Origin of the sequence: Streptomyces sp. Je 1-4 4N24 (assembly GCF_026239515.1) — a bacterium.
In the GTDB taxonomy this organism is placed as follows: domain Bacteria; phylum Actinomycetota; class Actinomycetes; order Streptomycetales; family Streptomycetaceae; genus Streptomyces; species Streptomyces nigrescens.
Genome location: NZ_CP110836.1, coordinates 1256794 through 1372136, shown reverse-complemented (window position 1 = coordinate 1372136; position 115343 = coordinate 1256794). Strand labels below are relative to the sequence as shown.

Annotated in this window: 91 protein-coding genes (2 of these 91 only partly in view); 50 read left to right on the top strand and 41 right to left on the bottom strand. The window is 72.9% G+C overall.

Features of this window, described 5'->3' with window-relative positions; translation table 11 throughout:
* Nucleotides 1-1751 carry the 3' portion of a restriction endonuclease gene (locus SLV14N_RS05700; RefSeq protein WP_263268396.1) on the top strand. The gene continues 304 nt to the left of window position 1, outside the view, so the window shows 1751 of its 2055 coding nt (coding positions 305-2055); the start codon falls outside the window, past its left edge; its stop codon occupies nucleotides 1749-1751.
* Nucleotides 1752-1804: 53 nt separating this feature from the next.
* On the opposite strand, the gene SLV14N_RS05695 is transcribed toward SLV14N_RS05700, so the two are convergent.
* Nucleotides 1805-2608, bottom strand: a complete 804-nt coding sequence (locus tag SLV14N_RS05695) for an alpha/beta fold hydrolase (RefSeq protein WP_263268395.1) — start codon at nucleotides 2606-2608, stop codon at nucleotides 1805-1807.
* Between the two features lie 344 nt (nucleotides 2609-2952).
* Between SLV14N_RS05695 and SLV14N_RS05690 the strand changes: the two genes are divergently transcribed.
* From SLV14N_RS05690 to SLV14N_RS05655, 8 genes are all read left to right on the top strand, one after another.
* Nucleotides 2953-4074 carry a tetratricopeptide repeat protein gene (locus SLV14N_RS05690; protein ID WP_263268394.1) on the top strand — a complete coding sequence of 374 codons (1122 nt, stop codon included), beginning with the start codon at nucleotides 2953-2955 and terminating at the stop codon, nucleotides 4072-4074.
* A 105-nt stretch (nucleotides 4075-4179) separates the two neighbouring features.
* The gene (locus SLV14N_RS05685) at nucleotides 4180-5349 is read left to right on the top strand and encodes a CapA family protein (RefSeq protein ID WP_263268393.1); all 1170 of its coding nucleotides are present in this window, start codon (nucleotides 4180-4182) and stop codon (nucleotides 5347-5349) included.
* Between the two features lie 119 nt (nucleotides 5350-5468).
* Nucleotides 5469-6086 carry a TetR/AcrR family transcriptional regulator gene (locus SLV14N_RS05680; RefSeq protein WP_263268392.1) on the top strand — a complete coding sequence of 206 codons (618 nt, stop codon included), beginning with the start codon at nucleotides 5469-5471 and terminating at the stop codon, nucleotides 6084-6086.
* A gap of 206 nt (nucleotides 6087-6292) precedes the next feature.
* Complete coding sequence (locus SLV14N_RS05675) at nucleotides 6293-7513, top strand: cytochrome P450 (protein WP_263268391.1); 1221 nt, start codon at nucleotides 6293-6295, stop codon at nucleotides 7511-7513.
* A gap of 80 nt (nucleotides 7514-7593) precedes the next feature.
* The gene (locus SLV14N_RS05670) at nucleotides 7594-7788 is read left to right on the top strand and encodes a ferredoxin (protein WP_263268390.1); all 195 of its coding nucleotides are present in this window, start codon (nucleotides 7594-7596) and stop codon (nucleotides 7786-7788) included.
* Nucleotides 7785-9152, top strand: coding sequence for an NAD(P)/FAD-dependent oxidoreductase (locus SLV14N_RS05665; protein WP_263268389.1), 1368 nt, complete (start codon nucleotides 7785-7787; stop codon nucleotides 9150-9152). The genes SLV14N_RS05670 and SLV14N_RS05665 overlap by 4 nt, the downstream gene beginning before the upstream one ends.
* Nucleotides 9153-9216: 64 nt before the next feature.
* Nucleotides 9217-11670, top strand: a complete 2454-nt coding sequence (gene uvrA, locus SLV14N_RS05660; protein WP_263268388.1) for an excinuclease ABC subunit UvrA — start codon at nucleotides 9217-9219, stop codon at nucleotides 11668-11670.
* Between the two features lie 82 nt (nucleotides 11671-11752).
* Nucleotides 11753-11965, top strand: coding sequence for an EF-hand domain-containing protein (locus SLV14N_RS05655; protein WP_208680034.1), 213 nt, complete (start codon nucleotides 11753-11755; stop codon nucleotides 11963-11965).
* A gap of 18 nt (nucleotides 11966-11983) precedes the next feature.
* On the opposite strand, the gene SLV14N_RS05650 is transcribed toward SLV14N_RS05655, so the two are convergent.
* Nucleotides 11984-12907 carry a LysR family transcriptional regulator gene (locus SLV14N_RS05650; protein WP_263268387.1) on the bottom strand — a complete coding sequence of 308 codons (924 nt, stop codon included), beginning with the start codon at nucleotides 12905-12907 and terminating at the stop codon, nucleotides 11984-11986.
* 112 nt (nucleotides 12908-13019) lie between these two features.
* On the opposite strand from SLV14N_RS05650, the gene SLV14N_RS05645 reads away from it, so the two are divergent.
* Nucleotides 13020-13658 carry a LysE family transporter gene (locus SLV14N_RS05645; protein ID WP_208680032.1) on the top strand — a complete coding sequence of 213 codons (639 nt, stop codon included), beginning with the start codon at nucleotides 13020-13022 and terminating at the stop codon, nucleotides 13656-13658.
* Here SLV14N_RS05645 and SLV14N_RS05640 read toward each other — a convergent pair.
* The 3 genes from SLV14N_RS05640 to SLV14N_RS05630 all read right to left on the bottom strand — a co-directional run bounded on the left by SLV14N_RS05640 (nucleotide 13623) and on the right by SLV14N_RS05630 (nucleotide 18531).
* Complete coding sequence (locus SLV14N_RS05640) at nucleotides 13623-16007, bottom strand: GH92 family glycosyl hydrolase (RefSeq protein ID WP_263268386.1); 2385 nt, start codon at nucleotides 16005-16007, stop codon at nucleotides 13623-13625. The genes SLV14N_RS05645 and SLV14N_RS05640 overlap by 36 nt on opposite strands.
* Nucleotides 16008-16312: 305 nt before the next feature.
* Entirely contained in the window at nucleotides 16313-17050 is a 738-nt protein-coding gene (locus SLV14N_RS05635) for a bifunctional 2-polyprenyl-6-hydroxyphenol methylase/3-demethylubiquinol 3-O-methyltransferase UbiG (RefSeq protein WP_263268385.1), read from the bottom strand.
* Nucleotides 17051-17199: 149 nt separating this feature from the next.
* Nucleotides 17200-18531, bottom strand: coding sequence for an MFS transporter (locus SLV14N_RS05630; RefSeq protein ID WP_263268384.1), 1332 nt, complete (start codon nucleotides 18529-18531; stop codon nucleotides 17200-17202).
* A gap of 100 nt (nucleotides 18532-18631) precedes the next feature.
* Here SLV14N_RS05630 and SLV14N_RS05625 point away from each other — a divergent pair, with 100 nt between their 5' ends.
* Both SLV14N_RS05625 and SLV14N_RS05620 read left to right on the top strand, forming a co-directional pair.
* Nucleotides 18632-19633 (top strand): helix-turn-helix transcriptional regulator, encoded by a 1002-nt coding sequence (locus SLV14N_RS05625; RefSeq protein ID WP_263268383.1) that lies wholly within the window; start codon nucleotides 18632-18634, stop codon nucleotides 19631-19633.
* Nucleotides 19634-19882: 249 nt separating this feature from the next.
* Nucleotides 19883-20359, top strand: coding sequence for a hypothetical protein (locus tag SLV14N_RS05620; protein ID WP_263268382.1), 477 nt, complete (start codon nucleotides 19883-19885; stop codon nucleotides 20357-20359).
* A 72-nt stretch (nucleotides 20360-20431) separates the two neighbouring features.
* Here SLV14N_RS05620 and SLV14N_RS05615 read toward each other — a convergent pair whose 3' ends face one another.
* The 4 genes from SLV14N_RS05615 to SLV14N_RS05600 form a co-directional block, all read right to left on the bottom strand.
* Nucleotides 20432-21889: an amino acid permease gene (locus SLV14N_RS05615; RefSeq protein ID WP_263268381.1), complete on the bottom strand. Its 1458-nt coding sequence runs from the start codon at nucleotides 21887-21889 to the stop codon at nucleotides 20432-20434.
* Nucleotides 21890-22008: 119 nt separating this feature from the next.
* Complete coding sequence (locus tag SLV14N_RS05610) at nucleotides 22009-22224, bottom strand: dodecin (RefSeq protein ID WP_093645640.1); 216 nt, start codon at nucleotides 22222-22224, stop codon at nucleotides 22009-22011.
* 127 nt (nucleotides 22225-22351) lie between these two features.
* Complete coding sequence (locus SLV14N_RS05605; protein WP_263268380.1) at nucleotides 22352-22813, bottom strand: universal stress protein; 462 nt, start codon at nucleotides 22811-22813, stop codon at nucleotides 22352-22354.
* A gap of 81 nt (nucleotides 22814-22894) precedes the next feature.
* A complete protein-coding gene (locus SLV14N_RS05600; protein ID WP_208680025.1) occupies nucleotides 22895-23605 on the bottom strand; it encodes a PAS domain-containing protein in 711 nt (236 codons plus the stop codon).
* 105 nt (nucleotides 23606-23710) lie between these two features.
* Here SLV14N_RS05600 and SLV14N_RS05595 point away from each other — a divergent pair, with 105 nt between their 5' ends.
* The 3 genes from SLV14N_RS05595 (at nucleotide 23711) to SLV14N_RS05585 (ending at nucleotide 29016) form a co-directional block, all read left to right on the top strand.
* A complete protein-coding gene (locus SLV14N_RS05595; protein ID WP_208680024.1) occupies nucleotides 23711-26890 on the top strand; it encodes a cytochrome P450 in 3180 nt (1059 codons plus the stop codon).
* Between the two features lie 271 nt (nucleotides 26891-27161).
* Nucleotides 27162-28337, top strand: a complete 1176-nt coding sequence (locus tag SLV14N_RS05590; RefSeq protein WP_208680023.1) for an FAD-dependent monooxygenase — start codon at nucleotides 27162-27164, stop codon at nucleotides 28335-28337.
* Between the two features lie 79 nt (nucleotides 28338-28416).
* Nucleotides 28417-29016: an SUKH-4 family immunity protein gene (locus SLV14N_RS05585; protein WP_208680022.1), complete on the top strand. Its 600-nt coding sequence runs from the start codon at nucleotides 28417-28419 to the stop codon at nucleotides 29014-29016.
* A 7-nt stretch (nucleotides 29017-29023) separates the two neighbouring features.
* On the opposite strand, the gene SLV14N_RS05580 is transcribed toward SLV14N_RS05585, so the two are convergent.
* The gene (locus SLV14N_RS05580) at nucleotides 29024-29578 is read right to left on the bottom strand and encodes a DUF2165 domain-containing protein (RefSeq protein WP_208680021.1); all 555 of its coding nucleotides are present in this window, start codon (nucleotides 29576-29578) and stop codon (nucleotides 29024-29026) included.
* A 173-nt stretch (nucleotides 29579-29751) separates the two neighbouring features.
* Between SLV14N_RS05580 and SLV14N_RS05575 the strand changes: the two genes are divergently transcribed.
* Nucleotides 29752-30786 (top strand): phosphatidylinositol-specific phospholipase C domain-containing protein, encoded by a 1035-nt coding sequence (locus SLV14N_RS05575; RefSeq protein WP_208680020.1) that lies wholly within the window; start codon nucleotides 29752-29754, stop codon nucleotides 30784-30786.
* Here the strand turns inward: SLV14N_RS05575 and SLV14N_RS05570 are convergent.
* From SLV14N_RS05570 to SLV14N_RS05540, 7 genes are all read right to left on the bottom strand, one after another.
* Nucleotides 30758-31882 carry a serine protease gene (locus SLV14N_RS05570; protein WP_263268379.1) on the bottom strand — a complete coding sequence of 375 codons (1125 nt, stop codon included), beginning with the start codon at nucleotides 31880-31882 and terminating at the stop codon, nucleotides 30758-30760. The genes SLV14N_RS05575 and SLV14N_RS05570 overlap by 29 nt on opposite strands.
* A gap of 300 nt (nucleotides 31883-32182) precedes the next feature.
* On the bottom strand, nucleotides 32183-33112 hold the full coding sequence (locus SLV14N_RS05565; RefSeq protein ID WP_263268377.1) for a phosphatidylinositol-specific phospholipase C: 930 nt from the start codon (nucleotides 33110-33112) through the stop codon (nucleotides 32183-32185).
* Nucleotides 33113-33258: 146 nt separating this feature from the next.
* A complete protein-coding gene (gene egtD / locus SLV14N_RS05560; RefSeq protein WP_208680017.1) occupies nucleotides 33259-34221 on the bottom strand; it encodes an L-histidine N(alpha)-methyltransferase in 963 nt (320 codons plus the stop codon).
* Nucleotides 34218-34973, bottom strand: a complete 756-nt coding sequence (gene egtC / locus SLV14N_RS05555) for an ergothioneine biosynthesis protein EgtC (protein ID WP_263268375.1) — start codon at nucleotides 34971-34973, stop codon at nucleotides 34218-34220. The genes egtD and egtC overlap by 4 nt, the downstream gene beginning before the upstream one ends.
* A 37-nt stretch (nucleotides 34974-35010) precedes the next feature.
* Entirely contained in the window at nucleotides 35011-36330 is a 1320-nt protein-coding gene (egtB, locus tag SLV14N_RS05550; RefSeq protein ID WP_263268374.1) for an ergothioneine biosynthesis protein EgtB, read from the bottom strand.
* The gene (gene egtA, locus SLV14N_RS05545) at nucleotides 36327-37604 is read right to left on the bottom strand and encodes an ergothioneine biosynthesis glutamate--cysteine ligase EgtA (RefSeq protein ID WP_263268372.1); all 1278 of its coding nucleotides are present in this window, start codon (nucleotides 37602-37604) and stop codon (nucleotides 36327-36329) included. Before egtA ends, egtB begins: the two co-directional genes overlap by 4 nt.
* A 321-nt stretch (nucleotides 37605-37925) precedes the next feature.
* The gene (locus SLV14N_RS05540) at nucleotides 37926-39137 is read right to left on the bottom strand and encodes a pyridoxal phosphate-dependent aminotransferase (RefSeq protein ID WP_263268371.1); all 1212 of its coding nucleotides are present in this window, start codon (nucleotides 39135-39137) and stop codon (nucleotides 37926-37928) included.
* Nucleotides 39138-39251: 114 nt separating this feature from the next.
* Between SLV14N_RS05540 and SLV14N_RS05535 the strand changes: the two genes are divergently transcribed.
* The 6 genes from SLV14N_RS05535 to SLV14N_RS05510 all read left to right on the top strand — a co-directional run bounded on the left by SLV14N_RS05535 (nucleotide 39252) and on the right by SLV14N_RS05510 (nucleotide 45239).
* On the top strand, nucleotides 39252-39926 hold the full coding sequence (locus tag SLV14N_RS05535) for a helix-turn-helix domain-containing protein (RefSeq protein WP_263268370.1): 675 nt from the start codon (nucleotides 39252-39254) through the stop codon (nucleotides 39924-39926).
* A complete protein-coding gene (locus SLV14N_RS05530; RefSeq protein ID WP_208680011.1) occupies nucleotides 39923-40405 on the top strand; it encodes a hypothetical protein in 483 nt (160 codons plus the stop codon). Before SLV14N_RS05535 ends, SLV14N_RS05530 begins: the two co-directional genes overlap by 4 nt.
* A gap of 139 nt (nucleotides 40406-40544) precedes the next feature.
* A complete protein-coding gene (locus SLV14N_RS05525) occupies nucleotides 40545-41615 on the top strand; it encodes a glycosyl hydrolase family 18 protein (protein WP_263268368.1) in 1071 nt (356 codons plus the stop codon).
* Nucleotides 41616-41896: 281 nt separating this feature from the next.
* On the top strand, nucleotides 41897-42895 hold the full coding sequence (locus tag SLV14N_RS05520) for an NADPH:quinone oxidoreductase family protein (protein ID WP_263268366.1): 999 nt from the start codon (nucleotides 41897-41899) through the stop codon (nucleotides 42893-42895).
* Nucleotides 42892-44088 (top strand): acyl-CoA dehydrogenase family protein, encoded by a 1197-nt coding sequence (locus SLV14N_RS05515; protein ID WP_263268364.1) that lies wholly within the window; start codon nucleotides 42892-42894, stop codon nucleotides 44086-44088. Before SLV14N_RS05520 ends, SLV14N_RS05515 begins: the two co-directional genes overlap by 4 nt.
* Nucleotides 44085-45239, top strand: coding sequence for an acyl-CoA dehydrogenase family protein (locus SLV14N_RS05510; protein WP_208680007.1), 1155 nt, complete (start codon nucleotides 44085-44087; stop codon nucleotides 45237-45239). Before SLV14N_RS05515 ends, SLV14N_RS05510 begins: the two co-directional genes overlap by 4 nt.
* Before the next feature lie 61 nt (nucleotides 45240-45300).
* Here the strand turns inward: SLV14N_RS05510 and SLV14N_RS05505 are convergent, their stop codons facing one another.
* Nucleotides 45301-45843, bottom strand: a complete 543-nt coding sequence (locus SLV14N_RS05505; RefSeq protein WP_259670138.1) for a hypothetical protein — start codon at nucleotides 45841-45843, stop codon at nucleotides 45301-45303.
* A gap of 203 nt (nucleotides 45844-46046) precedes the next feature.
* Between SLV14N_RS05505 and SLV14N_RS05500 the strand changes: the two genes are divergently transcribed.
* The gene (locus SLV14N_RS05500; RefSeq protein WP_263268363.1) at nucleotides 46047-47396 is read left to right on the top strand and encodes a hypothetical protein; all 1350 of its coding nucleotides are present in this window, start codon (nucleotides 46047-46049) and stop codon (nucleotides 47394-47396) included.
* A 4-nt stretch (nucleotides 47397-47400) separates the two neighbouring features.
* Here SLV14N_RS05500 and SLV14N_RS05495 read toward each other — a convergent pair whose 3' ends face one another.
* Nucleotides 47401-47943, bottom strand: coding sequence for a cell wall hydrolase (locus SLV14N_RS05495; RefSeq protein ID WP_208680005.1), 543 nt, complete (start codon nucleotides 47941-47943; stop codon nucleotides 47401-47403).
* A gap of 102 nt (nucleotides 47944-48045) precedes the next feature.
* Here SLV14N_RS05495 and SLV14N_RS05490 point away from each other — a divergent pair, with 102 nt between their 5' ends.
* The 5 genes from SLV14N_RS05490 to SLV14N_RS05470 all read left to right on the top strand — a co-directional run bounded on the left by SLV14N_RS05490 (nucleotide 48046) and on the right by SLV14N_RS05470 (nucleotide 53994).
* On the top strand, nucleotides 48046-49275 hold the full coding sequence (locus SLV14N_RS05490) for a S1 family peptidase (RefSeq protein WP_263268362.1): 1230 nt from the start codon (nucleotides 48046-48048) through the stop codon (nucleotides 49273-49275).
* Nucleotides 49276-49406: 131 nt separating this feature from the next.
* Nucleotides 49407-49931: a thioesterase family protein gene (locus SLV14N_RS05485; RefSeq protein ID WP_259670137.1), complete on the top strand. Its 525-nt coding sequence runs from the start codon at nucleotides 49407-49409 to the stop codon at nucleotides 49929-49931.
* Between the two features lie 175 nt (nucleotides 49932-50106).
* Complete coding sequence (locus SLV14N_RS05480; protein ID WP_208679999.1) at nucleotides 50107-52128, top strand: LodA/GoxA family CTQ-dependent oxidase; 2022 nt, start codon at nucleotides 50107-50109, stop codon at nucleotides 52126-52128.
* The gene (locus SLV14N_RS05475) at nucleotides 52125-53255 is read left to right on the top strand and encodes an NAD(P)/FAD-dependent oxidoreductase (protein ID WP_263268361.1); all 1131 of its coding nucleotides are present in this window, start codon (nucleotides 52125-52127) and stop codon (nucleotides 53253-53255) included. Before SLV14N_RS05480 ends, SLV14N_RS05475 begins: the two co-directional genes overlap by 4 nt.
* 16 nt (nucleotides 53256-53271) lie before the next feature.
* Nucleotides 53272-53994, top strand: coding sequence for a hypothetical protein (locus SLV14N_RS05470; RefSeq protein ID WP_208679994.1), 723 nt, complete (start codon nucleotides 53272-53274; stop codon nucleotides 53992-53994).
* A gap of 103 nt (nucleotides 53995-54097) precedes the next feature.
* On the opposite strand, the gene SLV14N_RS05465 is transcribed toward SLV14N_RS05470, so the two are convergent.
* Genes SLV14N_RS05465 through SLV14N_RS05455 form a run of 3 tightly spaced genes read right to left on the bottom strand, consistent with a single transcriptional unit; the run spans nucleotide 54098 to nucleotide 55358 of the window.
* Nucleotides 54098-54289 (bottom strand): DUF397 domain-containing protein, encoded by a 192-nt coding sequence (locus SLV14N_RS05465; protein ID WP_263268359.1) that lies wholly within the window; start codon nucleotides 54287-54289, stop codon nucleotides 54098-54100.
* Between the two features lie 22 nt (nucleotides 54290-54311).
* Complete coding sequence (locus SLV14N_RS05460) at nucleotides 54312-54503, bottom strand: DUF397 domain-containing protein (protein ID WP_127154125.1); 192 nt, start codon at nucleotides 54501-54503, stop codon at nucleotides 54312-54314.
* 3 nt (nucleotides 54504-54506) lie between these two features.
* Nucleotides 54507-55358: a helix-turn-helix transcriptional regulator gene (locus SLV14N_RS05455; protein WP_259670136.1), complete on the bottom strand. Its 852-nt coding sequence runs from the start codon at nucleotides 55356-55358 to the stop codon at nucleotides 54507-54509.
* Nucleotides 55359-55549: 191 nt separating this feature from the next.
* Between SLV14N_RS05455 and SLV14N_RS05450 the strand changes: the two genes are divergently transcribed.
* Nucleotides 55550-55987 carry an ATP-binding protein gene (locus tag SLV14N_RS05450; RefSeq protein ID WP_263268357.1) on the top strand — a complete coding sequence of 146 codons (438 nt, stop codon included), beginning with the start codon at nucleotides 55550-55552 and terminating at the stop codon, nucleotides 55985-55987.
* A gap of 75 nt (nucleotides 55988-56062) precedes the next feature.
* On the opposite strand, the gene SLV14N_RS05445 is transcribed toward SLV14N_RS05450, so the two are convergent.
* Nucleotides 56063-56848 (bottom strand): DeoR/GlpR family DNA-binding transcription regulator, encoded by a 786-nt coding sequence (locus SLV14N_RS05445; protein ID WP_208679989.1) that lies wholly within the window; start codon nucleotides 56846-56848, stop codon nucleotides 56063-56065.
* Between the two features lie 275 nt (nucleotides 56849-57123).
* Here SLV14N_RS05445 and SLV14N_RS05440 point away from each other — a divergent pair, with 275 nt between their 5' ends.
* The 13 genes from SLV14N_RS05440 (at nucleotide 57124) to SLV14N_RS05380 (ending at nucleotide 82269) form a co-directional block, all read left to right on the top strand.
* Nucleotides 57124-58449 (top strand): MFS transporter, encoded by a 1326-nt coding sequence (locus SLV14N_RS05440; protein ID WP_263268356.1) that lies wholly within the window; start codon nucleotides 57124-57126, stop codon nucleotides 58447-58449.
* A gap of 13 nt (nucleotides 58450-58462) precedes the next feature.
* Entirely contained in the window at nucleotides 58463-60034 is a 1572-nt protein-coding gene (locus tag SLV14N_RS05435) for an FGGY-family carbohydrate kinase (protein WP_263268355.1), read from the top strand.
* A complete protein-coding gene (locus SLV14N_RS05430) occupies nucleotides 60027-61535 on the top strand; it encodes an FGGY-family carbohydrate kinase (RefSeq protein WP_263268354.1) in 1509 nt (502 codons plus the stop codon). The genes SLV14N_RS05435 and SLV14N_RS05430 overlap by 8 nt, the downstream gene beginning before the upstream one ends.
* Nucleotides 61532-62161 (top strand): histidine phosphatase family protein, encoded by a 630-nt coding sequence (locus SLV14N_RS05425; RefSeq protein ID WP_208679984.1) that lies wholly within the window; start codon nucleotides 61532-61534, stop codon nucleotides 62159-62161. Before SLV14N_RS05430 ends, SLV14N_RS05425 begins: the two co-directional genes overlap by 4 nt.
* A 40-nt stretch (nucleotides 62162-62201) precedes the next feature.
* Nucleotides 62202-63245 (top strand): 2-hydroxyacid dehydrogenase, encoded by a 1044-nt coding sequence (locus SLV14N_RS05420; RefSeq protein WP_263268352.1) that lies wholly within the window; start codon nucleotides 62202-62204, stop codon nucleotides 63243-63245.
* A gap of 485 nt (nucleotides 63246-63730) precedes the next feature.
* The gene (locus SLV14N_RS05415) at nucleotides 63731-70999 is read left to right on the top strand and encodes a type I polyketide synthase (protein WP_263268350.1); all 7269 of its coding nucleotides are present in this window, start codon (nucleotides 63731-63733) and stop codon (nucleotides 70997-70999) included.
* Nucleotides 70992-75887, top strand: a complete 4896-nt coding sequence (locus SLV14N_RS05410) for a type I polyketide synthase (RefSeq protein ID WP_263268349.1) — start codon at nucleotides 70992-70994, stop codon at nucleotides 75885-75887. Before SLV14N_RS05415 ends, SLV14N_RS05410 begins: the two co-directional genes overlap by 8 nt.
* Entirely contained in the window at nucleotides 75877-76194 is a 318-nt protein-coding gene (locus tag SLV14N_RS05405) for a phosphopantetheine-binding protein (RefSeq protein WP_109894657.1), read from the top strand. Before SLV14N_RS05410 ends, SLV14N_RS05405 begins: the two co-directional genes overlap by 11 nt.
* Before the next feature lie 7 nt (nucleotides 76195-76201).
* The gene (locus SLV14N_RS05400) at nucleotides 76202-77011 is read left to right on the top strand and encodes an alpha/beta fold hydrolase (RefSeq protein ID WP_263268347.1); all 810 of its coding nucleotides are present in this window, start codon (nucleotides 76202-76204) and stop codon (nucleotides 77009-77011) included.
* A 2-nt stretch (nucleotides 77012-77013) separates the two neighbouring features.
* Nucleotides 77014-78285: a glycosyltransferase gene (locus tag SLV14N_RS05395; protein WP_208687714.1), complete on the top strand. Its 1272-nt coding sequence runs from the start codon at nucleotides 77014-77016 to the stop codon at nucleotides 78283-78285.
* A gap of 5 nt (nucleotides 78286-78290) precedes the next feature.
* Entirely contained in the window at nucleotides 78291-80153 is a 1863-nt protein-coding gene (locus SLV14N_RS05390) for a class I SAM-dependent methyltransferase (RefSeq protein ID WP_259670134.1), read from the top strand.
* 5 nt (nucleotides 80154-80158) lie between these two features.
* Nucleotides 80159-81070, top strand: a complete 912-nt coding sequence (locus SLV14N_RS05385) for a galactokinase (protein WP_259670724.1) — start codon at nucleotides 80159-80161, stop codon at nucleotides 81068-81070.
* 47 nt (nucleotides 81071-81117) lie between these two features.
* Complete coding sequence (locus SLV14N_RS05380) at nucleotides 81118-82269, top strand: alkaline phosphatase family protein (protein WP_317633696.1); 1152 nt, start codon at nucleotides 81118-81120, stop codon at nucleotides 82267-82269.
* 116 nt (nucleotides 82270-82385) lie between these two features.
* Here SLV14N_RS05380 and lysX read toward each other — a convergent pair whose 3' ends face one another.
* Nucleotides 82386-85703, bottom strand: a complete 3318-nt coding sequence (gene lysX / locus SLV14N_RS05370; RefSeq protein ID WP_263268346.1) for a bifunctional lysylphosphatidylglycerol synthetase/lysine--tRNA ligase LysX — start codon at nucleotides 85701-85703, stop codon at nucleotides 82386-82388.
* Between the two features lie 68 nt (nucleotides 85704-85771).
* Nucleotides 85772-86632 carry an Ig-like domain-containing protein gene (locus tag SLV14N_RS05365; RefSeq protein WP_263268345.1) on the bottom strand — a complete coding sequence of 287 codons (861 nt, stop codon included), beginning with the start codon at nucleotides 86630-86632 and terminating at the stop codon, nucleotides 85772-85774.
* 295 nt (nucleotides 86633-86927) lie between these two features.
* Here SLV14N_RS05365 and SLV14N_RS05360 point away from each other — a divergent pair, with 295 nt between their 5' ends.
* Entirely contained in the window at nucleotides 86928-87122 is a 195-nt protein-coding gene (locus SLV14N_RS05360; RefSeq protein ID WP_018088533.1) for a hypothetical protein, read from the top strand.
* Entirely contained in the window at nucleotides 87119-87952 is an 834-nt protein-coding gene (locus SLV14N_RS05355) for an MFS transporter (protein ID WP_263268342.1), read from the top strand. Before SLV14N_RS05360 ends, SLV14N_RS05355 begins: the two co-directional genes overlap by 4 nt.
* A gap of 19 nt (nucleotides 87953-87971) precedes the next feature.
* Here SLV14N_RS05355 and SLV14N_RS05350 read toward each other — a convergent pair whose 3' ends face one another.
* The 6 genes from SLV14N_RS05350 to xylB form a co-directional block, all read right to left on the bottom strand.
* Nucleotides 87972-89162: a phosphodiester glycosidase family protein gene (locus SLV14N_RS05350; protein WP_263273024.1), complete on the bottom strand. Its 1191-nt coding sequence runs from the start codon at nucleotides 89160-89162 to the stop codon at nucleotides 87972-87974.
* Between the two features lie 175 nt (nucleotides 89163-89337).
* The gene (locus tag SLV14N_RS05345) at nucleotides 89338-89976 is read right to left on the bottom strand and encodes an N-acetylmuramoyl-L-alanine amidase (RefSeq protein ID WP_208679965.1); all 639 of its coding nucleotides are present in this window, start codon (nucleotides 89974-89976) and stop codon (nucleotides 89338-89340) included.
* Between the two features lie 243 nt (nucleotides 89977-90219).
* A complete protein-coding gene (locus SLV14N_RS05340) occupies nucleotides 90220-91635 on the bottom strand; it encodes a family 2B encapsulin nanocompartment shell protein (protein ID WP_208679964.1) in 1416 nt (471 codons plus the stop codon).
* Between the two features lie 124 nt (nucleotides 91636-91759).
* Nucleotides 91760-93169, bottom strand: coding sequence for a family 2B encapsulin nanocompartment shell protein (locus tag SLV14N_RS05335; protein ID WP_263268340.1), 1410 nt, complete (start codon nucleotides 93167-93169; stop codon nucleotides 91760-91762).
* A gap of 166 nt (nucleotides 93170-93335) precedes the next feature.
* Nucleotides 93336-94610, bottom strand: a complete 1275-nt coding sequence (locus SLV14N_RS05330; RefSeq protein WP_263268338.1) for an ROK family transcriptional regulator — start codon at nucleotides 94608-94610, stop codon at nucleotides 93336-93338.
* Nucleotides 94611-94674: 64 nt separating this feature from the next.
* On the bottom strand, nucleotides 94675-96105 hold the full coding sequence (gene xylB, locus SLV14N_RS05325) for a xylulokinase (RefSeq protein ID WP_208679961.1): 1431 nt from the start codon (nucleotides 96103-96105) through the stop codon (nucleotides 94675-94677).
* A 130-nt stretch (nucleotides 96106-96235) separates the two neighbouring features.
* Between xylB and xylA the strand changes: the two genes are divergently transcribed.
* Entirely contained in the window at nucleotides 96236-97399 is a 1164-nt protein-coding gene (gene xylA / locus SLV14N_RS05320) for a xylose isomerase (protein ID WP_208679960.1), read from the top strand.
* A 24-nt stretch (nucleotides 97400-97423) separates the two neighbouring features.
* Here the strand turns inward: xylA and SLV14N_RS05315 are convergent, their stop codons facing one another.
* Nucleotides 97424-98389 (bottom strand): acetylxylan esterase, encoded by a 966-nt coding sequence (locus tag SLV14N_RS05315; RefSeq protein ID WP_208679959.1) that lies wholly within the window; start codon nucleotides 98387-98389, stop codon nucleotides 97424-97426.
* Nucleotides 98390-98523: 134 nt separating this feature from the next.
* On the opposite strand from SLV14N_RS05315, the gene SLV14N_RS05310 reads away from it, so the two are divergent.
* Entirely contained in the window at nucleotides 98524-99381 is an 858-nt protein-coding gene (locus SLV14N_RS05310; RefSeq protein WP_263268336.1) for a septum formation family protein, read from the top strand.
* A 120-nt stretch (nucleotides 99382-99501) separates the two neighbouring features.
* Here SLV14N_RS05310 and SLV14N_RS05305 read toward each other — a convergent pair whose 3' ends face one another.
* From SLV14N_RS05305 to SLV14N_RS05275, 7 genes are all read right to left on the bottom strand, one after another.
* Nucleotides 99502-100341 (bottom strand): amino acid ABC transporter ATP-binding protein, encoded by an 840-nt coding sequence (locus tag SLV14N_RS05305; RefSeq protein ID WP_269470879.1) that lies wholly within the window; start codon nucleotides 100339-100341, stop codon nucleotides 99502-99504.
* Nucleotides 100338-101123: an amino acid ABC transporter permease gene (locus tag SLV14N_RS05300; protein WP_026169437.1), complete on the bottom strand. Its 786-nt coding sequence runs from the start codon at nucleotides 101121-101123 to the stop codon at nucleotides 100338-100340. Before SLV14N_RS05300 ends, SLV14N_RS05305 begins: the two co-directional genes overlap by 4 nt.
* Before the next feature lie 11 nt (nucleotides 101124-101134).
* Nucleotides 101135-101932, bottom strand: coding sequence for a basic amino acid ABC transporter substrate-binding protein (locus SLV14N_RS05295; protein WP_208679957.1), 798 nt, complete (start codon nucleotides 101930-101932; stop codon nucleotides 101135-101137).
* A 159-nt stretch (nucleotides 101933-102091) separates the two neighbouring features.
* Nucleotides 102092-103012 (bottom strand): homocysteine S-methyltransferase, encoded by a 921-nt coding sequence (gene mmuM / locus SLV14N_RS05290; protein WP_208679956.1) that lies wholly within the window; start codon nucleotides 103010-103012, stop codon nucleotides 102092-102094.
* A 155-nt stretch (nucleotides 103013-103167) separates the two neighbouring features.
* Nucleotides 103168-106227: a glycoside hydrolase family 2 TIM barrel-domain containing protein gene (locus tag SLV14N_RS05285; protein ID WP_263268335.1), complete on the bottom strand. Its 3060-nt coding sequence runs from the start codon at nucleotides 106225-106227 to the stop codon at nucleotides 103168-103170.
* A gap of 397 nt (nucleotides 106228-106624) precedes the next feature.
* Entirely contained in the window at nucleotides 106625-107941 is a 1317-nt protein-coding gene (locus SLV14N_RS05280; RefSeq protein WP_263268334.1) for an SWF or SNF family helicase, read from the bottom strand.
* Nucleotides 107938-110937, bottom strand: a complete 3000-nt coding sequence (locus tag SLV14N_RS05275) for a DEAD/DEAH box helicase (RefSeq protein WP_263268333.1) — start codon at nucleotides 110935-110937, stop codon at nucleotides 107938-107940. Before SLV14N_RS05275 ends, SLV14N_RS05280 begins: the two co-directional genes overlap by 4 nt.
* Nucleotides 110938-111085: 148 nt before the next feature.
* Between SLV14N_RS05275 and SLV14N_RS05270 the strand changes: the two genes are divergently transcribed.
* Nucleotides 111086-111268 (top strand): hypothetical protein, encoded by a 183-nt coding sequence (locus SLV14N_RS05270; RefSeq protein WP_042161392.1) that lies wholly within the window; start codon nucleotides 111086-111088, stop codon nucleotides 111266-111268.
* Between the two features lie 750 nt (nucleotides 111269-112018).
* Here SLV14N_RS05270 and SLV14N_RS05265 read toward each other — a convergent pair.
* Entirely contained in the window at nucleotides 112019-112801 is a 783-nt protein-coding gene (locus SLV14N_RS05265; RefSeq protein WP_263268330.1) for a hypothetical protein, read from the bottom strand.
* An 88-nt stretch (nucleotides 112802-112889) separates the two neighbouring features.
* Between SLV14N_RS05265 and SLV14N_RS05260 the strand changes: the two genes are divergently transcribed.
* Nucleotides 112890-113336: a hypothetical protein gene (locus tag SLV14N_RS05260; RefSeq protein WP_263268328.1), complete on the top strand. Its 447-nt coding sequence runs from the start codon at nucleotides 112890-112892 to the stop codon at nucleotides 113334-113336.
* Between the two features lie 102 nt (nucleotides 113337-113438).
* Nucleotides 113439-114335 carry an oxygenase MpaB family protein gene (locus tag SLV14N_RS05255; protein WP_263268326.1) on the top strand — a complete coding sequence of 299 codons (897 nt, stop codon included), beginning with the start codon at nucleotides 113439-113441 and terminating at the stop codon, nucleotides 114333-114335.
* Between the two features lie 24 nt (nucleotides 114336-114359).
* Here SLV14N_RS05255 and SLV14N_RS05250 read toward each other — a convergent pair whose 3' ends face one another.
* On the bottom strand, nucleotides 114360-114971 hold the full coding sequence (locus SLV14N_RS05250; RefSeq protein WP_263268324.1) for a class I SAM-dependent methyltransferase: 612 nt from the start codon (nucleotides 114969-114971) through the stop codon (nucleotides 114360-114362).
* 319 nt (nucleotides 114972-115290) lie between these two features.
* Here SLV14N_RS05250 and SLV14N_RS05245 point away from each other — a divergent pair, with 319 nt between their 5' ends.
* Nucleotides 115291-115343, top strand: partial view of an ATP/GTP-binding protein gene (locus tag SLV14N_RS05245; protein WP_018088559.1) — the beginning only. It continues 562 nt past the right edge of the window; only the first 53 of its 615 coding nucleotides appear in the window; its start codon is at nucleotides 115291-115293; its stop codon lies beyond the right edge, outside the window.

Sequence of the window (115343 nt, the reverse complement as noted above, 5' to 3'; positions counted from 1 at the left end):
CCGGCGCCCTCGCCACCCCGGTCCCGATGCCCGACCCGGCGCGCTATCAGGCACCGCCGGGCGGGTGGCAGGTCGGTGTCCGCCGCGACCGCGCCCAGGGGGAGGCCCGCGCCCGCTTCGAGCAGGACTGGTACGCCGCGCAGGCCGCGGAGAGCCGGCGGCAGGCCCAACTCGCGGCCTACCGGCAGCAGTACGACCAGTGGGCCGCGGGCGCCCTGGCCGAGATCCGGCAGCACAACGCCGGGATGGCGGAGCTGCTGGACGGTCTGCGCGACGGCGAGCCGGACGCGGCCGTCGAGTACTTCTCCGCCGCGCTGTACTCCTCCACCGCCTGGCCGGAGGGCTTCCCCCGGCAGGTCGCCGCCGCCTACGACCCGACGGCCCGCCAGCTCGTCCTGGACTGGGAGCTCCCGGGCTACGACATCGTGCCGGAGGCCAAATCCGTCCGGTACATGCCCACCGCCGACCAGGAGAAGGAGACCGCCCGGCCGGCCGCGCAGCGCCGGGCGCTCTACCGCGATGTCCTGGCCCAGAGCGTGCTGCTGGTGCTGCGCGACCTCTTCGCCGCCGACACCTACGGCACGCTGGACTCGGTGGCCCTGAACGGGTTCGTGGACGATGTCGACCCGGTGACCGGCCGCCCGGCCCAGGTGTGTCTGGCGACCGTCATGGCGCCCCGCAGCGCCTTTGACACCTTCCACCTCGCGCAGGTCAGCGCGGTGGAGTGCCTCACCGACGGGCTGCGCGGCCAGCTCGCCGCGCGCCCCGACCAGCGGACCGCGGTACGCCCCGCACGCCTTCCGGACGACGTCGGGGGCGGGGTCGTCTCCCACGGCACCGACAGCGAACCGGATCTGTACGAGATGGATCCGATCGCCTTCGAGAATCTGATCGCCGAGCTGTTCCGCGCCATGGGCATGCAGGCCGTGACCACCCAGCGCTCCGGCGACGGCGGGGTCGATGTGGACGCCCTGGATCCCGACCCGATCCGCGGTGGCAAGATCGTGGTGCAGGTCAAGCGCTACCGCCACACCGTCCCGCCGACCGCCGTCCGCGACCTCTACGGCACCGTCCAGTCCGAAGGCGCCAACAAGGGCGTGCTGGTGACGACCTCCCGCTTCGGCCCCGGCGCCCACACCTTCGCCAACGGCAAACCGCTCAGCCTGATCGCCGGCTCCGAACTCGTCGATCTTCTCGGCCGCTACGGACTGCGCGGACGGCTCGGCGGAGATGCTCCCACCGGCTCCGCCGCCCCCGATGAGGCACCGGACCACAACGTCCTCGGCATGAACTGGTCCGGCGAGGTCGCCCTCGACGTCTGCGCCCTGGTGTGCAAGGGGACCAGCGTCCTGAGCGATGAGCACTTCGTCTTCTACAACAATCCGCGCAACCCGGATGGCTCGGTGCGGATGCTGCCCGGCTTCGCCCCCGACCGGGCCGCGATGCAGGTGCGGTTCGAGGCGCTGCCGCCGGACGCCGACCGGCTGGTCCTGGTCGCGGCGATCGACCCCCAGGTCAACCCCGACGCCGATCTCGCCGGCTTCACCGACGCCCGGATCCGGCTGCTGGACGCGTCGGGGGAGGAGCTGGGGCAGCTGGAGGTCTCGGAGGGGCGGCCGGGCGAGACCGCGCTGGTGCTCGGCTCGTTCCGGCAACGGGCGGGCGGCGACTGGGACTTCGTGGCGGGCGGCAGGGGCTTCCCCGGTGGCCTGGAGGCGCTGGTGCAGGAGTACGGCATCGAGGTGGCCTGAGGCCGGGGGCGGCGGGGGGATCCGAAGGACAGGCCTGCGCCCGGTCGCCCGGGTCAGCCCTGCCACAGCCGGGTGAGGACGGCGTTGACCTCCTCCGGCCGGTCCTGGTGCGGTGCGTGCCCGGCGCCGCTCACCCGCACATGGCGGGCACCGATCGCCCCGGCGAGGTACTCGCCGCAGGCCATCAGCGCAGTGCCGGTGAAGTCCCGGTAGTCGGGGTGGACGGTCTCCCAGGTCCCGTTGATGACGGTCTTGGGCATGGTGGCCGCGGCCAGCGGACCGAGCGGAAGCTCCGCGTCCCATACGGGGCGTTCGCGCATCGCCGACCGCACCGCGCGCAGCAGCCGTGGGGTCAGCTCCGGCAGCGGCAGCCCGTACGGCTCGGTGGACCGCCGCAGATGGTCCTCCGGGCTCAGCTCCTCGTCCATGTCTCCGAACGACGCCCGGATTCGTTCCAGCGCCTCCGCCACGGTGGGATGGGCGGCCGCGGTGCGCAGCGGGGACGGCTCGATGAGGGTCATTGACCGCACCGCCTCCGGGCGGGCCGACGCGGCCAGCATCACGGCGGCCGCCCCGTAGGAGTGGCCGGCCAAGTGCGCTCCGCTGCCCAGGAGTTGACCGATGTCCTCGGCGTCGACCGTGTAGTCGCTCCGCTCGATGTCCGGGCTGTCGCCGAAGCCGCGCCGGTCGACGAGTTCGAGACGGAACCTCCCGGCCAGCGGCCGCTGCTTCGCGAAGCACTCCGTGCCCCAGCTCATCGTGCCGTGTACCAGCACCGCCCGCGGCGCACCGGGCGGTGCCTCGTCCCACACCGTCACATGCAGCGGCTCACGGTCCCGAAGGGAGTCATGGGTCATACGGCCGCAGGCTAGTGCTGGGGCGCGGGCCTCGGGTCCTGAACCGGGACGACCGGTCCCGCCGGGGGCCCCTGCGGCCGAGGACGAGCCATACCCCGGGCGGCGGAGCGGACCCGCTGAACTACCCGCATGGCGGTCGCTGAGGGCGGTGGCGCTGGTCAAGGCTGGCCGCAGGGCCGGCCGGCGGTGGCCTGTGGCCAGGGTGTTCGCCGCGCCCCTGCGGATGGACGGGCAGCTCGGCCGGGGCACGGAGGCCTGCTCCGCGGCGCCGGACCGTTCGGTCACCACGTGCACGCGACGGACGGAGCGCGGCCCGGCGGGCCGGATCCGGGGACGGTGAAGTGATGGTGCGGAGAGAGGGGCGCCGATGGGGCGCGATCCCGGCGAAGGTGCGGTGGGGCGGACAGCTGCGGGCGGCCAGGAAGGCCGTGGCCAACGAACGCGGCCAGGCCGAGGCCGACGCGGACCCTCGCTACCGCCTCGCCCTTGCCCGGTCCCTGCGCACCCTCGGTGAGCTGCTGGCGAAGGTGGACCGCCCGGCCGAAGGCCTGCCGTACGCCGAGGAAGCCGTCTACATCTGCCGTCCCCTGGGGGAGACCGAACTCGCTCGCCATCGTTCCGTCCTCGCCGAGTGCCTGGGCACGCTCGGCGGACTCCTGACGGCGCTGGACCGCCCGGCCGCGGCGCGGGCCGCACAGGACGAAGCCCTCGCCCTGAAGGGGGAGCCCGAGGAGATCGTGGCCTTCTACCGTGGCCTGGCCGAGGCCGACCCCGACCGCCGGCGCCCCGCCCTCGCCGCCGCCCTGCACTACCGCTCCTCATGGCTGAAGCAGCACGACCGGCGGGCCGAGGCCCTGCCGCTCCTGGAGGAAGCCGTTGCGCTCCGCCGCGGGCCGGCGGAGGCCGGCGCGGACCCGCTCCGCCGTATCGCTCTCGCCCGGTCTCTGTGCCTCCTCGGTGAGCTGCTGGGGCAGCTGGACCGTCCGGCCGAAGGACTGCCGTACGTGGAGGAGGCCGTCGCCCTCCGCCGTGAACTGGTCGAGGCCGGCGCGGACCCGCGCCGCGGCATCACGCTCGCCCTGTTCCTGCGCGCCCTCGTCCGGCTGCTGGTGCAGCTGGACCGCCCGGCCGAGGCACTGCCGTTCGCCCGGGAAGCCGTCGACCGCTGGCGGAGGGTGGCGGGGTCCGATGCCGACGACCGCCGCTACCGGGCCGGCCTCGCGCTTTCGCTGCACACCCTCGGTGAGCTGCTGGCGAAGCTGGACCGTCCGGTCGAAGGCCTGCCGTTCGCTCAGGAAGCCGTCGACCTCCACCGTGCCTGTGCCGGTCTCCTCGGCCGGCACCATCTCGCCGGCGCCCTGCAGACCCTCGCCGAGGTGCTGGCGGCGCTGGACCGCCCGGCCGAGGCGCAGGCGGCACGGGACGAGGCAGCGGCCCTGGAGGAGACGGAACCGGAGGTCCCGTGAGGCGTCCGGCCCGATGGCGGCAGTCGTGAGTCCGTATGGGGGAGAGCCGCGGACACCGGCGCACGGAGGGATTTCCGGTCATGTCCCCGCTGATATCTGTCGGGCATGAGCGCGTACACACGGTATGCAGCAGCAGCCCTGCTCGCCGCGCTGGCCGTGGGCTGCACCAGCCCGCACTCCGTCCCACGGCCGGCCACGCGGCCCACCCCGGAACCCGCACCGCGGGCCCATGCGGGCGCCCCCGTCACCGAGGGCGCCGGCCGGCAGCCCTTCACCCTGGTCGCCGCAGGGGACGTCCTCCCCTCCGACCCCGAGGTCCTCGCCACCGCCCGGCGTGACGCACCGCACGACGGCTACGACTACCGGCCGATGCTCAAGGGCGTGCGGCCGGTCATCTCCTCCGCCGACCTGGCGCTGTGTCATCTCGACGCGCCGCTCGGACCGCTGAGCGGGCCCTTCACCGGGCACCCGGTCCTGCAGGCGCCACCGCAGATCGCCACCGCGCTGAAGGCGACCGGCTACGACGCCTGCGCCACCGCCTCCCACCACGCCCTCGACCGCGGAGTGCCGGGTGTGCAGCGCACTCTGGAGGCCCTGGACACCGTCGGGCTGCGCCACACCGGCTCGGCCCGGGACGCCGCCGAGGGCGCCCGCCCGGCGCTGCTGCGGGCCCCGGGCGGCGCACGGGTCGCCCAGCTCGCGTACACCTACGGCACCGGGGGCGGGCGGCGCCCGGCATACGCGCCGTGGACGGTGAATCTGCTCGACGAGAAACGGATCATCAAGGATGCCCGGGCGGCCCGCCGGGCAGGCGCCGATGTCGTGGTCGTCAGCCCGTACTGGGGCACGGAGTACCGAACGGCCCCCGACGCACGGCAGATCCGGCTGGCCCGTGCGCTCACCGCCTCCGAGACCGCCGGCCGGCCCGACATCGATCTGATCGTCGGTACCCGTGCGCACACCCCGCAGCCGTACGAGAAGGTCAACGGCACCTGGGTCGTCTACGGCCTCGGTGACCAGCTCTCCGGCGTCATGAAGAAGCCGTGGGGCAACTGGGGCAGCATCGCCCGCTTCCGGTTCGCGCCGCCGCACCGCGCCGGCCGGCGCTGGCGGGTCACCACGGCCGAATACCTCCCGCAGCTCGTCGAGCAGGGCAAGCGGGTCCGGGTGCGCAATCTCGCCACGACCGGCGGCCACGACCGGGTCCGCACGTCGATCGGCACGGCGGTGCTGAGCCGGGGCGCCGCGGCCGACGGGCTGACGAGGGGCCGGTGAACCGTGGCCCGCGCGGTCCCCGGCGGCCCCGCGCCGTCCTCACGTAGGCCGCACCGGCCCCGGTGTGAAACCCTGGCGCAGCACCCCATCGGCCAGGTCAGGGAAGGAACCGGAGGGCAGTGAGCGAGCGAGCGGCCGTCCGGGCCCGTAATCCGCGTGGACAGGGCGAGCGTCTGCGGGAGGAACTCCTGCGGGCCACCGAGCGGCTTCTGGAGGAGGTCGGCAGCGAGGACGCGCTGTCGCTGCGGGCGGTGGCCCGTGCGGCCGGTGTGGCCGCGCCGAGCATCTACCGGCACTTCTCCGACAAGACCGAGCTGGTCTGGGCGACCCTCGAAGTCAGCTATGAGCGCCTCGCGGAGGCGATGGCCGGGGCCGCGGCGAAGGCGGCGGACGACCCGGTGGAGCGGCTGCGCGCCCAGCTGCGCGCCTACTGCCGTTATGCCGTCGCGCACCCCGCCACCTACCGCCTGCTCTACGAGACCCGGCAGACCCCGGTCCATCCCGAGCGGCTCGCCGGGCACCCCGCCGGGCTGCTGGTGCGCAGCTGGCAGCAGGCTCTGACGGCCTGTGAGGACGCCGGATGGCGGGTGCGCGGCTCGCGGTCCGAGGCGCCGTACGTGCTGTGGTCGGCGGTGCACGGCCGGGTCACGCTCTGGCAGGTCATGCCGAGCCGCAAGGACACCAGCCGGCTGGACCGGTTCGTGGACGAAATGCTGCAGCTGCTGCTGGAGCGCTGAGCTGCGCTTCCGGCGCTCCGCTCAGTCCCTGTCACACCGGCCGCTCCGCGCAGCGCCGAAACCGTCTCCCTGAGGCACTGTCACGCACACCACCCCCCGGCGTCGCGATGCGTGCACTACACATGTAAGTTTACGGGTGTTAGGCGAACGTTCGGCTCATGGCGCACGCCCCTGCCGGTGTGCGCGCACCAAGCGAGATGAGCGAGATGACACTTTCCACCGCCCCGGCGCCGCTGCCCGTGGAACCCCCGAGCGGCTGCCCCTTCGATCCTCCCGCCGCATTCGGCACCCTGCGCACCCGGCAGCCGATCTCCAAGATCGCTCTCCCGGACGGCGGTTGGGCCTGGCTGGCCACGCGCTACAGCGATATCCGGACGATCCTCGGCGACACCCGCTTCAGCTCCGACACCACCGTCCACGGCTACCCGCTCAGCGGGATGACCGGCGGCGGCAGCACCGAGAACCGCGGCTTCATCCGCCGGGACCCGCCCGAGCACACCCGGCTGCGCCGGATGGTCACCCGGGAGTTCATGGTCAAGCGGGTCGAGGCGCTGCGCCCGGAGATCCAGCGGATCACGGAGGAACTCTGCGACCTGATGGAGCGCGCCGAGCGGGGTGCGCACGGCGGAGTGGACCTCGTCGAGGCGCTGGCGCTGCCGGTCCCGTCGCTGGTGATCAGCCTGCTGCTGGGCGTCCCGTACGACGACCACGACGTCTTCCAGCGGCTCACCGGCACCCTGCTCTCGCGCACCGTCCCCGACGACGAGCGGGAGACCGCCCGCCTCGAACTGCGCGACTACCTCGACCGGTTGGTCACCGCCAAGGAAGCGGACCCGGGGGGCGACATCCTCGGGCGGCTCATCGTCGAGCAGCAACGGACCGGTGAGATCGGCCACGACGAGGTGGCCGCGTTCGCCGCCCTGCTGCTGATCGCCGGGCACGAGACCACCGCCAACATGATCGGCCTGAGCGCACTGACCCTGATGCGCGACGCGGAGACCGCCGAGCGGCTGCGTCAGGAGCCCGGCCTGATCCGTGGCGCCGTCGAGGAGTTGCTGCGCTTCCACAGCATCATCCGCAACGGACCGCGCCGGGTCGCCACCGCCGATATCGAGATCGACGGCCACCTCATCCGGGCCGGTGAGGGCGTCGTCGTGGCAGTCCCGTCCGCCAACCGCGACGAGAACGTCTTCCCCGACGCCGACCGCCTCGATGTGCACCGCCCCAACGCCCAGCACCATGTCGCCTTCGGCTACGGCATCCACCAGTGCCTCGGCCAGGCGCTGGCCCGGGTCGAACTCCAGGTGGTGATCGGCACCTTGCTGCGCCGCTTCCCCACGATGCGGCCCGCGGTGCCCCTCGACGAGATCCCCTTCCGCACCGATATGGCGATCTACGGCTGTCATGCCCTGCCCGTCACCTGGTGACCACGGCACCACCGCCGGGCGGCCCGACCGCGGCCGGATTCCCCCTTCACTCCCCAGCAACTCCCATGGAGCCTTCTGCCATGAAGATCACCCTTGATGCCGACAAGTGCTGCGCCGCCGGACAGTGCGTGCTGATCGCCCCCGAGGTCTTCGACCAGCGCGACGAGGACGGCGTGGTGGTGCTGCTCGACGCCGAACCGTCCGCCGGGCAGCACGATGCGGTCCGTGAGGCGGCCGCCATCTGCCCGGCCGCCGTGATCGAGGTACACGCATGACCGCCCGGCCGATCGCCGTCGTCGGCGCCTCCGCGGCCGGCCTCGCCGCGGCCGAGGCGCTGCGCCGCGGCGGCTGGCGCGGCCCGCTCACCCTCATCGGTGACGAGCCCCATCTCCCGTACGACCGGCCGCCGTTGTCCAAGCAACTGCTGCACGGCGCCTGGGAGCCGGACCGGCTGCTGCTGCGCACCGAGGAGCAGCTCGCCCCGCTCGGCCTCGATCTGCGGCTCGGCACCCGGGCCACCGGCCTCGATGTGGCCACCCGCACCCTCACCCTCGACGGCGGGGAGAGGCTGGCATGCGCCGGCGTGATCATCGCGACCGGTGTCACGGCCCGCACCCTGCCCGGTGCCGACCGCATCGCCGGGGTGCACACCCTGCGCACCCTCGACGAGGCACTGGCACTGCGCGGCCGGCTGGGTACCCCGGGCCGGCGCCTGGTCATCGTCGGGAACGGCGTACTGGGCTGCGAAGCCGCCGCGGTGGCACGGGAGTTGGGACACGAGGTCACTCTCGTCGGCATCGAGGAGACACCGATGGCCGCCGCCGTCGGCACCGAGGTCGGCGAACTGCTCGCCGAGGAGCACCGCGCCCGGGGCGTACGGCTGCTCACCGGCGCGGTGGGCGGATTCGAGACCGCGCCCGCCGACCCGGACGGCTCCGACCCGCAGGTCACCGCCGTACGGCTGGCCAGTGGGGGTACCCCCGCCAGTGAGGGCGTAGCCAGTGGGGGTCCCCCCGGCAGTGGGGGCGTAGCCGCCAGGGGAGGGGGAGGCAGCCGGCTGCCGGCCGATCTCGTGCTGCTGGCGATCGGCTCCCGGCCCGCGGTGGAATGGCTGGCCGACCCGGCCCTGGACACCACCGACGGGCTGCGCTGCGACGCGTACTGCGCGGCCGCCCCCGGCATCTACGCCGCGGGCGATGTGGCCCGCTGGGACCACCCGGTCCACGGCCGGCCCCTGCGCTTCGAGCACCGGATGAACGCCACCGAACAGGGCATGGCCGCCGCCCGCAATCTCCTGGCCGAACTGGCCACGACGGCCGCAGCCACCGGGGCGGCGGAGGACACCCCGGCCCCGGAACGCCGCCCGTTCGCCCCCGTGCCGTACTTCTGGTCCGACCAGTACGACCTCAAGCTCCAGGCCTACGGGCTGACCGCGGGCGCCGACCGGGTCGAGGCCACCGTTCTGGACCGGGCGGAACAGCGCGTCCTCGCGCTCTACGGACGGGACGGGCACGCCGTGGGAGTCCTGGCGGCCGGCCTCCCGCCCCGCCGGATACGGGCCCTGCGCGCGGTCATCGCCACCCCGCTGCCCTGGGAGGAGGCCCGCGAGCGGATCGGCGCCGCCACGGCCGCCGGCTGAGACACCTCCCGGGCCCGCCCTGACGGTGGCCCGACCACGCCGGGCCGTGCCTGATCATGGAGGGATGGCCGACTCGTACGTACGGGTGCGCGGCGCCCGTGAGCACAACCTCCGCAGCATCGATGTGGACATCCCGAGGGACGCGCTGGTCGCGTTCACCGGGGTGTCCGGATCGGGTAAGTCCTCCCTCGCCTTCGGCACCCTGTACGCCGAGGCGCAGCGCCGCTACTTCGAGTCGGTGGCCCCCTACGCCCGACGGCTGATCCACCAGGTCGGCGCGCCCAAGGTCGAGGACATCACCGGACTGCCGCCCGCCGTCGCCCTGGAGCAGCGGCGCTCCGCACCCACCTCCCGCTCCTCGGTCGGCACCGTCACCACCCTCTCCAACACCCTGCGGATGCTCTTCTCCCGCGCCGGCGACTACCCGGAGGGCGTGGCGGAACGGCTGGACTCGGACGCCTTCTCGCCCAACACCGCGGCCGGCGCCTGCCCGGAGTGCCACGGGCTGGGCACCGTCCACCGCGTCACGGAGCAGTCCCTCGTCCCCGACCCGGCGCTCTCCATCCGGGACGGTGCCATCGCCGCCTGGCCCGGCGCCTGGCAGGGCAAGAACCTCCGCGACATCCTCGCGGCCCTCGGCCACGACACCGACCGGCCCTGGCGCGAGCTGCCGCCGGCCGAGCGAGAGTGGATCCTGTTCACCGACGAACAGCCCGTCGTCACCGTCCACCCCGTGCGCGACGTGGGCCGGATCCAACGCCCCTACAAGGGTCAGTACATGAGCGCCAGGCGCTATGTGCTGCACACCTTCGCCGACTCCAAGAGCGAGACCCTGCGCAAGCGCGTCCAGGGGTTCATGGTCGCCGAGCCCTGCCCGGTGTGTGCCGGGCGGCGGCTGCGCCCCGAGGCGCTGGCCGTGACGTTCCATGGCCAGGACATCGCCACCCTCGCCGGGATGCCGCTCGGCGCCCTCGCCGAGCTGCTGCGCCCCACCGCCGCACGGCCGGACGACGAGGTGGCCCCGACGCTGGCCCGCGACCTGGTCGCGCGGATCGAAGTGCTCACCGAACTCGGTCTGGGCTATCTGAGCATGGACCGGCCCTCGCCCACCCTGTCCGCCGGTGAACTCCAGCGGCTGCGGCTGGCCACCCAGCTGCGCTCCGGACTCTTCGGCGTCGTCTACGTCCTGGACGAGCCCTCCGCCGGCCTGCACCCCGCCGATACCGAGTCCCTGCTCACGGTGCTCGGGCGGCTCAAGGAAGCGGGCAATTCGCTGTTCGTCGTCGAGCACGACATGGAGGTGGTGCGACGCGCCGACTGGATCGTCGACATCGGCCCGCGCGCCGGGGAACACGGCGGACAGGTGCTGCACAGCGGGCCCGTCGCCGCACTCGCGGACGCCACCGACTCCGCCACCCGCCGGTTTCTCTTCGACACCGCACCGCCCACAGAGCGCACAGTGCGCCGTCCCACCGGCACGCTCACGCTGCACGGTGTCACCCTGCACAATCTGCGCGGCCTGGACGCCGCCTTCCCGCTCGGCGTCTTCACCGCCGTCACCGGTGTCTCGGGATCGGGCAAGACGACGCTGGTCACCCGGGTGCTCGCGGAGGCCGTGCGCGAGCACCTCGGTGACGGGACGACCGATACGGGCGAGGACGGGACCGAGGCCGGACCGATGGCCCGCGCCCAACTCAGCGGCGCCGAGGGCCTGGAGGCGATCGACCGGCTGGTGCGCGTCGACCAGAAGCCGATCGGCCGCACCCCGCGCTCCAACCTCGCCACCTACACCGGCCTCTTCGACGCCGTACGCAAGGTCTTCGCCGCCACCGACGCGGCCCGCGCCCGCGGCTACACCGCCGGACGGTTCTCCTTCAACGTCGCCGCCGGCCGCTGCGAGACCTGCCAGGGCGAGGGCTTCGTCGCCGTCGAACTGCTCTTCCTGCCCGGCACGTACGCGCCCTGCACCGCCTGTCACGGCGCCCGCTACCACCCCGAAACCCTGGAGATCACCTACCGGGACCGCACCGTCGCCGACGTCCTCGCGATGACCGTGGACACCGCCGCGGACTTCCTCGCCGACATCCCGGCCGCCGCCCGCAGTCTGCGCACCCTCCAGGACGTGGGCCTGGGCTATCTGCGGCTCGGCCAGCCCGCGACCGAGCTGTCCGGCGGCGAGGCCCAGCGCATCAAGCTCGCCACCGAACTCCAGCGGACCCGCCGCGGCCACACCCTCTACCTCCTCGACGAGCCCACCACCGGACTGCACCCCGCCGACACCGAGGTGCTGCTGCGCCAGCTCCACGGCCTGGTCGACGCCGGCCACACCGTGGTGGTCGTCGAGCACGACATGGGGGTGGCGGCCGGCGCCGACCATGTCATCGACCTCGGTCCCGGCGGCGGAGCGGACGGCGGCCGGATCGTGGCGGCGGGCACCCCGGCCGAGGTCGCGCACGCGCCGGGGAGCCGGACCGCCCCCTATCTGGCCCGGCGGAGGGCGCGGCCGGACGCCAGTTGACGGTCCGCTAATGTACGCAGGTCAGATCACCAGGTATCACCACCGCGCAGTACTGCGCAGCACCACGAAGGGGGCACCTCTCATGGCAGACATGGAGAAGGCCAGGGCGGCGTTCGACCGGTTCGACGCGGACGGCGACGGCCAGGTCACGCCGGAGGAGTTCAAGCACGCGATGGCCGAGATGGGCGACGCGTACGTCACCGGCCCGGTCGCCGAAGCGGTCATCAAGGCCAGGGACACCGACAGCGACGGCCGGATGTCGTTCGACGAGTTCTGGCAGGCCCTGCAGCACTGACGCGCCCGCCGCGTCCGCTCACACCCCCTTCGCCTCCCGTTCGCCCTCGGCCGCGCGCAGCGCCGCCAGCCCGCGGGCGATCGGGGGCCGGCGCTCACTGCCGCGCCGGACGGCCGCCAGGAACCGCCGTACCGGAAGCGGCTCCCCGCGCAGCGGCACCCGTACGACCGGACACCGCTCCGGCACCGGCGCCAGCCTCGGCACCAGACAGATCCCGAAGCCGTGCGCGACCAGGGCGGCCACCGCGTACCAGTCCACCGCGTCATGACGCACCCGCGGGGTGAAGCCCGCCGTGGCACAGGCGGTCAGCAGCAGCTGATGCTGATCGGCCGGATCGCCGGCGCGGATCCAGCTCTCCCCGCCCGCCTCCGCCAGTGCCACCCCCTGCGCCGCCCGTCCGGCGAACCGGTGCCCGGCCGGCACCAGCAGGTCCTGCGGCTCCTCCAGGAGCGGCTGTTGGAGGAAGCGCGCATCGTCCGGTGGGGGGCCGCCCGGCGCCGGGATCACCACGGCGATATCCGCCCGGCCGGCCAGCAGCAGCTCGAAGCGGTTCTCGCCCGGGTCCTCACCGATCTCCACCGTCAGCCGTGGCAGTTCCGCACGCAGCCGCGCCGCCGCCGGCGCGATCACCCCGGCGATCGCCGTCGCCACCCCGGTGATCCGCAGCCGTCCGGCCACCCCGTCCGCGTGGCCCGCGAGATCCGCGCGGGCCTCCTCCCAGCGTGCGAACAGCGCATCGGCGTGCTCGACCAGCGCCAACGCCGCAGGCGTGAGGCGTATGTTTCGGCCCGCCGGTTCCAGGAGTTCCAGCCCGAGCCGGGCCGACAGCTGCCGCAGCTGCTGGGAGACCGTCGAGGGCGTCAGATGCAGGGCCTCGGCGGTCGCGGTGACGGTGCCCCGCTCATGGAGGACGCGCAGGGTCTGCAGCCGGGGATCGATCATGCGGGGGAGCGTAGTTGAGGAAGACCCGCATCAACCGTACGGAGATGCCACACGGTTCCCTGCGGAAACTTTCGATGGACCCACCACATCGGCCCGCCCGAAGCTGAACGGCATGACCGAGATCCTGACCGATGCCTTTCTGCCGGGGCTGTGGGCGGGCTATGCGCTCGCCGTGCCCGTCGGCGCGCTGGCCGTGCTGCTGGTGAGTGTGACCGCCCGGACCTCCTTCCGGGTCGGTGCCTCGGCGGCGCTCGGGGTGGCGACCGCCGACGGCCTCTACGCGCTGGCCGCGGTCGCCGGCGGCGCCGCCCTCTCCCGTGCGCTCGCCCCGGCCGCGGGCCCGCTGCGCTCGCTCGCCGCCGTCATCCTGCTCGGCATGGCGGTCCGGACCGCCGTACGGGCCCTGCGCCACCGCGGTACGCAGGAGGGCCCGGCACGGGACGCCCTGGGACGCCCCGGCCGGGCCTATCTCGCCTTCCTGGGGCTGACATTGATCAACCCCTGGGCGGTCCTCTACTTCTCCGCGCTGGTGCTGGCCGGTGGCGCGGGAGCCCCGGGGGCCGGTGCCGCCGGCTCCGCCGCCTTCGTGGCCGCCGTGGTCACCGCCTCCGTGAGCTGGCAGCTGTTCCTGGCCGCGGGCGGCGCCGTGCTGGGCAGGACGCTGACCGGCGCCCGGGGGCGGGTCGTCACCGCGCTGCTCTCCGCCGTGGTGATCTCAGCGCCGGCGGTCGGGCTGCTGCTGCGCGGCTGAGCCGGTGCCCACCGGCGGCGGTGCGGCATGCTCGCCGGTACCCCAGCGGGACGGCTCCGTGCCCACGGTGAAGGCCAGTTCACGGCCCGAGCGCAGATCACCGGTGGTGAGGTAGGTCCGGTCGTGGTCGGCGCCGTCGAGACGGACCGACTGCACATAGCGGTGGGTGGCGGAGGTACCGGGCGCCGTGACGGTGAAGTGCCCGGACGGGTAGTAGCGCCGGTCCAGTGTCAGCTCGACCCGGTCGAAGACCGGTGTGCTCAGCCCCCAGCTGTCGGTGCCCGGCTGTACCGGGAACACCCCGATCGAGGAGAGCACCATCCACGCCGACATCGTCCCCAGATCGTCGTTCCCGGTCATCCCGGTCGGCGCGTCGGTGAACAGCGTCAGCGCCGCATGCACCACATCCGTCGTCTTCCAGGGGCGGCCGGTGGAGAGGTAGGTGTACGGCGCGATCAGATCCGGCTCGTTCTGCGGGTTGTACTTGTCCGCGTTGTAGTAGTCGTAGGGGCCGTTCACCCACACCTCGCGGGCCGTCTTCTCCGGGTCCTTCAGCAGCTTCCGGTAGGCGAAGAACGAGTCCAGGCGCTCATCGGCCCTGTCCCTGCCGCCGATCAGCCGCAGCATCCCCGGCAGATCCTGCGGAACCAGCCACTGGTACTGCCAGGACGTGCCCTCGTGGAAGCCCTCGCTCTTGGCCGGGTCGGCGGGGCCGGTGAAGGCGCCCTGGGCGTCGCGGGCCCGGAAGAAGCCGGTCGAACTGTCGAAGATCCTGCGGTAGTTCTGGGCGCGGGCCGCATACCGGTCGGCGTCCTTGCCGTGTCCCAGATCGCGCGCCATCTGGGCCAGCATCGCGTCCGACAGGGCGTATTCGAGGGTCGCCGAGGCGCCGTGGTCGAAGTCGGAGTCGCCGGGCTTGGTGTGCGGGCGGCCCTTGATGTACGGGGCGAAGCCGTCCTTCAGGTAGGGCGCGTTGGCCTCCCGGCCGACGGCCGGCGAACCGTCCGGCGGCACTCCGTCGGCGTTCTTCTTCAGCGCCGCGTACGCCTCCTCCTCATGGCCCCGCAACAGCCCCTGCTGATAGGCGTTGGTGAGGAAGGGAGTGACCGGATCGCCGGTCATGATGTTCGTTTCGACCGTCCCGTAGCCCCACTTGGGCAGCCAGCCGCTCTCCTTGTCGATCCGCAGCACCGACAGCGCCATATCGCGGGACTCGCCCGGCGCCAGCAGCGCCAGCAGCTGCGCCTGGGTGCGATAGGTGTCCCACAACGACCAGTTCTGGTAGTACGTGAACCCCTTGGCGCGATGCGTCTTCCGGTCCCATCCGGTGTACCGCCCGTCCACGTCACTGCCGATGTTCGGCGCGAGGAAGGACCGGTAGAGCGAGGAGTAGAAGGTCCGGCGCAGCGTCCGGTCGCCGCCCTGGGTCTTCACCAGCCCCAGTCGCCGCTCCCAGGCGGCGTCGGCCGCCGCCTTCGTACGGTCGAAGGAACTGCCGCCCTCGGCACGCAGATTGCGGGCCGCGCCCGCCGCGTCCACGTAGCTGAGGGCGGTGGTCGCCTCGACGGTGCGGTCCGTGCGGGTGTCGAAGCGGGCGTAGGCACCGTGCCGGCCGCCGGCGGTGGACCCCTTCGACCTGGCCGTCACCTTGTCGCCGTCCCAGGTTCCGTACGACGTGAACGGCCGGTTGAAACGGGTGATCGTGTAGACGGTGTACGGCTGGGTGTCCTGGCAGAAACCGCGGCCCGTGATGGCGGTGCGGATGGTGCGGGAATCCAGCACCTCGACCCGTGTCGAGACCGTCTTGTGCAGTGACTGGCCCGCGTTGAGCAGCACATTGGCCTTGTCGGTGGCCGGGAAGGTGTAGCGCTGCTTCCCGGTGCGTGCGGTCGCGGTGAGCTCGGCGGTGATCCCGCCGTAGGAGGTCAGACCGACGCGGTAATAGCCGGGCCGGGCCGACTCGTCGTCATGGCGGTAGCCGGAAGCGTACTTCGCATAGTCGGTCTCGGTGATGTCGCCCGTGGTGGGCAGCACCGGCAGATCACCGCCGAGTCCGCAGCCCACGCCCGAGAGGTGCACCGCACTGAAGCCGCGGATGCGGTCGTCGTCGTAGCTGTAGCCGGCGAAGTGCCCGGTATCGGGGGAGAGCTGCACCATGCCGAACGGTACGGCGGCACCCGGGTAGGTGTTGCCGTCGTTCTGGCTGCCGATGAACGGGTTGACCAGGTCGGTGAGCGGGCCGCCGGGCGGCTCGGCCTGCGCGGCGGGGACCGCGAGCGCGCTCCCGATGAGCGCGGCCGCCAGCACCGCGCCCGCGGTGCGCAGCCGGGTACGACTGAGCCATGGCATGGATCCGGACCTCCGGAGGTTGGGTCGCCGGACAGCCGGCCGACCCGTGCGGACGAGCGCGCACGGCCCGCGTGGCCGACAACGTTGTCAGAGCGCGCTCATTCTTGGTGGCGGTCAAGGGCGCGTCAAGAGGTGCCGCGGGAGTAACTCCGGTGCACCCGGCTCCCGTCGAGGGGCCGGGCGCATCTCCCCGGGAGTGAACGGGGCGCCCCGGACAGCACACACGCGGCCTGGCGAAAGGCTCAGCGGGCGGCGACGGCGACGGGTGCGGCGGGGGCCTCCGGCCCGGCCGCGCCCCGTGGAGGTCATGGCCGGGCGTCGCGGCGGAACAGGGCCGTCCAGAGGAAGGGTTCGCCGAAGGACGGGGACTCCGGCGGCTCGTCGTGCATACGGCGCAGCTCGACCTCCGTCAGGTCGGAGAAGATCCAGCGCAGCGACTCCGGGGTGTAGGCGAGACCGCCGTGGAGACGGGACTGGCGGTAGAAGTCGCCGTCGGGGAGTTCGGAGCCCATCCCGCCCGCCGCGAAGCAGGTGAGGGCGAGATGACCCCCGGGGGCCAGTACCCGGTCGAGCAGGGCGAGATAGCTGATGCGGCGGTGCGGCGGCAGATGGTGGAAGCAGCCGGAGTCGTGGATCAGGTCGTAGGGACCGCTGAGTGCGGTGCCCGCGAGGGTGAAGGCGTCACCGCAGTGGAAGCCGATCTCGGCGCCCGCCTGCCGGGCGCGCTCCTCGGCCCAGGCGACGGCCGCCGGGGAGAGGTCGACGGCGTCCACCTCGAAGCCCAGCGAGGCGAGATGGAGCGCATTGCGGCCCGGCCCGCAGCCCAGATCGAGGGCCCGGCCCGGGGTGATCAGCCCGCGTTCGAGGTACGAGACCAGGTTCTCGTCCGGCTTCGCCACGAAGAACGGCACCTCCCTGCCGCGGTCCGCGTAGAACCCGTCCCACCACGAGGCCGCCCCGCTCGTCCAGCGGTCGGCCTCCGGCGCGAACAGGCCGTCAAGGAGCCTGAGTACGTCCTCCACGGTGCGGATGTTCCGGTCCATCCGGTCCCCCCTTCCCTGTCCGGCGATCGTAGGTTCGGCAGGCAAAAAAGCCCAGATCAGGGGGGATGTGGGGATGCTGTCACCAGCGGTGTGCGGGGCTGGGGCGAGGGGGTGAAGGGCGCCGCGTACGCCCCGGGCCGGGGTGCCGTTCAAGCCCCCGCCGAGGGGCGTGAAGGGGGCAATTCCCGCTGCGCCGGAGCGAGTTTCCCAGGCATTTTCCGGCGGGGTCTGGTGCCGTCGCTGATGTCGTCGCCGTCGCCGTCGCCGTCGCCGTCGTCGTCGTTGCTGTTGACGTTGCCGTCCTGCGTCGGCCGCCGTTCCGGAGCCCCAGGACGGAGACCGGGCGCCAGCGCAACCGTGACCACCACCGACGCCGCCGCCATCGCCGCCATCGCGGTTGTGGGCGAGGTGCGCTCGGCGACGGCGCCCGCCAGCGCGGCGCCGACGCCCTGCAGGATCAGCATGCCGGAGGAGTGCAACCCCAGGGCGTGTCCGCTCAGTTCGTCCGGGGTCAGTGACATCAGGCGCTCCTGCAGGGGGAGGTTCGCCGCGTAGCCGACGGTGGCGAGCAGTACGGCGGCCAGCGCGAGGGGGAGCGCCGGGCGGACGGCGAACAGCAGATACGGCACGGCGAGCAGCAGGCACAGCGGGACACAGAGCCGTGGCCGCCACCGCCCGGGGACGTATCTGCCGATCAGGATGTCCCCGGCCAGCATGCCGAGGGCGCCACAGGCGAAGAGGAGCCCCGCGTGCCGGGGCGCGTAGGGCACATAGAGGGACTCACAGCCGACGATCAGCCCGTTGGGCACCCACAGGGCGAGGTAGACGGTGCGGCGGGGGCCGGCGGACCACAGACGGGCGTTGTTGCGCCAGGTGTCGGCCACCGACGGCCGGCCCACGGCGCGCGGTTGCCGCCGGCCGAGACCGCACCGGGCGACGGCCGCGGTGGCGGCGTACAGCCCCGCCCCGGCGAGCAGGGTGCCGCGCGCCGACAGGTCGGTCACGAGGACACCGCCGGCCGCGAACCCGCAGATCTGCAGCAGACCGGTGGACATATTGAGCACCGAGCGGCCCAGCAGATACCCCTCGCGGGCCAGGATCTCGTGGAGCAGCCCGTAGCGCACTCCACCGCCCAGTGAGGAGACCGGCCCGAGCGCCAGGAGGACGGCGAAGGCCGCCCACACGGGCAGCCCCGGGAGGGCCTGGACGGCGGTGCCCAGGCCGAGGAGGAGTGCCAGGCCGGTCAGCGCGGCGCGCGGGGGGATCCGGTCGGCCGCCGACAGCAGGGTCGCCGCCCCGATCACCTGGGCGAGGGCCGGGCCGAACATGGCCAGGGCGGAGAGCAGCGGGGAGCCGGTCGCGGCGTAGACCCGGTGGCCCAGGGCCAGTCCGCTCACCGTCTGTGCCCCCACCTGTAGGGCGGAGGTCAGGAAGAAGGGGGTGAACTCCGGTGTACGGAAGAGTTGTCGGTAGGTGCGCACGGTCCCGGAGTCTCGGGGGCCGTGCGGGCGGGGCGTTACTGTTTCGCGGGCCGGCGAAACCACGGCGAACGGCGCGGAGCGGGGAAGCGGGGGAGGGGAGATGGGCTGGTGGGAAGTGAGCGCGGACACCCTCGCCGGAAGCCGTTTCGCGATCTCCCCGCTGGCCGAGACCCTCGCCACGCTGAAGAACCTGCACCGGGGCACGGCCGCGCATCCGGGGGAGCGGGCCTGGCTCGAACGCCATCTGCCCGCCTACCGCCGGCGGTTGGCCGATGACCCGGTCACCGCCGCGCTGGTCCGGGCCGCTCTCGGACACCGCTGGAACGCGACCTTCCTGACGCCCACGCCGGCCGGTGATCCCGAAGCGGAACTGCCGTCTCTTGCCGCGGAGTTGGTGCCTGTCCGTGCAACCTCCTCCGCCACCGTCCGCGCCGATCTGGCTGTGTCCCTGGGGGGCCGGCCGCTGCCCGGTCCGCTGCGCCGCGCCGCCGACCTGCCCGAGCGCACCGCCGGTCTGCTGGAGTGGGTGTGGCAGGAAGCGGTGCTGCCGTACTGGGCGCGACGCCGGCGGGTCCTGGAGGCCGATGTCCTCACCCGCGGCGCGCAGCTGAGCCGGGGCGGCTGGACCGCGGCGCTGGCCGGTATGCGCCCCGGTATGCGCTGGCTCGGAGCGAACCGGCTGCAGATCACGGCGGACGACCATCCGCCGCGCGAACTCGACGGGGCGCGGCTGCTGTTCGTCCCCGTCACACCGCAGCAGAGCTGGGTCTCGTGGGACGCCGGCCCGGCCCCGGGGCAACAGCGGTCCGCCGTGGTGTATCCGTGCTCGGGCGTGCTGGCCGAGACCGGACGGGCGGCGGTGCCCGAGGCGCTGGGCGCGTTGCTGGGACCCGCGCGGGCGGGCGTACTCGTCCTCCTGGGCACTCCCAAGAGCACCACCCAGCTGGTGGCGCTGACCGGCCAGGGCCTGGGGTCGGTGGGCCGCCACCTCAAGGTGCTGCTCGATGCCCGGCTCGCCGACCGCCGCCGGGCCGGACGGTCCGTGCTCTATTTCCGGACGGAGGCCGGTGAGGCCTTGGTGGCGGCGCAGTGTGACGGGTGAGGAGGGTGCGCCGGCCGCGTCGTCATGGCAGCCGGGCAGCCCGAAAATCATGAGGGTTCTGCCTTGCTCTCTTCAGGGGCGCATGCCTCAATGGTCAGCGATTCAGGTCGCTGACCACCCGTCAGATCTGGGCGGTGGGTCGGCACGGGGTCCGACCGCGGCCCCCGGGTGGCTGCCTGTCGTTCCCTCCCGCACCCTTCGACGGCCGGTGCCATGGACCTGCACCCCCCTCACGAAGGCGGTACCCCCATGAAGCACCTCAGACCGGGCAAGCTCGGCTTCCGTACGGCACTCGGCGTCGCCGTCGCCACCGCGGGCACCCTCGCGATGGCACCGGCCGCCCCCGCGGTGACCCCCGGCACCGCCACCCTCTCCTTCGACTGCGGTGTCTACGGCTCCGGCACGGCGACGCTCACCGCGACCCAGGACGGCACGGCCGCGACCATCAGCCTCTCCACCTCGGCCATCACCTCACCCATAGACATCGGCGCGAACTCGGTGAGCTCCACGCTCACGCTCACCAAGAACGGCTCCGGAACCACGGAGTTCAGCGGCAGCTCCAACCCGGCGATCCCGGCCGGCAGCCAGGTCTCCACCGGACCGCTCAGCGGTACGGTCGCCGCGGGCGACAGCCTGGAGGCCACCTCCCTGAAGGTCGTGGTGCTGGGCATCACGGCCACCTGCAAGGCCACTTCCCCGCAGTCCCCCGGTCCGTTCGTCTTCTGACCCGAGCGGGGACCGACGGACCCTCGTCCCTCGGTCCCCGCCGTACCCCGCCGCCCGGTCAGCGGACGCGGCTCACACCTGCCCCGGGCCGCCCTCAGCTCCGGACGGCTCCCGTTCCGCCCGCGCGAGGTTCGAGCGGCGGTAGGAGTAGGCGAAGTAGAAGAGCAGACCGATCAGGAACCACACCGCGAACCGGACCCAGGTCTGCCACGCCAGGAACGTGATCAGCCAGATCGAGAAGCACACCCCGATTGCCGGCACCACCGGCATCCCCGGCGTACGGAACGTCCGCGGCAGGTCCGGGCGCTTGTAGCGGAGCACGATCACCGCGATGCAGACCACCACGAACGCGAGCAGGATGCCGATGTTCGTCAGCTCGGCGGCCTCCCCGATCGGCAGGAAACCCGCGATCGCCGCGGAGGCGAAGCCGACGATCCAGGTCACCCGGGTCGGCACATGGTGTTTGGGGCTGGTCTTGGCGAACCACTTCGGCAGCAGACCGTCACGGCTCATCGAGAACCACACCCGGGTCACACCGAGCATGAAGGTGAACATGACGGTCAGAATGCCGATGATCGCGCCGACCGCGATGACATCCGCGAGGCTGCCCAGGCCCACCGACTTGAACGCCGACGAGAAACCGCTCTCCGGGTCGATCTCCTTGTAGTTCTGCATACCCGTCAGCACCAGGCAGGCGAGGACATACAGCACCATCGAGATCGCCAGCGAATACATGATCGCCTTCGGCATATGGCGCTGGGCGTCCTTGGATTCCTCCGCCGCGGTACTCATGGCGTCATAGCCGAAGACCGCGAAGAAGACCGTGGCCGCGCCGGTGAAGGCGCCGCTCACCCCGAACGGGAAGAACGGCGTGTAGTTCGCGGTGTTGATGTGGAAGAAGCCGACCGCGATCACCACGATGACCACCAGGACCTTCAGGCCCACCACGATCGTCTCGAAACGCGCGGCGTTCTTGATGCCCAGGGTCAGCAGATAGGCGATCAGCAGACAGAGCACCGCGGCGAAGAGGTCCACCCGGTGTCCCGCTCCCGTGCCCGGCGCGCCCAGCATCCAGGCGGGCAGATCGACGCCCATTTCGCCGAGCAGAAAGCCGAAATAACCGGAGATGCCGATCGCGACCACCGCCACGATCGCGGTGTACTCCAGCAGCAGGTCCCAGCCGATGAACCAGCCCGCCAACTCACCGAGGACCGCGTAGCCATAGGTGTAGGCCGAGCCCGCCTTCGGGATCAGCCCGGCGAATTCGGCGTAGGAAAACGCGGCAGCGGCGCTTGCGATGCCCGCGATGAGAAAGGAGATCAGGACCGCCGGCCCGGCTTTCCCGTTCGCGACGGTACCGGCCAGGGTGAAGATCCCCGCGCCGATGATGCCGCCGACGCCGATGGCGGTCAGCTGCCACAGGCCGAGCGCCCGGGTGAGCTGCTGGCTCGCGGTGCCTTCCGCCTCTTCAATGTGTTCGATCGGTTTACGGCGCAATACGCCTTTTCCCGCGCGCAGCCCCATCGTCATCCCTCCGTACGCTCCGTCGTGGTCCGACGGCGGATCATCATGGACCCTCAGGAGCGACTAAGGAAGGCGACTCCCTAGTACTGTCGGGACTCGCCGGGAGACGTACACGGGAGAGGTGTTCAATCGGCGTCCTCCAGCCGGAATCCGACCTTCAGACCGACCTGGTAATGGTCGATCTCGCCGTCGACGATATGCCCGCGGACCTGGGTGATCTCGAACCAGTCGAGATTGCGCAGGGTCTCCGAGGCGCGCTTGATGCCATTCTTGACCGCGGCGTCCATGCTCTGCTGGGACGTACCGACGATCTCGGTCACGCGATACGTGCGGTCGGTCACGGTGGTCTCCCTCGTCGGGGCGGCGCTCCGCCCGTCCACTTTCCACCGTGCCTCAGGGCGGCGCGCCCCACCAGCGGAGCGGCGGGCGGTCCGGCGCCCTGGCCGGCGGATCAGGGCCGGAGAGGCCCTACGGGACGACGGTGACCGGCCAGCGGCCGGCCTTGACCAGCCGTACCGCGACCGAGCCCATGATGCGGTGCCCGGCCGACTCCGAGGCGCCGACCACCACCGCGTCGGCCTTCAGGTCATCGGCCATCTGCACCATGCCGTTGTACGGATCGCCCCGCAGGGTGTGGAACTCCCAGCGCACCCGGTATATCCCCTGCAGCCGCTCGGTCGCCCCGCGGATCTCGGCCATCAGCTCCTCGGCCACCTCGTTCGTGGCATCCATGACCGGCGCCCCCATCGCCGCACCGGCCGGCAGGACCGGCTGGACATAGACCAGGACGAGTTTCGAGGCCTGACGCCGGGCCAGTCCCGCCGCGTAGGCGGCGGCGCGCCACGACGAGTCGGAGCCGTCGATACCGACGACGATGACCTTTGGGCCGTCCGTTCCGCGCTCGAACTGCGCGGCTGCGTTCTCCTCCACACCAGGGAGGTTATCCGCACATGCGTGCTGCCGGGCTCCCGGGCCGCGCCGCCGCCCGCGGGGCCCCGCCGCCCGGACCGGTCAGGCCGGAGCCGGCGGCCAGCTGTCCGCCGACAGCACGCCCAGCACATACGCCCTGGCCACCAGCGCCGTACGGCCCTGCACCCGCCAGCGGCGGGCCAGCCGGGTGAGGTGGTAGTTCACCCCGTCGACCGTCAGCCCGAGCGCCGTACCGATCGACGCCGTGGTCGCGCCGCCCGCGGCCAGCGCCAGGATGCGGGCCTCCACCGGGCTCGCCGAGCCGCGCGGCGCCGGCGGCGGAGCGGTCTCGCTGACCCGCAGCAGCGCCAGCAGGGCGGGCGGACGCACCGAAGGATCGCCCACCGGATCGATCGTCAGCTCCCCTTCCCGTACGCTGCCGTCGGAGCCGGCCTGCCAGCGCACCTCGACCGGATAGCGCGACCGGCGCCCCAGCCGCAGGGCCTCGCCGAGCCGGTCGAGCTGCGCCTTCGCACGGGGCTCGAAGAGGTCCAGCAGATTGCGGCCGCGCAGCTGTCCCGGTGCCGCGCCCCACTGGGCGGCCATCGCCGGATTGGCGATCAGCACCTCGCCGTGGGCCCGGCACACCGCGATCGGCGTGGGGATACGGTCCAGCAGAATCAGGAAGTAGTTGCGCCAGGGGCCGCCCGCGTACGGCCCGGCCGGGTCCTCGGCGTATCCGCTCACGCAGGGTGCATCGTCCGTGTGCGCCGAGTCCCCGTCCGACGCCCCGCCGGCTGTCCCGTTGTCCATGTTCCCTTCTCCGGTCCGCGCGCAAGAGCGAGCAGCGAAAAACCACTGCACAATCATGCAGTTGTCCCGGCGTGACCTGCACGTGGGGGCCCTCACGCTGGAGACATGACCGACACCATCGCGCTCCACAGCGACGAACGCGCCGCCGATGACGGCATCCCGGTGGCCGACCTCACGGAGGCCGGGCTCACCCACACGCCCATCCAGCAGTCCATGGACCTCGCCCGGATCCACGGCCCGGTCTTCAAGCGCAAGTTCGGCGACCGCGAGACGCTGTTCCTCTCCTCGCTCGATCTCGTCACCGAGGTCGCCGACGAATCCCGCTTCAGCAAGGGTGTGTCGGTCGTCCTGGAAAACGTCAGAGAGTTCGCCGGCGACGGTCTGTTCACCGCCTACAACGACGAGCCGAACTGGGCCAAGGCACATGAGGTCCTGATGCCGGCCTTCGCGCTCGGCTCGATGCGCACCTACCACCCGGCGATGCTCAGGGTCGCCCGCCGGGTCATGGCCGCCTGGGACCGTCGGGTGGCCGACGGCACGCCCGTCCAGGTAGCCGAGGACATGACCCGGATGACGCTGGACACCATCGGACTGGCCGGCTTCGGCTTCGACTTCGAGTCGTTCTCCCGGGGTGACACCCCGCATCCGTTCGTCGAGGCCATGGTGCGCTGCCTCGAATGGAGCATGACGAAGTTCTCCCGTGACCCCGACGGCGACCACTCCGCGGCGGACGCGGCCTTCCAGGCCGACGCCGACTACCTCGCGTCGGTCGTCGACGAGGTCATCGCCGCCCGCACGGCGAGCGGCGAGAGCGGCGACGACGACCTGCTGGGCCTGATGCTCGGCGCCCGGGGGCAGGAGGGGGGTGAGGGGCCCGCCCTCGACCTCGCCAACATCCGCAACCAGGTCATCACCTTCCTGATCGCCGGTCACGAGACCACCTCGGGCGCGCTCTCCTTCGCCCTCTACCACCTGCTCAAGGACCCGCTCGCGCTGCGCATGGTCCAGCGTGAGGCCGACGAGCTGTGGGGCGACCAGGCCGACCCCGACCCCTCGTTCGAGGACATCGGGCATCTGCCGTTCACCCGCCAGGTCCTCAACGAGGCGCTGCGGCTGTGGCCCACCGCCGCCGCCTTCACCCGGCAGGCCCATGAGGACACCCTGCTCGGCGGCCGCTACCCGGTGAAGGCGGGGGAGCTGGTCACGGTGCTCACCCCGATGCTGCACCGCGACCCCGCCTGGGGCGACAACCCCGAGCTGTTCGACCCCTCCCGCTTCAGCCCGGAGGCCGAGGCGGCCCGCTCCCCGCATGCGTACAAGCCCTTCGGGACCGGTGAACGCGCCTGCATCGGGCGGCAGTTCGCGCTCCACGAGGCGACCATGCTGCTCGCCCTCCTCGCGCACCGCTACCGCCTGATCGACCACCGCGACTACCGGCTGCACATCAAGGAGACGCTGACCCTCAAGCCCGACGGGTTCACCCTCACCCTCGCCGCCCGGACGCCCGCCGACCGGGCCGCGGTCCGCGCCGCGCTGGCCGTGCTCCCCGGCAGCGCCGAGACCACCGGGGACGACACGGCCACCGATGAGGGGCTGCCGACCCGCGTCCCGCAGGGCACCGGCCTGCTGCTGTTGCACGGCAGCAACTACGGCACCTGCCGCGAGTTCGCCGAGCGGCTCGCCGACGAGACCACCGGACTCGGCTTCACCGCCGATGTGGCGCCGCTGGACGCCTACGCCGGTACGCTGCCCGCCGACCGGCCGGTCGTCATCGTCGCCGCCTCCTACAACGGCCAGCCCACCGACGACGCGGCCGCCTTCGTCGAGTGGCTGAACACCGCGCAGGACGGCGCCGCCACGGACCTGCCGTTCGCCGTCCTCGGCGTCGGCGACCGCAACTGGGCCGCCACCTACCAGCACATACCGACCCTCATCGACGACCGGCTCGACGCACTCGGCGCCCGCCGCCTGCTGCCGCGCGCCGAGGCCGACGCCTCCGGCGACCTCAGCGGCACCGTCAAGGAGTTCACCGCGGCGCTGCGCACCGAGCTGCTGACGCGGTACGGCGACCCGGCGACCATCGGCGCCGGCGCACCGGCGGCGGAGGACACCGGCTACACCGTCACCGAGGTCACCGGCGGCCCGCTGGACGCGCTCGCCGCCCGCCACGACCTCGTCCCGATGACCGTCACCGAGGCCCATGACCTCACCGCGGAGGGCTGGCCGCGGCCCAAGCGCTTCCTGCGGATCGCCCTGCCGGACGGCGTCGGCTACCGCACGGCCGATCACCTCGCGGTGCTGCCGGCCAACGCCCCGGACACCGTCGAGCGGGCCGCCCGCGCCCTGGGCGCCGACCCGGACACCGTCCTCGCGCTGCACTCCGGCCGCCGCGCCGGGCGCGACACCCTGCCGGTCGACCGGCCCCTGACGGTGCGGCAACTGCTCACCCACCACCTCGAACTGGGCATGCGGCCCACCCCGGAGCAGGTCGCCGTGCTCGCCGCGCACAACCCCTGCCCGCCCGAGCGCCACGCCCTGGAGCACCTCGCCGAGGACGACCCGCGCACCCTGGTCGAGCTGATCGAGGCGCACCCTGCGCTGAGCGGGGCCCTGCCCTGGCCGGTGCTGCTGGAGCTGCTGCCGCCGCTGCGCACCCGGCACTACTCGCTGTCGTCCTCACCCGCCACCGACGCCCGGCACGCCGATCTGATGGTCTCGCTGCTGCCCGGCGGCACCGGCTCGTCCTATCTGCACGGTGTGCGGCCGGGCGACACCGTGCTGGCCCGCGTCCAGCCCTGCCGGGAGGCCTTCCGCCTGGATGCGGCCGATGACACCCCCGTCATCCTGGTCGCCGCGGGGACCGGCCTCGCGCCCTTCCGCGGCGCCGTCGCCGACCGCGTCGCCGCGGGACAGCGGTCCCCCGCCCGGCTCTACTTCGGCTGTGACGACCCCACCGCCGACTTCCTGCACGCCGAGGAGTTCGCCGCCGCCGAAGCCGCCGGCGTCATCTCCGTACGCCCCGTCTTCAGCGAACGCCCCGAGAACGGCCACCGCTTCGTCCAGCACCGGATCGCCGCCGAGGCCGCCGAGGTGTGGGAACTGCTGCAGGCCGGCGCGCGGGTGTACGTCTGCGGGGACGGCAGCCGGATGGCGCCCGGTGTACGGGCCGCCTTCCGCGAGCTGCACGGTGCCCGCACCGGCGCCTCGCCGCAGGAATCCGAGGCCTGGCTGCGCGAACTGACCGCCTCCGGCCGCTACATCGAGGATGTGTACGCGGCGGGCTGAGGGCTGTTCCGCGCCTGCGCGGTGGCGATTCGTCTGCCGGGTGGGTGATGCGTCCACCGTCGGGGGCGGCGTTTCCCCTGCCGGACGGCGCTCCCCCCGCCCCCTCCCCCTCTCCCCCTTCGGGGGAGGGGGCGGGGGTGGGTTCGGGGGTGGGGGGAGGTGGGCTGGATCTTCCGGGCCGTCAGGGCCAAGGTGGGGGTGGTGCGGTCACCGGGGCCGCAGCGCTCGTCGGCCGTGACCGGGCCGGCGACCCGACTGGGGGGAAAACGGCATGACCAAAGCCCTGATCATCGGAGGCGGTATCGCGGGAGCGGTGACCGCGATGGCCCTGCAGAAGGCCGGCATCGACGCCGAGATCTTCGAGGCCTACCCGACCGGCGCGGACGATGTCGGCGCCTTTCTCGTCGTCTTCGCCAACGGCCTCGAAGCGCTCCGGGTGATCGACGCGCACGGCCCCGTCGTCGACAGCTCCTTCCCGGCACAGCGGGTGGAGTTCATCGGCAACGACGGCACACGACTGGGGGAGCGCCCCATCGCGGGGACCGAAGGGGGCGACGGCCTCGGCCCGCGCACACTACGGCGGGCCACCCTCTACCAGGTGCTGCACCGCGAGGCGACGCACCGCGGGATCGCGGTACGGCACGGGAAGCGGCTGGTCGCTGCCGAGACCGTGGACGGCGCCGGTGGCCGAAGGGTCGTTGCGCGCTTCGCCGACGGCACCCGCGCCGAGGGCGACATGCTGATCGGCGCCGACGGTCTGCACTCCGTCACCCGCGCCCTGATCGACCCGGCCGCGCCGCAACCGCGCTACACCGGCCAGAACACCGTCTGCGGCTATGTCCCCGACGCCACCGAGGTGCCGCTCGCCCCGGACACCTACACCATGATCTTCGGCAAGCAGGCCTTCTTCGGCTGCACCCGTGCCCCCGACGGCGAGGTCTGGTGGTTCGCCAACGTCCCCGGTACGGAACTGGACCGGGCCGATCCGCCGGCCGTCACCCCGGCCGCCTGGCGGGAGCGGGTCGCCGGGCTCTTCGACGGTGACGACACCCCGGCCGCAGCCCTCGTCCGCGCCACCGGCGACCGCGTGATCGCCTCCAACGCCTACGACCTCGCCACCACCCCGGTCTGGCACACCGACACGATGGTCGTCCTCGGTGACGCCGCGCACGCGGCCGCGCCCAACGCCGCCCAGGGCGCGTCCATGGCCATCGAGGACGGCATCGTCCTCGCCAAGTGCCTGCGAGACCGGCCCGATCCGCACAGTGCCTTCGCCGCCTACGAGCAGTTGCGCCGGGAGCGGGTGGAGCAGGTCGTCGCGGCCAGCGCAGGGATGGCCAAGCTCACCGCCTCGGGCACCCCCGGCCGCCCGTCCCGCCCGGAGGCCGCCGAGCGGGGCGGCGCGGGGGCGGACAACTGGCTGACGGGCTACCGGATCGAGTGGTGAGAGCCCGTTGTCAGACCCCTGTGGTCTGCTGGATGCAGGAGATCGGCGGAGGGCCGATCGGTGTGCGGGGAAGGGCACCATGACCACGACTGCCGAGGACATCCCACTGGCACCGGACGCGGCCTGGCTGGAGGAGCGGTTCGGGGCGGGCTCGCTCTGGCGGCCCGCCGAGACCGAGTTGCCCGGGGAGCTGACCCACCAGCAGTCGCGGGAGTTCCTGACCACCGTCGGATTTCCCGCGGTCCGGATCGACGCCATCGGGTTCGACGCAACGCATCTGCGGGCGGCCGACGGCGACGCGCTGCACCCCTTCGACGCCGACGAGCTGTACGGGGAGCGCTACCCGGACGATGACTCGGACCCGGTCAACTTCTGCTTCTCGGTCGGCAGTTGTGGCGACCAGATGCTGATGCTTGACGGTGAAGGCGGCGGTATCGACCACTACGACCCCAACGGCTGGGACCACGGCGCCGGTTATCGGGGCGCCGCGGCCTCGTCGCTGCCCGGTCTGGCCGCCCTGCTCGGACTGATAGCCGAGCGCAGCGCCGAGCTGGACGCGGACGACCGGGTGGTGGCCCGCGCCGCCGTGGCCGCGCTGCGCGAGCTGATGTGCGGTCATGATGCGGCGGTGGAGGAATCGCCCTTCTGGAGAACGGCGTTCTGGTCCAGGGCGGAGTGAGGACGTCTCATTCCTCGGTCCGAAGGCTCTCTCCGCCCGGCCCGGCCGCGCCCGGGAGATGGACGACCAGCAGGGCGATCCCGGCGAGGGTGACATTGCGGGTGGCCGCTTCCAGCCCGTTCCAGGCCTTCGACTGCCACATGGCGAACCACTCGCCCCCGATGGCGAGGAAGCCCGCACCGAAGAGAAGGAGGAGCATCAGCAGGCCGGCGGTGCTGACCAGCCGGGCCCTGGCGAGACCGTTCCGGCGTCGTATGCCCAGGGCCCACAGCGCGGTGGCCACGATCAGGGTCAGCGCGGCGAGCGTTTCCCAGGCGATGATGCCCAGATACGCGGCGTCCTGCAGGGTCCGGGAAGTGATGGCCCGCCCCATCAGGTCCGGGTCCTTGAAGGTGGTGTCCATGGCCAGGACATGCCGGACGAACTGCTGGTTGGTGCCGAAGTCGGTGATGTTGCCGAAGGCGACGAGGGCGATATAGAGCGCGACGATGCCCGTGAGGGTGGCCGCCGCGAGCGACAGCCCGGTGTGCGGAATCCGGCGGGTGGAGCTTTTGTCGGACATGGGTCCTCCCCGAGTCGGTTGTGTTGTCCGATCTTTGCTTATCCGCCTCCACCCCGTGGTTCCCGCGGTCCGCAACTCCCGTACGCTGCTCCCCGATCGACCGGGTGACCACCGGTCGATCGGCCGTTCGGGCGAGTGCCCGGACGGCCGGAGACCTAGGGGAAGCGGGGCACATGAACGGAAAGCGGTGTGTGGGAACGGTCGCCGTCGCGGCGGCGGCAGTGATCGCGGTGACCGGGCCTGCGGGCGCCGAGCAGGCCGGCACGACATACGGCACCAGCACGTCCGTGGGCGTCCACAACGCCTATGAGAAGGAGAAGTACCCCTACTTCGCGGATGCCCTGGACTCCGGCGCCGCACTGCTCGAACTCGACCTCTGGACCAACGGGCTGGGCCGGTCCTTCCGGGTCTCGCACAGCAACCCGCTGGGCAACAACAGCAATTGCGAGGGCGCCGCGAACGCCTCCGAGCTGCGCACCAAGGAGCGCAACCAGGACTTCGCCGGGTGCCTCGCCGATGTGAAGGCCTGGCACGACGCCCACCCGGGCCACCGTCCGATCCTGTTCAAGATCGAGATGAAGGACGGCTTCAACGCCAAGGGCGGCCGCGGCCCCGCCGAGTTCGACGCGCTGGTGCGCGAGAAGCTGGGCGACGCCGTCTACGGGCCCGGCGATCTCACCGCCGGACACGCCACCCCCGACGAGGCGGTGCGGGCCGGCGGCTGGCCCTCGCGCGCCGACCTGGCCGGCAAGTTCCTGATCGAGCTGATACCCGGCACCGTCGAGGAGAAGAACCCCTTCGACAAGCTGTGGACGGACGTGGAGTACGCCGGGCACCTCAAGGACCTCGCGGCACGGGGGCAACTGGACCGGTCGACGGCCTTCCCCGCGGTGCACGGCGCCGCTCCCGGTGACCCCCGCGAGCGCTACACGGACCCCGCGCTGCGCCCCTGGTTCGTGGTCTTCGACGGTGACGCCGCGACCTATCTGAACGGCAGTATCGACACCGCCTGGTACGACACCCGGCACTACCTGCTCATCATGACCGACGCCCACAACGTGCCACCGGTCATCGACGGCACCCGCCCGACCGAGGCGGAGGCCCTGGCCCGGGTCAGGCAACTCGCCGCCGCGCATGCGAGCTTCGCCACCGCCGACTGGTATCCGCTGCCGTCCGTCCTCAAGACCGTGGTGCCGCGGGGGGCCTGACGCCGGATGCGTCGGCCCGGGAGCCGGGCTGCGGGAGCCACGGGCCCGGCTCCGCGGTCGCCCGCCGGTAGAGCGCGGCCACGTCCTTGCCGAACCGGCTGCTGTACGAGACGAGGTTGTCGCCGCCCTCGTGGAGACCGCCGATCACACCGATCAGCGCACCGGTCCCGGTGGCCGGGCTGACGTCGGTGAGCATCGGCCCGCCGCTGGTCCCGTTGGGGAACCCCCGGCAGGTGAAGCGGAGTTGGGCCGGGCCCTGGGCGTCCGCCGTGTGCCGGCAGCTGACCGGGGTGTCCTGGTCCTCGGGGTAGCCGGTCAGCTGCGCCGGGCGCCCGGCCGGCGCGTCGAAGCGGATCCGTTCGGCGCCGGTGAGGTCCGCTATCCGGCCGCCGGCCCGCCCCGCTCTGCGCATCCGCAGGAACGCCACATCGTGGTCGGGGTCCCGGTCGCGGATCCAGCGCGGATCGATATGGATCCGGGTCGGCACCCACAGGCCGTACGGCGCGATCCCGTCGTGCAGTCCGGGCGCGAACACCAGCCGGGTCCGGAAGCCGTCGTCGTGCACACAGTGCGCCGCGGTGACGATGAGGTCGCCCGCCGGGGACTGCACCACGCTGGCCGTGCAGTGGTGGGCCGGGGTGCCGTCGTCAGCGGGGGAGAAGAGCGCGCCGATCGCCGGCGAGGGGGCCGCCGGGACCGCCAGCAGGGGCCGGGACGCCGCTGTCGGGGCGGCCATGACGCCGCTGTGCCGCGCCGCCACCGGCGGGCCCGGCCGCTCCGTGTAGGGGCCGGCGAGCACCGCGGCGGCGGCCTGGTCGCCGTCGGCCCGGGTCGCTGTATAGGAGCCGGTGGCGGTGTCCCCGGGGGCCAGGAACGGATCGCGTGACGGGGAGCCCAGCGCCAGGACCGTGCTGCCCATGACCACGGTCAGCACCCCGAGCGCGAGGGTCACCCGCAGCGGAACGCCGGCCCGGCCGCGGCCGGTGCACGCCGCCCCGCCGGGACCCGCGCAGACCTCGGGCGCCGGTGCCCCGGCGTCCTCGGCCGCCCGTCCGGCGTTGTCCGCCGGCACGGTCCCGCGTTCGCTCGTCTCCACTCAGCCGCCGCCTCGCCGCATCAGCCGGCGACACCCCGTCGGATGCAGGGGCGACACCGGATCCAGACATTTCACCCAGTCTGATGCAGGGGTGGCCGCTGTGGTTCGGTCACCCGGGCGCCTCATTCCGCACGGGCGGCGAAAAGCAGGGAGAAAGCCGCACCGGAGCACCCCAGTTCGACCCGCGATCCGGGGCCCCGGCGGGCCGGGCGCACCGGACGAGGCGACGGGGCCGCCCGGCCGCTTTGCGCTAGGCCGGTCGGGTGACCCGCGCGCTGCCGCCGGACCTGCCGGCCACCCTCATGCCGCCCGTCGCAGGCGCCGCCCCGCGAGGTTGTGCCCGATCAGCGTCTCGGCCAGGCCGGACTCGTTCGGGAAGTCCATCGGCACGATGCCCAGGCCCGTCCATCCGCTGCCTTCCGAGCCCGTGAGCAGCTTCTTGACCTGGGGGTTGAGGCGGTCCGCGGTGGAGCGGGGCGGGAGCAGGGCGGCGGTGCTGACGTAGTTGACGAACAGCTTGCCGGGCTGGGTGACGGCCTTGCGGAACTGGGCCTCGATCTTCGGATACTTCCCGAACGGCTCCGCCATGTAGTCGTCCTGGATGTCGAACAGCTGCGGATCGGCGTAGCGGACGCCGCCCAGACCGTCGGAGTCCGCCAGCAGGACGACCTTGCCGCGGGCCTGGCCGAGCGTCGGGAGTCCGGAGTCCAGCCGGAAGAGCGACCGGTAGCCCTTGTCGTCGAGATAGATGCCGAAGATCCGGCGGAACTCCTCGGCGGAGACCTCCGAGTACTCCTGCTTGACCCGCATCAGCACCGTCTCGGAGGGGTGCGCCTGGAGGAACGCCCGGCAGGCGTTGAGCACATCGCCGAACATCAGCTCCTGGTAGAAGGCGCCGTGATGGATGGCGAAAACGTTGTCGATGGCCCGGCAGCGGACATCCAGGAAGCGGATTCCGGAGGCCAGTTGGGCATCGACGGAGGTGTTCTGGCAGGCCACCCAGGGACCGCCCAGCCGGGCACCGGAGTCATGGGTGCCGGGGATCGTCAGCCGCTGGACCGGGGTGCCGTCGCCGAGCGCCGCCATCCAGTCCGTCACGGACACCGCGGACGCCCGGCGTTCCGCGGCGCCGGCCGTGAACTGCCCGCTGCCGGCGCCCGCCAGCACCCCGGCGGCCGACAGTCCGGCCGCGCCCCTGAGGAATCCCCGTCGGTCCAGCACCGGTCCCATGCCGCTTCCCCTGCCCGTCGCGTCTGCGTGCGTGCGCACCGGCCGTCCGGTGCGAACATGCGGTCGGGGCATCGAACCACATCGCGCGCGGGCGCGGCACCCGGCCGGCGGACCCGGGGGCCACACCGGCCGGGAAGCGGCGGATATCAGACCCGGAAGGACAGCGACAGCGCGAAGCGGTCCGCGCTGTCCGTCCACCAGTTCTTCAACTCCAGCCCCGCCGCGGCGAGTTCGGCGCGCACGCCCTCCTGGCGGAACTTCGCCGAGACCTCGGTGCGCATCTCCTCGCCCGCGGCGAAGGTCACCGCCAGGTCCACCCCGGGGATCTTGACGGTCAGATCCTTACGGGCCCGCAGCCGCATCTCGATCCACTCCTGTGCGGTGTTCCACAGGGCGACATGGTCGAAGTCCGCCGGGTCGAAGTCCCCGCCCAGCTCACGGTTGATGACTTCGAGGACGTTCTTGTTGAACGCCGCCGTCACCCCCTGCGGATCGTCGTAGGCGGCGACGAGCGTGGCCTCGTCCTTGACCAGGTCGGTGCCGAGCAGCAGGGCGTCGCCCGGGGACAGCATGTCGTGCACGGAGCGCAGGAACGCGGAGCGCTCCTCGGGGAGCAGATTGCCGATGGTGCCGCCGAGGAAGGCGAGCAGCCGCGGGCCGGGTGTCACGGGGAGTTCCATGCCCTGCTGGAAGTCGGCGACCAGTGCGTGCACGGTCAGGCCGGGGTGCTCGGTGAGCAGCGCCTCGCCGGCCGCGGCCAGCGCGGATTCGCTGACGTCGATCGGCAGATAGGTGTGCAGTCCGGTCAGCGCGCCGATGAGATGGCGGGTCTTGTCGGAGGAGCCGGACCCCAGCTCGATCAGGGTGCGGGCCTGGGTGGCCGCGGCGATGTGGTCGGCGCGGGTGAGCAGGATCTCCCGCTCGGCCCGGGTGGGGTAGTAGTCGGGCAGCTTGGTGATGTCCTCGAACAGCTCGCTGCCGCGGGCGTCGTAGAACCATTTGGGCGGCAGTTGTTTGGGGGTACGGGACAGGCCCTCGGCGACATCGGCGCGCAGCGCGGCCTCGGTGGCGTCGGCAGGGAGGGTGCGGGTGATGCTGAGGCGGCTCACGTGGCGGGCTCCTTGAGCGGGGTGAGGTGGACCTCGGTCCGGGTGGCGCGCAGCAGGGTGCGGTCGGGGACCTCGATCCAGTGGGGGGAATCGTCGTACGGTTCGGAGGCGACCACCGTGCCCCCCTCGGGAAGGGCCAGATGACACAGCGTGTCGCCCCAGGTGGTGGCGGCGATGGTGGTGCCGTCGGTGAGCAGCAGGTTGAGCCGGGAGCCGGGCGCGGTCCCGGCGACCGCTGTGACGGTGCCGGCCAGCGCGTCGCCGAGCTCGTCGCCGCGCGCGAGCCGGTGCAGGACCAGCGCCCACAGGAACGCCGCGTCGCAGCGGGCCGGCAGCCGCAGCAGCTCCTCCGGGGGCAGCTCCGCGGCGAGCGGGGCGAGCGCGTCCGGCCAGCCGGCCACCGCGCCGTTGTGGCTGAACAGATAGCGGCCGGTGGCGTACGGCGCGGCCGCGGCCTCGGCGTCCGCACCGGCCACGGTGGCGTCCCGTACGGCGGCGAGCATCGCGCCGGTGCGCACCACCCGCGCCAGGTCGGGCAGCAGATCGTCGCCCCAGATCGGCCCGGCCCGCCGGTAGCGCGCGGGCACCGGGTCGCCGGGCGCGTACCAGCCGATGCCGAACCCGTCCGCGTTGACCGTGCCGTGCCGCTGACGGCGGGGCGCCCACGACTGCCGGTGGAGGCTGTGGGGCGGGGCGAGCAGAATCTGGCCGAAGGGTATCTCCGGCCCCAGATAAGCAAGGTGACGGCACATCAGGCACCGGCCTCCCGCAGCGCCGGGGTCGCGGGCCTCATGCGTCCGCCCCCGGGTCGGTGTCCCGGGCGGTACGGAACCCGGCGAAGATCTGCCGCCTGACCGGCAGGTCCCAGTTGCGGAAGGTGCCCCGGCAGGCGACCGGGTCGACCGCGAACGAACCGCCGCGCAGGACCTTGTGCTCGTCGCCGAAGAACACCTCCGAGTACTCCCGGTAGGGGAAGGCGGCAAAGCCCGGGTACGGCAGGAAGTCGCTCGCCGTCCACTCCCACACATCGCCCATCAACTGCCGGATGCCGAACGGCGACTGTCCGTCCGGGTAGCTGCCGATGGGGGCGGGCCGCAGATGCCGCTGGCCGAGGTTGGCATGCGCCGGTGTGGGGTCCTCGTCGCCCCAGGGGTAGCGCCTGGCCCGCCCGGTCGCCGGGTCGTGGCGGGCGGCCTTCTCCCACTCGGCCTCGGTCGGCAGCCGCCGGCCGGCCCAGCGGGCGTAGGCGTCGGCCTCGTACCAGCTGACATGCAGCACCGGCTCGTCCGGCGGGACGGGCTCGGTCACCCCGAACCTGCGGCGCAGCCACTGGCCGCCGTCGCGCTTCCAGAAGAGCGGTGCGCGCAGCTTGTGCTCCTGCACCATCGCCCAGCCGGCCGGAGCCCACCAGCGTGGCTCCTCATAACCCCCGGCCTCGATGAACCGCTGGTAGGCGCCGTTGCTGACCGGTGTGGTGTCGATCAGGAAGGCGGGCACCAGCCGGCGGTGGGCCGGCCGTTCGTTGTCCAGCGCCCAGGGCTCGGCGGAGGTGCCCATGGTGAACGGGCCGCCGGGGACCAGTACTTCGGCCGGCAGGATGTCGTCGGAGGCGGGCGGCGGCTCGGGGGCGGTGAGCACGGACGGGCCGGTGCGCAGCTGGTGCGTGATGAGCATGGTCTCGTCGTGCTGCTGCTCATGCTGCGCGATCATGCCGAAGGCGAAACCGGAGTCGAGCAGCGGACCGCCGTGCAGCGGGGTGTTCTCCAGGATGTCCAGCACCCGGCCGCGGACCTCGGCGACATAGCCGTGTGCCTCGTCGGGTGCCAGCAGCGGCAGTGAGGGGCGTTCGGACCGGGGGTGCTCGAAGGCGTCGTAGACGGAGTCGATGTCCGGACGCAGCGCATCCCGGCCGCCGACGGCGCGCAGCAGCCACTGCTCTTCCTGGTTGCCTATGTGTGCCAGGTCCCAGACCAGCGGGGACATCAGGGGGGAGTGCTGGGCGACGAGGTCGGGATGCTCGACGCAGGTGGTCAGCAGGCGGGTACGGTCGCGGGCGGCGAGCAGCGCCGAGGCCGCGCGCTCACGGAGGAGCTCGGGATCGATGGTCACTGGCTGTCCTTCCCAACGATGAGATCGCCCTCCGCGGCGTACAGGGCGTCGAGATGGTCGTCCGCGGGGCAGCGGCCGCGCGCCACATAGCGTTCGGTGAACTCCCGGACCGCCGCGCGCACCTCGGGGGAGGCCCCGAGGCGCGGCAGGGCCTCCTGCGCGGCGGCGAAACAGGCCACCGCGGCGGCGTGCAGCTCCGGGTCGGTCAGCGCGCCGCGGGCCGCGTGCCGCCACAGCGGATTGCGCGGCGCGGGGCGGGCACCGGCCGTCTCCGCCAGGGGTTTGACGATGCGGTACGCCCGCTCCGTCGCCTCCGGGTCGTCGAACAGCGCGGCCGTGACGGCCAGCGGAACGATCCACCCGGAGTCGCCCGACTGCGCGTCGATCATGCGCAGCTCCAGATGGCCGCGTGGCCGTACGGGTGGGAAGAGCGTGGTGAGGTGGTAGTCCAGATCCTCCTGGGTGGGCGGTCTGGGGACGCCGGTACGGATCCACTCGCGGAAGGTGAGTCCCTCCGGGGCGTCCCAGCGTCCGTCCTCGGAGCGGATGCACATGACCGGTGCGTCCAGGACGTAGCGCACCCAGGCGGTGCGCGGATCCGGCCCCGGGGGCGGGGCGAGCGTACGGTCCGGATCGAGCTGCGACCAGATGACCTGGCGGGTGGTGCGGTAGCCGGTGGGGCAGCCCTCACTGGTGGGTGAGTTGGCGAACGCCGCGGCCAGCACCGCGCCCAGCAGATGGGCCAGCAGCCACCGCCTGCCGTACCCGAGCGGCCCGGGTTCCTCGTGTCCGGCGTCCACACACACCTGCACGGACGCGGTGGCGCACATCATGGACCGCCCGGCGGAGCCCCAGCGGTCGAAGTACGCCTCCATGGCGTTGTAGCGGGGGTCGGTCAGCACCCGCCGCGGGGGATGCCACGGATTGTGGCCGTGGCCGGCCAGGCCCAGGCCCATGGCCAGCATGGCGGGCCGGACCAGCGCGAGATCGGCGGTGACCGCCTCGATGCAGTCGGTGAGGGAGGTGGCGGGCAGCGAGCTGAGCTCCAGCTGGCCGCCGGGTTCGAAGGTCAGCAGGGAGGTGAGGGGCAGCGCGCGCAGAGCGGTGGCCGCGCTCTCCAGCCGGGCGGGTTCGACCGGACATCGGGGGTTGCGCGCATCATGGACCAGCCATTCGATCTCGACGCCGATACGGCGCGGCGGGCCCGTCTTGAAGCATATTCCGCGCAGGTGAGCTTCCAGTTCCGCTTCCGTAACTGCAGGCCGTACGGGCATGGAATCCCTCTCCCTCGTGGGGTGGCGGCAGGATTGCCGCCCTCCACCTAATCTGCTGCGGGCGATGCGCTCAAGAGCACATTTCGTCAGCGGACGGCGGGACGGGCTCCCACCGGGCGAGGGGGACGGCCGGGCCCGGAGACCCCGGACGGTGCCGCGGCGCCTCCTCGGCGCCAGGACGGGCTTCCTGCCCGCCGCCCGGCCCCGGGACCGTACCGGCGAGCGGCGGACGGGGCCGGGGAAGGGGTACGGCCGTTCGAGTGAGTGCGGTGCGGGGTGCGGTTTGCCGCCTCGGCGGCCCGGGGCGTCCGACGCCCGGCGTCACTGGCGGTAGCCCGCCAGGAAGCGTCCGATCCGGCTGATCGCCGCGTCCAGGTCATCGGCGCGCGGGAGGGTGAGGATGCGGAAGTGGTCCGGGCGCGGCCAGTTGAAGCCGGTGCCCTGGACGACCTGGATCTTCTCCCGCAACAGCAGGTCGAGGACGAACTTCTCATCGTCATGGATCTTGTGTACGGCGGGGTCGAGGCGGGGGAAGGCGTAGAGCGCGCCCTTGGGCTTGACACAGGAGACGCCCGGGATCTCGTTCAGCCGCTCCCAGGCCCGGTCGCGCTGCTCGTGCAGCCGGCCGCCCGGCAGCACCAGGTCCTGGATGCTCTGCCGGCCGCCGAGCGCCGCCTGGATGGCGTACTGCGCGGGTGCGTTCGGGCACAGTCGCATGGAGGCGAGGGTGCCCAGGCCCTCCAGATAGTCGGCGGCGTGCTGCTTGGGGCCGGAGACCACCAGCCAGCCGGAGCGGAAACCGGCCACGCGGGAGGACTTCGACAGTCCGCTGAACGTCAGACAGACCAGGTCGGGAGCGAGCACCGCGGCGTGGTGGTGGACCGCGTCGTCATACAGGATCCGGTCGTAGATCTCGTCGGCGAAGACCATCAGCCCGTGGCGCCGGGCGAGATCGAGCATGCCGTCGAGCAGCTCGCGCGGATAGACCGCGCCGGTCGGGTTGTTGGGGTTGATGATGACCATCGCCCGGGTCCGGTCGGTGATCTTCGAGGCGAGGTCGGCCAGATCGGGCAGCCAGTCGGCGGACTCGTCGCAGAGATAGTGCACGGGCTTGCCGCCCGCGAGCGAGGTGACCGCCGTCCAGAGCGGGAAGTCGGGGGCCGGGATGAGGACCTCGTCGCCGTCGTCGAGGAGGGCCTGCACGGCCATCGAGACGAGTTCGGAGACGCCGTTGCCGAGGTAGATGTCATCGACACCGACGTCGGGCATCCCGTTTTCCTGGTAGTGCTGGGCCACGGCACGGCGGGCCGAGAGGATGCCCCGGGACTCCGTGTAGCCGTGTGCGCGGGACAGATTGCGCATCACGTCCTGGAGGATCTCGTCGGGGCACTCGAAGCCGAACAGCGCCGGATTGCCGGTGTTCAGCCGCAGCACGCTGTGGCCCGCCTCCTCCAGCGCGTCCGCGTGCTCGATCACCGGCCCGCGGATCTCGTAGCAGACGTCGGCCATCTTGCTGGACTGCTTGAACTGCATGCGGTGGCCTCCCGGTCCGTCGCTCACCGCGCGGCGCGGCAGCACTCGTTAACACCGTACTTGGTTTTACCAAGCTGGTACTTGGAAAGTCCAACCTCTGTCTATGCTGGTGTCATGCCGCGCCGAAGCTATGACCAGTACTGCGCCGTCGCCCGCGCCCTGGACGCCGTCGGTGACCGCTGGACGCTCCTGATCGTCCGGGAGCTGCTGGGCGGCCCCCGGCGCTACACCGATCTGCACGCCGATCTGCCGGGCGTCAGCACCGACATGCTCGCCTCCCGGCTCAAGGACATGGAACGGGACGGCCTGGTCACCCGTCGCCGGCTCGCCCCGCCCGGAGCCGCCTTCGTCTATGAGCTCACCGCCCGCGGGCGCGCGCTGCTGCCCGCGCTCACCGCCCTCGCCGACTGGGGCGCCCCCGCCCTCGACGAGCGGCGCCCGACGGACGCGGTACGGGCCCACTGGTTCGCGGTTCCTCTCATGGCGAGGCTGGCCGGGCACTTCACGGATGGCGTCGACGTGATCGCTATCGCCCTCGACGAGGGCGAGTTCCATGTCGTCCTCGGGGGCGGCGGGCCGGAGTCCGGCGCCCCGGACGGCGGGGCCGGGTACGCGGACGGCCCGGCTGGGCGCCCCGACATCCGTTTGCGGATGGACACCGCGACCTGTGCCGATATCGCGTACGATCGCCTCTCCCTCGCACAGGGAATCGAATCCGGCCGGATCGCGGTCACGTTGCCCGAGGGATCCGGCGAACGGCAGCGACGGAAGAGGACGACAACGGCATGACGACGCGCCCCCTGGCGGTCTTCGACCTGGACGGCACGCTCGCCGACTCCACCCACCGGCAGCATCTGCTGCAGCGCACCCCCCGTGACTGGAAGGCCTTCTTCGCGGCGGCCACCGAGGATCCTCCCCTCGCCGAGGGGGTGGCCCTGGCGCTGCGCAGCACCGAGGACTGCGAGGTCGTCTACCTGACGGGCCGGCCGGAGCGCTGTCGCCGGGACACCCTGGCCTGGCTTGCTCAACACGGTCTGCCCAAGGGCAGGTTGTGGATGCGCCCCAACAGCGACCGGCGCCCGGCGCGGCACACCAAGCTGGAGATCCTGCGCCGGATCGCCCGCGACCGGGAGATCCGCCATGTCGTGGACGACGACGAACTCGTCTGCGACGCCTGTGAGGAGGCCGGCTTCCGGGTGGTACGGGCCCGGTGGGCCGCCCCGTCCGACACCCTGCGGGACGCCCAGCAGCGGGCCGGACGGACGTAGCGCCCGGGGGCCGTCGGTCCACCGGCCCGGCCTTGCGCCGGGTCCGGGGCGCGGACCAGCCGGCCCCGCCCGCCCCTGATCACGCCCGTTCGGTCGAACTGACGATACGTCAGCAATCAAACCGGGTAGCGCTCGGGAAATGGATCATGCATCAGGAACCCGGGCGCGCACCGGGCTTGCGCTCCTGCTGACCGTGGCCTTGCTCACCGGGCTCTGGGCGCCGGCGGCCGCGGCGACGAAGGACCCGAGGAGCGGCGGGCGTACCGGCTCGGCCTGGCTGCCCTACTGGGGCAATGTCGACGCCGCCTACCGCGACGCACTGCGGCACGCCTCCCAGCTGCACACCGTCAGCCCCTTCTGGTACGAGGCCTCCGACGACACCACCGTCAAGGGGCATCCGGGCGCCGGACGGCGCGACCTCATCGACGGACTGCACGACGCCGGGATCGATGTCGTACCCACCGTGACCGAGACCCTCGGCGCCGAGAAGATGGCCGAGCTGATGCACGATCCGCAGCGGCGGCGGGACCATGTCGACACGCTGCTGGATCTGGTCGCGAGCCGTTCCTACGACGGCATCGACCTGGACTACGAGGCGATGGCCCACACCGGTGACCGGGAGGTCCGCGACCGGGTACGGACCGGTTACAACGCGCTCGTCAAGGAGCTGTGCGCGCGGCTGCACGACCGTGACAGGCAGTGTGTGGTCACGGTGCCGGCCCGGGTCCGCGGCAGCGGCCAGGCCTTCGACTACGAGCGGCTCGGCGGGTTCGTCGACCGGTTCCGCATCATGGGCTACGACCTGCACTGGTCGGGCGGCGAGGCGGGCCCGCTCTCCGCCAAGGACTGGTACGACGAGTTTCTGCGCTACGCCACCGACACCGTCCCCCGGCACAAGATCGAGGTGGCCTTCCCTGGGTACGGCTGGGACTGGATCAGCGGGGTCACCGGCCATGCGGCCCATGTGACCTGGAAGGAGGCCGAGGCGCTGCGCGAGCGGGAGGACGCGGACTACCTCTTCGACGAGGAGTCCGGCACCCCGCACTTCACCTATCGCAAGGACGGTGAGGAGCGCGAGGTCTGGTACCAGGACGGGCGCGGGGTCCGCGAGCAGCTGCCGCTGCTGAGGAAGTACGGGGTGCGGGGCACCGGCCTATGGGCGCTCGGGTTCGAGGACCCGGACTACTGGTCCGCGCTCCGCGGCGAGTAGCCGCAGCGCCGCCTCTCGCTGCTCTTCATCGGCAACTCGCCGACCCGCTCGGCGAGTTGCCCGGCCATCGGGGCACCGGTCTCCGCCATCGGGCGGACGGGAGCCCGGCCCTGTCAGGAGCGGGGTCCGGTGACCGTTGCCCTGACGAGGCCCGGGGTCCGCGTGGTGGTGTGGCGGAGACTGACTGTTCCCTCAGGGATACCGACCGCTTAGTATGTCGCTGGCGAAGGGCCGGTGTGCCCTCCGCCCCACCCGCGTATCCAAGTTTGTGGAGGCACCAGGTGAAGGCATGGCGCGTACACGAGAACGGTGAGCCGCGTGCAGTGATGCGGCTGGAGGAGGTGCCGGACCCGCAGCCGGGGCCGGGACAGCTGCTGCTGCGGGTGCGGGCCGCCAACATCAACTTCCCGGACGCGCTGCTGTGCCGCGGCCAGTACCAGGTGCGGCCGCCGCTGCCGTTCACCCCGGGCGTCGAGATCTGCGGCGAGGTGCTCGCCGTGGGGGAGGGCGCGGCCGGTGAGACCGGGGCACGGGTGCTGGCGCAGCCGCCGCTGCCCGACGGCGGCTTCGCCGAACGCGTGGTCGTCGACGCGGCGACGGTACGCCCGGCCCCCGAGGCCCTCGACGACGCCGAGGCCGCGGCCCTGCACATCGGCTACCAGACCGGCTGGTTCGGACTGCACCGCCGCGCCCGGCTCCAGGCCGGCGAGACGCTGCTCGTGCACGCCGCGGCGGGCGGTGTCGGCAGTGCCGCCGTACAGCTCGGCAAGGCCGCGGGCGCGACGGTCATCGGCGTGGTGGGCGGTGCGGACAAGGTCCGGGTCGCCCGCGAACTGGGCTGTGATGTCGTCCTCGACCGGCGCACCGACGACCTCGTCGCCGCCGTGAAGGAAGCCACCGGCGGCCGCGGCGCGGATGTGGTCTACGACCCGGTGGGCGGTGAGGCGTACGCCAAGTCCGTCAAGTGCATCGCCTTCGAGGGCCGGATCGTCGTCGTCGGCTTCGCCGGCGGCGCCATCCCCACCCCGGCCCTCAACCACGCGCTGGTGAAGAACTACGCGATACTCGGCCTCCACTGGGGCCTGTACAACACCAAGGACCCGGCCGCCGTCGACGCCTGCCACGAGGAGCTCACCAAGCTCGCAGCCCAGGGCGTCATCAAGCCACTGATCGGTGGGCGGGTCCCGCTGACAGAGGCGGCCGATGCCGTCCAGCGGGTCGCCGACGGCACCTCCGTCGGCCGGCTCGTGGTGGTCCCCACAGCGGAGGAGGCCCGATGACGGACGCCGACGACCTGCGCCGGCGCACCACCGAGCTGCTCGCCGCACATCCTCCCGCCACCACCGACCGGCTGGAGTTCCTGCGTGCCCGCTTCGACGCCGGGCTCGCCTGGGTCCACTTCCCCCAGGGCCTCGGCGGGCTGGACGCGCCGCGCTCCCTGCAGGCGGTCGTGGACGCGGAACTGGAGGGCACCGGCGCGCCCGACAACGACCCCGGCCGGATCGGCATCGGCCTCGGCATGGCCGCGCCCACCATCCTGCGCTTCGGTACCGACGAGCAGAAGCAGCGCTTCCTGCGTCCCCTGTGGACCGGCGAGGAGGTGTGGTGCCAGCTGTTCAGCGAGCCCGGTGCAGGCTCCGACCTGGCGGCGCTGGCGACCCGCGCGCTGCGCGAGGGCGGGGCAGAGGCCGGGGGAGACTGGATCGTCGACGGCCAGAAGGTCTGGACGTCCAGCGCACATCTGGCCCGCTGGGCGATCCTCATTGCCCGCACCGACCCCGACGTGCCCAAACACCGCGGCATCAGCTACTTCGTGTGCGATATGACCGACCCCGGTGTCGAGGTGCGTCCGCTGCGGCAGATCACCGGCGAGGCCGAGTTCAACGAGGTCTTCCTCACCGGCGTCCGGATCCCCGACGCCCATCGCCTCGGTGCGGTCGGCGAGGGCTGGAAGGTCGCCCAGACCACGCTGATGAACGAGCGGGTCGCCATCGGCGGCGCCCGCGCCCCCCGCGAGGGCGGCATGATCGGCATCGCCGCCGCCGGCTGGCGCGCCCGCCCCGAACTGCGCACCCACGATCTGCACCAGCGGCTGCTGAAGCTGTGGGTGGAGGCCGAGGTCGCCCGGCTGACCGGCGAACGGCTGCGCCAGCAGCTGACCAAAGGCCAGCCAGGCCCCGAGGGCAGCGGGATGAAGCTGGCCTTCGCCCGGCTCGCCCAGGAAATCAGCGGCTGGGAGGTGGAGTTCCTCGCCGAGGACGGTCTGACCTACGACGACTGGACGATGCGCCGCCCCGACGGCGTCGACTTCACCGGCCGGGAGGCCGGCTACCGCTATCTGCGCGCCAAGGGCAACTCCATCGAAGGAGGCACCTCGGAAGTGCTGCTCAACATCGTCGCCGAACGTGTGCTGGGGCTGCCGCCCGAGCCGCGCACCGACAAGGACGTCGCGTGGAAGGACCTCCCCCGATGAACGACGGGACCGCCCTGCCCGGCGCCGACCCCGACCTCCTGTACTCCGAGGACGAGGACGCGCTGCGCGCCGCCGTACGGTCGCTGCTCGCCGACCGCAGCGATCCGGCCACTGTGCTCACCGCTCTGGAGTCGGACGTCGCCTACGACACCGGTCTGTGGCACTCCCTCGCCACGGAGATCGGCACCGCGGGCCTGCTGGTGCCCGAAAAGCTCGGCGGAGCAGGCGCAAGTGCCCGCGAGGCCGCCGTCGTGCTGGAGGAGACCGGCCGCTCCGTCGCGCCCGTCCCCTATCTGACCAGCGCGGTCATCGCGGTGACCGCCCTGCTCGGCTGTGATCACGACCGGGCGGAGGTCGCCGGGCCGCTCGCCGCGCTCGCCGAGGGCCGCACCGTCGGTGTGCTCGCGGTCCCGCTGCCCACCGCGCCCGGCGGGCTGCCGGAACCGGCGTCCGTACGGGCCGATGCGAGCGGCGCCCTGACCGGCCGGGTGACCTCGGTCGCCGACGCCGCGGCCGCCGAGCTCCTGCTCGTCCCGGCCCAGGGCCCCGACGGCCCGGCCCTGTATGCGGTGCAGGCCTCGGCGGACGGGGTACGCACCGACACCGTCACCCCGCTCGACCTGACCCGCCCCCTGGGCCACCTCACCTTCGACGGCGCCCGAGGACGGCTCCTGGCCACCGGGGACCGCGCCCGCGCCACCCTCGACCGGGCCCTGCTCACCGGTGCCGGACTGCTCGCCTCGGAACAGCTGGGCGTCGCCGAATGGTGTCTGACCGAAACCGTGCGCCACACCGCCGAGCGCACCCAGTTCGGCCGCCCCGTCGGCTCGTTCCAGGCGCTCAAGCACCGGATGGCCGCCCTCTGGCTGGAGGTGGCCTCGGCCCGCGCCGCCGCCCGTAACGCCGCCGACGCACTCGCCACCGGCAGCCCCGACGCCCCGGTGGCGGTGGCCGTCGCCCAGGCGTACTGCGCGCCGGTGGCGGTACGTGCCGCCCAGGAATGCGTCCAGCTGCACGGCGGCATCGGCATGACCTGGGAACACCCGGCCCATCTCTTCCTCAAGCGGGCCAAGAGCGATGAACTCGCCCTCGGGTCGCCGGGGCGGCACCGGGACGCCCTGGCGGGGCTGGTCGGGATCGCCGCGCCGTAGGGCCGGACCGCGGGGCCGCCGGACCGAGGGGCCGCCGGCCCGTGTGGCCGGCGGCCGCCGGTCAGTCGGTGATGGCGAAGGTCCGGCTGAAGCCGCACACCGCGCCGTCGCCGGCGGTGGACACCTCCAGGAAGTAGCGCGGGCCCGGCGGCACCCTGGGCAGCGTCACGAGTGCCTCACCGGTCGGCCCGGCACCGGCCCGGGTCGCGACCAGGGCCACCCGCTGTGACCGGCCGTGGCCCGTCGACGTCCGCAGCCAGACGTCCACCTCCTCGCCCGTGCTGTTGCTCCAGGCCACCGAGAAACTGCCGTTCGGCTTGTAGTCGACGCCGGGTTCCGGCGCGGTCACCTCGATCCGCCCCGTCGTCGGCGAGGCGAACTCCTCGGGGCCGGTACTGGCGGCTGCCGCGCCGAGGGCGGAGGTGGCGGCCCGCGCGGCCGAGCCCGCATGACCGGACGTGGCGGCCATCGTCCTGCCCGCCGCGGGACCGCTCTTCCCGGTGTCCGGGCGCGACGGTGCCAGCGAGATCACCAGCATGCAGCCGACGGCGGTGGTGGCGACGGCGACGGCCAGATTGGTGGCCATCGAGGTGGCCCTGCACATCGTCTCCTCGTTTCCTCGGGGGAGTGGCGAGCCGGAACATCCCCGGCACTTTGCGCATCAAAAACGACGCGCTGAGCGATCACCTGGATGGACAGCTCCGGCGCGACAGCCCCCTGGGGACGAGGGAGAATCCACCGCTCCGGACCAAATTGGTCGCCGCTCCGGTGATGTCCTGAAAGTGCAGTTCGGGTAGCGTCGAACACATGAAGACCGCAACCCGTCGTGCGCTGATCGGACCAGTCCTCCTGCTGGTGGCCGTGCTGCTGGCGGTGGTCGCCGCGATGGCACCGGGCGCCCATGCCGTCGGCGGGCTCGACGAGGCCGCGTCGGCCCTCAAACAGGGCCCGGTCTACGTCGATCCCCGCGCCGAGAACCAGTTCTCCGAGGCCCAGGCGGACGCGCTGGCCAAGAAGATCAAGGACTCGGACAAGCCGATCTTCGTCGCCGTGCTGCCACGGGCCGCCGAGTACCAGCCCGGCACCCTGCTGCGGGACCTGCGCACCAAGGTCGGCATCAGCGGCGTCTACGCCGTCGAGCTCGGCAACGGCTTCAATGCCGGCGCCGACCCGCGGGTGATGTCGCGCAACTCGGTGCAGAACCTCGTCGGCTCGGTCAAGAGCTCCGACTACCCGACCGTCAACGAGCGCCTGAACAGCTTCGTCGACACGGCGGCACGGTCCGCAAACGGCCAGGCCCCCTCCGCCTGGGGCGGCGCCGGTGACAGCGGCTTCGACACCGGCACCGCGATCGGGCTCGGAGTGCTGGTGGCCGTCGGAGGCGGCGGCGCCTACGCGATCGCCCGCCGCAACCGCAGAAGGCGGATCGAGGAGGAGCGGGCCGCGCTGGAGGATCTGCGGGTCGTCGTCGACGAGGACATCACCGCCTTCGGCGAGGAGCTGGACCGGCTCGACTTCCACCCCGGTGAGCCCGGCGCCGACGACGCGATGCGCGCGGACTACAGCCATGCGCTGGACTCGTACGAGAGCGCCAAATCGGCGATGGCGGCGGCCCAGCACCCCGGTGAGGTGCAGGGGGTGACCCAGGCCCTGGAGGACGGCCGGTTCTCGCTGGCCACCCTCGCCGCGCGCCGCGAGAGCGAACCGCTGCCCGAGCGGCGGCTGCCCTGCTTCTTCGATCCACGGCACGGTCCGTCCGTCGTGGACGTCCGGTGGGCACCGGAGGGCGGCGCCGAGCGCACCGTCCCGGTCTGCGCCGCGGACAAGAGCCGCATGGACGACGGGCGGGAGCCGCTGGCCCGTACGGTCCGGACCGCGAGCGGCGACCGGCCCTACTGGGACGCGGGCCCGGCCTACGGCCCCTGGGCCGGCGGCTACTTCGGCGGTGGCCTGCTGCCCGGCCTCCTGGTGGGCACGCTGCTCGGCAACATGATGATGTCGTCCGCCGCCTATGGTGCCGACTACGGCGGTGCGGGCGCCGAGGGCGGCGACTACTCCGGATCCGACTTCAACTCCGGCGACTTCGGCGGTGGCGGCGGTGGTTTCGGCGACGGCGGTGGCTTCGGCGGTGGCGGCGACTTCGGCGGCGGCTTCTGAGCGCTCAGCGCCCCCGGGCCCGCCCCGCCCGCTTGACGCCGAGGAGGCGCCCGTAGCGCGGCCGCGCCGCGAAGTCCGCATAGCGCCATACGATGGGCCTGCCGACCTCCCGGCACAGATGCAGGACCTGGTCGGGGCCCAGGTGGACGCCCACGTGCGCGCCGTAGCCCGGTGGCCGGCCCTCGGCCGGCCCGGCGTCGAACAGCACCAGATCCAGCGGTTGCGGACGGTCCGCCCGGTGGGTCGCCGCTTCGTCCGCCCAGAGCTCCGCCGAGCGCAACGGTGGTACCAGCAGGCCGAAGTGGCGCAGCACGGCGTAGGCGTAGCGCTGGCAGTTCGCGCCCCCGGCCAGGTCGGCGAAGGGGCCCGGGGCGCGGCGGCCGGGAACACCGACCGCCGCGCCCGCCGCGCGTGACGGGCATTCAGGTGTCGCCGCTCCCGGATGGCGGGCACCCGAGTAGGTCACATTGCGCAGCTCCTCCGGGAGCTGCCGGAACGCCACCGTGCCGTGGACGGTGGGGACTTGACGGCCGGATTCACGGAACACCCGGTCATGATGCCGGGGATCTCACTCATGCCGCACGCCCCGGTGTCGAGCACGCTCACCACATCGGTCCGACGTGCACTCGACACCGCGAGGAGATCCCCGATGGAACGCCGCTTTCGCAAGGCAGCTCTCTGGGGCGCGACCGTCGCCGCCGTCCTGGCGGCGGTCGGCCCGTTCAGCCCGGCGCACGGCGTGCCCCGGCCCGACCCGACGTCCAAGCCCTCGCCACGCGGCATGCTCGACGCGATGCGCCGGGACCTCGGGCTGACAGCGGTGCAGGTACGGACCCGGCTCGCCCAGGAGACCGATGCGCACCGTGCCGCGGCGACCGTGCGCCGGACGCTGAGCAGCCCGCCCGCCGGGATGTGGTTCGACAGGACCACCGGCAAGCTGGTCGTCGCGGTGACCGGCGCCGCCGACGCCCAGCGGGTGCGGGCCGCCGGGGCGGTGCCCAAGACGGTGCTGCACAGCCGCGCCACGCTCAGGGCCCTGGTGCAGCAGATCACCGGCCGGGCCGGCGACGGGGTGGCCGGTGTCACCGGCTGGGGCGTGGACGAGCGCGCCAACGGTGTGGTGGTCCGCATCGACCGCACCCGGCACACCGCCCGGACCGCCGCCTTCGAGAAGACCGTCCGTGAGCTGGGGGCACGGGGGAAGATCCCGGTCACCGTGGAGCGCAGCAACCAGACGCCGCGGCAGCAGGGCGGCACGGTGGTCGGCGGTGAGCGGTGGATGCCCGGCAGCGAGGGCATCTGTTCCATCGGCTTCTCGGTGACCGGACCGGGAAGTTTCCAGGGCTTCCTGACAGCCGGTCACTGCACGCTGACCGCCGATCAGGCCGCGTTCGGCAAGGACGGCAGCCGCATGGGGACGTCCAACCAGGGCGGCGGGCACAGCGTCAACGGACGTGAGGGGGACCTGGGGCTGGTCGAGGTCGACCAGCCGGGCTGGACGGTCAGCGCGAACGTGGCCGGCCAGGGCGGTGCGCCGGTCACCGTCACCGGCGCGCAGGAGGGCCTGGCCGGTATGTCGCTGTGCCACTCCGGGCAGAGCAGCGGCTGGCACTGCGGGGAGATCACCCGTGTCGACCAGACCGTGGACTACGGCAACACGGTCATCGAGGGCCTGTCGTTCACCAACGCCTGCTCGGCGCCCGGCGATTCGGGCGGATCGTATGTCACCCAGCCCAACGCCCCGAAGGCCCTGGGAGTGCACTCGGGCGGTGGCGCCGCCCACTGCGGCACTTTCGGCGGTGCCACGCTCACCATCTTCCAGCCGGTCGGCGAGGCCCTGGAGAAGTGGAATCTGCGGCTGGTGACGGGCAGCCCCTGAGGCGCCCGCCGCCCGCCGTCACCGCGCCCGTCACCGCGCGCCCGGCCACCGCCCACGGGGCCGGTGGCCGACGCCGGGAAAACCCCTCCGGCCCCTTGCCCGCCACCCCTACGATGTGAAGCCAGTGGTCAATGAGGCCTCGGGGGCCCGAGTGGCGGACCGGCGCCTACGGGGAGTGGGAGAAGCGCGTGGCAGAAGCGGCGGAGTCGGCAGTCGGTCCGGACGCGGCGGGGCCGTTCGCCGTCGGGATCACGGTGCGCGGCTACGAGACCGACACCCAGGGCCATCTCAACCAGAGCGTCTATCTGCAGTACGCCGAACACGCCCGCTGGTCGCTGTTGCAGGCGAGCGGCATCCGGCAGAGCACCATGGTGGACCGCCGCGTCGGCCCGGTGACCGTCGAGACCACCATCCGCTACCTGCGGGAGCTGCGGGCCGGTGACGAGGTCGAGGTGAGCTGCGCGTTCGTCTGGGGCGAGGGCAAAACCTTCCGGATCGAGCAGACCGTCCGTACGGCGGACGGGACGGTGGCCGCCGAGGTGAGCGCCGTCTGCGGGCTGCTCGACCTCACCGAGCGCACACTGCTCAAGGACCCGCGGGCGGCCTTCCGCGACCTGGCCGACCAGCCCTCGCTGCTGGGGCTCGCCGACGGCTGACGCGCGCGGTCCGCGGCGCCGCCCCGGTCTCCGTACGGCAGACCGGGCGCGGCCGCCGACACGAAGGGGTGAATCCGTTCATCCATTGCGATGCCTGGACATCACAGCGCGCGCGAGCCTGATCCACGTTTGAGCCGTCGGGGGGCACCACACCCGCCCAGTGAAAGGCTCCTCGATGGACACGCAGATCGTCCAGGTCAAGATCCATCCCGCCATCGGCATAGCCCGGGTCGGCAACAGCGACAAACCGCCCTTCATCGGCCCGGAGTCACCGGACCAGCCGCCGCTGCCGCCCGGCTCGTACAAGGACAGCTCGGGGAAGGTCATCCGGCAGGCCGCCCGGTTCCGGGTCTACGGCTACAACCAGGCCGGAGAGGCCGTCCGGGAACTCAAACTGGGCGAGGACGGCGTCACCGAGATCAAGTGGTCGGTGCACCTGGCCAACAAGAAGGCCGCCTGGTACCAGTTCCACATCCCGCTCGACATCGATGAGGCCCCCGCCCTGCCGGAGGCCCAGCTGACCCGTCGGAACTTCGACGTCAGGGGAGCGGAGCGGAAGAAGCTCGTCATCGATGCCGGCAACAAGGCGATCCGCGCTTCCCTCCACGAGAACGCCGCCCTCTCCGGGAAGATCATGAACCGGGCGGTCCCCCTGGGATCGATCTCCACCCAGGACGACGGCCGCCTGCTGGTCGTCGGCGGCGTCGGAAAATCGGCCTCGTACGCCACACCCGAGAAGCCGATCTCCGGCGTCGCCAACAATGACACCTGGTACGACGACGTCTCCGACGGCCCGGTCACGGCGGAGGTCACCATCGGGGGCGTCACCAAGGCCGCGAGCCCGGCCTGGGCGGTGGTGGCCCCGCCGCACTACGCGCCCGGTGTGAAGACCGTCCGCACCCTCTACGACCTGCTGTACGACGTGTTCGTCACCGAGCACACCCTGCCCGCCGTGCAGCAGGTCTCGTTCCCCGAACACATCGAACCGCTGCTGAGCCGGTTCTGCGATCTGCAGTGGGTCAACCATGGCTTCGCCACCCAGTTCGGCTGGGAAGGCCCGCACCACTTCCTCGCCCCGGCCATGCGCAAGCGGCTCGCCGACCCGGGCGAGTCCAGCCGGGAACTCCGCCGCCAGGTCTATGTCCAGATGCGTGACTACGACCGGGACGGGACGTCCCCCCTGCCCTGGCCGTGGCTCTACGGCGACTTCATGTCCAGCGGCAAACCCAAATCCGTCCGCCAGCACATCAAGATCTCCTGCGAGCAGGACCGGATGCTGGCCCAATGGGCCGACGGCCACTTCACCACCGGCCCGCCCCGCAAGGGCCACCCGGACGTGGACGCGGCGCCCGTCGCCGCCCGGCCGGGGCTGCTGGACCGGGCCGCGCTGGACAACTGCGCCGCCGACGCGTTCCACCCGGGCTGCGAGGTCACCTGGCCGATGCGGCACAAGACCATGTACTCCGAGCCCTTCCGCATCCTGCACCGCACGCCGGAGAACCCGGAACGCGACTACGGGGATGTGCTCAGCGTCCAGGACGCCCTGGGCAAGAACGGTCCGCTGTACGCGCAGGGGCCGGGCGACCTCACCCGCTGGATGGCCGCCCCCTGGCAGTGCGACACCGCGAGCTGCCGCTCCGGCTACCAGGTACGGTCCGGGCTCGGCCCCCGCTACAGCCCCTATCTGCCCACCTTCTGGCCCGCCCAGATGCCCAACCATGTGCTCAAACAGGCCGACTTCGCGACCGTCAACACCCCGCCGAGCGGCCCCGACGACAGTGCCAGGGAGAAGGCCTTCGAGAACCGGGCGGTATGGCTGCGCGGCCTGAAGGGCACCGACTTCAACAAGCAGCGGCGACAGATGATCGACGACTGGTACAAGTTCGGCATCGTCGAGCCGCACGAATACACCGTGGGCGACGGGAAGTTCCCCAAGTATGTCCAGGTGGAGTCCGAGCCCGGCTATCCGCCGGCCCCCGACCACGCCAACCTCATCAACATCCAGGTGCCCGAGGCGGGCGCGCCCCAACTGGCGGGCGTGGCCGATGCCTGGACCGGGGAGATCCCGGCCGAGACCGTCGAGTCCATGCTCGTGCAGCAGGCGGTCCAGGAGGTCAAGGAGGCGACCGGCCGGGACGAGTCGACGATCGCCGCCGGATATCTGGAGAAGCTCGACCCCCTCCACGGCACCCAGTGAGCCCCGCACCCGCCTACGACGTCGTGGTCGCGGGCGGTGGCCCGGCCGGCTGCGCCGCCGCGCTCACCCTCGTCCACGCCGGGCGGACGGTCCTGCTGGCCGACGCCGGCACCGGCCCGCCCAAGGCAGGCGAGGCGCTGGTGTCCATGGGCCGGCTGCTGCTCGCCGATCTCGGTGTCGCCGAGCCGGTCCTGGGCAGCGGCCATCTGCCCTGCCACGGCAATCTGTCCGCCTGGGGCTCGCCCGAACTGCACGCCGTGGACTTCCTCCACGACCCGTACGGCCACGGCTGGCACCTCGACCGTCCGCTCTTCGACCGGCGGCTGCGCGCCGCCGCCCGCGCGGCGGGCGCCGAGGTCGCCGAGCACACCGCCGTACGGAGCCCCTCCCGGCAGTCGGACGGCACCTGGCGGCTCGCCCTGCGCGACCGGGCCGGCGGGGCCGGGGAGCGTACGGTGCGCTGCCGCTGGGTGGTGGACGCCACCGGACGGGGCGCCGCGATCGCCGTCCGCACCGGCGCCCGGCGGCGCACCGGAGACCAGCTGACCGCCCTCCACCTCACTCTCGACCCGGCCCCGCGGACCCCCATCGACGGCCGTTCGCTGGTCGAGTCCGACCAGGACGGCTGGTGGTACACCGCCCTGCTGCCCTCCCGGCACCGTCTGGTCGCCTACTTCACCGACCCCGATCTGCCGCTCGCCGCCGCCCGCGGCGCCGAGCGGTTCCGCCAACGACTGCTGGCCACCCGGCACATCTCCCGCCGGGCCCGCCCGCACGGGCTCACCACCCTGCGCCCACCCCGCCGCGCCCCCGCGCACAGCGCACATCTGGACCGGGTGCACGGCGACGGCTGGACGGCCGCCGGGGACGCAGCAGCGGCCTTCGACCCGCTCAGCTCCCAGGGCATCCTCACCGCCCTCTACACCGGGCTGAGCGCGGGCCAGGCGGTCGACGCCCGGCTGCACGGCGACCGGGCGGCCCTCACCGACTACGCGGACAGGGTCACCACGGCCCGGACCGCCTACCAGCACGGCCACCGTGCCGTGCACGCCCAGGAAACCCGCTGGACCGACCGGCCCTTCTGGGCCCGGCGGCAGCGGAACCTCCACCACAACCCCCACTCATGAAAGGCGAGATCTCACCATGACCCCCACCCCCGCATCCGAGCCCACGGCCGGACACGAGCACATCCACCGCTTCCTGCTGCTGGGCAAGAAGAAGCTGTTCTTCTACCACCTGGCGCTGTACAACCCCCAGTCGGGCCACAACTACCAGGCCGTCTTCAGCTTCTCCATCAAGGACAACGGAGAGCTGCGGGACATGTACCTGAAGGACCTGGCGCAGCACGAGAACCAGCGGGTCTTCTACTCCCTGCGCTGTCCGCACCACTTCGAACTCCCGGAGCTGCAGCAGGGCAAGGAGTTCCGGGTGCATCTGGAGCGGGTCGTGGTGAAGCCGGACGGCAGCCGTGACTTCCAGCAGATGACGACGGCCGAGACCACGGTGGACTGCAAGAGGGAGGACGTCCTCTCCTTCCGCAAGCTCGGCGACCTGCCCTACCCCGAATACCTCACCTACCTGGTGTTCGGCGAAGGCGACGAGATCCACCTCGCCCACCAGCTCGCGGCCCGCCCGAACTGGGACGAGGCCGTCACCATCGCCCCCACGAAGGCCATCGACCCGGCGCTGCTGAAGAAGGTCCCGACCCTCGTCATCGACTCGATCCAGGACGCCCACGACAAGCTGATCGAGAGCCCGCTGAAGAAGGGGCAGCAGTATCAGGGCAAGATCGACGGGTCCGGCCCGACGGTCGACTTCACCGTCGGCCGCCAGGGCTGGTGGAACCACACCAGCCTCAACAACTGATCCGCCGCAGCCTGATTCCGTCCTGACCCGGCCCGGTCCGCGACCTCGTCGCGGGCCGGGCCGGCCGAAGGACAAGCCCTGGTTCCAGCTGGCGGCGCGACCCCTACCGCTCGAACCGGCCTGCTGCGACGGCGCTCCGGAAGGCTGTCCAGGTGTCGGGGCCCAGCTGGAGTATGGGGCCTGTGGGGTTCTTGGAGTCGCGTATGGAGATGCTGCCCGGGACGTTGGTGGCCACCTCCACGCACTCCTCCTGGTGATCGCTGTAGCTGGACTTGCGGTAGCTGTAATCGGTCATGGCTCACAGTTCTCTGCTGAGGCTACCGCTCGAACCGGCCTGTCACGACGGCGCTGCGGAAGGTAGTCCAGGTGTCGGGGCCCAGCTGGAGTATGGGGCCTGCGGGGTTCTTGGAGTCGCGTATGGCGACCGTGCCCGGGATGTTGGTGGCCACTTCGAGGCACTCACGTTCGGCGTTGCTGTAGCTGGACTTGCGGAATCTGAACTCGGGCATCGCTCAAAGGTCCTTACTGAGGCTGGTGATGAACGCGTGTGACTCGCGCTCGCTGAGGGCTAGCTGTGCGATTCTCTCGAACAACTCATCGTGCTGTGCAGCACTCTTCCCGCCTTCCACCCACAACCGGTTGAACGGGATCTCCATGTAGACCACGTCCATCGCGCCCGGCTCGCCGAACGAGATGATGTTGAACGCGCCGTCCATGCCCTGATGGGAGCCAGCGCTGAACGGGAGCACCTGAACCGTCACGTTCGGCCTTCGACCCATTGTGGTCAGGTGCTCGAGCTGCCCGCGCATCACCGTGGCGTTGCCGACGACACTCCTCAGCGCGGCCTCGTAGATCACCACATGCAGCGAGAGCTGCGGATCGTCGATGAGCCGCCGCTGTCGAACCATTCGCGTGGCCACGAACTGCTCGTCGTCCCTGAGGGCGCGGACGTAATCGGGCGTCTGCAGCAGACCAGGCATGAAGGTCAGGTGCCAGGCCCTGATTGCGGTGGCCGCACTCTCCAGCGATACGTACTCCTGCATATCGCCCAGGTCCGGGAATTCGTTCCACCAGCCCCTGGCCTTGCGCCGCTCGCGGTCGATCCGTGCCAGCTCCAGCAGACCACCCACGAGCGCCGGGTCGGTCACGCCATACAGAGCACACAAGGTACGGATGTCCGGGTCGCGCATGGGGACCCAGCCGCCCTCCATCTTCGCGACTTTCGTGGTGGAGGCGGTGAGGGCCTTGGCTGCCTCGGGCTGTCTCAGCCCCGCTGCCGTGCGGAGTCGTAGTAACTCACCACCCAGTCGGCGCCCCAAGACCGTTGTGGTGCTGTTTCCTTGCGTCGCCTGGCGTGCTGTCACGTTGTACCCCTCCTGGTAGCCGGGCCAGTTTGGCGGCGGAGGGATCATCCCCGCAAGCACGTTCGGAGGATATTTCCTGGGAGGAACTTGTAACGATCAAGAGGGCGCCGCTACCTTCCGTAGTGAACCAATAGCGCAGCGACGACAGTTGGTGACGACTGTGGGCTGCCCTGAACCGGAGGTGGCCAAAGGTGATCGCCCCACATCCCAACCCGGCAGAAGTGGTCCTTCATGAGGACGTACTCGACTACACCCCACGCCCCAAGAGCATCGCCCTGGCGCGTAATCGCGCCGCCCGCCTCATCGCCGAATGGGGCCACAACCAACTGGCCGACGATGCAAAGGTGCTGGTCTCCGAGCTGGCCACCAACGCTCTGCGCCATGCCCACGTCCGCGGCCGACTCTTTCGCGTACGTCTCACCCACACCGACTCCGTACTCCGCATCGCCGTAACCGACACCCGCGGCGAATGCCTCCCTTGCGTCGGCGGGCCCCCGTCACACGCGTCGCACGGCCGCGGCTTACTGCTTGTCCGTACGCTCTCGGCCCGCTGGGGCGTCCACGTACTCGGCGTCGGCAAGACGGTCTGGTGCGAGCTGGAGCTCAAGCAGAATTTCCAGGTCGGTTGAGCGTCAGGGCCGGTCCGGGTGCCGTCTTCGTGACCTTGGCGCAATCAACTACCACCTGTTGCACGTGCGTTGAGGTCACCGGCCTCGTCCCGGCACCACCATCACCTCGGTGCCGCCCGCCCGTACCGCCCGTACCTGCTCGGCGGCCAGCCCGTCGTCGACGATCAGCAGATCGAAGTCGGTCAGCGGGGCGAGCGCATAGAGGCCGCCCTTGGTGAACTTGGTGTGGTCGGCGACCAGTACCCGGCGGCCGGCGCTCTCCATCATGGCCCGCTTGACCTGCACGGTCTCCGGTGAGGTGTGGTAGCAGCGGCCGTTGGTGACGGCCGTGGTGGACATGAACAGCACATCGGCGCGAAAGGCCCGTACCGCCTCCGCGGTGTGCGGGCCCATGAAGGCGTCATACGCCGGGAAGTACGCACCGCCCGGCGTGATCAGTGCGACACCGGGCTCCTTGGCGAGGGTGGTGAGGGCCGGCAGCGAGTTGGTGATCACCGTCAGCGGGGTGTGCCCGGCGAGCTGGTGCGCCAGCAGCAGACAGGTCGTGCTGTCGTCGAGCAGCAGCGTCTGCCCGGGGACCAGCAGCGTGGCGGCGGCCCGCGCCAGCTGCTGCTTGGTCTGCGCCATGGTGGCCATCCGCTCCGCGACGCTGCCGTGGAACTGCGCCGACGGCAGCCCCGTCGCACCGCCGCGCACCTTGCGCAGCCAGCCCTGCGCCTGAAGGGCGTCCAGATCGCGGTGGGCGGTCATCAGACTCACGCCGAACTCCTCGGCGAGGTCCGCGGTCCGCACGAACCCGCGGGCGATGACGGTGTCCCGCATACGGCGCCGCCGCTCCTCCTGCGCCTCGACCCGGTCCATCGCTCCGCTCCCTCCGTCCCGGTTGTCCCTGTGGCGGGCCGGTGCGGCCCTCGCCGTACGGGCTCCGCCGTGTGAATGCGCCGCGTTATGTTCGCACGGATTTCACATGGCGCGCGCGGCGGCCAGGGCGCCCACATGCGGCTCCGGTACGACACAACATGGCAGGTCGCGGCCCCGATGCGAAGATTCCGGCGGCCATTGACGCCCGTTTCCGCCCGGCGGTTCCATCGCTGCGTCCACCCCTCCTGCCCCGCCGCCGCAGAAAGGGAGATTCGATGAAGAATTCTCCTCCGGGTTCGCTGATCACACGCCTGGGCATCCCGCCGACCCTCGCCTGGGGATACCTCGGACTCCTCCTCTTCATGATCGGAGACGGGGTCGAGTCCGGCTATCTCTCGCCGTACCTCCTCGACCAGGGCCTGTCCGAATCCCGGGTCGCGCTGCTGTTCACCGTCTACGGAGTCGCCGCCGGTATCGCCGCCTGGCTCTCCGGAGTGCTGTCCGACCTGTGGGGGCCGCGCCGCGTCATGTGGGCCGGCCTGGGCATCTGGGGCGTCTTCCAGCTGCTCTTCCTCACCGCCGCCATCCCCCTGACCAGCTATCCGCTGATGATGCTCGGGTACGGGCTGCGCGGCCTGGGGTATCCGCTGTTCGCCTACGGGTTCCTCGTCTGGATCGCCGGAGTGGCGCCGCGTGCCCGGCTCGGCACGGCCATGGGCTGGTTCTGGTTCGCCTTCACCGGCGGCCTGCCCACGCTCGGCTCGCTGGTCGCCGGCGGCCTCATCCCGCACATCGGCGCCTACGCCACCCTGTGGGCCGCGCTGGTGCTGGTGGCCGCGGGCGGGCTGATCGCCCTGCTGTTGGTCCGTGACGACCGTGGTGTACGGCGGGCCCCCGGTGAGGGGGAGGGGCCGGTGGCCACCCTGGTCGGCAGCGTCACGATCCTGTGGCGCAACCCCCGGGTCGGCGTCGGCTCGGTCGTCCGAGTGATCAACACGGCCTCGCAGTTCGGCTTCTTCGTCATCCTGCCGATCCACTTCACCAGAACGGTCGGCTTCACCCTCACCGAGTGGCTGCATCTGCTCAGCGCGATGTTCGCGACCAATATCTTCGCCAACCTGCTGTTCGGCGTGGTCGGCGACCGGTTCGGCTGGCGCCGCACCATCGCCTGGTTCGGCGGCGCCGGCTGCACGCTCAGCACCCTGCTGCTCTTCTACGTCCCGGACGCGGCGGGCGCGAACTTCCCGCTCGCCCTCCTGGTCGCCGCGTTCTACGGCGCTACGCTGGCAGGTTATGTACCGCTTTCGGCGCTGGTGCCCACCCTGGAGCCGAAGCACCAGGGCCAGGCCCTGGCCGCCCTCAACCTGGGCGCGGGCGCCAGCACCTTCGTCGGCCCCGCCGTCGTCGCCGCCTTCGTCGGACCGCTCGGTGTCGAAGGGGTGGTCTGGATCTTCGCGGGGATGTATGCGGTGAGCTGCGTGCTCGCCCACTTCCTGAAGCTGCCGGCCGCGCCCGGTAGGGCGGACGCCCCAGGCGCCGGCGCCCGGCACGGCGACGCCCCGGACGGCCCCGCGCCCACCGCCGCCTCGGCACCGGCGTGAGAGGACCCCACTGATGTCCGTACTGACCATCGACGTCGGCACCACGGTGATCAAGTCCGTCGTCTTCGACGACCAGGGCACCGAGATCGCCGTCGCCCGCAGGGCCACCGAGGTCCTGCGCCCGCACCCCGGCTGGGCGGAACAGGACATGGACGCCGTCTGGGACGCCGTCGTCCACACCGTCCGCACGGTCCTCGACGGGCTGACCGACCCGGTCTGGCTGGTGTCCTTCACCGCCCAGGGCGACGGCGCCTGGCTCGTCGACGACCGCGGCCGCCCCACCGGGCCCGCCATCCTGTGGTCCGACGGCCGCGCCGGGGACCTGCTCACCGGCTGGCAGCGCGACGGCGTCCTGGAGGCGGCCTTCCGCCGCAACGGCTCGCTGACCTGCGCCGGAATGCCCAACGCCCTCTTCAGCTGGCTCGCCGCACACGACCCGGACCGGCTGGCCCGCTCCGCCACCTCGCTCACCGCCGCCGGCTGGCTCTTCCTGCGCTTCACCGGCGTCCGGGCGAGCGACGAGTCCGACGCCTCCGCCCCGTTCCTCGACCACACCACCGGCGACTACGACCCCGGCATCATCGATCTCTTCGGCCTCGACGCCTACGCACGGCTGCTGCCCACCGTTCTCGGGGAGTCGCAGCGGATCGCCGAAATCACCACCGGGGCCGCGGAGGAGCTGGGCCTGCCCGCGGGGCTGCCGGTCGTGATGTCCCCGTACGACATCGCCGCCACCGCCCGCGGCGTCGGCGTCGTCAACCCCGGCCAGGCGTGCAGCATCCTGGGCACCACGCTGTGCACCGAGATCGTCCGCACCGGGATCGACACCGGCGGCGAGCCGTCCGGCATCCACATCGCCTACCGGGGCCGCGAACGGGTGCTGCGGGCCTTCCCCACGCTCAACGGCGCCGAGGTGCTCGGCTGGGCGGCCCGGCTGCTCCATCTGCCCGGACCGCCGGAGCTGGCACAGCTGGCCTTCGAATCGGAGCCGGGCGCCCGAGGGCTGATGTTCCTGCCGTACCTCTCCCCGGCCGGTGAGCGCGCCCCCTTCCTCGACACCGGCGCCCGCGGCTCCTTCTGGGGCCTGTCCCTGGAACACACACCCGCCGACCTGGCGCGTGCCGTCTTCGACGGGCTCTCGCTGGTCCTGCGGGACTCGCTGGCCGCCGCCCGCACGGACGTCAGCGAACTGCGGCTGTGCGGCGGCGGCGCCAACAGCGACGCCTGGTGCGCCCTGATCGCGGATGCCACCGGGGTGCCCACCGCCCGCTCCGGCGACACCGAACTCGGCGCCAAGGGGGCCTTCCTCACCGGCCTGGTCCGTACCGGCGCCGAGACCAGCATGCACAGCGCCGCCGCCAAGTACGTCCGGATGCAGCGCAGTTGGGAGCCCGTGCCGGAACGTGCGGAGTTCTATGCCGCGCTGTACGAGGACTTCCTCGGGTGGCGGACGCGCGCCCGGGAGGCGGGCTGGCGCGGCGCCGCCGTCTGGCGGGGGAGCGCCCGCCGCCCCGCCGAGGCCCCCGGCCGGCCGACCGAAGCCGGCGGCCACCCCGCCACCACCCCTGGAGGACCCCGTGTCTGACCCGCGCCACCACGGCGCCGCCCCCGCCCTCGACGGCATCTGGCTCGGCCTCGACCTCGGCACCCAGAGCGCACGCTGTGTCGCCGTCGACGGCACCGGACAGGTCCTGGCCACCGCCGCCCGCCCGCTGACCGGCCGGCGCGACGGCAACCGCCACGAACAGGACCCCGAGGAGTGGTGGCACGCGCTCGGGGCCGCCTGCCGGGAGGCCCTCGACGGCCTCGACACCCGCCGTATCCGCGGGCTGGCGGTCGACGGGACCTCCGGCACGATCCTGCTCGCCGACCACCGGGGCACCCCGCGCACCCCCGGCCTGATGTACGACGACGGGCGCGCCGCCGCACCGGCCGCCGCGGTCAACGCCGCCGGGGAGAAGGTCTGGCAGGAGCTGGGCTACCGCACCATGCAGCCGTCCTGGGCGCTGCCCAAGCTCGTCGCGCTCCTGGAGGACGACCCGGAACTCCGCACCGGCTCCCGGCTGCTGCACCAGGTCGACCTGATCACCTGGCGGCTGGCCGGCCGGCAGCTCGCGAGCGATGCCAGCCACGCCCTCAAGACCGGCTACCACCTCGTCGAGGAGCGCTGGCCGGAGGAGGTGATGGCGGAACTCGGCGTCCCCGAGGGGATGTTGCCCGACGTCGTCCGCCCCGGCAGCCCGCTCGGCACCGTCTGCGCCCCGGCCGCCGAGGCCACCGGCATCCCCGAAGGGACCACCATCGTCGCGGGGATGACCGACGGCTGCGCCGCCCAGATCGGCGCCGGAGCGCTCGCGCCGGGCGCCTGGAACTCGGTGCTCGGCACCACCCTCGTCCTCAAGGGCAGCAGCCCGCACCTGGTCCGCGACCCGGCAGGCGTCGTCTACTGCCACCGCGGGCCCGGCGGGACCTGGCTGCCGGGCGGTGCCTCCAGCAGCGGCGCGGGCGTCCTCTCCCAACGCTTCCCCGGCGCGGACCTGGACGCGCTCACCGCACAGGCCGCCGCCCTGGACCCGGACGCGGTCGTCTACCCCCTCGTCGCCGGCGGCGGTGAACGCTTCCCCTTCCGCGCTCCCGGAGCCGCACCCTTCCTCCTAGGCGAAGCCCCCACCCGGGCCGCCGAGTTCCATGCCTGTCTCCTCGGCGTCGCCTGCCTGGAACGGCTCTGCTTCGACTACCTCGACCACCTCGGCGCGCCCGTCGACGGGCCGCTCACCTTCACCGGCGGCGGCGCCCGCAACGCCTACTGGTGCCAGTTGCGCGCCGATGTCCTCGGCCGCCCCGTACGGCTGCCGCAGCAGGCCGAGGGCGCCCTCGGCATGGCCGTCCTCGCCGCCACCTCCTCCGGCACCGGTCTGCAGGAAGCGGCCGCCGCCATGGTGCGCACCGCCCGGGAGATCACCCCGAGGCCGGCCCGCACCGCCCGCTACCTCCCCGTCCATCTCCGCTTCATCGACGAACTCACCCGCCGTGGCTGGCTCGACCGGTCCGTGGCCGACCACGCCCGCAGGAGGGCAGCACCGTGACCGACTTCATCCTCGTACGCCATGGCGAGACCGTCTGGCACGCGGAGAACCGCTACGCCGGCCGCACCGACGTGGCCCTGACCGACCACGGCCGCGAGCAGGCCGCCGCCCTCGCCACCTGGGCCGCCACCGCCGGACTGACCGCCATCTGGAGCTCACCGCTCTCCCGCGCCCGGCAGACCGCGGCCCCCGCCGCCGAGGCCTGCGGTCTCACCGCGGGTGTCGACGAGCGGCTCTACGAGGTCGACTTCGGCCAGGGCGAGGGACTGACCAGGGACGAGATGCGCCGGCGCTTCCCGGAACAGCTGGCCGCCTTCCTCGCCGACCCGGTCGAGAACCATCTGCCCGGCGGCGAACATCCGCGCCGCGCCGCCGAGCGCGCCGCCGACTGCCTCGCCGAACTCGCCCAGGCACAGCCGCACGGCCGGATCCTGCTCGTCGCGCACTCCACTCTCGTCCGGGTCCTGCTCTGCCATCTGCTGGGCATCCCGCTCGCCGACTACCGCCGCGTCTTCCCCCGGCTGGACAACGGCGCCCGCACCGAGCTCCGTATCGAGAACGGGCAGACCGCACTGCTCAGCTTCAACGCCCCGGCCCCGGCGGCCCGGACCGCCGCCCTCCACTGACCCGCCCGCACCCGCCCCCGCCCTTCAGGAGCAGCCCCTCATGAGCACCACCGTCCTCGCCGCCGGCAACCACTTCATCCGCCCGGACCTGTTCACCCGGGCCGTGCGGGCGGCCGCCGGGGACACCCCGCTGGACGTACGCGAGATCCAATTCGACTGGCCGCACACCCCGTTCGGGCCGGTCGCCGAGGTCATCGAGGCCTCCGGCACCGAGGACGAGATGATCGAGGCCCTCCGCGGCGCCGAGATCTGCGTCACCGAGCACGGCCCGCTCACCGAGCGGATCCTCGCCCACTGCCCCGATCTGAAGCTGTTCTGCACCAGCCGCGGCGGCCCGGTCAACGCCAACGTCGAAGCCGCCACCCGGCACGGCGTCGCGGTCTGCTACGCCCCCGGCCGCAACGCCACCGCCACCGCGGAACACACCCTCACTCTGATGCTGGCCGCCGCCCGCGGTGTCGGCGACACCCACACCGACCTCCGCCGGGGCGTCTGGCGCGGCGACTACTACGACTACGACAACTGCGGCATCGAGATCGACGGCGCCACCGTCGGACTGATCGGCTTCGGCGCCATCGGCAGCCGGGTCGCCAAGGTCCTCGCCGCCATGGGCGCCCAGGTCCTCGTCCACGACCCCTATGTCCGCCCCGAGGCGCTGGCCGGCCTCGCCGAACAGGTCTCCCTCGACGAGCTGCTGACCCGCTCCCGCATCGTCTCCCTGCACGCCCGGGTCACCGAGGAGACCACGGGCATGATCGGGCGCCGCCAGCTGGCCGCGATGCCCCGCGGCTCGGTCCTGGTCAACTGCGCCCGCGGCGCGCTGCTCGACTACGACGCGGTCTGCGACGCGCTGGACTCCGGGCAGCTCTCCGGTGCCGGCTTCGACGTCTTCCCCGAAGAGCCGCTGCCCGCCGCCTCCCGGCTGCTGACCGCCCCCGGTGTCGTCCTCACCCCGCATATCGCGGGTGGCAGCCAGGAGGTCGCGCACAAGGCCGCACGGATCGTCGCCGCGGACGTCGGCCGCTATCTGCGCGGGGAGCCGCTGGTCCACTGCGCCAACCCCGAGGCGCTGCGGGCCGGCTGAGGCACCGGGGGTCGGGTTTCGGTCGCCGCCGCGGCGGCGGAGCGGCCCGGCGGGGCCGGAACACGGGCTGCGCGGGGCAGGAAAGCGCAGGTCGGCTTGGGGGAACAGGGGGCACGGGGCGGTCCGGGGGCCGCCGTCGTGACCTTGGCGCAATCAACTACCGCCTGTTGCACCTGCGTTGACAGTGCACGGGGGTGGCCTCACGATGCAACGCGGCATCAGCGGCTACCGCTGGTTACCGCAGGTGGCAGTGGTCAGCGTGTTCGCCCCCCCCGGCAGAAGGAGCGCCCGTGGTCCCCCGGCCCCCGTTCCCCGGCACCCCCCTTTCCAGGTCGTCCGGCCCTGACGCTCCGCCCGCCGGCTCCGGGTCCGGCCCGTCTGCCGGCCCTGAGCCCGCTGCTGCCGCCCCGACCGCAGGGTCCGCCCGCCCCGGCCCCGTCCCTGCCGGGCCCGCCCGCCCGGAGCCCGCCGGCCGCGATCTCGTCGTGGCCCTCTCGCCGTTCGAGGAGCCGGGCGAGCGGATCGTCCTCGCGGCCGCCCGCGCGGGCGCGCTCGGCCTGCTGGATCTCGGCCGGGACCCCGGCCCGGCACGCGCCGCGCTCGCCCGGCTCGGGGGGCCCGGAGGGCTCTCGTACGGCGTGCGGATACCGGTGGGGTGCCCGCTGACGCCCGCCGAGCTGCCCGACGCGGTCGACACCGTGCTGCTGGCCGACCCACGGGCCTGGGTCGACCCAGGGGCCTGCGCCGCCCCCGAGCCGCACGCCGCCCCCGAGCCGCACGCCGCCCCCGAGCCGCACACCGCCCCCGAGCCGCCTGGTGCTCCCGAGCCGCACGCCCCGGCCCGCGGCCCGGCCCCCGGGCGGCCGGAGGACTGGGCCGGCGGCGGGCGGCGCCGCGTCTGGGCCGAGGTCACCACCCCCGAGGAGGCCGCGGCGGCGTGTGCCGCCGGGGCCGGCGCGCTCGTCGCCCGCGGCCATGAGTCGGGCGGCCGGGTGGGCGAACTCACCACCTGTGTCCTGCTGCAGCGCCTGCTGGCCGACCCGTCCGTGACCGTCCCCGTCCTCGCCGCCGGGGGCATCGGCCCGCACACCGCCGCCGCGGCCGTCGCCGGCGGGGCGGCCGGGGTGCTGCTCGACTCCCAGCTCGCGCTCACCACTGAGGGCGCGGACCGGCTGCCCCGGGCGGTCGCCGACGCGATCCGTGCCATGGACGGCAGCGAGACCACCCTCGTTGCGGGTCACCGGGTCCTCACCCGCCCTGACCTCCGCCCGCCCGCGCCCGGCGGCGGGGCCGGGGGAGCGGGTGAGGGGGGAGCAGCTGCTGGGGGAGCGGAGGACGCAGCCACCGACCACGATCCCACCCGCGTCGCCGCTCTCCTCGGCGCCCGCGACCTGCGGACCCAGCTGCTGCCCATCGGCCAGGACGGTGCGTTCGCCGCCCGGCTCGCCACGCGCCACCGCACCACCGGCGGCATCGTGCAGGCCGTACGGGCCGCCATCACCGGCCACCTCGACGCCGCGGCACGCAGCCGCCCGCTCGCACCCCGCCCCGGCGCCCGCCATCTCCCCGTGGCCCAGGGGCCGATGACCCGCGTCAGCGACGAGGCCGCCTTCGCCGCCGCCGTGGCCGGCGAGGGCGGGTTGCCCTTTCTCGCCCTCGCCGTCATGACGGGCGAACAGGTACGCCGGCTGCTGGCCGAGACCGCCGAGCGGCTGGGTGACCGGCCCTGGGGTGTCGGCCTGCTCGGCTTCGCCCCGCCCGAACTCCGGCGTGAACAGCTCGCCGCGGTGGCCGAGTTCGCTCCCGAGTACGCCCTGATCGCCGGGGGCCGGCCCGCCCAGGCCGCACCCCTCGAAGCGGCCGGGACCCGGACCTATCTCCATGTCCCGGCGCCCGGACTGCTGGAGCGCTACCTCGCCGAAGGCGCCCGGCGGTTCGTCTTCGAAGGGCAGGAGTGCGGGGGACACATCGGCCCCCGGGCCAGCTTCCCGCTGTGGGAGGAGCAGATCGAGCGACTGACCGCCCACGCCCGGACGCACGGCGGAACGGCCGAGGGGCTGGATGTGCTCCTCGCGGGCGGTATCCATGACGCCCGCTCGGCTGCCATGGCCGCGGCCGCCGCCGCCCCGCTCGCCGAACTCGGGGCCCGTATCGGCGTCCTGATGGGTACCGCCTACCTCTTCACGGAGGAGGCCGTGGCCACCGGCGCCGTCCTCCCGGGCTTCCAGGACACCGCCCTGGCCTGCGACCGGACCGTACTGCTGCGGACCGCACCGGGCCACGCCACGCGCTGCGCCGACACCGCCTACACCGAGGACTTCGCGGCGGCCGAACGCCGCCTGGCCGCCCACGGCACGGACCCCCGGGCCCGATGGGAGGAGCTGGAGCGGCGCAACCTCGGCCGGCTGCGGATCGCGAGCAAGGGACTGCGGCACACCGACGGCGGGCCGCCCGCACCCGTGGCGGAGCACGCACAGCGCCGGGAGGGCCTGTACATGCTGGGCCAGGCCGCCACCGCCCGCGGCGCCACCATCACCCTCGCCGCACTGCACACCGCCGTGACCGATGGCGCCTCCGCCCAACTCGACGCGCGGGCACAGCGGTTCCGTCCGCCCGCCGCGCCCCGGGACCGGGACTCGGCGCCGCTGGACATCGCCATCGTCGGCATGGCGTGCTGCTATCCCGGCGCGGCCGACGCGGCCCGCTACTGGTCCAATGTCGTCACCGGCGTCGACTCCGTCACCGAGGTGCCCGCCGAGCGCTGGGACGCCGGGATCTACCACGACCCGGATCCCGCGCGGGCGGGTGAGCGCACCCCGTCCCGCTGGGGCGGCTTCCTGCCCGCCCTCCCCTTCGACGCCCTCGCCCACGGCATCCCCCCGGCCTCCCTCACGGGCATCGAACCGGTGCAGCTGCTCGCCCTCGACGCCGCCGCCAAGGCCCTGGCGGACGCCGGATACGCCGGCCGTGACTTCGACCGCGCCCGCACCAGCGTCGTCTTCGGCGCCGAGGCGGGCACCGAACTCGCCGGCGCCTACGGGCTGCGCGCACTGCACCCGGCCTACCTCGGCGACCTGCCGCCCGCCCTCGACGCCGAACTTCCCCGGCTGACCGAGGACTCCTTCCCCGGCGTGCTCGCCAACGTCATCGCCGGACGCATCGCGAGCCGCCTCGACCTCGGCGGGGCCAACTGCACCGTGGACGCCGCCTGCGCCTCCTCGCTCGCCGCGCTCGACCTGGCCTGCCGCCAACTGCGCGACCACGACAGCGATATGGCGCTCTGCGGCGGCGCCGATGTGCACAACGGCATCAACGACTACCTGATGTTCGCGTCCGTGCAGGCGCTGTCCCCCACCGGCCGCTGCCGCCCCTTCGACGCGGCGGCCGACGGAATCGCGCTCGGCGAGGGCGTCGGCTGTCTGGTCCTCAAACGCCTCGCGGACGCCGAACGGGACGGCGACCGGATCTACGCCGTCGTCAAAGCGGTCGGCACCTCCAGTGACGGGCGGTCCCTCGGACTGACCGCACCACGGCCCGAGGGCCAGCGGCGGGCCCTGGAACGCGCCTACCACCGCGCCGGGATCAGCCCCGCGCAGGTCGGCCTCCTCGAAGCCCACGGCACCGGCACCGTCGTCGGCGACACCACCGAACTCGCCGTCCTCACCGAGCTGTTCGAGGCGGCGGGCGCGGCACCGGGCAGCTGCACCCTCGGCTCGGTCAAATCGCAGATCGGGCACACCAAATGCGCCGCCGGCCTGGCCGGTCTGATCAAGGCCGCGCGTGCCGTACACGCCGGGGTACGGCCGCCGACGCTGCATCTGACCCGGCCGGCCGAGGAGGACACCGGCCCGTTCCGCTTCGACACCGGACGGGCCCGGCCCTGGCCGGTCCCGGTGGCCCGGCGCATCGCGGGAGTGAGCGCCTTCGGCTTCGGCGGCACCAACTACCACGCCGTGCTCGCCGGTTACGACGGTGCCCCCGAGCCCGCCCACGCCCTGACGGACTGGCCCGCCGAGCTCTTCTGCTTCCGCGGCGCCGACCGGCCCGCCGCCGTACGGGCCATGGAGCGCCTCGCCGCGCGCCTGGCGGAGAACGACCAGGCCGGGCGCCCCTGGCCGCTGCGCGACCTGGCCGCCGAGACCGCGGCGGCGGACGGGCCGGTCCAGGCCTGTGTGGTGGCCGAGGACCTCGACGACCTCGCCGCCAAGCTGGCCGCGGCCCGCCAGTGCGTCGCCGCCGAGGGCGTGTACCTGCGCCAACGGGACGCCGACCCCGGACTGCTCGCCTTCCTCTTCCCCGGCCAGGGGAGCCAGCGCACCGGAATGATGGACGAGTTGTTCCTCGCCTTCCCGGCGCTGCGCGGCCTCCTGGACGACGCCGATCCGGGCTGTGTCGCGGCCATGTTCCCGCCCGCCGCCTTCACCGCCGAGGGCCGGGCCGCCCAGCAGGCCGCCCTCACCGACACCCGCGTCGCCCAGCCGGCGCTCGGCCTCGCCTCCGCCGCCGCACACCGCCTGCTCACCTCGCTCGGTGTCCGCCCCGACTGCACGGCCGGGCACTCCTACGGCGAGCTGACCGCCCTGTGGGCGGCGGGCGCCTACGACACCGAGGCGCTGCTCCGGCTCAGCACCCGCCGCGGCGAGGCGATCCTCTCGGCCGCCGGTGACGACCCGGGCGCGATGGCCGCCGTCGTGGCCGCGCCGGACCGCGTACGGGAGCTGACGCGTGACACCGGCGTCGTCGTCGCCAACCACAACGCGCCCGAACAGAGCGTGATCTCGGGCCCCACGGACGCCGTGGAAGCGGCCGTGGCGGCGCTGCGCACGGCCGGTGCCGAGGCGCGCCGTCTGCCGGTCGCCTGTGCGTTCCACAGCCCCCAACTCGCCGCCGCCCGCGAGGCGCTCGCCGCGGAACTGTCCGCGACCGAGGTGAGCGCGCCCGCTCTCCCGGTCTGGTCCGGCTCCACCGCGCGCCCCTACGCCCGCGAGGCGTCCGTGGTGCGGGACACCCTGGCGGGCCAGGTCGCCGCACCGGTGCAATTCGTCGAGCAGATCGAGGACATGTACGCCGCCGGGGTGCGCACCTTCGTGGAGGCCGGGCCCGGCCGGGTGCTCACCGGTCTGGTCGGGCAGATCCTGGACGGACGTCCGCACACCGCGGTGGCGCTGGACGTACCGGGCGAGTCCGGACTGGCCCGGCTGCCGCACGTCCTGGCCCGGCTTGCCGCCGCCGGGGTCCCGGTCGATCCGGAGGCGCTGTTCCGCGGCCGTGCGGAACCCCTGCCCGCCGCGGCACCGCGCCGCCCCGGATGGCTGGTGAACGGCCACACGGTGCGCACCGCCGACGGCGCCTGCCTGCCGGGCGGTCTGCGTCCGGCGCGGCGGGTGGACACCCTGCGGAGCGATGCGGGCGTGGCGCGGGAGGAGGGCGGGGAGGGTGCGCTGCTCGACGGTGGTGCGGCTCCCCGGGACTCCGGCCGGACCGACGGTGTTGCGGCTACCGGGGACTCCGCCCGGCACGCCGCCGTGCTGGAGTATCTGCGCACCACGCGCGAGCTCGTGGCGGCCCAACGGGACGTCGTGCTGCGGTACTTGGGAGCGGCTGCCGAGCCCGCCCGGCCCGCCGAACCCGTTCCCGCCCCGGAGTGGACCGGCCCGGCGTACACCGAACCCGCCGGGGCCGGGGCCGTGGCCGGGCCCGCTGTCGCCGATGATGCTGCCGCCACCACCGCCACCACCGCCACCACCGCCACCGACGCCTCCGCCGCGGTCGCGCAGGCGCCCGCCCCCGGGCCGCGGCTCCTGAGCCCCGCCGAACTCCTCGATGCCGTACGGGAGATCATCCACCAGCGGACCGGCTATCCCCACGAGATGCTCGACGCCGGGCTCGACCTGGAGGCCGATCTTTCGGTGGACTCCATCAAGCGCGTGGAGATCATCGGCGCGCTGGCCGACCGGATCGGACTGCCGCAGGACGCGGACGGGGCCATGGAGTCGGCCGTGGAACAGCTCGCCCGCGTCAAGACCATCAGCGGCATCGTCGACTGGATCGCCGCCGCCCGCGCCGAGCCCCCGACGGCTCCCGCTGAACCCGCGCCCGTACCGGACACACCGACGGCACCGATCACACCTGCCGCGCCAGTCACACCGGCCGCACTGGTCGCACCGACCGCACCGGCCGTGCCGATCGCACCGGCCGTGCCGCCGCAGCCCGCGGTGTCCGCTCCCGCGCCCACCACGCAGGACCCCGCCGCCCTGGCCGGACCCGACGGCGGCCCGGTGCTGCTGCGCCCCACCCGCTCCCTGGTCCGGGTCACCCCGCTCGGCCCGCCCGCGGCCCGCCCGCCCGCCGAGGTGGTGGCGGGCAGCGACTTCGCCGTGGTGGAGGACGGCCAGGGTGTGGCGCTGGCCCTCACCGCCCTGCTGGAGAGCCATGGCGCACGGGTGCGCACCGTCCCCGCCGAGCGGCTTGCCCGGTGCGTCGCCGACGGGGCCGACGGCGTGGTGGACCTCAGCGCCCTGCGGGCGGGCCGCGGCGCCGTGCTGCCCGGACAGTTCGAAGGGTGGCGCACCGCCCTGACCGGCGGGGCCCGCCGGCTGCTGCTGGCCACCGCGGCCGGCGGCACGTTCGGCCAGGACGCCACCGAGGACGCCCCCGACCCGCTGCCCGGTGCCGGACTGCGCGGCTTCGCCCGTACGGCCGCCCTCGAATACCCCGACGTCCTGATACGCGCCGTGGACATCGACCCCAAGGACCGCCCCGAACGCATCGCCGCCCACCTCCTCGCCGAACTGTGCGCCCCCGGCGAACCGGTGGTCGTCGGCCGCACCAACGGCACCCGCACCACCCTGCGCACGGTCCCCGCACCCCTGCCGGACGACCGGACCGTCCTCGGCCGGCCGTCGCTCGGCCCCGGATCCGTGGTGCTGCTCACCGGCGGAGCGCGCGGGATCACCGCCCGTACGGCCCTCGCCCTGGCCGGCGCCCACGGCTGCCACATCGAACTCCTCGGTCGGACGCCCCTGGCGGAGACCCCCGAGGACCCGGCCCTCGCCCACGCCCACGACCGCATCGCGCTGCGCGCCGCGCTCCTCGCCCAAGGGCTGCGCAGGCCCGCCGAGATCGAGGCGGCAGCCGGCGCGGTCCTGGCCCGCCGCGAGATCACCGCCACCCTCGCCGCCCTGGCGCCGCTCGCCGCCTCGGTGCGCTACCACGCGGCCGATGTCACCGACGAGGCCGCCGTCCACGCCGTGGTGCAGGACATCCGCTCCCGGCACGGCCGTCTCGACGGGATCGTGCACGGGGCGGGCACCCTGGCGGACAAGCTGCTGCGGGACAAGGACCCGGCCTCGTTCGCCCGGGTCTTCGCCACCAAGGTCGACGGCGCCCGCCATCTGCTGTCCGCCGCCGGTGACGACACCGGCTTCCTCGTCCTCTTCGGCAGCGTCGCCGGGGTCTTCGGCAACCGCGGCCAGGCCGACTACGCCGCCGCCAACGACGCCCTGGACACCCTCGCGACGGCCTGGTCGGCCCGTACGTCCCGGCGCGTCCTCGCCGTCGACTGGGGCCCGTGGGCGGCCGAGGGCGGCGGCATGGTCACCCCCGAACTGGCGCGTGCCTACGCACGACGGGGCATCCCGCTCCTGGACCCCGACGCCGCGGCCGCCGCCCTCCTGGACGAACTGGCCCACGGCACGGCGGCCCAGGTTGTGCTGGCGGCGGAGGCCGGCGAAGAGGTGACGGGCGATGAGTGAGGCCCGTGCCCGTCGGGCCGGACCGCGGCCCACGGACGCCGCGATCGTCGGCATGGGGGCGCTCTTCCCCGGCGCCGAGGGCCTCGCCGCGTACTGGCGCAACCTGGTGGCCGGCACGGACTGCATCACCGATGTGCCGCCCGGCCGCTGGGACCCGGAGATCTACTACGACCCGCAGGGCGCCCAAGGCCCCGCCCGCAGCGACCGCTTCTACTGCCGGCGGGGCGGCTTCCTGGACGATCCGGCCGCCTTCGACCCCACCCGCTTCGGCATCGTGCCCGCCGCCGTCCGGGGCGCCGAGCCCGATCAGCTGCTCGCCCTGCGCACCATCGCCGACGCCATCGCCGACGCGGGCGGCGAGGAGCGGCTGCCCGCCGACCGCTCCCGTATCGGCGTCATCCTCGGCCGCGGCGGCTTCATGGGCGTCGCCACCGCCCGGCTCGACCAGCGGGTCCGTACGGCCCATCAGCTCGCCGCCACACTGCGTGAACTCGCCCCGGAATTAGGCGAGTCGAGAATCGCAGCCGTACGGGAGGCCTTCCAGGCGGGCCTCGGCCCCGAACAGCCGGAGGCCTCCATCGGCCTGGTTCCCAGCTTCACCGCCGCCCGCACCGCCAACCGGCTGGACTTCCGCGGCCCTGCCTACACCCTCGACGCGGCCTGCGCCTCCTCCCTGCTGGCCGTGGCGCAGGCCGTCGATCTGCTCGCCGCCGACCGCTGCGACCTCGTGGTCGCCGGAGCCGTGCACCACTGCCATATCGCCACCCTGTGGAGCGTCTTCACCCAGCTGCGCGCGCTCAGCCCCACCCAGCACATCCGCCCCTTCGACCGCAGGGCCGACGGCACCCTGCTGTCCGAAGGCACCGGTGTCGTCCTCCTCAAGCGCCTGGCCGACGCCGAGCGCGACGGCGACCGGGTGTACGCGGTCGTCCGCGGGACGGGAGTGGCGGGGGACGGCCGCGCCGCCGGCCTGATGAGCCCACGGCCGGAAGGCCAGATCCGGGCGCTGGAGCAGGCCTGGGCCGGTGCCGGACTGGACCCCGCCCACCCCACGGCGCTCGGCCTGCTGGAGGCCCACGGCACCGGGACCCCGGTCGGCGACGGCGTCGAACTCGACACCCTGGCCCGGGTGTTCGGTCCTCCCGGTGCAGGCGTTCCACCGGTCGGTCTGGGCTCGGTGAAGTCGATGCTCGGCCACACCATGCAGGCCGCCGGTATCGCCGGACTGATCAAGGCGGCGCTCGCCGTCCACCACCGGACGCTGCCGCCCACCCTGCATCTGGACGAGCCGCACGAGGGCCTGGCACGGACCCGGATGCGTCCGGTCACCGAGGCCGAGCCGTGGGACGCCGGGCGGGTACCGCTGCGCGCCGGAGTCAACGCCTTCGGCTTCGGCGGCATCAACGCCCACACCGTCCTGGAGGAGGCCCCGGGACGGAGGAGCCCGGCCGCACCGCCCCCGCACCGGACGTCCTCGCACCGGACGTCCCCGCTGCGGACCTCTCCGCTGCGGCCGTCCCTGCTGCGGACGGCCGAGCCGGATCGCACCGTCCTGCTCGCCGCGGACACCCCGGCCCAACTGGCCGAGGAGTTACGGGAGATGGGGGAGCGCGGCGCGGCGACCGACACCGGAGCCCTCGCGCCCGACGGCCCCTGCCGACTCGCCCTGCCCGACCCCACCCCGCAGCGCCGCGCCCTGGCCGCCAAGGTCCTCGCCCGGGCCCTGCCCTGGCGGGGCCGCGGCGAGGTGTGGTTCACCCCGAGCCCGCTCTTCGGCCCGTACGCCCCGCAGGAGGGAGCACGGCTCGCCTTCGTCTTTCCGGGGCTGGAGGCGGAGCCGCCGCCCCCTGTGGACGACATCGCCGACCAGATGGCCCTGCCCCGTCCCGCCGTTTCCGGCGGCAGCGGTCTGGTCGAACGCGCCGTGGACACCCTCGCCGCCGGCCGGCTGCTCGCCCGCGCACTGGACGAACTGGGCCTCACCCCCGACCTGTTGACCGGCCACAGCCTCGGCGAATGGACCGCCATGGTGGTCGCCGGAATGTATCCGCCCCAGGCCGTGGACGCCTTCCTGGACTCGCTGCGGCCCGGCTCCCTCGCCGTACCCGACCTGGTCTACGCGGCCCTGGGCTGCGGTGCCCCGCAGGCGGCCGCCGCGCTCGCGGGCCTGGAGGGGATCGCGGTCAGCCACGACAACTGCCCGCACCAGTCGGTGATCTGCGGAGCGCCACAGCCGCTCGCGGAGGCCGTCCGCAGACTCGCCGGACAGGGCGTACGGGCCCAGGAGATGCCCTTCCGCTCCGGCTTCCACACTCCGATGTGGGCGCCCTACCTCCATCAGGCCGGCACCGCCTTCGACGCCCTGCCGCTACGGGACCAGCGGCTCCCCGTATGGTCGGCGACGACAGCCGCCCCCTTCCCGGACGACCCCTCCGCTATCCGCCGGCTGGTGCTGCGCCACCTCCTGGAACCGGTCCGCTTCCAGGAACTGACCAGGCGCCTGTACGAGACGGGCGTCCGCGCCTTCGTCCAGCTGGGCGCCGGCAGCCTCCCCGGGTTCGTCTCCGACACCCTCCACGGTCAGGACCATCTCGCCGTCACGGCAGCCGACCCCCGCCGCGACGGCCCCGCCCAACTCCGCCGCCTGGCCGCCGCACTGTGGACCGAGGGCTTGAGCCCACGCTGGGAGCGGTTGGCACCGGCGCGCGGGTCCGTCTCGGTGGGTGGCTCCGTGCCGGCGCCGGGCACTGCCCCGGTGGGTGGCTCCGTCTCGGCGCGCGGGTCTGCCCCGGCGGGCGGCTCCGCATCGGCGCGCGGGTCTGCCCCGGCCTCGGATCGTGGCACGGGCCGCGCCACGGCCCGCGCCGCGCTGCCGGAAGGAGCCCGTGCGGCGATGCGGCTCGACCTCGGCTCGCCGCTGGTCCGCCTCGGCGGGGGGACGCACGGCCGGCCGCTTCTCGCGCCCGCCGATTCACCCCCACCCCCCACCCCACCCCCCGCCCCCTCCCCCGAAGGGGGAGGCGGGGGAGGGGGCGGGGGAGCGCGGCCCCACCCGCGGTCGGTCGCCGCCGAACCGGTCCAGCAGGCCCTGGACGCGGTCCTCGCCGAAACCCGGGCCGCCACCCGCACCGTCGCCGCCGCTGTCGCCGCGGCACCTGCCCGCAGCGCCGCAGCTGCAGCTGGCCCCCACACCACAGTCGCCCCCCGCTTCGCAGCAGCCACCCCCAGCACCGCCGTTGCACCCCGTACCTCCGCCGCCCCAGCCATCGCCCGCACGGCACCAACGTCCCCAAGCGCCCCCGCCTCCGCAGCCGTAGCGGGCTCCCGTACCTCCACCCATCACCTCTCCCTGGCGACTCTCCCGTACGTACGTGATCACTGTGTCTACCTCCAGCCCGATGACTGGCCCGAGCCCGCCGACCGGTTTCCCGTCGTTCCCATGACCACGCTGCTCGAACTCGCCGCGGAGGCGGCCCGGGAGACGCAGCCCGGGTACCTCGTCATCGGCTACTCCGACGTTCGGGCCCTGCGCTGGCTGGCGGTCGCCCCGCCCGTCGATCTGGCTGTCAGCGCCACCCCGGAGGGAGACGGCCGGGTGCGGGTGAGCCTCGGTGACTTCGCCGCTGTGACCGTCCACCTGGCGGCACATCACCCGGCTCCACCGCCCCCCGACCCCGCGGATCTGACGTCCGGCCGGCCGGCGCCGGTCAGTGCACAGGCCCTGTACCGGGACCGGTGGATGTTCCACGGCCCCGCGTTCGCCGGGGTCCACGAGGTCAGCACGCTCGCCGCCGACGGCATCCGCGGAACGCTGCGCGCACTGCCCGCACCCGGTGCCCTCCTGGACGCCGCGGGGCAGCTCCTCGGCCACTGGATGCAGCTGAAACTGAGCGGTGACCGACTGGTCTTCCCCGCGACCCTGGACCGCGTACGGCTCTACGGGCCGCAGCCCCGCGAGGGCGCGCTGCTGGCGGCCACCGCCCGGATCCGCGAGGTCAGGGCGGGCTCGGTGCGCGGTGAGGTGGAGCTGTGCGGTGCCGACGGCGGTGTTTGGGCGCGGCTGGAGGGCTGGACGTACCGGCGCTTCGGTGCCGATGAGCGGGTGTGGCCGATGAAGTTCACCCCGGAGGTGTGCGGTATCGGTGAACCCCGGCCGGGCGGCTGGTGCCTGGCCCGGCGCCGCTGGTCGGACCCGGCCTCGCAGGAGTTGGTCATGCGCCGCTATCTGGGCGCGGGCGAGCGGGCCCGCTACGAACGGTGCGCGCCCCGCGCCCGTGCGGCGTGGCTGCTGGGCCGGATCGCGGCCAAGGACGCGGTGCGGGAACTGCTGTGGGAGTCGGGAGCCGGGCCCGTCTTCCCGGCCGAGATCCAGATCGGCACCGATGACCAGGGCCGCCCCTGTCCCGAGGGTCCACTCGCCCACGGCCTCCATCTCTCGCTCGCGCACAGGGACCGGATCGCCGTCGCCCTCGCCCACCGGTCGGGCCCGGTGGGGATCGACATCGAGCGCGTCACCGACGATCCGCCGGCCCTCGAACGGTTCGCCCTCACCCCGGCCGAACGCCGTCTGGCCGACGACCTGTGCGCACGGCATGCACCCGGGACCACCGGCCGCGCCTACTGGCTCACCGCACTGTGGTGCGCCAAGGAAGCCGCGGCGAAGGCGGCGGGCAGCGGCCTCGACGGGCGGCCGCTGGACTGGGCCGTGACGCCCGCACCGGGCGGCGCGCTCCGGGTGGTCTCCCCGGACGGCCGGCCCCACCTCGTCCACCTCGACTCCGTCGACGATCTGTCCGGGCGCCATGTCGTCGCCTGGACCGGGCCGCGGCCCGCTGACCGTACGGGCACCGACACCCTCACTCCCACGGAGGCCACCCATGGCAGCTGACCCGCTCCCCGAGCGCACCCGGACGATCCTGGCCGAGATCACCGACATGCTGGTGAGCGTCGTCGGCGACGAACTCCTCGTCGTGGGCGAGATCACCTGCGCCACCACCTTCAATGACGATCTGGCCCTGGAGAGCATCGAGTTCGTGGCGCTGGCCGAACTGCTGCAGCAGCGCTACGGCACCTCGGTGGACTTCCTCGGCCTGCTCGCGGAGAAGGACATCGACCAGATCCTGGCCATGACGGTCGGCGAACTCGCCGCCCATATCGACCGGGTCACCGCCGCCGACCCGGCCTGCGCGGGCTGACCGCGCCATGGCCCTCACACCCGCGGGCGGGCTGCGCCTGCACACCCAGCGGCTGCCGGGCCACGGTGGCGGCCCCCGGCCCGACGGCCCCACCGTCGTCTTCCTCCACGGGCTGGTGATGGACAACCTGTCGAGCTTCTACTGCACCCTCGCGGGCCCCGTCTCCCGCGCCGGGCACGACGTCCTCCTCTACGACCAGCGCGGACACGGCCGCAGTGAACGCCCGCCCACCGGCTACGACAGGGACACCTCGGTGGCCGATCTCGTCGCCCTGCTCGGCTCCCTGGGCCTCGACGGCCGCCCGGTCCATCTGGTCGGCAACAGCTACGGCGGCGCCCTGGCGCTGCACACCGCCCTCGTCCGGCCCGATCTCGTCGCCTCCGTCGTCCTGATCGACGCCCATCTGACCGGCGACTGGATCGAGGACATGACCGACACCCTCTCCGTCGCCGCCCTCGGCCTCGAACACAGCGGGCTGGCCGATCAGTTGGCCGGTCTCGGGCGGCGCAAGGAGGCCCGGCTGACCGCCGCCGCCGACGCCCTGCTCAACCACACCACCCTCATCGAGGACATCGCGGCGGGCACGCCCTTCACCTCCCGCGACTTCGCCCGGCTGCGCTGCCCGGTCCTCGCCGTCTATGGGCAGCACTCCGAACTCCTGCCGGGAGCACGGCAGTTGCTACTGGACGCGCCGGACTGTGAACTGTGCGTGCTGCCCGGCGTGGGGCACACCGTGCTCAACGAGGCCACCGCGGGGCTGTGTGAGGCGCTGCTGGGCCGGCTCGGCGCACCGGCCGGGGCGGTGGTGGCCCGATGAGAGTGCTGTTCGTCGTCCCGCCGCTGGCCGGACATGTCAACCCCACCCTCGCCGTCGCCGCCGAACTCGCCGCGCGCGGCCACCAGGTCGCCTGGACCGGCCCCGCCGCGGCCCTGGCGCCGCTGCTCCCCACCGGCTCCCTCCTGTACCCGGCGGGGGACCGGGACGCGGCCGACGGCCATGACCTCGGCGGCGCACGATGGCGTGATCTGCGGGGCATCGCCGCCCTGCGCTTCCTGTGGGCGGAGGCCCTCATCCCGCTCGCCCGCGCGATGCTGCCCGGTGTGCACACCGCCGTCGAAACCTTCCGTCCCGACGTCCTGGTGGCCGACCAACAGGCCCTCGCCGGGCCCCTGGTGGCGCGCCGGCACGGTCTGCCCTGGGCGACCTCGGCGACCACCTCGGCGGAGATCATCCGGCCGTTCGACGACTTCCCGAAGGTGGGGGAGTGGGTGAACCTCCGCATCGCGGCACTGCTCGCCGAGTGCGGTGCGCCCGGCGGCTGGGACCCGCGCTTCTCCCCGCACCTCGTCCTGGTCTTCTCCACCCCCGCGCTCATCGGTGACGGCGGGCCGGAGCGGACCGCGGCGCACGCACCGGACGCGGCCAACGGCTTCGCGGGGCGCTATCCGCCGCACTACGCCTTCGTCGGACCCGCCTTCGGCGCCCGCCCGCCCACCGGTGACTTCCCGTGGCGCCGGCTCGATCCCGGGCGCGCACGGGTGCTCGTCTCACTGGGCACCCTCAACCGCGCGGCGGGCGCCCGCTTCTACCCCGCGGTCCTGCGCGCCGCGGACGCGCTCGCGGACCGGGCGCAGCTGATCCTCGCCGCCCCGGCCGACCTCGCCGGAGACATTCCGCCGCACATGCTGCACCAGGAGTACGTCCCCCAGCTCCAGCTGCTGCCGCACCTCGACGCGGTGCTGTGCCACGGCGGCCACAACACCGTGTGCGAGGCACTCGCGTACGGGCTGCCGCTGGTGGTGGCACCCGTACGCGACGACCAGCCGATCGTCGCCCGCCAGGTGGCCGAGGCCGGGGCGGGCGTGCGGGTGCGCTTCGGCCGGGCCCGTACGGACGAACTTCACCAGGCCCTGACCGCCGTGCTGGACGACCCCGCCCACCGCCGTGCGGCCCGCCGCATCCAGGCGTCCTTCGCCGCGGCGGGCGGTGCCGCCACCGCGGCCGACCGCCTGGAGAAACTGCCGCCCGGACCGCGCCCCGGCCCGTCCGCACCCGGCACCGCCCCGACCCGGAACGAGAAGGGACCGTGAGCCAGATGACGCGAGCGCACCGTTCGGGACACCGCACGCGATGGGCGGCGGCCGTCGCCGTGACGGCCCTGGGCGCGGGCACCGTGCGCGCCCGCCGCCGGCTCGCCGCGCTGCCGGTGCTCGACCCCGCCGGGCCGTACGACCCCGCGCGGCCCCCGCTCCCCGGCTGGCAGCTGATCACCGCGCCCGGCGTCGTGGCCGACGAGGCGACCCTGCGTGCCGCGGTCGCCCACGCCACCCGCGAAGGTCTGCGCGTCGTGGACCTGGTCCCGGCCCACCTGGACGCCGAGAGTGTTCTCGGTCTGCTCCGGCTGCTCGACCCGGCGGCCCACCGCACGGACCGGTGCGCGCCGGGACACGGCGCGGGCCACGCCCTGCTGGTGGCCGACGACATCCACCGGCGGGCCGGGCTCGACTCCGAGGCACCGCCGCCCTCGGTGGCCGGCCTGATCCGGCTGCTCCGCACCCTCAAGGAGTACGCCCCGGACGCCACCGGCTGGGCCATCGCCCCCGGCCTGCGGTCGCCGCACCCCGACCCCGCCCGGCGCGCCGAGGAACTCCGCGCCCGGGGCCTCCCGCCGGCCCTGCTGTCCGCCGCCCAGCTGGCGGGCCTGGCGCTGCTGGCGAAGTGCCTGTTCTCGGCGCCGCGTTGGGGCGCGGCGGCGGCCGCCCTCTACTGGCTGCAGCCCGCCGCCGTGCTGAGCCCGGCCCGGGGCCTGCGCCCCGCCGGCCTGGCCCGCGCCACCGCGTCCCGCCCGCTGCGCTCCCTGTCCGCCGCGCTGCGCACCCTGGCCACCCCGCCCGCCGAGCCGCCCCGGGCCGCCGGCACCGCGGCACGCCACGCCGGGTACACCGCCGACCTCGCGGCCGGCACCGACCGCTTCTTCGAACCCCGCCGCGCCGACTGCCCCTGGTGCTCGGCGCCCGACCCCGTCGTACGGGTCCGGATGCCCGATCTCCTCCAGGGCAAGCCCGGCCGCTTCACCCTGGAGGAGTGCCGCCACTGCGGCCATGTCTTCCAGAACCCCCGGCTCACCCCGGAGGGACTCGACTTCTACTACCGCGATTTCTACGAAGGCCTCGGCGGCGAGGGCGCCGCCCTGGTCCTCGGCCGGATGAGCGCCACCTACCGCGACCGCGCCGAGCTGCTCCGGCCCTTCACCACCCCCAGGAACTGGCTCGATGTCGGCACCGCCGCGGGGCACTTCTGCAATGCCGCCCGCGCCGTCTGGCCCGGCACCCGCTTCGACGGGCTGGACATGGGCGAAGGGGTCCACGAGGCCGAACGGCGGGGCTGGATCGCCACCGCCTACCAGGGCCAGTTCCCCGATCTCGCGGACCGGCTCGCCGGCCGCTACGACACAGTGAGCATGCACCACTACCTCGAACACACCCGGGACCCCCTCGCCGAACTCGACGCGGCCGTCAAGGTCCTGGCCCCCGGCGGCCATCTGCTGATCGAACTCCCCGACCCCGAGTCCCGGATCGGCCGTCTGCTCGGCCCCTACTGGCTGCCCTGGTTCCAGCCCCAGCACCAGCACCTGATGCCGGCCGGAAACCTCAAACAGGCCTTGGCGGCCCGGGGCTTCACCGTCCTGGCCGAGCAGCACGGCGCCGCCCACCAGAACAACGCCGACTTCCTCGGAGCCGTCGCCCTCGCAGCGAACCGGCTCGCCCCAGACCCGCAGGCGCCCTGGGCCACGGTCCCCGCCACCCGCACCCGCCGCGCCGCCCGAAGTGCCGTACAGGCCATGGCGGTTCCCGGCTACGCCGCCGCCCTCGCCGTCGACAACCTGCGCACCGCGCTCGCGCGGGCCACCGACGGTGGCAACGCCTACCGGCTGCTCGCCCGCAAAGAGCTGGGTTGAACGCGGTGGACCTGGCCCACCGCGCGACGGCGGCCCCCCTGCTGCGGCTGCTCGCCCATGGCTTCTCGACGGCGTACCACCGCCTGCCCGAAGCGGTGTGGCGGGCACCGTACGCCTTCCGGCTCACCGCGCCCGCCGCCCCGCCCGGCACCGGTACGGCGCCCCGGACCGGCTGGGTCGCGGCGGCCAACTGGCATGTCGCCGCGGCCGTCGCCCCACGCGAGGACGGAATGCTGCGCTGCGGCTCGCTCCAGCACCCGGCCGAGACCGCCGAACTCCCGCTCACCGGACCGGCCGGCCGCGCCCCCGGCTGGGCGGCCCGCCCGTACGCCGCGCTGCGCACCCTCGCCGCCGCCGGAATCGGCCGGGACGGCGCCGATCTGCAGCTGGACGCCACCTTGCCGGACGCCGTGGGGCTCTCCGTCGCCGAGCCGCTGGAGTGTGCGGCAGCGCTGGCGGTGACGTCCCTGCACGCCGACGGGGGCGGCTGCCCGCCGACCCGCGCACAGCTGGCGCGTCTGCTGACCACCGGGGTGCCCGGCGACGACGCGCTGCGCCGGGCCGTGCTCTTCGCCCGGACCGGGCGGCTGCTCGCGGCCGACGGCAGCCATCAGCCGCTGCGCGCCCCGGACGGCGGCCCGGAGCCGAGCCTGCTGCTGGTGACGGCCCGCCGCTCCGGCGATCCCACGGTCACGGCCACCGGTCTCGCCACCGCGGTCCACGACGCCCTGTGCGCCGGTGCCTGGTCCGCCTCGTGGCCGGGACGACGGCCGGGCCGCAGCGTGCTGCTGATGATGCCGCCCGACCGGCGCGCGGCGGTCCGGGCCGCGGTCGCCGACGCCTGCCGCCGCTGTGAACTGCCCGTACCGCGCTTTCTGCGGCTCGCCGTCGCGGACGCGGCCCGACGCGAGGACTGACACCCCCCACCCGCCCCACATCCCCCCGGACAAGGAGCCGATACCTGATGAGACGCACAGCGATCCGTCTGCGCAGGGCGGTCGTGGCGACACTCGGCACGCTCGGTCTGCTCGCCGTCGCCTCCGCGGCGGACGCGCGGACCGTGCGGTCCGCGCTGCCGTCCTACGACCATGTCGTGATCGTGGTCTTCGAGAACAAGCAGTACGGCGAGATCATCGGCAACTCCCAGGCCCCCTACCTCAACCAGCTCGCCCAGGACGGCGCCGGACTGACCGGTATGAAGGCCCTGACCCACCCCAGCCAGCCGAACTACTTCAACCTCTTCTCCGGCGCCACCCAGGGCATCACCGGCGACGGCTGCTACACCGCGCAGTCGTTGTCCGCGCCCAACCTCGCCCAGGAGCTGATCGCGGCCGGCAAGACCTTCGCCAGCTACAACGAGGGCCTGCCGAGCGAGGGCTCCACGACCTGCTCCAGCGGCCGCTACGCGCAGAAGCACAACCCCTGGTTCGCCTTCAAGAACGTCCCGGTGACCACCGGCAAGACCTTCGCCCAGTTCCCCAAGGACGACTTCACCAAGCTGCCGACGCTGTCCTTCGTCATCCCGGACATGTGCAACGACATGCACGACTGCGCCGTCGGCAGCGGCGACACCTGGCTCAGGAACAACCTCGACTCCTACGCCCGGTGGGCCAAGGACCACAACAGCCTGCTGATGGTGACCTGGGACGAGGACAACTACCTCGGCTCCAACCGGATCGCGACCGTCTTCCACGGAGCCCATGTCAAGCAGGGCACGGTGGGCGGCGCCTACAACCACTTCAGCCTGCTGCGGACCTTCGAGGACATGTACGGCACCGGCCACGCGGGCAATGCCGCCACCGCCACCCCCGTCACCGCGGTGTTCGACACCGGCGGCACCGAACCGCCCGGCGACGACATCGAGCTCACCACCCCCGGTCCGCAGACCTGCCGCTTCGGCCAGGGCTGCACCGTCCAACTGGCCGCCACCGGCGGCAGACCCCCGCTCACCTACCACGCCACCGGCCTGCCGCTGGGTCTGAGCCTCGATGCCACAAGCGGCCGGATCGGCGGCAGGCCCTGGCAGACCGGCACCCTCCCGGTCACCGTCACCGCCACCGACTCCTCGGGCGCCACCGCCACCGGCGACTTCCCGCTCACCGTCAACTGGTTCTGACCGGCGGACCGGCCCGGGGAGGCACCCACAAATGCCACAGGCCACCCCCGCAAGGGTGGCCTGTGGTGTCTCGCCCGCCGCGACGGGCGCCGGGCGCTGCTCGTGGGCGACCGCCGTCAGCGGCGCCGCACCAGCGGGAACGGCAGGGTCTCGCGGATCGACAGACCCGTCAGGAACATCACCAGCCGGTCCACGCCGATGCCCAGACCACCGGTCGGCGGCATCGCGTACTCAAGGGCCTGCAGGAAGTCCTCGTCCAGCTCCATCGCCTCCGGGTCACCGCCGGCCGCCAGCAGCGACTGCGCGGTGAGCCTCCTGCGCTGCTCGACAGGGTCGGTCAGCTCCGAGTAGGCGGTGCCCAGCTCGGTGCCGAACGCGACCAGGTCCCAGCGCTCGGCGAGCCGCGGGTCCTTGCGGTGCTGCCGGGTCAGCGGCGACACATCGGTCGGGAAGTCCTTGTAGAACGTGGGGAGCTGGGTCTTCTCCTCCACCAGGCGCTCATACATCTCCAGGACGATGTCGCCGCGGCCCATCTCCGGCTTCACCGGCACCGCCGAGGCATGGCACAGCCTGCGCAGCCGGTCCGGCGCGGTGTCCGCGTCGACCTCCTCGCCGAGCGCCTCGGAGATCGCGCCGTAGACGGTCTTGACCGGCCAGATACCCGAGATGTCGTGCTCCACCAGACGGCCGTTCGCATCCGCCTTACGGGCGGTGGCACTGCCGAACGCGGCGATCGCCGCGCCCTGGATCAGCTCCCGGGTCAGATCGAGCATCACGTCGTAGTCGGCGAACGCCTGGTACGCCTCCAGCATCGTGAACTCGGGGTTGTGCTTGTAGGAGATGCCCTCGTTGCGGAACGTCCGCCCCATCTCGAAGACCTTCTCCATACCGCCCACGCACAGCCGCTTGAGATACAGCTCCGGCGCGATCCGCAGATACAGATCGAGGTCGTAGGCGTTGATATGGGTGTGGAACGGGCGGGCGTTGGCGCCGCCGTGGATCTGCTGCAGCATCGGCGTCTCGACCTCCAGGTAACCCCGGTCGATCAGCCCCTGGCGCAACGCCTGCACGGCCGTGCTGCGCGCCCGTACGTTCTCCCGCGCGTCCGTCGAGACGACCAGGTCCACATACCGCTGGCGGACCTTGGCCTCCGGGTCGGACAGACCGCGCCGCTTGTCAGGCAGCGGACGCAGGCACTTGGCCGTCAGCCGCCACCGGGTGACGAACACGGTCAGTTCACCGCGGTCGCTGGTGCCGACCTCGCCCTCCACCTCGACATGGTCACCGAGGTCGATGTCCGAGCCGAAGCGGTCCAACAGCTCCTTGCCGCTGCCGTCCCGGGTCAGCGCGACCTGCAGATCGCCCGACCAGTCGCGCAGCACCGCGAAGAGCACCCCGCCGTGGTCACGGGTGAGCAGCACCCGCCCGGCGACGCTGACGGACTTGCCGCTGCGCGTGCCGGGCGTCAGGTCCGGGTACTCGTCGCGGACCTGACCCAGGGTGTGCGTCCGCTGCACGCCCACCGGATACGGGTCGGTGCCGGCCTCCCGCAGCCGCTCCAGCTTGCGGTGGCGCACCCGCACCTGCTCGGGCAGCGCGGCCAGCTCCTGCTCGTGGAGCTCCTCCTCGGTGGCCGGCCCCGCCTTCACCAGGCCGAGTTCGTCCAGCGACGGCAGGCCGGCCGTGCTCGCGGGGGCCAGCACCCGCTTCTTGTGACCCTTGCCCCACAGCGTGACCAGGCTCGGTACGTCCACGAAACCCTCGGCGATACCGGAGCCCAGGGCGATCCGGGCCAGCGCACCGGCGTCCGCGTAGCACAGGAACCGCGGGTACCACTCCGGGTTGTACTTCGCGTTGGAGCGGTAGAGCGCCTCCAGCTGCCACCACTTGGAGAAGAACAGCAGCAACCGGCGCCATACCTTCAGCACCGGACCGGCGCCGATCCGGGCACCCTCCTCGAAGGCGGACCGGAAGACCGCGAAGTTCAGCGAGATCCGCCGTACGCCCAGCGCACCGGCCTGGGCGCACAGCCGGGCCACCATGAACTCCATGACGCCGTTGGGCGCCGAGCGGTCACGGCGCATGACGTCCAGCGAGATGCCGTCCTTGCCCCACGGCACGAAGGACAGCAGCGCGATCATGTTGCCGTCGCCGTCGAACGCCTCGGCCAGCAGGCACTCCCCGTCCTCCGGGTCGCCCAGCCGGTCCAGCGCCATCGAGAAGCCGCGTTCGGTCTCGGTGTCCCGCCAGGCGTCGGCCCGGTGGATGACTTCCTGCATCTCCTCGTCGGTCAGCGCGGAGTGGCGCCGTACGCGGAAGGTCGCACCGGTCCGCTCGACGCGGTTGACGGCCTGGCGGGTCACCCGCATCTCCCGGCCGTCCAGGTCGAAGTCCTTCACATGCAGGATCGCCTCGTCGCCGAGCTGCAGCGCGCCGAGGCCGCTGCGGGCGAACGCCTTGGCGCCGCTCTCGCTCGCGCCCATGACGGCGGGCTGCCAGCCGTACCGGCCGGCGACCTCCAGCCATGCCTCGATGGCCTGCGTCCACGCCTCACGGTCACCGACCGGGTCACCACTGGCCAGACAGACACCGGCCTCGACGCGGTAGGTGACGGCGGCCTTGCCGCTGGGGGAGAAGACCACGGCCTTGTCGCGGCGGCTGGCGAAGTAGCCGAGCGAGTCCTGGCTGCCGTAGCGGTCCAGCAGCGCCCGGATGCGGGCCTCCTCGTCGCCGTGCAGCGCGGCCTCCATCCGCTGCGAACGGAACAGCGTGGCCGCGGCGTTGAGCAGTGCCAGCGCACCGAGCAGGCCGAGGACGACGCTGATCCAGTGTGGCGGATGGCCCTCGACGATATGACCGCCGACCAGCCCGCCGCAGACGCGGTTGGCCGTCCACAGCAGCCGGTTGGCGGCGCCGGGCTCCAGCGTGCCGGGGGCCAGCGACACCAGTCCCCAGCCGATCAGCACCGCGGCCACGAGCCCGCCGGCCAGCACCAGGATCGCGCGCAGGAACGCGCCCCGCCGGGTGATCGCATAGAACTCGCGGTGCGAGACGAGCAGCAGCACCAGCGCCGCCGCACACAGCACCAGCGAGAACGCGAACTCCCAGTACCCGTGGGCCAGGAAGAGCGCGTCGGCCAGGGTGACCAGCACCATGTAGGCCACCACGAACCACAGCGCCACGCGTTTCCGGGCGGTCATCGCCGCGCCCAGGAGGAAGAGGAACGCCGCATAGGCGAAGTTCGGCGCCACCGGGATGGTGAGGGTGTCCAGCCAGTAGATCACCGGGTGGAGTCCGCGCCGGAGCGGCCCGATCAGCGCCGTCAGGGCACAAAAGAGCCCCAATACGCTGAAGATGATGGCGAAGCCATTGGGGACACGGCGCCGGAAGCGCCGCCACCCCGTGAGTTGATCCTGGTCCTGCACGGTGCTCATTCCGTCACATTAGGCTCTGAAAGGGGTCAGCTGCTCGACACGGGGGCGCTGTTTCTGTGCCACGGGGATCAGCCGTCATTCCAGTCTCCGATCCCGGTGGTGTGGTCGTCTTTCCCTCGTACGGAGGATGCGGTGACCCCGGCGGGGTCACCCACGTGGACCTTGCCACAAACCCGTCCCATGTCCGAGTCGGTGCAACTCCGGCTGATGGTGAAGTTCAGGTCATAGTCGCCGGTGAAGTAGCGGCCGCCGCCGGAGTCCACCCCGTCGAGTTCCGCCCGCAATGTGACCTCGGTACCCGGTTTCCAGCGCCGGTCGGCCCGCCAGGTCACCTGGTCCATGCCGTTGCGGTCCTTGGCCCAGTCCCAGGAACCGGTCGTCCGGCTGTCGGTGGTGACCCTCAGGCGGCGCTCCACCGAGGCCCGGTCGGTCACCGGCTGGTCGAAGGTCAGCGTGAGCAGCCGGTCGACGTCGACCACGCCGTCCTGTACGCCGGGGTCGAGCACCAGGGTGTTCAGCCGGGCGGCCCTGGCGGTGGTGAGTGACTCCTTGGCCGCGCCGACACCGCCCTCGGCGCTCTTGGTCCTGGCGACGATGGAGTACTTGGTGGCCGGGGCGATCTTGGCGCTGGAGGTCCAGACGGTCCCCCCGCCCCCGAGTCCGCCGGGCAGTCGCCGCCCCCTGGGGTCGGTGACCGTCACCTCGGTCAGCACGCCGCCCTCCGCGGTCACCTTGAGCTTGTCGCCGGCCTGCACGGTCCTGGTGCCGCCGGCCGCCCCCAGCGCCACCTTCACCGGGTCAACCACGGGCGCCGGCGCCGCGAAGCCCGCGCAGGCGCTGAGCGCGCCCGAGCCGACCACCGTGACCATGGCGAGCGCGACGCGCAGTGGCCGGGTCGGCCGGCGGCGGGGGAAGGGGGAGCGGCTCATCTCGGGGCTTTCCGTCAGCAGGGGGGGAGGGCGGCGGTGTCGGCCGCTAAGACGGCAGATCGCCACACTCCGTTGCAGGGAGTGACGTGATCCACGCCACAGCGGACGGGCCGGGTGTGCGGCCCGCGCCGCCGCCGTCCTCCGGTGCCTCACCGCCGGGCCTCGCCGCCCGTCCGTGACCCGCAGTGATCACCCGATCGGAGCACCCGCACGGGAACCGGACATAGCCTGAAATACGCCAAACTGGCCACCCCTTGCCGCCCGTTCGGGCGGCGGTTGAGGAGGTGTGCGTCCCATGGCGATTTCCATCTCGGTCGTACTGCTGCTGGTGGTCCTGACCGTGATCTTCCTGCGCAGCGGCAAGCTCAAGTTCTCGCACGCCCTGGTGTGCGCGCTGCTCGGTTTCTATCTGGCGAGCAGCAGCCTCGCCCCGGACATCCACCAAGGACTGTCCGGCGCCGCCGATGTGGTGAGCAGTCTGCGTCCGTGACGGTGGCGGCCTACCGGAACCTCCTCCTCGCCACCACCGGTTGCGCGGTCACCTTCTGGGCCTGGAGCCTGCTCTCCCCTCTGGGCCACACCTTCAGGACCGGCCTGAGCCTGACCGGCACCGAGGTCGCGGCGCTGGTGGCGGCGCCGCTGCTGGTCGGCGCGCTGGGCGGGGTGCCGGTCGGCGCGCTCACCGACCGTTTTGGCTTCTTCGGCGCCCTGATGATCAGCGACCATCCGGACCGGCCCCGTCCGCGGACCTCGCCGGGCACCCGACCCCTCCGGGCCGGGCGGCTGCGCGGCACCTGGGAGCCGGCCGCGCTGTACGCGATCGCCTTCGGCGGCATCGTCGCGGCGGGCGTCCATCTGCCGGTCTATCTGCAGACCTGGTACCACCTCGGTGTCACCGAAGCGGGCGCCATGGCGGCCGGCTGCGTCCTGGTCGCCGCCGTCTTCCGGCCCCTCGGCGGCTGGGGCGCGGACCGGGTGCACCCGGCCGTCGTCACCGCCTGGTCGCTGGGCGCGGCCGCCCTGTGCGCGATCATCCAGGCCTTCGACCCGGCGCTGAACCCGGTGGGCACCGTCGACTTCCTGGTCATGGCGGCCGGCCTGGGCGCGGCCGCCGGTGCGGTCGTCGCGCTGGTGGCGCGGGTGACGCCCCAGGAACGGCTCGGCGGCTTTCTGCCCGCCCTCGTCCTGGGCGCGGTCCACCGCGGTAAGGGCACCTACTCCCTCGGCTTCCTGCTGCTCTCCGACCTGGCGCCGGCCGGCGGTGTCCACGCCCTGGCCCGGATGCGCACCGCGGGCGCCGCGCCCGCCGACGGATCCTGACCGGCGGCGGCCCCGGGCCTCACCCGGCGGAGAACACCCCGAGCGCATTGGGCACCGGCCGCTCCGCGCCCCCCGACGGATGGTTGCGGACCGTGGCCCCGTACGCGTCACCGGTGACCAGGGTCGAGGACCCGCCGCCGTCCAGATCCACCGCGTCCCGCGCACCCAACTGCGCCATCAGGTCCGCCAGTTCACGCACCGTCAGGCCGGTCTGGCCCGGTGCCCCGTCCAGCGCCAGGAGATACAGCACCCGGCCGCCCGCCCCGATCCCCGCGGAGGTGCGCACCGCCACGGCGAGCGTGTCCAGACCGGCCACCGGAGCGCCGCCCCGCACGATCGGGAAGCCGCCCACCGCGCAGCGCAGCCGGCCGTGCCCCTGGCCGACGAGGTACGAGCTGACGCTCACCGGCTCACCGATCTGCAGCGTACGCAGCCGCCGCGCCCCTTCCTCCCGGCCCACCAGCACCACACTGCCCACCGGCACCCCGCCGGCGCCCGGCACCTCCCCGACCGAGGTCACCCGGCCGTGCCGGACCGTCACCTCCGCGGTCTCCGTGCTGCACGGCGCGGCCCGGTCGGTGTCCGTACCGCAGGTGGCGCGCACCCGGGACGCCGGACCCCACTGCGGGGTGTACGCGCCGATCCCGCCGACCGGCAGCGCGTACTGGTTCAGTCCGCGCAGCGGCAGCGCCCCCTCGCCGGTCAGCACCGCACCGCGCAGCGTCAGCCGGTCCAGCCGGGCGCGGCGGTCGTAGCCGACGCCGAGGACGTCCTCGGTGGTCGCGCCGGGCGGCATGACCGGCCCGAACCGCTGCCCGTCGGGCACCGCGCCCTTCAGCTGCCGCCCCGAGGCCACCGCCGGGCCGACCGAGGCGCCGGTCGCCTGTACACCCGGGTGCTGGGTCTCGGTGATATTGAAGAAGTCCCCGTTGACCGCCCCCACCGCCCGGCGCTCCGCGACCAGTTGGGAAACCGGCGACCGCGCGCCGACCGCCCCCGGATACAGCAGATCCACCGAGACCCGCGGATCGGCCAGATCGACGGTCAGCAGATGCCCGTGCACGGTGCCGCGCGGCACCGTCATCCGGAATTCGCCGTAGGCCACACCGGGTGCCACCGACACGGCACCGGAGCGGTGGAGGCCCGTGCCCGCGGCGGTGGCCGGGGCTCCGCCCGCCACCCCTCCGCCGGCCAGCACACCCCAGGCCATGAGCACCGTCAGCACCGCGCGCACTCGACCGAATCGCCGCTTCACGATCCCCCCTGACGTCACGCCAACTGTCCCAGGTGCCGAAGACGCCCACTATGGCCCGGAGATGTCATGAATCGGTACACGCGCGGAACGGCCGTTGTGTCGCCGGCCGCGGTCCTCGCCGCGGGCCGTGTCATCCGGCGTGCTGCCAGGACACCTCGTTGACCAGCTGCAGATAGCGGGCCCAGTCCCAGAACTCACCGGGGTCGGTGTGGTCGGTGCCGGGGACCTCGACATGGCCGATGATGTGCTCCCGGTCCTTGGGGATCCGGTACCGGTCACAGATGGCGGCGGTGAGCAGCGCGGACTGCTCGTAGAGCGGGTCGGTGAACCACGTCGGGTCGTCGATCCAGCCCTCGTGCTCGATGCCGATGCTGCGGGTGTTGTAGTCCCAGTTCCCGGCGTGCCAGGCGACGTCCCGCTCGCGTACGCACCGGGCGATATGGCCGTCGGCCGACCGTACGACATAGTGCGCGGCCGCCTTGTGCGCCGGGTCCTGGAACAGCTTGAGGGTGTCCGCGTAGGTCTCCTGGGTCACATGCACCACGACCGTCTCGACCGGATACTGCGTCGGACGGTCGGCGGTGGTGTAGTTGCCCCGGTTCGCCGGAATCCATTCGACCGGGGGGTAGGTGCCGCCGGGTGGCGTCCGCCGTTGCGCGGTGGCACCGGCGGCGGCCGAGGTGAGGGGGGTGAGTGCGGCGGCCGTGGCGAGCGCGGCCGCACCGGTCAGCAGACGGCGGCGGGCCGGGCGGCGGGGGGCGGGCTCCATGTGAACTCCTGACAAGGACCGAGGGGGGTGGTCGCGTACATGTCACGCACATGTGGTGCGTTCATGATGCGCAACAGGGCACGCCCTGCCAAGGGAATGGCCGTTCTGCCAATGGCTTGACCAAAGGCAGAACGGCGCAGGTCAGGAGTGGCGAGATACCTGATCGGACGTCACTCGGGTGCCACGCCGACGGCACTGACGGCCGCTCGTGGACGCGGCACCCGGGGCCCGTGGACCCGCCGGTCAGTGGCCGATCTCGACGTCCTCCAGAATGCCCAGCGCGTCCGGCACCAGCACCGCCGCCGAATAGTAGGCGCTGACCAGGTAATTGATGACCGCCTGATCATTGATGCCCATGAAGCGCACCGACAGGCCGGGCCGGTACTCGTCCGGGATGCCGGTCTGGTGCAGCCCGACCACGCCCTGGTTCTCCTCGCCGACCCGCAGCGCCAGAATCGAGCTGGTCTGGTCCGGAGTGATCGGGATCTTGTTGCAGGGCAGCAGCGGAATACCCCGCCAGGCGCGGACCGCGGTGCCCTCGCACTCCGCGGTGGTCGGGTAGATGCCCCGGGCGTTCCACTCCCGGCCGATGGCGGCGATCGTCCGCGGATGCGCCAGCAGGAACTGGGTCTTGCGGCGCCGGGAGATCAGCTCGTCCAGATCGTCGGGGGTGGGCGGACCGCTGCGGGTGTGGAGACGCTGCTTGAGGTCGGCGTTGTGCAGCAGCCCGAACTCGGGGTTATTGACCAGCTCGTGCTCCTGGCGCTCCCGTAGCGCCTCCACGGTCAGCCGCAGCTGCTGGTCCAGCTGGTTCATCGGGTCGTTGTAGAGATCGGCGACCCGCGAATGCACCTTCAACACCGTCTGCGCCACGCTGAGTTCATACTCCCGCGGCGCCAGTTCGTAGTCGGCGAAGGTGCCCGGCAGGGCCGGTTCGCCGACATGGCCCGCGGCCAGCTCGATGGCCGCCTCACCGTGCTTGTTCTGCGCCGGCACCAGCGCCGCACCGACCTCCGCGAGGTGGCTGCGCAGCGACTCCGACCGGCCCAGCACCTCCTCCAGGTCGCTGCGGTACAGGGTCAGCGCGGTCACCCGGGTCACCGCCCGTACGGAGTGCTCCCACTCCGCGTCCGCGGTCAGTAGCGCCGCCGCACCGATCGCGTCACCGTCGGCCAGCACCCCCAGCACGGTCTCGTCGCCGTACTTGCCGGCGCCGATACGGTCGAGCTTGCCGTGGGCGATCAGCACGATCCGGTCCGTGGGCCCGCCCGCTCGGGCCAGCACATCACCGGGCGCGAACTCCCGCTGGACGAAGCGGTCCGCCAGCGCCTCCAGCGTCGCGGTGTCGGCGTAGCCGCGCAGCGGCGCCAGCTCGCGCAACTCCGCCGGAATCACCCGGACTTCGGAGCCGGTCGAGACGAATTCCACCCGGCCGTCACCGAGGGTGTGGGTAAGCCGGCGGTTGACGCGGTACGCACCGCCGGAGACCTGGGTCCAGGGCAGGATGCGCAGCAGCCAGCGGGAGGAGATCCCCTGCATCTGCGGCACGGTCTTGGTCGTGGTCGCCAGCTTGCGCGCCGCCGCGGTGTCCAGGCTGGAGCGGGTCTGCACGGTCGCGGACTCCTGCGGGCCGGACGTCGGGTCCACCGATGTGGTCATGAGGAAGGCTCACCTGTTCTTGTCTGTGCTGTGCGTAGATCGGTGCGGTACGGAGAAACGCCCGCGCGTCAGGGCGGCGAGAACCACCGCTCCCGGGGCGCGCCGGTTTTCTGCCGGGAGTCGTTCAGTGGCCGATCTGTACGTCGTCGAGAACACCCAGCGCATCGGGCACCAAAATGGCCGCCGAATAATAGGCGCTGACCAGATACTTGATGACCGCCCGGTCGTCCAGGCCCATATAACGCACCGAAAGGCCCGGCTCGTATTCATCGGGAATTCCGGTCTGGTGCAGGCCGACGACGCCCTGCTTTTCCTCGCCGGTGCGCAGCAGCAGAACAGAACTCGTCCGCTCCTTCGTCACTGGAATCTTGTTGCACGGGAAAATCGGCACCCCGCGCCACGAGGGCAGCGAATGCCCCATGAAATCAACCGCCGTCGGATACAGCCCGCGGGCGCTGCACTCCCGTCCGATCGCCGCGATCGTCAGGGGATGGGCGAGCAGGAAGCCCGGGTCCTTCCAGACCGTCGCGAGCAGATCGTCGAGATCGTCGGGGGTGGGCGGGCCGCTGCGGGTGTGGATGCGCTGCTTGAGGTCGGCGTGGTGCAGCAGCCCGAACTCGGGGTTGTTGATCATCTCGTGTTCCTGGCGCTCCCGCAGCGCCTGGACGGTCAGCTTGAGCTGCTCCTCGACCTGGTTCATCGGGTCGCTGTAGAGGTCGCCGACCCGGCTGTGGGTGCGCAGCACCGTCTGCGCCACGCTGAGTTCGTACTCCCGGGGCGCCAGGTCGTAGTCGACGAAGGTGCCGGGGAGGGACGGCTCGCCGCGGTGCCCCGAGGCGACGGAGACCGCCGATTCCCCGCTTGCGTTCATCGGCTGCGAGGAGCCCTGACGGGCCGTGGCCAGATGCTCGCGCAGCCCGGGGGAGCGGTCGATGACCTCCCGCGCGGCCTGCCGGGACAGCGTCATGACCGTTACCCGGGTCACCGCGCGATAGCTGAACCCCCAGGTCGCCTCGGGGTCGGTGAGCGGCTCGTCGCCGAGGTGATCCCCGCCGGCCAGCGCTTCGAGCACCGCATCCTCGCCGTATTTGCCGGTGCCGATACGGTCCACCCGGCCGTGCACGAGCAACACCAGCCGGTCGCCCGGCCCGCCGGCCTCGGTGATCAGTTCACCGGGCGCGTATTCCTGCTGGGTGAAGCGGTCGCCGAGGGCCGCCAGCACCTCGGTATCGGTGAACTCCCGCAGCGCGGGCAGCTCGCGCAGCTCGTCCGGGATGATCGCCACATCGCTGCCGCTGGTGTCGAAACCGATGCGCCCGTCGCCGAGGGTGTAGCTCAGCCGGCGGTTCACGCGATAGGTGCCACCGGACACCTGCACCCAGGGCAGCAGCCGCAGCAGCCACCGGGAAGTGATGCCCTGCATCTGCGGTGCGGTTTTGGTGGTGGTCGCCAAATTCCTTGCCGCAGTGGTACTCAGGCTGGAATTCTGGGCGTCTTCCGCGCTGTCGTGCAGCGATTCGTCGGCAATCGTCACCGTGCCACCTATCTCTTCGAGGGTGCTGTGCGGCCCGCCCCGAAACCCCGTTTCAAGGCAGTCCCGCGGCAACCCGCCGAACCGAAGGTAGTGGTGCTGTTTTTATCGGCACAATCGCTCGATTGGGTGGCATGGAATTCACGCTCCATGGAAAGGTTTAGCGGGCTCAATTCCGGGGAGAGTGTGCCGGGGCGCAGGAATGGAGGGGATCGTCCAGGACGCCCTGGAGCGCGGCGTGCGCCGCCCCGAGCAGCGGTCCGTCGGCGCCCAGCCGGGACACCGTCACCTCCGGCCCCCCGGCCCGCCCGTCCTCCGCCGTGACGGCCGTCCGCAGCGCCAACTCCCGCTCCAGGGACGGCAGGACCCAGGGCGCCAGCCCGGCCAGCGCACCCCCGAGGACCACCGCCTGCGGATCGAGCAGATTCACCGCCCCGGCGAGCGCGATGCCCAGCGCCGCACCCGCATCGTGCAGGGCGCGCACGACGGCGGCGTCCCCGTCGGCGGCCCGGCGCGCCAGCAGACCGATACGGGCACCCGGCCCCGGATGGGCCGCCGCCCGCTCGGGGGTGAGCCCGCCCGCCCGCAGCACGGCCTGTTCCCCCGCGTACTGCTCCAGACAGCCACGCCCGCCACAGTCGCACGGCGGGCCGTCCGGATAGACCGGCACATGCCCCAGCTCACCGGCGAACCCCCGGGCGCCCCGCAGGAGTTGACCGTCCACGACGACCGCGGCGCCGATCCCGATCTCCGCCGACACATGCACGAAATCCGGCGGCGGGGCCGGCCGCCCGGCGTCCCCGCCCAGCCGGAGTTCGGCCAGCGCGCCGAGGTTGGCCTCGTTCTCGACGGTCAGCGGGACGGCGAAGGAGCCGCCCTCCGGAGCCGTTGCCCCGGCGAGCCCCGGTGCGAGATCGGCCGCCCGCCAGCCGAGGTTGGGGGCGTGCACCACGGTCGTCGCGTCACGGGCCACCAGACCCGGCACCGCGACCGTCAGCCCGGCCGGCCGCAGTCCCTCGGCGCTGATCTCCGCGGTCACCTCGGCGAGCAGGGCGGACAGGTGCCGCAGCACCGGCCCGGGAGCGCGGTGCCGGTTCGCCGCGTCGGCCGCCACCCGGGCCCGGACCCGCCCGCGCAGATCTACGGCGCACACCGCCAGATGGTCGACGCCTATCTCGGCCCCTATCCCGGCCGGGCCGCGGTCGCTGACCGCCAGTTCGCTGCCCGGCCTGCCCCGGCCGCCGGTCGCCGCCCGGCCCGTCTCGACCAGCAGCCCGGCCCGCAGCAGCTCGTCGACGAGCGGGGCCACCCCCGCCCGGGTCAGCCCGATGCGTGCCGCGACCCCGGCCCGGGAGAGCGGACCGTGCCCGGCCACGGTCCGCAGCACCCGGGCCAGATTGCGCCGCCGGATGCCGTGCTGGGTGTCGCCGCCGGACGCGGTCACAGGGTCTCCTCCTGGTGCGGGTGGGAGCCGGTGTCCCTCCTGGTCCACGGCTTCGGGGGTGCGGTCACCGCCGCAGCAGCGGCGCGCCGTCGGCGAGGGTAGCCGTCAGCCGCTCCCAGGCGGCCTCGTCCCGCGGCCGCGCCTCGTACTCCGCGCCGCGCGCCGTCCCCCAACGGCGGGCCACCGCCGCCGGATCCTCCTCCAGCAGCAGCCCGGCCGCCTGTGCCGCCGCCCCGAGCGCCACCAGCTCCTGCGCCTCGGGCACCACCACCGGGCGGCCCGACAGCCTGCGCACGGTCTCCCGCCAGGCCCGGCCCCGTGCTCCGCCGCCGATCAGCAGCAGCGGCGCATCGGGCGCGGCGTCCGCGTCCAGCACCCGGTCCAGCGCCTGCAGCAGGGTGAACACCGCGCCGTCGTAGGCGGCCTGGAGCAGTTGACCGCCCGTGGTGTCGTGCCGCAACCCGTGCACCAGACCCGAGGCGTTGGGCAGATTCGGGGTGCGCTCACCGTCGAGGAACGGCAGCATCACCACCTCGCCCCCGTCCTCCACCGACTCACGGTCGCGGCCGAGCAGCGCCGCCACCCGGTCCACGGCGAGCGTGCAGTTGAGGGTGCAGGCCAGCGGCAGCCAGTCGCCGCGGGCGTCGGCGAAGCCCGCCACGGTGCCGGCCGGATCGGCGGGCCGGTGGGCGGAGACCGCATAGACCGTCCCCGAGGTGCCCAGGCTCAGCACCGGCCGGCCGGGCCGCAGGCCCAGGCCGAGCGCGGCCGCCATGTTGTCGCCCGTGCCGGCGGCCACCAACGCGCCCTTGGGCAGCGGCAGATGACCGGCGTGTACGGTCCCGGCGGCTTCGCCCGGCAGCGCCACCCGCGGGAGCAGCTCGGGCTCCAGCCCGACGTGCGCCAGGATCTCCGCGTCATAGGACTCGGTGGACGACGCCCACCAGCCGGTCCCGGACGCATCGCCGCGATCGGTGACGGCCTCGCCGGTGAGCCGCTCGGTGAGGTAGTCGTGCGGGAGCCGTACCGCGGCGGTGGCGGCGGCCGAGGCCGGCTCGTTCGCCTTCAGCCAGGCCCACTTGGCCACGGTGAACGCCGGGCCCGGCACGCTCCCGACCCGGTCCGCCCAGGCCGCCGCGCCGCCCCGCTCCGCGATCAGGCGCTCGCTCTGGGGCGCCGGCCGGACGTCGTTCCACAGCATGGCGGGACGCACCGGCGCACCGGCCGCGTCCAGAGTGACCAGCCCGTGCTGCTGCCCGCCGACGGACACCGCCGAGGCCTGCCGCGCCGCATCGCCGCACTGTGCCAGCGCCTCGCCCAGCGCCTGCCACCACTGCCGTGGGTCGCTCTCCTTGCCGGCGCCGCCGCTGACCGTGTGCGGCGCCTGGCCCCGGGCGATGACCGCACCGGTCACCGCGTCCACGACCAGCGCCTTGGTGGACTGCGTGGAGCTGTCCACCCCGACGACCAGCGGTCCCGCTGCCTGCGCGCCCATCGTGCACTCTCCCTCGGCGGCCCGTCGCCCATGGTCTCGGTCCAGGGGGTTCCCCGGTGTGCTGTCGCATATTAGTTTGGCCGCGGCATAATTTGTAAAGCGCCTTGACGAAATGATCGAGGGAGTCACGATGAGCCGTCAGCCCGTGCCCGGGGACAAGTTCAGCTTCGGCCTGTGGACCGTCGGCTGGCAGGGCCGTGACCCCTTCGGTGACGCCACCCGCCGCGCCCTGGACCCCGTGGAGTCGGTGCACCGCCTCGCCGACCTCGGCGCGTACGGCGTCACCTTCCACGACGACGATCTGATCCCGTTCGGCGCCGGTGACATCGAGCGCGAGGCGGCCGTCAAACGCTTCCGGCAGGCGCTGGACGCCACCGGCCTGATCGTCCCGATGGCCACCACCAACCTCTTCACCCACCCCGTCTTCAAGGACGGCGCCTTCACCGCCAACGACCGCGGTGTCCGCCGGTACGCCCTGCGCAAGACGCTCCGCAACATCGACCTCGCCGCCGAGCTGGGCGCCCGCACCTATGTCGCGTGGGGCGGCCGGGAAGGCGCGGAGTCCGGCGCGGCCAAGGACGTCCGGGCCGCCCTGGACCGGATGAAGGAGGCCTTCGACCTCCTCGGCCAGTACGTGCTCGAGCAGGGCTACGACCTGAGGTTCGCCCTCGAACCCAAGCCCAACGAGCCGCGCGGCGACATCCTCCTCCCCACCGTCGGCCACGCCCTCGCCTTCATCGAGCGGCTGGAGCACCCCGAGCTCTACGGCGTCAACCCCGAGGTCGGCCATGAGCAGATGGCCGGGCTGAACTTCCCGCACGGCATCGCCCAGGCGCTCTGGGCGGACAAGCTCTTCCACATCGATCTCAACGGCCAGAGCGGGATCAAGTACGACCAGGACCTCCGCTTCGGAGCGGGGGATCTGCGCTCCGCCTTCTGGCTGGTCGACCTGCTGGAGACGGCCGGCTACGACGGGCCGCGGCACTTCGACTTCAAACCGCCGCGCACCGAGGACCTGGACGGTGTCTGGGCCTCGGCGGCCGGCTGTATGCGCAACTATCTGATCCTCAAGGAGCGCGCGGCGGACTTCCGGTCCGACCCGGCCGTCCAGGACGCGCTGCAGGCCGCGCGCCTGGACCAGCTGGGCCGCCCCACCGCCGAGGACGGCCTGGCCGGCCTGCTCGCCGACGGCACCGCCTACGAGACCTTCGACGTCGAAGCGGCGGCGGCCCGCGGGATGGCCTTCGAGCATCTGGACCAACTGGCGCTGGAGCACCTGCTCGGGGCGGTGTGAGAGGCCGCCCCCGGGCCCGTCCGCTCACCCGAAGAGTCCGCGCAGGAACGCGATCTCGGCGGCCCGCTGCTCACCGCCACCGCCCTCATGGGCGTTGAACCGCCATACCTTCAGTTCCTTCTCGCCCGCGTAGTGATGGAATGCGGCGAAACCGGTGGACGGCGGCACCACTTCGTCGCGCAGCGCCGTGCTGAAGAGCGCCGGGGCGGTGGCGCGGGCGGCGAAGTTCAGGCCGTCGAAGTGGTCCAGGGTGAGCAGCGCGGTGTCGATCCGGTCGCGCGCACCCGCGAAGTAGCGGGTGAGTTCGCCGTACGGGCCGACATCGGTGATCTCGAGCGCGCGCCGGATGTGTGTCAGGAACGGGGCATCGATCAGCGCACCGGCCAGACCGGGGACCAGACCCGTCATCGCCAGGGCCACGGCACCGCCCTGGCTGTGGCCGGCGACCACGATCCGGTCGGTGTCCACCGCGTGATGTCCGCGCGCCGCCTCCACTGCCCGTACCGCGTCGGTGAACAGCCGCCGGTAGTAGTAGCCGTAGGGATCGAGCAGCCCCTGGGTCAGCTTGCCGGGTACGCCCGGATTGCCGGAGGCGACCGGATCGGGGGTGTCACCGGGCCGGTTGGGGCCGCTCTGGCCGCGGGTGTCCATGACCAGGGTGGCGTACCCCGCCGACGGCCACAGCAGCCAGTCGTGCGGCAGCAGCCGCCCACCGCCGTAACCGAGGTACTGGACGACGCAGGGCAGCGGCCCGTTGGCGGCGCGCGGGAGCAGGAACCAGCCGCGGATGGGGTGCCCGCCGAACCCGGCGAACGTCACGTCATGGGTGCGGAGCAGGGCGAGCCCCGCGTCGATCTCGGTGAAGCGCGCGTCGAGGTCATGGGTGCGGGCCTCGACGAGGGTGCGCCGCCAGAACGCCTCAAAACCGGCCGGCTCGGGACGCGGTGGGCAGTAGGTGCGTAGCGCGTCCAGGGGAAGGTCGGTGAACACGGAAAACCTCCGAGCCGTAGGCTGGCTTGTTGTCTGTCGCCAACGGTGCCCAGGGTCCGGACATTTCAGACGTGAATTGTTCCAGGTTGGTCACCGAGTCCCGTAAAACCGAGTAAAGAAGCAATCATTTCGCCATGAGCTTTCCTCCTCCGCCGCCGAACCAGCCGAACCAGCCTCCCCACCCCGCCCCGGGCGGCTTCGGCCCGCCGGCCGGTGGCTACGGTCCGGGCGATCAGGGCCAGGGCGGCTACGGCCCGGGTGGCTACGGTCCGCCTCCGGGCGGCAACCAGGCCCCCGGCGGCTACGGCCCGCCCGCGGGTGGCTACGGCCCGCCCGGCCCCGGCGGCCCCGGTGGTCCCGGCGGCTGGCAGCAGCCGCCGCCCGGCCCGCCCGGCGGTGGCGGCAACGGCAAGGTCATCGCGGCGATCATCGGCGGCGGGGTGCTCGTGCTGGCCGCCGTCATCACCGTCATCGTGGTGAGCAACAGCGACGACAGCGGCAACCACCGTGCCCAGCCGTCCGGTTCGAGCACCAGCGCCACCCCGTCCGAGAGCGCGTCCCCGACGCCCTTCGGTGATCCGACGCCCACCGCGACGCCCACCGACAGCGACTTCGAGAGCGCCCTGCCGACGCCCTCCAACGGCAAGATCCCCTTCTATCTGCTGAAGGTCGGCGACTGCTACGACCGTCCGGTGGGCGGCGGCGGCACCAATGACGAAGCCTCCTGCAACGGCCCGCACGACGCCGAGGTCGTCAGCACCCACCGGCTGGGGTCCGGACTCACCACCGAGTCGGACATCAAGGACAAGGCCTCGTCGCTGTGCCGCAACGAGCTGGAGCGCAAGGCGGCCCGGCAGCCCCCCGGCACCGCTGAGGGCACCTACATCCAGTACCCCAACCTCAACGGCTACAAGCTCGGCATCAAGACCATCAGCTGCAGCCTGGCGGGCAACAGCACCATGACCAAGAAGCTCACCAAGCCGCTGTCCTGAACCGAGGCGGAGGACGGCGGACCTCCACGGGGCGAGGGCGGAGCGCCACTTTTCCGGCGTTCCGCCCTCGCCCCGTCGGCACACGTACCGCGGCGGCCCGTCGCACGAGGCGCCAGGCGCTCAGCGATCGACCCGCTTGCCCGCCGCGCCGGTGTCCGCGACCTCGCCGACCTCGGCGGCCGCCGGATCCAGCACCCGCGCCAGAAACGTTCTGGTCCGCTCGTGCTGCGGGGCACCCACCACCTGCTCCGGGGTTCCCTGTTCGACGATCACCCCGCCGTCCATGAACACCACCCGGTCGGCGACCTCCCGCGCGAAGCTCATCTCATGGGTGACGACGAGCATCGTCATCCCTTCCTGCGCCAGCGACCGCATCACCGCCAGCACATCACCGACCAGCTCCGGGTCCAGTGCCGAGGTCGGCTCGTCGAAGAGCATCAGCTGCGGCTCCATCGACAGCGCACGGGCGATGGCCACCCGCTGCTGCTGCCCGCCCGACAACTGCGCCGGATAGGCGGCCGCCTTGTCGCTCAGCCCGACCCGTTCGAGGTTGGCACGGCCGATCCGCTCCGCCTCGGTACGGTCGCGGCGCAGCACCCGCCGCTGGGCGATCGTGAGATTCTCCAGCGCGGTCAGATGCGGAAAGAGGTTGAAGGACTGGAAGACCATCCCGATCCGCCGGCGGACCCGGTCGATGTCCACGTCCGGGTCGGTGACCTCGGTGCCGGCCACCACGACCCGGCCCGCGCTCGGCTCCTCCAGCAGATTCACACAGCGCAACAGGGTCGATTTCCCGGACCCCGAGGGGCCGATGACACACACCACCTCACCGCGCGCCACCGAGAAGTCGATACCGCGCAGCACCTCCAGCTCCCCGAAGGCCTTGCGCAGGCCCTGGACGTCGATGGCCTTCGCGTCCGCCGTCTCCGGTGCCGCCTGCTCGGTCGTCACGCCGCTCACCTGGCCTTCGCCGTACGGGCCTCCAGCCGACGGACCAGCTGGCCGAGGGGGAGGGTGATCACGAGATAGAGCAGCCCGGCGATCAGGATCGGGGTCAGGCTCTTGTGCTCATTGAGCGCGTCCCGGCCGAAGTTGGCCAGCTCGAACTGGGTGAGGGACAGACCCAGCAGATACACCAGAGAGGAGTCCTTGGTCAGCAGGATCAGTTCATTGGTCAGCGGCGGCAGCACGATACGGAACGCCTGCGGAATGACGATCGAGGCCATTGCCCGCCCCTGCGACATCCCCAGCGAACGCGCCGCCTCCGTCTGCCCCTTGGGGACGGCCTGGATACCGGCCCGGATGGTCTCCGCCATATAGGCGGCGCCCACCAGGCCCAGCGACAGCATCACGGTGATGTTCATATCGAGCGCGACCTCGAAGGCCAGCGGCACACCGAAGCCGAGCGCGATGAACACCAGCAGACAAGGAATGCCGCGGAAGAACTCGATATAGGTGACCGCGATCCAGCGGTAGGGCGGCACCGACGAGAGCCGCATCAGCGCGAGCACCAGCCCCAGCGCAAGACCGAAACCGAATCCGAGCAGGGTGTAGAGGACGGTGTTGACCAGCGCCGTGGTGATGATCTCGGGGAAGAGCGCCTTCGCGACCTCGACGTCGAAGAACGCCATCCGCAGCTGATGCCAGTCGGCGATCAGCGCGAAGACCACCACGGCGGCGACCAGGACGCCGTACTGCACGCCGCGGGTGATCCGCGCGCGCTGTCTTTTGGACACAGGCATGATGGCCGGCCTCAGCTCTGCGGGGTGGTGCCGAACCACTTCTTGTAGATCCGGTCGTAGCTCCCGTCGGATTTCGCCTTCTTGATCGCCGCGTTGATCTTCTTGCGCAGCGCGTCATTGCCGGTCCGTACGCCGATGCCGTAGTGCTCACCGGTGTTGAATTCCGCGGTGACCTTGGTGTCCGGGTTCTGCTTCACATAGTCGAGGAGCACCCCGTTGTCATTGATACCGGCAGCGACCTGGCCGGACTTCACCGCGGTCAGCAGCAGCCCCAGATCCTCGAACTCCACCAGTTCGACGCCCTTGCCGTGCTCCTTGGCGTAGATCCCGCCGGTGGTGGCCTTCTGATAGCCGAGCTTTTTGCCCTTGAGATCCTCGATCTTCTTGACGGGCTTGCCCTGCTTCGTCAGCAGCGCCTGGGTGGCATTGAAATAGGGGTCGGAGAAATCCATGACCTTGTCCCGCGCCGACGTGATCGTCATGCCGGCGGCGGCCAGGTCGCATTTGCGGATGGTGAAGTCCTGGCCGGTCTCGATGCCTTCAAAGGGGGTGTTGACGATCTCCTGCTTGACGCCGAGATCCTTGGCGACCAGGTCCACCAGATCCACATCGAACCCGACGACCTTGCCGTCCTTCTTCACCTGGAACGGTGCGTACGGAAGGTGGGTGCAGGTCTTCAGGGTCCCGGAAGAGACCAGTTCCAGACCGCCGGAACCCTTCTTCCCGTCGGACTTGGTGCTGCTGCACCCCGCCAGAACGACGACGGCCGTGGCAACGGCTATGACAGGCAACGCGGAGCGAGCGGACACAGGCCCTCCAGGGGCAGGATGAACATCAACCAAGCCATGCGTGCTGCGATGTGGCTGCATCCTGCCATCGGCCCGGGGCTCTGTCGCCGCTGCGTCGGTTGCGTCTGTGTAACGCCTTCGGCCCGCGTCCGGGGCCGCCGGTCCCGCTCCCGGGGCCCGTCAGCGGCCGAGCCCGGCCGCCAGCTCGGCGATGGCGTCCGGGCCCACCCGGCAGCAGCCCCCGATGAGCCGGGCACCGTCCGCGGCCCAGGCGGCGACCCGGTCCGCGCTGAACGCCGGGCTGCCGCACCAGGCCCGCGCGGCGGCGTCCCAGCTCTCCCCGCTGTTCGGATAGACCACCACCGGCTTGCCGGTGACCTGCGCCGCCAGCCGCACGGCCCGGTCCGCGTCGTCCGGTGCGCAGCAGTTCACCCCCACCGCGATCACCTCGTCGGCCTCCGCCGCCACCGCGAACGCCTCCGCCAGCGGCTGCCCGGCCCGGGTACGGTCCCCCGCGACGCTGTACGACAGATAGGCCGGGACCCCCAGCCCGCGCACCGCCCGCACCAGCGCACGGGCCTCCTCCGCGTCCGGCACCGTCTCCAGCGCCAGCACATCGGGCCGCGCCGCGGCCAGCACCTCCAGACGCGGCCGGTGGAACCGCTCCAGCTCCGCCACCGACAGTCCGTAGCGGCCGCGGTATTCGGAGCCGTCGGCCAGCATCGCGCCGTACGGGCCCGCCGAGGCGGCCACATACAGCGGCCCGGTGACCCCGCCGGCCAACGCCCGCCCGGCCGCCTCACGGGCCAGCTCCACACTCCGGGTGAGCAGCTCCGCGGCCTGCCCGGCACCGATGCCGCGCCGCGCGAACCCCTCGAACGTCGCCTGATAGCTGGAGGTGATCGCGACCTGCGCCCCGGCCTCGTAGTACGCCAGATGTGCCTCCACGACGGCCGCCGGCTCCTCGGCCAGCAGCCGTGCCGACCACAGGGCGTCGCTGAGGTCGTGTCCGGCGGCCTCCAGCTGGTTCGACAGCCCGCCGTCGAGGACGACCGGTCCCGCGGCGAGGGCGTCGGCGAGCGGCGGGGAGGTGCTGACCATGGTGCAAAGCCTCTCGGTGCTGCGGGGCGCGCGGGTACCCACGCCTCACTCAAGATCGTATCCCCGGCCGGCGCGCACGCTCCGGGGCGCCATCGTGCGTACGGCACCGTGCGCCGGCCCGGACAGTGCGACCGGCGCACGGTGGCGCGCGGGGGTCAGCCCAGCGATGAGAACACGAACGAGAAGCGCGCCGGCGCCACCTCCAGCCGGTGCTGCGGCAGCACCCCCGGCCCGCACGACTGGCTGCCGATGCCGTGCTGAGCATGGTCGAGATGGACCCACAGATCCTCGCCGGGCCGCAGATCCGTGGTGTGGCGGGCCGCGGTCAGCTCCTCAGCCGGCCACCGGCGGGCGGCGAAGAAGAAGTCCGGGTCACCCTCGATCCGCAGGCCCGAGCCGTCCGTACGGGTCAGCTCCGCCCAGCGCACCCCCGGCCGCGCACCGTTCTCCTGCGGCCGGACGTAGGGCGTCTGGAGCGCGTCCACCGGCATCGACCAGCGGCTGACCCGGGCGGCGGCCCGGGTGTCCGGATAGCCCTCACCGGGCCCGCCGCCGAACCAGGTGGCGAGGCCCAGGCTGCCGCACACCCGCATCCGCACCCCCAGCCGCGGCAGCGGAACCGGCCAGTCGCCTTCCGGATCGACGCTCAACTCCAGCCGCAGCACGTCGTGTCGGGCCGTCCAGCGGTAGACCGTGCGCAGCGCCGACGACGTCCCGGCCGGGGCGACCCGGGTGCGTACCACCAAGGACCGCGGGCCGGTCTCGACGGCATCGACGCGGTGCCGCATCCGGTGCAGACCGAGCCGTCGCCACTCGGTGGCCGGCCGTGGCTCCGGCTGCCAGGGCGCGGCCTCGTCGTTGTCGGTCGGCGCCCGCCACACGTCCAGCCGGGGCCCGTCGAGGCGCACGCCGTCCAGATAGCCGAGCGTTCCCGTGGTGGCGTCGAAGGTCCCCGGACCGAGGACGATCACATTGCCCTCTCCGCGGCGCGGGGTGGCGGTGGCCGCCGGGGGAGTGGCGGCGGGGCGCGGTGCGGCCACCTGGCCCCAGGCGACCTCGTGCCCGGGGGGCGCCCATGCGGTGTCCTCGGCCAGGACGGCCTGGACCGTCCAGATCCGCTCCCCGTCGTCGCCCGGCTCGTCCTCCGGTGGCTCCGGCAGCTCCTCCGTGGCCGACGCGCCGGGCGCCAACGGGGGTACCTCCAGCCAGCCGTGGCCATGGGGTATGCCGTCCACCTCGTAGACATAGCGGAATTCGAGGTGGCCGAGGCCGGCGAAGTCGTACAGATTGGTGATCCGGACCGTGTGCGCCGCCCCGGCGCCGGCGCCCCCGGACTCGATCCGCACCGGCTCGATGACCTTCTTGAACTCCAGCAGGCCGGGGGAGGGCACCCGGTCGGGCAGGACCAGCCCGTCGCAGACGAAATTGCCGTCGTGCAGCTCCTCGCCGAAGTCGCCGCCGTAGGCATGGAACACCTCACCGGCAGGGGTCCGCTGCCGCAGCCCGTGGTCGATCCACTCCCAGACGAAACCGCCCTGGCAGCGCTCATAACGCTCGAACAGCCGCTGGTACTCGCTCAGTCCGCCGGGACCGTTGCCCATGGCATGCGCGTACTCACACAGCAGGAACGGGAGCCCCCGCCGCCGCGCGTCCAGTTCCGGGTCGGACAGCGGCTCCTCCGCGCGCCGCCCGATGCGCTCCACCTCGGCGTGGTCGGCGTACATCCGCGAGTAGACATCGGTGTCCGCGCAGCTGCGGTCGCCCTCGTAGTGCAGCGGGCGGGACGGGTCGCGCTCGCGCATCCACGCGGCCATCGCGGACAGCCCGCGCCCCGTGCCGCACTCGTTGCCCAGCGACCACAGCACGATGCTCGGGTGGTTCTTGTCCCGCTCGGCCATCCGCCGGGCCCGGTCGAGCAGCGCCGGCTCCCAGCGCGCGTCATCGACCGGATTGTCCCGCCAGCCCTGCTGGGCGAACCCGTGTGTCTCCAGATCGCATTCGTCGATCACCCACAGGCCCAGCTCGTCGCACAGATCGAGGAAGGCGGGGTGCGGCGGATAGTGGCTGGTGCGCACCGCGTTGATGTTGTGCCGCTTCATCAGCAGCAGATCGCGGCGCATCGTCTCGGGGCCGAGAGTGCGTCCGGAGCGCGGATGGAACTCATGGCGGTTGACGCCGCGCAGCAGGATCCGCCGGCCGTTGACCTTCAGCAGCCCGCCCTCGACGCGGACCGTACGGAAGCCGATCCGCAGCGGGATCCGCTCGCCGGGGGTGACCAACTCCCCGTCGTAGAGGTGCGGTTCCTCGGCCGTCCAGGGACGGACCGGGACCGTGGCGCTCTCTCCGGTCGCCAGATCGAGGCCGAGCGCCGGGACGGTCACCCGGCCGGCCGGTTCGCACTCCACCCGCAGGGTGCCGTGGCCCGTGATGTGATCGAATCCGGCGTGGACGAAGTGGTCGGCGACCGAGCCCTCGGGACGGCGATGGAGCGAGACGTTCCGGAAGATGCCGGGCAGCCACCACTGGTCCTGGTCCTCCAGATAACTGCCCGACGACCACTGGTGCACCCGCACCGCCAGCACATTGCGGTGCGGCCGCAGCAGATGCCCTGCCTCGAACTCGTGCGGCAGCCGGCTGCCCTTGAAATGGCCCAGCTCCACCCCGTTGAGCCAGACCCGGGCGCAGGACTCCACCCCGCCGAAGTGCAGCACCGCGGGCCCTCCCCCCCACCCCTCCGGCAGATCGAAGAGCCGCCGGTGATCTCCCGTCGGGTTCTCGTCCGGCACCCGCGGCGGATCGACCGGGAAGGGGTAGGCGGTGTTGGTGTAGGCGGGCGCCCCGCCGAACTGCGGCCGGTCACCGCCCCCGTAGGAGCCCTCGGCGGCGAAGCGTCCCATGAGCGGCCAGTGGCCGGGCACCCGCAGCTCCTGCCACTGCGAGTCGTCGAAGTCGGGCCGGGCGAACGCGTCGTCCTCGGTGGTGGCGCCTGCCGAGAGCCGGAAACGCCAGGTGCCGTGCAGCGAGATGCGGGCGGCGTCCGAGCGCGCGTACCAGGCGCGGGGCGGCAGGGCCCCGCTTCCCGGCGAACGGTCCTCGTAGTACGGGAGTTGCCGGGGCCGGCCGGGGTGGTGCGGTGCGTGGTCCGTCCCGTCGGGGGTCCGTGCGGGCGGTGCGGACGGCATGGGGTGCGGTGTGTGCGGCGGGGTGCCGGTCACTGGTCCTCCTGCTGCGGGCGGCGTGCCTGGCGTGGGGGATCAGTTCAGCGAACCATGCGCGGCGGCACGGCGCAGCCGGATGGGGAGGATCGGGCCACAGCGGCCGGGAAGCCGTCCGTCCGGCCCCGGGTCAGCGGCCGACCCTGGACGGCGAACGGGCTGAGCTTCACGATCGGCGCCGGATCGCCGGTGAGGTGCATGGGGATCGAGCAACTCGAACACATTGCGGCCGTCACCCGCCTCGGCTCCTTGCACAGAGCCGCCGAAGAACTCCCTCTGTCCCAGCGGTCCCCAAGGCCGCCCGCGACCTGCACGAACTCTTCGTACGACGCACAGCCGCGCACCGCGGCGCAGGGGAGGACGGAGCTGACCCCGCCCCGCCCCACCCCGTGCCTCTTCACTCCTCCGCCGACACCCCCGCCAGCGCGCCCGCCGGATCGTCCGTGGCCGGACCCGCGGGCACCCACCGCCCGCCTTCCCTGCGATACGGCCACCAGCGGCCGTCCCGCCCGTAGCGCAACTGGGCCGCGCCGCCCACGACCGTCCAGCGGTTACGGGTGACCCGCAGCCGCGGCCGGGTCTCCTCGTCCTCCCACGCGGCCGCCAGCCGGCCGGTGGCCCGTGCCAGCGCCTCCGGCTCCGGTGTCCACTCCTCCTCCAGGACCGCGAGCCCCGCCGCGCCACCCAGCTCCCAGGCCCGTACGGCCGACGCCAGACTCCGCGCATCCCGCCCCGAACCGGCCGCCAGCCGCGCCGATATGACCGCGCCCGGACCGGCCGCCGCCAGCCGCACCGCATCCTGGGCGGGCGCCAGAACGGGCGGCGGCGGACTGTCCGGATGCCCGGTGGACAGCGCATCCGCCAGCAGCCCCTGGGCGCGCGCCGCCGCGTCCCCGATCAGAAACTCCAGCGCCGCCACCTCCACCCCGGGCGCGGGCGGGGTGCCGCCACCGAGCACCGGCGGGGCACCCGGCGCGGCGACCGGCGGCGGTGCCGCGGGCAGCGGCGGCAGAATGTCCCGCGCCGCATACGCCTCGGCCGCCGGCACCCCCGCACCGGACCGCTCCGCCGCCGCGGCCTCGCCTACCGGCAGCTCCGCCCGCGACGCGCTGCGCGCCTGCACCTCGTCCAGCAGCTCCCGCTCACCCCGGCCGCGCATCAGCAGCAGGACGAACGGGTCCTGGTCCAGCAGCCGCGCCAACTGGTAGCACAGCGCGGTCGAATGCGCGCAGTGGTCCCAGGCCCCACAGCTGCACTCCGGCTCCAGGTCCCCGATGCCCGGCAGGAGTTCGATCCCGGCCGCGGCGGCGTCCTCGACGAGGACCGGCGGCATGTCACGGTCCAGCAGCGCCGCGATGTGCCCGGCCCGGTCCGCGACCATGTCCAGGAAGCGGTCCCAGTCCGCCGCGCTCAACTGCTGCAGCAGGACATCGGACCGGTGCCGCGTATGGTCAGGGTCCTGGACGACCGCGGTGATCCGTCCGGGGCGCACCGACACCGCGCCGACCGCACCGGCCCGCGCATGCCGCCGGCCCAGCTTCACCTGCGCGCCGTCCAGCGCGGTGTCCTCCAGCGCCTTGAGCCACGCCTGCCCCCACCAACTCTGGGCAAAGGCCCGCCCACGGGCCGCGGGCAATGCCTCGAACGTCCGCTCAGCGGCAGCGGAAGCCCCCTCGTCCAGGTACATCGGTCCCTCATCTCCAGGCGTGTTCATCGTTCGTTCCCCCGCAGTGCGACCAGATCCGCCAGCTCGGCGTCGGTGAGTTCGGTCAGCGCGGCCTCGCCGGACCCCAGCACCGCATCGGCCAACTGCTGCTTACGGGAGAGCATGTCGGCGATCCGGTCCTCGATCGTGCCCTCCGTGATGATCCGGTGGACCTGCACCGGCTGGGTCTGCCCGATGCGGTAGGCGCGGTCGGTGGCCTGCGCCTCGACGGCCGGATTCCACCAGCGGTCGAAGTGCACGACATGCGCCGCCCTGGTGAGGTTCAGACCGGTACCCGCCGCCTTCAACGACAGCAGGAACACCGGCGCCGCCCCGTCCTGGAAGCACCGCACCATCTCCTCGCGGCGGGCCACCGGCGTCCCGCCGTGCAGGAACTGCGTGGGCACCCCGCGCGCCGCCAGATGCCCCTCCAACAGCCGCGCCATCTGCACATACTGCGTGAACACCAGCACGCTCGCGCCCTCGGCGAGGATGCTGTCCAGCAGCTCGTCCAGCAGCTCGACCTTTCCCGAACGCCCCGCGATCCGCACCGCTCCCGCCGCGCGGCCGTCCTTCGCCGGGCCACCCTCCTTCAAGTACTGCGCGGGGTGGTTGCAGATCTGCTTGAGCGAGGTGAGCAGCTTGACCACCAGCCCGCGGCGGGCCAAGCCGTCCGTCCCGGCGATCTCGGCGAGCCCCTCGCGCACCACGGCCTCGTACAGCCCGGTCTGCTCCTTGGTCAGCGCCACCGCACGGTCGGTCTCCGTCTTGGGCGGCAGCTCCGGCGCGATCCCCGGATCGGACTTACGGCGGCGCAACAGGAACGGCCGCACCAGCCGGGCCAGCCGCTCGGCCGCCGCGCCCGCCTCCGGGGACGCCGCCGCACCGCCCTCGATGGCCTGCGCATAGTGCGTACGGAACCGGCCCAGCGGCCCCAGCAGTCCCGGTGTCGTCCAGTCCAGGATCGCCCACAGCTCCGACAGATTGTTCTCCACCGGGGTACCGGTCAGTGCCACCCGGGCCTTGGCGGGCAGGGTCCGCAGCGCCCTGGCGGTCGCGGAGAACGGATTCTTGGTGTGCTGGGCCTCATCGGCGACGACCAGCCCCCAGCCCACCTCCGCCAGCTTCCCGGCATCGACCCGCATCGTCCCGTACGTGGTGAGCACGAACTCGCCGTCCGCCAGCTCCGCCAGACTGCGCCTCCCGGCATGGAAGCGCCGTACCGGGGTGCCCGGCGCGAACTTCTCGATCTCCCGCTGCCAGTTGCCCATGAGGGAGGTGGGGCAGACGACAAGGGTGGGACCGGCCGACTCGGGAGCGGTCTGCCGGTGCAGATGCAGGGAGATGAGCGTGATCGTCTTCCCCAGCCCCATGTCGTCGGCGAGACAGGCACCCAGCCCCAGCGAGGTCATCCGGTGCAGCCAGCCGAGCCCGCGCAGCTGGTAGTCGCGCAGCGTCGCGGTGAGCGCCGCAGGCTGCCGGACCGGCGTGGTGTCGCCGCCCTCCGGGTCTGCCAGCCGGTCGCGCAGCCGGGCCAGCCAGCCGGAGGCCGCCACCTCCACCCGGCCGCCGTTCCCGTCCTCGACACTGCCGGTGAGCGCGGCGCCGAGCGCATCGAGCGGCGTGACCTTACGCTCCTGCCGGTCCCGGGCGGCCCGCACCGCCGCCGGATCGATCAGCACCCACTGACCGTGCAGCCGCACCAGCGGCCGCCCCGCCTCGGCCAGCCGGTCCAGCTCCGCCCTGTCGATCTCCTGGTCCCCCACCGCGAACCGCCAGCTGAACGAGAGCAGGGCATCCGCCGACAACAGCGAGGGCAGCCCCGCGCCCCTCCCCTCGGGTTCGTCACCGCCGCCCGCCTCCGGCGGCCCCACCACGGCCCGCGCGCTCAGCGTGCGCGCCAGCTCCTTCGGCCAGTGCACCTGCACCCCGGCGGCGGCCAGCGCACCGGCGGCCGGCCCGAGCAGCTCGGCGATCTCCTCGTCGGCAAGATCCAGCGCATCGGGCACCGCCGCGGACAACAACGGGGTGAGCGGCGCCCAGGCGTCCGCTGCCCGGCGCAACGTCAGCAGCGTGTCCATCCGCGCCCGCGGCCCGAACGCCTGCCCGGCCGTCGAAGCCCCCGCCCACACCTCCGCGGCATCCGCGACCAGCGTCGGATCGGTGAGGCTGTGCAACTGGAGAACGGCCTTGAACGTGAAGCGGGACCGAGCGCCGGCGCCACCGGCCGCATCGCCGCGCAACCGGCTTCCGGCCGCATCCGCCTCGCCGGGCTGCTCCCCGCCCCGCCCATCGGGGGCCATCGCCTCCACCGCCTGCGCGCCGTGCACCTCCACCCGCAGGGAGATCCGTACGCCCGCGTCGTGCCCCGCGGCGACGTCAGCGGCCCAGGCGCGCTGTTCGGGGATGTGCTGCGGGGCGGTCACCGCGAAGGCCGGCGCTCCGGTCGCCAGCGCGGCGCCGGGGGAGCGCGGCAGCCCGTCCGCCACCGCGTCGAGGAAGGCCCGGACGTGCCGCTCGGGATCCGGCAGCTGCAACGGGTCGGTGTCCGGGAGCGGGGCGGCGTGGGCGTACGGCGGCATCGCGGCGGCGAGATCGCGCAGCCGCGCCAGGTCCTCCGGGTCGAGCGGCCCCAGCCGCCAGGCGTCGTATCCGGCCGGGCTGACCCCGGGCAGTATCCGGCCACGGGCCGCGAGCTGCAGCGCCAGTACGGAGGCGGCCCCCCAGAAGGCGGCAGCCGGATGGGCGTCGCGGCCGGCCCGCGCACGGGTGAGCACCGGCACCGCGTCGGCCACCGTCAGTACCAGGGCCGGAACCTCGCACAAGGAGACCCCGCCGTCGTCGTCCGGCAGGGCCACGCCCAGCGACGCGTCCCCCACGGGTTCACCATCAGGCCGCCAGAAGGCGATCCGCCCGGCCCGTGGCGGATCCGACGGCAGGAAAACCGCTGCGCACTGCGCGAGTGCGGAGAGCTGAGCGGGGGTGACCGCGGGAAGGGATGTCACTGGGTCCTAGACTCCTCAAGTTTGACTACTGGCGACTGGAGCGCCCGAGGGTACATGACAGCGCACCCTTGGAAGGAACCTGCAGCGCGAAAACGGCGTTCAATGGAGTACACAGAGCGCGGCATGCGCCGCGGAAGGGGCGTGAAGGATGTCCACACAGGCGAAGGTCGCGGTCGGCGGGGTCGCGGTGGGAGTGATCCTGCTGTGGCTGCTGCCCTTCTGGGCGGCCCTCTTGGTCATGGTCGGAATCCCGGCCGTCGCGTATCTGACACTCGACTCCTCCCAACGACGCCGCCTGCGCCGCGTCAGCCGCAAACAGCTCGGCCGCTGAACGTACGCGGGTTGCCGTGGGCTGGCTTCGGTGCGGGGTTGCCCTGGGCTGGGGCCGGGGTTGGTGCGGGGTTGCCGTGGGCTGGGGCCGGGGTTGGTGCGGGGTTGCCGTGGGCTGGGGCCGTTTCGCCTACGGGTTGTGGGTGGTGGGTCGGAGGGGACGCCCGGTAACCCGTCCTCGGCGCGGGCGGCCCTGGTCCCGGAGGTTGGGAGCCCCGTTGTTCGCTCCGGTCCTGCGGGCGGCTCACCGGACATCCCCTCCGACCGCCGTACGTGCGCGGCTCTCCCGCCGTACCGATCACCGTCACGGCCGTACGCAGCAGGTCTTGGCAGGGACCTGGCCGGGCCGCTCGTTGGGCGCGGCCAGGGTCTGGGTCGTAACGGACGGTGTCACCGGGCCGCAGTCGGCAACGCTGAATGGTTGGAGGGGATGTACCGGGGCCCGCCCGCAGGACCGGAGCGAACGCCGGGGCAATCAATCCCATGGACCCGCGTCGCCCGCGCCGAGGACGGGTGCCGGTGCGTCCCCTCCGACCCCCGCGGCAACCACGCAACCCGCACAGCGCCAGCCCCCACGGACCCGGACGGCAGACACGGATCCCGCACGGCCCCAGCCCCCACAAAGCCGGACGGCAGCCACGCACCCCGCACCGCCCCAAGCCGCACCGCCCAAGCCGCACCGCCCAAGCGGCCCGCACGAGACCCGCAAGGCCCCAACCCCACCTGCCGCAACGCTCCGCGAACCGGCGAGTCAGACCGGCCGCGTCGACAGCTCGTCGAGTGACGTCAGCAGGCCGGGCAGTTCGGGGCCGCGGCCCACCGGATGGACCTCGCCCGGCTCCTCGTCCAGCAGCACGAACGCGATGTCATCGGTACGGGCAACCATGCTCCAACCAGGCCCGTCAACCCGCAGTGTGCGCGCCTCACCGGCCGCGAACGACGACCGCACCCGCCCGGGCGGCGGCGGATCGTTCACATAGCCGCGGGCCTCCTCCAGCACCCGCCGCACCCCCTTGTGCGCCTGATCACCCGGCTCGGCAAAGCTGACGTCGCCCTCCACCTGATCACGCCACGCCGCCCATTGCATGGCGATCTCGTCCGCGCCGAGCCGCCGTTGCGCCGGCCCCCACTCCTCGGCGTCCGGCGGGGTGAGCGGTGCCGGGTCGCCCTCCTGCGGCTCAGGGTCGTGCGGCTGCGGCACACCCGGTGCCGCTACGGCGAGCGCGAGCGGCCAGCCGGGCAGCGCCCCGACGATGCTGTTCTCGCCGGGCGAGAGGTCGTACTCCATGCCGCAGTCCCAGGCCGCGATCGCGCAGGCGACCAGTGACACATCCTCCGTCACCACGGTCCAGCGTGCCCCGTCGCCGTCCTGACCGAGGACCAGCCCGTAGCCCTCCGCGTACGGTTCGAGGCCCAGCCCTGTGCACACCTCGGGGTAGTCGTCGCCGAGCACGCTCGGGAACTGCGCGGGCGTCAGCAGCACCGCCGTCAGCACGAACAACTGGTCGTTGTCGGCGCTCTCGGTCGTGGGCACGCGGGCCTCCCCATCGGTCCATTGCGGAGTACGTCGGCGCACCCTAATTGGCTTGGTACGGGCTTGTCACCAGCCGTACGCTGCGTGGATGTGTTTTTACAGCCGCCGGATGCACTTTGTGTGCCTGGCCTGCCGGGCCGCGTGGAAGAAGACGCCGGTCTCGCAGGGGCCCGGCCACTGCCCGCAGTGCCGTGGTGAGCTGATCAACGCGGGCGCGGATGTGGCGGTGCCCAAACGGCGCGACGCGGCCGGCTGGCGTGCGCTGGAGGCTGTGCTGCGCGCCGGGCTGACCTTCCACGGCGGATGCTGCGGTACGGGGCCGGGCTACCGGCCGCGCACACCACGCGAGGTCAAGGAGCGGCTGGCGCTCGCCGGCCGCACCGGCATGCCGGTCAAGGCGGCGCTGGCGGTGGTGGATCCCACGCTCACCGACCGCTACGGTGCCGACGCGCGTACCCCGGGGCGCGGCACCCGCGGCGGTCGGCAGCCGGCCGGTGTGCCGAAGCACTCATGGGAGACCTCCCGGCGTGACTGATTCCGGCCACCGCGCGACGTGATCTGACGCCCCGCTGCACCGTTCAAGTGCCGCCCACGCCCGTAAAATTGGCGCTTCGGCGAACGAAGGGACGGTTGTCAGGTGCGGCGCTACGACTGGTTGAGGGAGATCCGGCGGCTCGACCCGGAGCGCGACTTCCTGCGGATCTACCGCATCATCGCGACCCATGAATTCCCCTGGGACCTCACCCGCGCCCTGGAGCTGGCGCTCTACCGCACCTATGCCGTGCCGAGCATCGGCCGGCTGCTCGCCGAGACGGCGGAGCTGACGGACCGTACCCAAAAGCGCTATGACGACACCGCGCTCCTCCTGGACGCCGTCGTCGAGCACGGCTTCGACAGCGACGACGGCCGGACGGCGATCCGCCGCATCAACCAGATGCACCGCAGCTACGACATCAGCAACGAGGACATGCGCTATGTCCTGTGCACCTTCGTGGTGGTGCCCAAACGGTGGCTCGACGACTACGGCTGGCGGCGGCTGACCGCCCACGAGCAGCATGCCGTCGCCACCTACTACCGCACCCTCGGCCGCCATATGGGCATCACCGAACTCCCGCAGACCTACGAGGACTTCGAGCAGTGCCTCGATGCCTACGAGGAGGCGCACTTCGGCTGGGACGAGGGCGCGCGAAGGGTCTCGGACGCGACCTTGGACCTGATGGCGGGGTGGTACGGCCCGCTCGCCCCGGTGGTGCGCGGTGCCAGCATGGCCCTCCTGGACGACTCGCTGCTGCACGCCTTCCGGTACGAGCGGCCCAAGCCGGCGGTCCAGAAGGCGGTACGGACCGCCCTGAAGCTGCGCGCCAAGGCCGTACGGCTGCTGCCGCCCCGCCGCACCCCGCACTACGCCCGCCAGAACCCCGAGATCAAGGGCTATCCGAACGGCTTCCGGGTCGCCGAGCTCGGCACCTTCCCCGCCTCCCGCCGCACCGGCAGCTGCCCGGTTCCGCACGGGGAGGGCCCGGCGGCGTCCTGAGACACCGGTGCTGTCCGCGTGCCGTCATCCCCGGCGGACCGCCAGCGCCAGGTAGCGGGCGTCCTCGTCCTCGTACCGGACGAGTTCCCAGCCGCAGTCGGTGAGGAGGGGCCGCAGATTCGGCGCCGCCCGCAGATCGTCGGGCGTGACCGGGCGGCCCTTGCGCGCGGCGAGGGCGGCCCGCCCGATGGGGTGGAAGAGAGCCAGCCGGCCACCGGGGCGTACGGTCCTGGCGAGTTCGGTGAGACCGCCCGCCGAGTCCGGCAGATGCGAGAGGAGACCCGCGGCGAAGACGGCGTCCAGCGCGGTGTCGGGCAGCGGCAGCCGGGCCACGTCCGCGAGCAGCAGCGCCGCGTCACGGTCGCGCCCGGCCTGGACGGCGGCCTGCAGCATCTCGGGCGTGAGATCGGCGCCCAGCACCGTTCCTCGCGGTCCCACGGCCGCCCGCAGCGCGGGCAGCGCGCGTCCCGTACCGCAGCCGGCGTCCAGGACCCGCTCGCCTTCCTGGAGGCCCAGTTCGGCGACGCCTGCCGCATAGGCGGGGCCGTCGTCGGGGAACTTCGCGTCCCAGGTGGCGGCGCGTGACGCGAAGAACGTACGGACCTCGTGCGGACGGTCGGCGTGGTGGTCGGTCATCGGGCTCCTCCGGGAGTGCGACGGTCGGCGAGGCGGGCGGTGCAGGCGCACAGGGCACCCGTGGAGCCGGTCACCGGGGCCGGTGACCCGTGTCGCTCCGCCTCGCCAGGGGCCAACTATCACGAATTCGGAGGTACATGGGCTTCTTGATCGGAAGACGTGACGGCTTTGGCATTTTCGAGAAAATCCCTGTCAGCGGGCGATACGTTCCTCGCCATGGATTTCGGGCGGTCCTCTGCCGCCGAAGGCTCCCCCCGTCGAGCCATGGATCCGCATACCCCATGACGCGCAGGACCCTGCATCCTGGAGGAGACGGCTGATGAACGCCGCACAAGGGGCCCCGGAGGGCGCAGCCCCGGGCCTCGACGCCGA

What these genes read in the sequence shown, in the direction of transcription:
- SLV14N_RS05695 (WP_263268395.1), bottom strand. Translation starts at nt 2,608, where the DNA reads ATGACCCATGACTCCCTTCGGGACCGTGAGCCGCTGCATGTGACGGTG.
- SLV14N_RS05655 (WP_208680034.1), top strand. Translation starts at nt 11,753, where the DNA reads ATGGCAGACATGGAGAAGGCCAGGGCGGCGTTCGACCGGTTCGACGCG.
- xylA (WP_208679960.1), top strand. Translation starts at nt 96,236, where the DNA reads ATGAGCCGTCAGCCCGTGCCCGGGGACAAGTTCAGCTTCGGCCTGTGG.
- SLV14N_RS05580 (WP_208680021.1), bottom strand. Translation starts at nt 29,578, where the DNA reads ATGTCCGACAAAAGCTCCACCCGCCGGATTCCGCACACCGGGCTGTCG.
- SLV14N_RS05670 (WP_263268390.1), top strand. Translation starts at nt 7,594, where the DNA reads ATGAAGATCACCCTTGATGCCGACAAGTGCTGCGCCGCCGGACAGTGC.
- SLV14N_RS05625 (WP_263268383.1), top strand. Translation starts at nt 18,632, where the DNA reads ATGGGCTGGTGGGAAGTGAGCGCGGACACCCTCGCCGGAAGCCGTTTC.
- SLV14N_RS05645 (WP_208680032.1), top strand. Translation starts at nt 13,020, where the DNA reads ATGACCGAGATCCTGACCGATGCCTTTCTGCCGGGGCTGTGGGCGGGC.
- SLV14N_RS05675 (WP_263268391.1), top strand. Translation starts at nt 6,293, where the DNA reads ATGACACTTTCCACCGCCCCGGCGCCGCTGCCCGTGGAACCCCCGAGC.
- SLV14N_RS05300 (WP_026169437.1), bottom strand. Translation starts at nt 101,123, where the DNA reads ATGCCTGTGTCCAAAAGACAGCGCGCGCGGATCACCCGCGGCGTGCAG.
- SLV14N_RS05490 (WP_263268362.1), top strand. Translation starts at nt 48,046, where the DNA reads ATGGAACGCCGCTTTCGCAAGGCAGCTCTCTGGGGCGCGACCGTCGCC.
- lysX (WP_263268346.1), bottom strand. Translation starts at nt 85,703, where the DNA reads ATGAGCACCGTGCAGGACCAGGATCAACTCACGGGGTGGCGGCGCTTC.
- SLV14N_RS05280 (WP_263268334.1), bottom strand. Translation starts at nt 107,941, where the DNA reads ATGAACACGCCTGGAGATGAGGGACCGATGTACCTGGACGAGGGGGCT.
- SLV14N_RS05510 (WP_208680007.1), top strand. Translation starts at nt 44,085, where the DNA reads ATGAACGACGGGACCGCCCTGCCCGGCGCCGACCCCGACCTCCTGTAC.
- SLV14N_RS05565 (WP_263268377.1), bottom strand. Translation starts at nt 33,112, where the DNA reads ATGGGACCGGTGCTGGACCGACGGGGATTCCTCAGGGGCGCGGCCGGA.
- SLV14N_RS05380 (WP_317633696.1), top strand. Translation starts at nt 81,118, where the DNA reads ATGAGACGCACAGCGATCCGTCTGCGCAGGGCGGTCGTGGCGACACTC.
- SLV14N_RS05690 (WP_263268394.1), top strand. Translation starts at nt 2,953, where the DNA reads ATGGTGCGGAGAGAGGGGCGCCGATGGGGCGCGATCCCGGCGAAGGTG.
- SLV14N_RS05390 (WP_259670134.1), top strand. Translation starts at nt 78,291, where the DNA reads ATGACGCGAGCGCACCGTTCGGGACACCGCACGCGATGGGCGGCGGCC.
- SLV14N_RS05595 (WP_208680024.1), top strand. Translation starts at nt 23,711, where the DNA reads ATGACCGACACCATCGCGCTCCACAGCGACGAACGCGCCGCCGATGAC.
- SLV14N_RS05685 (WP_263268393.1), top strand. Translation starts at nt 4,180, where the DNA reads ATGAGCGCGTACACACGGTATGCAGCAGCAGCCCTGCTCGCCGCGCTG.
- SLV14N_RS05460 (WP_127154125.1), bottom strand. Translation starts at nt 54,503, where the DNA reads ATGCCCGAGTTCAGATTCCGCAAGTCCAGCTACAGCAACGCCGAACGT.
- SLV14N_RS05345 (WP_208679965.1), bottom strand. Translation starts at nt 89,976, where the DNA reads ATGGAGCCCGCCCCCCGCCGCCCGGCCCGCCGCCGTCTGCTGACCGGT.
- SLV14N_RS05635 (WP_263268385.1), bottom strand. Translation starts at nt 17,050, where the DNA reads ATGGACCGGAACATCCGCACCGTGGAGGACGTACTCAGGCTCCTTGAC.
- xylB (WP_208679961.1), bottom strand. Translation starts at nt 96,105, where the DNA reads ATGGGCGCGCAGGCAGCGGGACCGCTGGTCGTCGGGGTGGACAGCTCC.
- SLV14N_RS05250 (WP_263268324.1), bottom strand. Translation starts at nt 114,971, where the DNA reads ATGACCGACCACCACGCCGACCGTCCGCACGAGGTCCGTACGTTCTTC.
- SLV14N_RS05575 (WP_208680020.1), top strand. Translation starts at nt 29,752, where the DNA reads ATGAACGGAAAGCGGTGTGTGGGAACGGTCGCCGTCGCGGCGGCGGCA.
- egtC (WP_263268375.1), bottom strand. Translation starts at nt 34,973, where the DNA reads ATGTGCCGTCACCTTGCTTATCTGGGGCCGGAGATACCCTTCGGCCAG.
- SLV14N_RS05360 (WP_018088533.1), top strand. Translation starts at nt 86,928, where the DNA reads ATGGCGATTTCCATCTCGGTCGTACTGCTGCTGGTGGTCCTGACCGTG.
- SLV14N_RS05470 (WP_208679994.1), top strand. Translation starts at nt 53,272, where the DNA reads ATGACCCCCACCCCCGCATCCGAGCCCACGGCCGGACACGAGCACATC.
- egtA (WP_263268372.1), bottom strand. Translation starts at nt 37,604, where the DNA reads ATGCCCGTACGGCCTGCAGTTACGGAAGCGGAACTGGAAGCTCACCTG.
- mmuM (WP_208679956.1), bottom strand. Translation starts at nt 103,012, where the DNA reads ATGGTCAGCACCTCCCCGCCGCTCGCCGACGCCCTCGCCGCGGGACCG.
- SLV14N_RS05590 (WP_208680023.1), top strand. Translation starts at nt 27,162, where the DNA reads ATGACCAAAGCCCTGATCATCGGAGGCGGTATCGCGGGAGCGGTGACC.
- SLV14N_RS05515 (WP_263268364.1), top strand. Translation starts at nt 42,892, where the DNA reads ATGACGGACGCCGACGACCTGCGCCGGCGCACCACCGAGCTGCTCGCC.
- SLV14N_RS05615 (WP_263268381.1), bottom strand. Translation starts at nt 21,889, where the DNA reads ATGACGATGGGGCTGCGCGCGGGAAAAGGCGTATTGCGCCGTAAACCG.
- SLV14N_RS05525 (WP_263268368.1), top strand. Translation starts at nt 40,545, where the DNA reads ATGGATCATGCATCAGGAACCCGGGCGCGCACCGGGCTTGCGCTCCTG.
- SLV14N_RS05310 (WP_263268336.1), top strand. Translation starts at nt 98,524, where the DNA reads ATGAGCTTTCCTCCTCCGCCGCCGAACCAGCCGAACCAGCCTCCCCAC.
- SLV14N_RS05640 (WP_263268386.1), bottom strand. Translation starts at nt 16,007, where the DNA reads ATGCCATGGCTCAGTCGTACCCGGCTGCGCACCGCGGGCGCGGTGCTG.
- SLV14N_RS05505 (WP_259670138.1), bottom strand. Translation starts at nt 45,843, where the DNA reads ATGTGCAGGGCCACCTCGATGGCCACCAATCTGGCCGTCGCCGTCGCC.
- SLV14N_RS05620 (WP_263268382.1), top strand. Translation starts at nt 19,883, where the DNA reads ATGAAGCACCTCAGACCGGGCAAGCTCGGCTTCCGTACGGCACTCGGC.
- SLV14N_RS05420 (WP_263268352.1), top strand. Translation starts at nt 62,202, where the DNA reads ATGAGCACCACCGTCCTCGCCGCCGGCAACCACTTCATCCGCCCGGAC.
- SLV14N_RS05260 (WP_263268328.1), top strand. Translation starts at nt 112,890, where the DNA reads ATGTGTTTTTACAGCCGCCGGATGCACTTTGTGTGCCTGGCCTGCCGG.
- SLV14N_RS05400 (WP_263268347.1), top strand. Translation starts at nt 76,202, where the DNA reads ATGGCCCTCACACCCGCGGGCGGGCTGCGCCTGCACACCCAGCGGCTG.
- SLV14N_RS05410 (WP_263268349.1), top strand. Translation starts at nt 70,992, where the DNA reads ATGAGTGAGGCCCGTGCCCGTCGGGCCGGACCGCGGCCCACGGACGCC.
- SLV14N_RS05600 (WP_208680025.1), bottom strand. Translation starts at nt 23,605, where the DNA reads ATGGACAACGGGACAGCCGGCGGGGCGTCGGACGGGGACTCGGCGCAC.
- SLV14N_RS05350 (WP_263273024.1), bottom strand. Translation starts at nt 89,162, where the DNA reads ATGGCCTGGGGTGTGCTGGCCGGCGGAGGGGTGGCGGGCGGAGCCCCG.
- SLV14N_RS05440 (WP_263268356.1), top strand. Translation starts at nt 57,124, where the DNA reads ATGAAGAATTCTCCTCCGGGTTCGCTGATCACACGCCTGGGCATCCCG.
- SLV14N_RS05485 (WP_259670137.1), top strand. Translation starts at nt 49,407, where the DNA reads ATGAGGCCTCGGGGGCCCGAGTGGCGGACCGGCGCCTACGGGGAGTGG.
- SLV14N_RS05500 (WP_263268363.1), top strand. Translation starts at nt 46,047, where the DNA reads ATGAAGACCGCAACCCGTCGTGCGCTGATCGGACCAGTCCTCCTGCTG.
- SLV14N_RS05650 (WP_263268387.1), bottom strand. Translation starts at nt 12,907, where the DNA reads ATGATCGATCCCCGGCTGCAGACCCTGCGCGTCCTCCATGAGCGGGGC.
- SLV14N_RS05445 (WP_208679989.1), bottom strand. Translation starts at nt 56,848, where the DNA reads ATGGACCGGGTCGAGGCGCAGGAGGAGCGGCGGCGCCGTATGCGGGAC.
- SLV14N_RS05535 (WP_263268370.1), top strand. Translation starts at nt 39,252, where the DNA reads ATGCCGCGCCGAAGCTATGACCAGTACTGCGCCGTCGCCCGCGCCCTG.
- SLV14N_RS05585 (WP_208680022.1), top strand. Translation starts at nt 28,417, where the DNA reads ATGACCACGACTGCCGAGGACATCCCACTGGCACCGGACGCGGCCTGG.
- SLV14N_RS05405 (WP_109894657.1), top strand. Translation starts at nt 75,877, where the DNA reads ATGGCAGCTGACCCGCTCCCCGAGCGCACCCGGACGATCCTGGCCGAG.
- SLV14N_RS05540 (WP_263268371.1), bottom strand. Translation starts at nt 39,137, where the DNA reads ATGCAGTTCAAGCAGTCCAGCAAGATGGCCGACGTCTGCTACGAGATC.
- SLV14N_RS05530 (WP_208680011.1), top strand. Translation starts at nt 39,923, where the DNA reads ATGACGACGCGCCCCCTGGCGGTCTTCGACCTGGACGGCACGCTCGCC.
- SLV14N_RS05465 (WP_263268359.1), bottom strand. Translation starts at nt 54,289, where the DNA reads ATGACCGATTACAGCTACCGCAAGTCCAGCTACAGCGATCACCAGGAG.
- SLV14N_RS05340 (WP_208679964.1), bottom strand. Translation starts at nt 91,635, where the DNA reads ATGACCACATCGGTGGACCCGACGTCCGGCCCGCAGGAGTCCGCGACC.
- SLV14N_RS05270 (WP_042161392.1), top strand. Translation starts at nt 111,086, where the DNA reads ATGTCCACACAGGCGAAGGTCGCGGTCGGCGGGGTCGCGGTGGGAGTG.
- SLV14N_RS05480 (WP_208679999.1), top strand. Translation starts at nt 50,107, where the DNA reads ATGGACACGCAGATCGTCCAGGTCAAGATCCATCCCGCCATCGGCATA.
- SLV14N_RS05665 (WP_263268389.1), top strand. Translation starts at nt 7,785, where the DNA reads ATGACCGCCCGGCCGATCGCCGTCGTCGGCGCCTCCGCGGCCGGCCTC.
- SLV14N_RS05365 (WP_263268345.1), bottom strand. Translation starts at nt 86,632, where the DNA reads ATGAGCCGCTCCCCCTTCCCCCGCCGCCGGCCGACCCGGCCACTGCGC.
- SLV14N_RS05435 (WP_263268355.1), top strand. Translation starts at nt 58,463, where the DNA reads ATGTCCGTACTGACCATCGACGTCGGCACCACGGTGATCAAGTCCGTC.
- uvrA (WP_263268388.1), top strand. Translation starts at nt 9,217, where the DNA reads ATGGCCGACTCGTACGTACGGGTGCGCGGCGCCCGTGAGCACAACCTC.